Source organism: Streptomyces sp. NPDC041191 (genome assembly GCF_055591945.1).
This window is the reverse complement of the sequence record NZ_JBVIZC010000011.1, coordinates 230,150-319,469: the sequence shown is the minus strand read 5'-3', so window position 1 is coordinate 319,469 and position 89,320 is coordinate 230,150. Positions and strand designations below refer to the sequence as shown.

The following is an 89,320-nucleotide window of genomic DNA, read 5'->3' as shown; positions in this document are numbered from 1 at the left end:
ATCAACACCAACCCCCAACTGCCCTGGTCCTTCCTCACCCACACCGGCCTCACCCTCCACCCGCCAACCCCACCCAACTAACGAAAAGATCAGTAGGAGGTCTTCCGGAAAGGGTCCCCGGTCCGCGACGGCGCCGCGATGCCGAGCACCCGGTCCTTGAGCGCCGGGAACCGCTCGCGGGTCGCGGTCACCCCGTCCGGGTCGAGGACGGCCCGCAGGACCTCCTCGCCGGGCCCGGCCTCCGCCAGGACCTCCCCCCAGGGGTCCACGACGAGCGAGTGCCCGGCCTGTTCGACGCCGGCGTGGGTGCCCGCGGTGCCGCAGGCCAGGACGTACGCCTGGTTCTCGACCGCCCGCGCACGGGCGAGGAGCGTCCAGTGGGCGCGGCGGGCGGCGGGCCAGCCGGCCGGGACGACGAACGCCTGGGCGCCCGCGTCGACCAGGCCCCGGAAGAGCTCGGGGAAGCGCAGGTCGTAGCAGGTGCCGACGCCCACGGTCAGGTGCGGCAGGTCGACGGTGACCAGGTCCTCCCCGGCGGCCATCAGCACCGCCTCGCCCTGGTCGAAGCCGAAGCGGTGGATCTTCCGGTAGGAGGCGGCGAGTTCGCCGTCGGGGGAGAGGACGAGCGACGTGTTGTAGAGGGCGCCGGCCTCCGCCTCGACGAACGATCCGGCGTGCAGCCAGACCCCGGCGTCCCGGGCCGCCTCCGCCATCACCCGGTGCGTCGGGCCGTTCAGCGGCTCGGACTCGGCGGCGAAGCGACCGGAGGCGAAGGCCCCCACGGTCCACAGTTCCGGCAGGACGACGAGGTCGGCCCGGCCGCGCTCCTCGCGGACGAGGCGTGCCGCGCGGGCACGGCGGGCGTCGGCCGGTTCGTCCGGGTCTACCGCGATCTGGATCAGCGAGGCGCGCACACTACCACCGTCCTGGCATTCGAGCCGTCAACACCGGCCTACGATCGTCACACGAAAGCACTGCCGGGGTGCCTTCGGGCAGCGTAACTTAGCGTCCGAGCCTCCCATTCAGCCGTGTTATTCAGCCCGCGCACCGAAGAACCGCCGAGGGGTCCCGTGACCGTCCATCCCAGCCTCCAGAACTACGCCGACGCCTGGACCCACTCCGTCGAGGCGATAGCCGAGCTGGTGCAGCCGCTCGTGGAGGGCGAGTGGAACCGCCGGACCCCCTGCCCCGGCTGGTCGGTCCGGGACATCGTGTCCCATGTCATCGGCATGGAGACGGAGATGCTCGGCGACCCCCGGCCGATCCACTCGCTGCCGCGCGATCTGTACCACGTGCGCAGTGACTTCGCGCGCTACATGGAGGTCCAGGTCGATGTGCGCCGCCACCACACGGCGCCGGAGATGACCTCGGAGCTGGAGTACGTCCTCATCCGCCGGGCCCGGCAGCTCCGCAACGAGAACCGCTCCCCCGACCGCCTGATCCGGGCCCCGCTGGGCGCCGAGCAGACCCTGGAGGCGGCCTACCGGTCGCGGGCCTTCGACGTGTGGGTGCACGAGCAGGACCTGCGGGCGGCGCTCGGGGTGCCGGGGAACCTGGACTCGCCGGGGGCGTACGTGACCCGGGACGTGCTCCTGGAGGCGCTGCCGGACGTGGTCGCCAAGGACGCCGGGGCGCCCGCCCCCTCGGCGGTGGTCCTCGACGTGACCGGGCCGGTGGAGTTCCTGCGGACGGTGCGGGTGGACGCGGAGGGGCGCGGTTCGGTCGACGGGGCGCCCTCGCTGGGTCCGGCGGTGACGCTGACGACGGACTGGGAGACGTACGTACGGCTGGCCTGCGGCCGGGTCCGGCCGGCCGACGTGGCCGACCGGGTCAAGACGGAGGGCGACGAGCGGCTGGCCCGGGCGATCCTCGACCACTTCGCGGTGACGCCCCACTGAGGACCCGGACCACCGTGCGCCGGCGCCCGTCGAGGCCCGGAGGCGTGGCGGTGACGCCCCGCCGGGGCCCGGACGCGTCGCGGTGATGCCCCGTCGGGGCCCGCCCGGCCGGACCGCGCGGTACCGGCCGTCACACCGGTACGTGCACGGCCTCCACGCGGCTGGCGACGAGCCGTTCCCGTTCCCTGCGGTGGGTACGGGACGTGAGGCGCAGGATCTGCGCGAGGCCCAGGGCCTCCAGGAGGAAGACCGAGGAGAACGCGATCCGGTAGTTGCCGCCGGTCGCGTCGAGCAGTACGCCGACGGCGAGCAGCGTCGTCATCGAGGCGACGAAACCGCCCATGTTGACGATTCCCGAGGCGGTCCCCTGACGCTCCGGGGGATTGGCCGGGCGGGCGAAGTCGAAACCGATCATCGAGGCCGGTCCACAGGCGCCGAGGACCAGGCAGAGGGCGACGAGCAGCCCCGTCGGGGCGTGGCCGGGGTACGCCAGGGCGGCTCCCCACAGCAGGGCGGTGGCCGCGACCGTACCGAGGGCGAGCGGGGCGCGGGCCGTGTGGTGGCGGGCGATGATCTGCCCGTACGCGAGGCCGACGGCCATGTTCGAGAGCACGACCAGGGTGAGCAGCGTCCCGGCAGTGGACCGCGAGAGGCCCTGGGCCTCGACGAGGTACGGCAGCCCCCAGAGCAGCAGGAACACCATGGCCGGGAACTGGGTGGTGAAGTGCACCCACATGCCCAGGCGGGTGCCGGGTTCGCGCCAGGACTCCGCGATCTGGCGGCGGACGTAGGCGGCGCCCGCGTGTTCGGCGGGCCGGGGCTCGTACCCCTCGGGGTGGTCCTTGAGGAAGAGCAGCAGCAGGACGAGGACCAGGACGCCGGCGAGGGAGCTGCCGACGAAGGTGGTGGTCCAGCCGAGGCCGTGCAGGGCGCGGGCGACGAAGACGGTGGAGACGAGGTTGCCGGCCATGCCGAAGAGGGCGGCGACCTGAGCGATGAACGGGCCGCGCCGGGCGGGGAACCAGCGGCTGCCGAGCCGCAGGACGCTGATGAAGGTCATGGCGTCGCCGCAGCCGAGGAGGGCGCGGGAGGCGAGCGCCGTGCCGTAGGAGGGGGAGAGCGCGAAGCCGAGCTGTCCGGCGGTGAAGAGCACGACGCCGAGGGTCAGGACCTTCTTGGTGCCGAGCCGGTCGACCAGGAGGCCGACGGGTATCTGCATGCCGGCGTAGACCAGCAGCTGGAGGATGGAGAAGGTGGAGAGCGCGGAGGCGTTGACGTCGAAGCGTTCGGCGGCGTCGAGTCCGGCGACGCCGAGTGAGGTGCGGAAGATGACGGCGACGAAGTAGACGCCGACGCCGACGCCCCAGACGAGGGCGGCGCGGCGGCCGCCGGGCGGATCTCCGGGCAGGACGGCGGCGGGGCCGTGTCCGTCGCGGCCGCTCACCGGTCCTCACCCCGGACCAGGACCTTGACCCAGCCGAGGTGCCCGCGGACGCAGCGCGCGGCACCCTCGGCGTCGCCCGCCTTGATGCGGTCGAGGAGTTCGGCGTGCTCGGTGATGTTCTTGGCGACGCGGTCGGGCCGGGCCTGCATCACGGCGACGCCCATGCGCAGCTGGCGGTCGCGGAGCTGGTCGTAGAGGCGGGCGAGGATCTGGTTGCCCGCGTGCCGGACGATCTCGGCGTGGAAGCAGCGGTCGGTGACGGCGACCTCGGCGAGGTCCCCCTCCCCGGCGCGCCGCTTCTGCTCCTCCAGGAGTTCTTCGAGACGGGCGACCAGGGCGGCGGGGGCGGGCACGGCCCGGCGGACGGCGAACTCCTCGACGAGGAGGCGGGTCTCGACCACGTCCGCGATCTCCTGGGCGGAGACGGCGAGGACGAGGGCACCCTTCTTGGGGTAGAGCTTCAGCAGCCCTTCCATCTCCAGCTTGAGCAGCGCCTCGCGGACGGGCGTCCGGGACACCCCCACGGCCGTGGCGAGCTCTCCCTCGGTGAGGAGGGTTCCCCCTTCGTAACGCCGGTCGAGTACGGCCTGCTTGACGTGTGCGTAGACGCGGTCCGCCGCGGGTGGTGCCGATGCCATGAACACAGCATAGATACAACAGGGGTGCGACAAAGGGCCCCGTCCGCATCGTGGACGGGGCCCTCCGGTTTCACGTGAAACGGCGGGGTCCGGGCGTCACGCCCAGGTGATCAGCCGCTTCGGCCGCTCCAGGATCGCGGCGACGTCCGCCAGGAACCGGGATCCGAGTTCGCCGTCGATCAGACGGTGGTCGAAGGAGAGGGCCAGCGTGGTGACCTGACGCAGCCTCACCTCGCCCTTGTGGACCCACGGCTGGAGCTTGATCGCGCCGACCGCGAGGATCGCGGACTCGCCGGGGTTGAGGATGGGCGTACCGGTGTCGACGCCGAAGACGCCCACGTTGGTGATGGTGAAGGTGCCGCCCTGCATCGCCGCCGGGGTGGTCCGCCCCTCGCGGGCCGTGGAGACCAGCTCGCTCAGCGACTTCGACAGCTCGGGCAGGGTCTGGGCGTGCGCGTCCTTGATGTTCGGCACGATCAGACCGCGCGGGGTGGCCGCGGCGATGCCCAGGTTCACGTAGTGCTTGAGGACGATCTCCTGCGCCGCCTCGTCCCAGGCCGCGTTGATCCCGGGGTTGCGCCTGATCGCGACCAGGACCGCCCGGGCGACGAGGAGCAGCGGGTTGACCCGCAGGCCCGCCATGTCCCTGTCGGCCTTGAGCTCCTCGACCAGCTTCACCGTGCGAGTGATGTCGAAGGTCACGAACTCGGTGACGTGCGGCGCGGTGAAGGCCGAGCCGACCATCGCCGCCGCCGTGGCCTTCCGCACGCCCTTGATGGGCACGCGGGTCTCCCGCGCGCCGGACACGGCGGCCGACGGGGAGGCCGGGGCCTCGACGGACGCCGGAGCCGGGGCCGGGATCGGGGCCGGGGCCTCGACGGCCGGGGCGGGGGCCGGGGCCGCCGCCGCGTGGACGTCCTCGCGGGTGATGACGCCGTCCGGGCCGGTCGGGGTGACCGTCGCCAGATCGACGCCGAGGTCCTTGGCGAGCTTGCGGACCGGCGGCTTGGCCAGCGGGCGGCCGGCGGCCGGCGCGTGCCCGTTGAGCCGTTCCGGTACGGGAACGGCGGGAGGCGCGGCGACGGCCGCGGGCGCGGGAGGCGCGGCGACGGCGGCCGGCGCACCCCCCTCGGGGGCCTTGCGCGGGCGGCGCTTGGTGGAGCTGGCGGCCACGCCGTAACCGACGAGGACCGGCTGGCGGCCCTGCGGCTCGTCCTCCTCCTCCGGCACGGCCCGGGCCGCGACGGACTCGGTCACCGGGGCCTCGGCCACCGGGGCGGACCCGGCCGCGCCGCCGACGTCCACCGAGATGATGACCTGGCCGACGTCGACCGTCGTCCCCTCGGGGAAGCACAGCTCGTGGACCGTGCCGTCGAAGGGGATCGGCAGCTCGACGGCGGCCTTGGCCGTCTCGACCTCGCACACGACCTGCCCGTCGGCGACGGTGTCACCGGGCTGGACGTACCACTTGAGGATCTCGGCCTCGGTGAGGCCCTCGCCCACGTCGGGCATCTTGAATTCGCGGATCGTCACGGTGCTCTCCTCAGTACGCCAGCGAGCGGTCGACGGCGTCGAGCACACGGTCGAGTCCCGGCAGGTACTCCTCCTCCAGGCGCGCCGGCGGATACGGCGCGTGGTAGCCGCCGACCCGCAGGACGGGGGCCTCCAGGTGGTAGAAGCAGCGTTCGGTGATCCGGGCCGCGATCTCCGCGCCCGAACCGAAGAAGACGGGCGCCTCGTGCACGATCACGAGGCGGCGCGTCTTCTCGACCGAGCGCTGGACGGCGTCGAAGTCGACCGGGGAGACGGTCCGCAGGTCGAGGACCTCGATCGACCGGCCCTCCTCCTGGGCGGCCGCGGCGGCCTCCAGGCAGACCTTCACCATCGGGCCGTACGCGGCGAGCGTCAGGTCCGTGCCCTCGCGGGCCACCCGGGCGCGGTGCAGCTCCCCGGGGATGGCCTCGGTGTCGACCTCGCCCTTGTCCCAGTAGCGGCGCTTGGGCTCGAAGAAGATGACCGGGTCGTCGCTCTGGATGGCCTGCTGGAGCATCCAGTAGGCGTCCGAGGAGTTGGAGGGGGAGACGACCTTGAGGCCCGCGACGTGCGCGAAGAGCGCCTCGGGGGACTCGGAGTGGTGCTCGACCGCGCCGATGCCGCCGCCGTAGGGGATGCGGATGACGACCGGCATCTTGACCTTGCCGAGCGACCGGGCGTGCATCTTGGCGAGCTGCGTGACGATCTGGTCGTACGCGGGGAAGACGAAGCCGTCGAACTGGATCTCGACGACCGGCCGGTAGCCGCGCAGGGCGAGGCCGATCGCGGTGCCGACGATGCCGGACTCGGCGAGCGGGGTGTCGATGACCCGGTCCTCGCCGAAGTCCTTCTGCAGGCCGTCGGTGACGCGGAAGACGCCGCCGAGCTTGCCGACGTCCTCGCCCATGATCAGGACCTTGGGGTCCGTCTCCAGGGCCGTGCGCAGCGACTCGTTGAGCGCCTTGGCGAGCGGAAGCTTCTGTACAGCCATGGTTACTTGACCTCGCCATCCGCGAAGGACGCCTGGTAGGCGGCGAACTGGGCGCGCTCCTCGTCGACGAGCGCGTGCCCGTCCGCGTAGACGTGGTCGAAGATCGCCAGGTCGTCCGGGTCGGGCATGGAACGGACGCCCTCGCGGACGCGCCGGCCGAGGGCCTCGCTCTCCGCCTCCAGGCTCTCGAAGAAGGCGGCGTCGGCGTGGCCCTCCCGCTCCAGGTACGCCTTGAGGCGCAGGATCGGGTCCTTGGCCTCCCACGCCTCGCGCTCCTCGTCCCGGCGGTACTTCGTCGGGTCGTCGGAGGTGGTGTGGGCGCCCATACGGTACGTGAACGCCTCGACCAGGGTCGGGCCCTCGCCGCGGCGGGCGCGCTCCAGGGCGGAGCGGGTGACGGCGAGGCAGGCCAGGACGTCGTTGCCGTCGACCCGGACGCCGGGGAAGCCGAAGCCGCGGGCGCGCTGGTAGAGCGGGACGCGGGTCTGCTTCTCGGTGGGCTCGGAGATCGCCCATTGGTTGTTCTGGCAGAAGAACACGACCGGGGCGTTGTAGACCGCGGAGAAGGTGAACGCCTCGTTGACGTCGCCCTGGCTGGAGGCGCCGTCACCGAAGTAGGCGATCACGGCGGAATCCGCGCCGTCCTTCGCGATGCCCATCGCGTACCCGGTGGCGTGCAGCGTCTGCGAGCCGATGACGATCGTGTACAGGTGGAAATTGTTGCTGTTGGGGTCCCAGCCGCCGTGGTTCACGCCGCGGAACATTCCCAGCAGGTTCGTCGGGTCGACCCCCCGGACCCAGGCGACGCCGTGCTCGCGGTAGGTCGGGAAGACGTAGTCGTCGTCCCGCAGCGCGCGGCCGGAACCGATCTGGGCGGCCTCCTGGCCGAGCAGCGAGGCCCACAGGCCCAGCTCGCCCTGGCGCTGGAGGGAGGTGGCCTCCGCGTCGAACCGGCGGGTGAGGACCATGTCGCGGTAGAGGCCGCGCAGTTCCTCGGCGCTCAGGTCGATGTCGTAGTCGGGGTGCTGGACGCGTTCCCCTTCGGGCGTCAGCAGCTGGACGAGCTCGGGCTCGGCCGTCTCCGCCCCGGCACGCGTGCTCGTCTTCTTGGTGGTGCTGGCGCTCGCGCTTGCGGCGCGCTTGGTGCCGCTGCCGCGTCGCGTCGTCTTGCGCGCTGCAGTGCTCTCCACGGTCACGTGCGTGCTCCTCCGTCGGTCCGGCCCCCGGGTTCGCCGGTGAGGCCAGTGCGGCTCTCCGCCTTGTCCGTACCCTTCGCACGGGGTGGGTGCGACGCGGCCGGGGTCGGGCGTGACAGGTGCCCCGGCGAGCGCCCTGTCATAGGCACGTTACCCACAGCGCGGCATTCCCGCGAAACCCCCCTTGACCTGCGATTTTGCTTGGATTTCCAAGTAAATCGAGAAAAGCGGGAACAGCGGCTGGTCAGCGCGTCGGCAACGGCCTGGAGGCCACCGGAACAAGCGGCACGTTATCCCGCGCACCCCGGGCGCGGGAAGAGCCAATATGTGAGACTGCCCGCGTGCGCGAAAAAGGAAAAATCCGGGTATTCCTGCTGGACGACCATGAAGTCGTCCGGCGCGGCGTCCACGAGCTGCTCTCCGTGGAGGACGACATCGAGATGGTCGGCGAGGCCGGTACGGTGGCGGACGCGCTGGTCAGGATCCCCGCGACCCGTCCGGACGTCGCGGTGCTCGACGTCCGGCTGCCGGACGGCAGCGGGGTGGAGGTCTGCCGGGAGGTCCGCTCCCGGGACGAGGGGATCAGGTGCCTGATGCTGACCTCGTACGCGGACGACGAGGCGCTTTTCGACGCGATCATGGCCGGGGCCTCGGGGTACGTCCTGAAGGCCATCCGGGGGAACGAACTGCTGAACGCGGTGCGGGACGTGGCGGCCGGCAGGTCGCTGCTCGACCCGGTGGCGACCGCCCGGGTCCTGGAGCGGCTGCGCGACGGCAAGGGCCCGAAGGGCGACGACAAGCTCGCCCGCCTGACCGAGCAGGAACGGAAGATCCTGGACCTGATCGGCGAGGGCCTGACCAACCGGGCCATCGGCGAACGGCTCCACCTCGCGGAGAAGACCATCAAGAACTACGTCTCCGGCCTGCTGTCGAAGCTGGGCATGGAACGGCGCTCGCAGGCGGCGGCGTACGTGGCGCGGCTCCAGGCGGAGCGGCACTGACGGAGCGGCGCCGGGCGGGGGCGCCTTCCGGGCGGGGCGGGGCCGTTCGCGGACCCCCCTCCGCTCCTTAGCGCGACGAATCCACCACCCAGAGTGATCTAACATCTGAAGGGTGCCGCGCTCATCTGAAACACTCGCCCCGCCGACCTGCTCGCCCCCGGCGCCCGCACGGCCCGCGAGCATCCCGCCCGTCGGCGCCCTGCTGCGCCGCCACCGGCACGCCGGCGAGCCCCTGACCTGCGTTCCGGTCACCGAGGGGCTGCTCAACCGGGGCTTCCGCCTCACCACCACCCGCGGCACCTACTTCCTCAAACAGCACCTGGACGCCCCCACCGCCGACCGCGCCACCATCACCCGCCAGCACCGCGCCACCCAGCGGCTGCACGCCCTCGGCCTGCCCGTCGCCCCGCCGCTCGCCGACGCCCGGGGCCGCACGGTCACCGTCGTCGACGGCCACTGCTACGCCCTGCACCCCTGGATCGACGGGCGGCACCGCGACGGCGGCCAGCTCTCCACCGGCGGCTCCCGCCGCCTGGGCACCCTCCTCGGGCAGGTCCACACCGCGCTCGACCGGGTGATGGAGCCCCCGGAATCCGCAAGGGCGTCCGGGAGCGTCCCCGGAGGACGGACCCCCGGTGGGGCGGCCGGGAGGGCTCCCGGTGGGACGGCCGGGAGGGCCCCCGGTGGGACGGCCGGCGGGGCGACCGACGGGGCCGACGGGGACACGGACACGGACGGGCGCGCGAGCGCGGACCCCCGGGACACCTTCCGGACCATCGAGGAGCTGACCCGCCTCGTCCGCGCCCACCGCCCCCGCGACAGCTTCGACGCCCTGGCCGAGCACCGGCTCGCGGAGCGCCGCCGGCTGCTCGTCCAGCACGCCCACCGCCGCCCGCCGCCCGCCGCGGGGGCCGGATGGGTGCACGGCGACTTCCACCCGCTGAACCTGCTCTACCGGGGCGCCGAGCCCGCCGCGATCGTCGACTGGGACCGGCTGGGGCTCCGCCCCCGGGCCGAGGAGGCGGTCAGGGCCGCCGCCATCTTCTTCGTACGGCCGGGGGGCGAGCTGGCCCTGGAGAAGGTGCGGGCGTACGCGCGCGCGTACCGGCGGGAGACGGGGGCCGACGGCGCCGAACTGGCGACCGCGGCGCACCGCGTCTGGTGGGAACGGCTCAACGACTTCTGGCCCCTGCGCTGGCGCTACCAGCTGCACGACCGGAGGGCCGACCCGCTGTTCCCGGCGGTGTCCGCCCTGGCGGTCTGGTGGACCCGTGAGTACGAGGCCGTGCGGGAGGCGTTCGCGGGATGAGGGGGCACGGCCGCCGAAAGGGCCGGGAGCGGCCGTACGACCGGGGCCCGGCAGGTCCCCGGACGGCGACGGCAGCGGTCCGGCCGGTGTGCCGCCGCCGGAACGACGAAGGGTCCCCGGTGAAGGGGACCCTGTCGCGTCAGCCCGTTTCGCTGCCGGGTCCCGGCGCGGTGCCGCCCGTACCGCCGTTGCCGCCGTTGCCACCACCGCCGTCGTTGCCGCCGCCGCCGGGCTCCCCGGTCGAGACGGGCGGGGGCGTGGTCGTCGGACCGGTCGAGGGCTCGTCCGTCTTCGTGGGCGTGCCCGTGGGCTCCGTCGGGGGCGTGGTCGTCGGGTCCGTCGGCATCTCGGTCGACGGCGTGCGCGTGGGCCTGGTGGGCCGGTAGGTCGGACGCGGGGACCACGTCTCCTGCGTCGAGCCGCCGTTCGACGTGCCCGGTTCCTGCGTCTGCTCCTGGGAGGGTTCCTCCGAGGGCGTGGGCTTCTCCGAGGCCGTCGAGGGCGAGGTGGTGGCGGTCGGCGTGGTGCCGCCCTTGGTGCCGCCGCCGTCGCCGCCCGTCTTGTTGAGCGCGAACGCGACTCCGGCGACCACCGCGACGAGGGCGAGCGCGGCGAACAGCCACAGCTTCCCCCGGCCGCCGCCCGGACCGCCGTGGCCGTAGCCGCCGGTGCCGCCGTCGTACCCGCCGTCGTGGGGGTTCGCCGCCGGCAGGATCGGGCCCTGCGCGGTCTCCCCGTGCGTCGGGTGACCCATCGCGGTCGTCGCGGCCACGCCGCCGACCGGGGTGTGCCCGCCCTCGTACGCCCCGACCGGACCGGTGTTCCACATGCCGGTGTGGCCGCCCTGCTGCTGGAGCATCTGGAGGCTGTACTGGATGAGGCCGCGCATCTCCTCGGCGCTCTGGAACCGGTCGTCCGGGTCCTTCGCGAGCGAGCGCATCACCAGGCCGTCGAGCTCCGGCGGCACGGACCCCGTCACGTCGGACGGCGGAACCGGCGCGTCCTGGACGTGCTGGTACACCACGGAGAGGGGGGTCTCGCCGGTGAAGGGGGGCCGCAGGGCGAGGAGTTCGTAGAGGAGACAGCCCGTCGCGTACAGGTCCGAGCGGTGGTCGACGGTCTTGCCGAGCGCCTGCTCGGGGGAGAGGTACTGCGGCGTGCCCATGACCATGCCGGTCTGGGTCATCGTCGACTGCGCGCCGTGCAGGGCGCGGGCGATGCCGAAGTCCATGACCTTCACCGCGCCGGAGTGGGTGATGATCACGTTCGCCGGCTTGATGTCGCGGTGCACGATGCCGTGCTGGTGCGAGTAGGCCAGCGCCTCCAGGACCCCGGAGACGATGATGAGGGCCTGCTCGGGACCGGGCGCCTCGGCGCTCAGCAGCAGGTCGCGGATGGTGCGGCCCTCGACCAGCTCCATCACGATGTACGGCACGGGCCGGCCGGCCACGAGGTCCTCGCCCGAGTCGTACACCGCGACGATGGCGTGGTGGTTGAGTCCGGCGACGGACTGCGCCTCGCGCGTGAAGCGGGCCTTGGAGACCGGGTCCTCGGCGAGATCGGCGCGCAGCAGCTTGACGGCCACCGTACGGCCGAGCCGCACGTCCTCGGCGGCGAAGACCTCCGCCATGCCGCCGCGCCCCAGACGGTGCGTCAGGCGGTACCGTCCGTCGCCGACGACCCCGCCGACGCCCCAGGACTCCGCGGACGCGTCCGGCGCACCGCCGCCTGCTCCGGATTCGGGTGCCATCAGTCCTCGCCGTCGTCTGTCGTGCCGTGTCCAGTCGTCACGCTACAGGCTCCGTGCGACATCACGGTCCGAGATGGACCGGCCGTCCAAACCCGTTCACGTACACCTGTGCAAATTCGAACGGTTACCGTCCCGGTCCGGAAACGCTTCCTGTGCGGAGGGTCACGGAACGGGCACCTGGCTTGACGTGTCACTGCCCTCGGGCAGACTTGGCCAGGAAAATCGGATCGACGCCGCCACGCGCGCGTAGGGGGAAGCACGGATGAGCCAGGACGGCGCACAGGGCCGCTACGCGGGCGGTTCGGTCGCGGGCGGCCGGTACCAGCTGCGCGATCTTCTCGGCGAGGGCGGCATGGCGTCGGTGTACCTGGCGTACGACACCGCCCTCGACCGGCAGGTCGCCATCAAGACGCTGCACACGGAACTGGGCCGGGAGCAGTCCTTCCGCGAGCGGTTCCGGCGCGAGGCGCAGGCCGTCGCGAAGCTGTCGCACACCAACATCGTCTCGGTCTTCGACACCGGCGAGGACACCCTCGACGGCTCCGTCATGCCGTACATCGTCATGGAGTACGTGGAGGGGCAGCCGCTCGGCTCGGTCCTCGCCTCGGACGTCCGGCAGTACGGCGCGATGCCGGCCGACAAGGCGCTGAAGGTCACGGCCGACGTGCTCGCGGCCCTCGAGGTCAGCCACGAGATGGGCCTGGTGCACCGCGACATCAAGCCGGGCAACGTGATGACGACCAAGCGCGGCGTGGTCAAGGTCATGGACTTCGGCATCGCCCGGGCCATGCAGTCCGGGGTCACCTCGATGACGCAGACCGGCATGGTCGTCGGCACCCCCCAGTACCTCTCCCCCGAGCAGGCCCTCGGCCGCGCGGTGGACGCCCGTTCCGACCTCTACTCGGTCGGCATCATGCTCTTCCAGCTCCTGACGGGCCGGCTGCCCTTCGACGCCGACTCGCCCCTCGCCATCGCGTACGCGCACGTGCAGGAGGAGCCGGTCCCGCCGTCCTCCGTCAACCGCGCGGTGACCCCGGCGATGGACGCCCTCGTGGCCCGCGCCCTGCGGAAGAACCCGAACGAGCGGTTCCCCAGTGCGGCGGCCATGCGCGACGAGTGCCTGCGGGTCCTGGCGGCCGGGCAGACCGGAGCGCCCGTGATCGTCCCGGGCAGCCCGCTCAGCAGCGGTTCGGGCGTCGGCTCCGCGGTCTTCCCGCCCGTCGGCCAGACCCCGCCGCCGGCCCACGGGTCCGGCGCGCACGGCGTGCAGCAGCCGTACGTGACGCCGGCCCCCCAGCCGGGACCGTACGGCCACGCGACCCCCGCCCCCACCCCTTCGTACGGCTACCCGCAGCAGGCCCAGGCGCCCGCGCCGGCCTACCAGCAGGCCCCGACCCCGGCGCCGTACCCCTCCGCGTCCGCCCCGGCGGGCGGCGGCTCCCGGCGGAACACCCCGCTGATCGCGGGGGCGGTCGTCGTCGCCCTGCTCGCGATCGGCGGCCTGGTCGTGGCGTTCAACCAGAAGGAGGACCCGGACCCGCGGGCCAACGGCACCGAGTCCCAGCAGACCCCGACGGCGGCCCCCGGGCACAAGGGCCCCGACCTGACCAAGACCATCGACGTGAAGAAGTGCACCCAGCCCAGGGAGTCGAGCGAGGACCCCGAGAAGTTCGAGGTGCCCAACCTCACCTTCAAGAACATCCAGTCGGTGAAGGACTGCATCCAGCAGGCCGGATGGAAGATCAAGGTCCAGACCCCGGTGGACGAGGTGACCTACGGCGAGGGAACGGTGATGGAGCAGTACCCGCCGGCCGGTGAGGACATCGCCGCCAAGGACGCCGAGTTCACCCTCAAGGTCTCGACGGGCAACCCGCCGCAGTAGACGGGCGGACCGCCGCGGCGGACGCGGGCGCCCCGCGCCGGCCGTGCCGCCCGCCGCCGGACGCCCGGCGGGCGCGGGCCGTGGGGGCTCCGGGTCCCCCTGCGGGCCCACCCCGGATGCCGGAGGCGTTCCGGCGTGTGACGCTGAGCCGGACACCTCGGCAGCTCGGTACGGGAGGGGGTCACCCGGTGGCTCCAGCATTCCGCAGGGACCGGGCCCGGGCCCCGCGCCCGGCGCTCACCTGCGTCCTCATCTGCGCGTGCGCCCTGTACGCGGCGCCCGCCGCCCGCGCGGCGGAGCCACCGGGCGCCTCGGCGACGGTCCCGGCGCCGGCGCCCTCCACCGCGGACCCGGCGGCGCCCCCGGCCGACGCCGCCCCCTCCACTCTCCCCGTGCCCCCCGCGCCCTCCGGTCCTCCTCCGGGCACGCCCGGCGCGACCGTCCCGCCGTCCGCCTCCCCCCTTCCGGGCCACACCGGGGAGGCCACGTCCCCCGGTGCCGACCCGTCCCGCCCGGGCGCCGCGCCCGGCGGGGCCGGGGGCGCCCCCGTTCCCCGCGACCCCGTCTTCCACACCCCCGCTCCCGGCGCCTCGGCCTCCCTCGCGGGCCGGCCCGCCGCGGAGGGAAGGCCCCGGCCCGGACGCACCGAGACCCCTTCCGCCCCCGCCCCGAGCACCCCCCGCACCGGAACCGCCGCGAACCCGGAGCCGTGGGAGGACGGGGAGGAGGAGGCCGAAGCGGTACGCGAGGAGGAGCCCGCGCGGCCCGAGGCGACGCCCGCCGACCGCCCCGCCGCCGAGGCACCGGCGGCCACCGAAGCCGTCTCCCGCCTCTCCCACCAGCGGATTCCCGTACTCACCCTGGGAGTGGGAATGGCTCTGATGGGACTCGGCATCGGTTTCCTGGGGCTCCGGATGCGCCGCCGCTGAGCCGTCCGGGCGCCCGGGTCCCCCTTGAGACGGACCCCCGGCTTCCCCCTCGGGTTGGTTGTCCGGGTGAACATACTCGGTATACATACTGAGTATGTCGATCCGCCACGGGCTCCTCGCCCTCCTCGAACGAGGTCCGCGCTACGGCTCCCAGCTCCGTACGGAGTTCGAGTCCCGTACCGGTGCCACCTGGCCGCTCAACGTCGGCCAGGTCTACACGACCCTCGGGCGGCTGGAGCGCGACGGCATGGTCGCCCAGAGCGGTGAGGACGAAGCCGGGCACGTGCTCTACGCGATCACCGACACCGGCCGCGACGAGCTGAGGACCTGGTTCGAGAGGCCGGTGGACCGCACCAGCCCCGCCCGTGACGAACTGGCCATCAAGCTCGCCATGGCGGTGGGGGCGCCCTGCGTCGACATCCGCGACGTCATCCAGTCCCAGCGCCGGCACACCGTGAAGGCGATGCAGGACTACACCCGGCTCAAGGCCCGGGCGCTCCTCGCCGTCGAGAACGGCGGGGCGCGGGAGCGGGACGACGTGGCCTGGCTGCTCGTCCTGGAGCAGCTGATCTTCCAGACGGAGGCCGAGGCGCGCTGGCTGGACCACTGCGAGTCCCGGCTGATCCGCCTCTCGGCGACCGCGCGGGCGTCCCGCGACGCGGGGTCCGCCGGCCCCGCGAACCCCGCCACCGACCGGGCGCGGCCCCCGGCCACCGTTCCGGGACCCGCCGCGACGCCGGCACCCGCCTCCGCCGTGCGCACCTCCGCCGCACCCGACTCCTCCGCGCGGACCGACGGGACGGCCGCACGCCCATGACCCCGGGGCGCGGTGACCGCGTGCCCCGGCCACCGGGCCCGCCGTTCGCGTGCCCTCGACCCGGGGCGTGCCACGGCGCGCCCGCACCTCTTCCGTACCTCTGACGCACCACCTTCCACCGCACGCTCCGTACCCGGCCGACCGCCCGGTACGACCAAGGGGGGAACCCTTCCCATGTCCACACAGCAGCCCGTGCTGCAACTCCAGGGCCTGACCCGCGTCCACGGCGCGGGCGCCACCGAGGTGCACGCCCTGCGCGGCATCGACCTCTCCGTGTACCCCGGCGAACTCGTCGCCGTCATGGGCCCGTCCGGCTCCGGCAAGTCCACCCTGCTCACCATCGCGGGCGGCCTGGACGCCCCCAGCGGGGGCCGGGTGATCGTCGAGGGGACCGACATCACCACCGCCGGCGTCAAGCAGCTCGCGGCCCTCCGCCGCCGCAGCATCGGGTACGTCTTCCAGGACTACAACCTCATCCCGGCCCTCACGGCCGCCGAGAACGTCGCCCTGCCCCGCGAACTGGACGGGACCTCCGCCCGCAAGGCGCGCGTCGAGGCCCTCGCCGCCCTGGAGGAGATGTCGCTCGGCCACCTCGCCGACCGCTTCCCCGACGAGATGTCCGGCGGGCAGCAGCAGCGCGTGGCCATCGCCCGCGCCCTGGTCGGCGACCGCCGGCTCGTCCTCGCCGACGAGCCGACCGGCGCCCTCGACTCCGAGACCGGCGAGTCCGTCCTCGCCCTGCTCCGTTCCCGCTGCGACGCGGGCGCCGCCGGCGTCCTCGTCACCCACGAGCCCCGGTTCGCCGCCTGGGCCGACCGCGTCGTGTTCCTGCGGGACGGCGCCATCGTCGACCAGACCGTGCGCAGCGAGGCCGACTCCCTCCTCACGGGCCGGGTGGCGGAGGCGTGAAGACCTGGTTCCACTCCTGGCGGGCCGCGATCCGCATCGCCCGACGCGACGCCTGGCGCGCCAAGGGCCGCAGCGCCCTCGTCCTCGCGATGATCGCGCTGCCCATCCTGGGCGTCAGCGCCCTCGACCTGACCTACCGCAGCTCGACGCTCTCCCCCGCCGAGCGGCTGGACCGGCTGGTCGGCGCGGCCGACGCGCGCTTCACGGACGCCCACATGGGCGGCGTGCCGATTCTCCAGGACCCGGAGGGCGAAATGCGCGCTCCGGCCGAGGACGGTCCCGGCCGGCCCTGGCCGTCCGGCGACACCGACGTCACCCAGGCCATCCCCGCGGGTTCCACCGTCCTCACGGACCGCGTCGGATCGGCCAAGCTGACCACGGCCCACGGGCTGCTGGTGACCGAGGTCCGCGAGCTGAAGGCGTCCGACCCGATCGCGCGCGGCATCATGCCGCTTCTGGAGGGACGCCTCCCGGAGAAGGACGACGAGGCCATGGCGACCTCGCACTTCCTGGAGAGCAGCGGACTGGCGATCGGCTCGACCCTTTCCGCTCGCAATTTCGACCGCCCGTACCGGATCGTCGGCTCCTACGAACTTCCCAGTTCGCTCAAGACCGATCAGATCAACGTCCTGCCCGGCGCCTTCTTCGAGCCGTACACGAAAGCCGTCGTGAAGAGCGGGCTGCCGGCCCCGGAGACCTCCGTCTCGTACCTGGTGCGGAAGCCCGGTGGTTTCACGTGGAACGCGGTCCAGGAGATCAACACCAAGGGCGTCTCCGTCACCTCACGCGCCGTGCTGCTCGATCCGCCCGCCCACGCCGACGTGCCGCTCTACCAGAAGGACGGCTGGGGCGCCTACGACTTCCAGCCGGGGCTCTCCCCCGCCGAACTCGCCTCGGTCGCGACCGTCGTGGGCCTGGCGATGCTGGAGATCTGCCTGCTCGCCGGACCCGCCTTCGCGGTCGGCGCCCGGCGCTCGCGCCGCCAGCTCGGCCTGGTCGGGGCCAACGGCGGTGCCCGCAGCCACATCCGGGCGATCGTGCTGAGCGGCGGTCTGGTCATCGGCGTCGTGGCGGCCGTCGTCGGCACCGTGCTCGCCGTGGCCCTGACCCTGCTGCTGCGGCCGTTCCTCGAAGAGACGATGGGCCAGCGGTTCGGCGCCTTCGACGTCCGGCCGCTGGAAATCCTCGGCATCGCCCTGCTCGCGGTCCTGACCGGTCTGCTCGCCGCGATCGTCCCGGCCTTCACCGCCTCCCGGCAGAGCGTCCTCGCCTCGCTCACCGGCCGGCGCGGCGTCCGCCGCGGCAGCCGGGTGCTGCCCGTCATCGGCCTCGTGGCCTTCCTCCTCGGTGCGGCCATCGCCCTCTTCGGCTCCCTCGTCAGCCAGCAGGCCGCCCTGGTGGCCGCCGGCTCCGCCCTGGCCGAGCTGGGCATCGTCGCCCTGACCCCGGCTCTGGTGGGCCTGTTCGGGCGTGCCGGGCGCTGGCTGCCGCTCTCCCCGCGCCTCGCGCTGCGGGACGCCGTCCGCAACCGGGGCCGTACGGCACCGGCCGTCGCCGCCGTCCTCGCCGCCGTCGCGGGAACGGTCGCCGTCTCCACGTACATGGCCAGCAGGGAGGCCGAGAACAGGGCCGGGTACGAGCCCGTGCTGCCGTACGGCGTGGTCGCCGCCTTCGTCCCCGAGGAGGGCGGCCGTGACGTCCCGGCGGTCCGCGAGGCGGTCCAGCGGTACCTGCCCGTCGACGTCCGCGCCGATGTCGACCGCGTCGCGGTCGGCAACCCCGGCTGTGCCCCGTGGAGCACCGAGGCGGGCTGCGGCCGCTACGAGGTCGTCGTCCCCCCGGCGAACCAGTGCCCGATGCACGTGACGGTTCCGGGCGGCGGTGACTCCTCGCAGAAGTTCACCCCCGAGCAGCGGCGGAAGATGCTCACCGACGACTGGCGCTGCAAGGAGCCTTCCGGCGACGGCCTCTACATCGACGGCGGACTGCTCGTGGGCGACGCCAAGGTGCTCCAGATCCTGGGGATCAACGATCCCGGGGCCGTGAAGGCCCTCGCCGACGGCAGGATCGTCAGTTTCTCCCGCGCCCAGGTCGCCAAGGACGGCACCGTCGGGATCAAGCAGATCGCCGACATCGCCGCCGCCGACAAGGCGTCCGAGGAAGGACGGCCCGCGCCCGGCAAGGTCACCTCGGTTCCGGCCTACCTGGTCCCCGGCGACAAGGAGTCCTACGGCCTCCAGGCCCTGATGACCCCGGCCACGGCCAGGGCGGCCGGCCTCTCCACCGTGCCGATGGGCCTGTACGCGGCCACCGACCACCTCCCGGACGACGAGCAGCGGCAGAAGCTCGACGGCGAGATCACCAAGCTCGGCAGCAACATCGTGCTGCGGCTGGAGGAGGGCTTCGTCAACGAGAACGGGATCGTCCTGCTCTCGCTGGCCATCTTCGCCGGACTCGTCACCATCGGCGCCGCCGGCATCGCCACCGGACTCGCCCAGGCGGACGCCGAGGCCGACCTGAAGACGCTCGCCGCCGTGGGCGCCCCGCCCCGGGTCCGCCGCACGCTCAGCGGATTCCAGTGCGGAGTCGTCGCCGCGATGGGCGTGGTCCTCGGCTCGGCCGCAGGGCTGCTGCCCGCCGTCGGCCTCCGCCTCACCGAGGAGCGCGACCAGCTCCGCTCCTACGAGGAGAGCGTCGCCGAGGGCTGGAGCGTCGCAGGCACCCCGCCCGACCTGCCGGTCGTCGTCCCGTGGGAGACCCTGGCCGGCCTGATCGTCGTCGTCCCGCTGGGCGCCGCGCTGCTCGCCGCCCTCGTGACCCGTTCGCGCGGCGCGCTGGCCCGGCGCGAGGCGACCTGACGGACCTTCGTCGCCCGTCTGTGCCCCCGGACGAGGGTGGATCACTCCCGTCCGGGGGCACACCCCGTGGTGAAGCGCGTGTGCGAGAGAATGGCGGCATGGAGAAGCCGAGGAATGACAGGTCGCAGGAGAGCCCCCAGGTCCTCATCGTGGGACAGGACGGGATGGCGCTCGGCGGCACTCAGGGCGACGACGAATCCCGCGAGGTCCCGGTGACGGAAATGGTGGAGCAGCCCGCGAAGGTCATGCGGATCGGCAGCATGATCAAGCAGCTTCTGGAGGAGGTCCGCGCGGCTCCTCTCGACGAGGCCAGCCGCGTCAGGCTCAAGAACATCCACGCCGGTTCCGTGAAGGAGCTGGAGGACGGGCTCGCGCCCGAACTGGTCGAGGAGCTGGAGCGGCTCTCCCTGCCGTTCACGGACGACGCGATCCCCTCCGAGGCGGAGCTGCGCATCGCGCAGGCCCAGCTCGTGGGCTGGCTGGAGGGCCTCTTCCACGGCATCCAGACGGCGCTGTTCGCCCAGCAGATGGCGGCCCGCGCCCAGCTGGAGCAGATGCGCCGGGCGCTGCCGCCGGGCGCCGGGCACGACGATGACGACGACCACGGACCGGGCCACGCGGTGCGCTCGGGCCCGTACCTGTAGGACGGCGCGCGCACGCGGGAGGGCCCGGCACACGGTGTGCCGGGCCCTCCCGCGTGCGGCCGGTCAGCTCCGGGGCGCGAGCAGCAGGACCTTGCCCACGTGGCCGCCGGACTCCAGTGCCCGGTGTCCCTCGGCGGCCTCCGGCAGCGGCACCGTACGGTCGACGACCGGCCTGACCGCGCCCGCCTCGATCAGCGGCCAGACGTGCTCCCGGACGGCGGCGACGACGGCCGCCTTCTCCCGCGCCGGGCGGGACCGCAGCGTGGTCGCCATGAGGGTGCCGCGCTTCGCGAGCAGCGCTCCGAGGTTCAGCTCGCCCTTCGTCCCGCCCTGGAGGCCGATGACCACCAGCCGGCCGTTCACGGCCAGCGCCTTCACGTTCCGCTCCAGGTACTTGGCGCCGACGATGTCCAGAATGACGTCCGCCCCGGCTCCGTCCGTCGCCCCGCGCAGCTCCTCCACGAAGTCCTGCTCGCGGTAGTCGATGAGGATGTCCGCGCCCAGCCCGGCGCAGCGCTCCAGTTTCCCGGGACCGCCCGCGGTGACCGCGACCCGCGCTCCGGCCGCCTTCGCGAGCTGGATCGCCATCGTGCCGATCCCGCTGGCCCCGCCGTGCACGAGCAGCGTCTCCCCGGGGCCCAGGCGCGCGCCCATGAAGACGTTCGACCAGACGGTGCACGCGACCTCGGGGAGCGCGGCGGCCGTGGCCGGGTCGATGCCCTTCGGCACCGGAAGGAGCTGACCGGCCGGGACCGCGACCTTCTCCGCGTAGCCTCCGCCCGCGAGCAGCGCGCACACCTCGTCGCCGACGGCCCAGCCGGACACCCCGGGGCCGAGCGCGGCGATCCGGCCCGCGCACTCCAGACCGGGGTACGGGGAGCTGCCCGGCGGCGGGTCGTAGAAACCCTGGCGCTGGAGCAGGTCGGCACGGTTGACCGCGCTCGCCGCCACCTCGACGAGGACCTCGCCCTCGCCGGGCACGGGGTCGGGAACCTCGGACCAGATCAGGGCCTCGGGTCCACCGGGTTCCGGAATCGTGATCGCATACATGACGGCGAGGCTACTCCCGGGACCGCCGCCGGGGCCCGGTTCCGGTCCCGGACACCGGCTCCCGGCCGCACGGCACGGTCCCGGGTCCCGGGTCCCGGCCGGGAGGCTCCGGCGGGGCGGTTCCGGCGGGGAGACTCCGGCGGGGCGGTTTCGGCGGGGCGGTTCCCGTCCAGACGGTTCCGGCCGGGCGTCTCAGTTCTCCGGCGGCGGGGAGAGACGGGTCACCGGCACGGCGCGCACGATGGTGATCAGGCGGTCGGTCAGCTGGAGCGGGCTGGCCGCGGGATCGTCGTAGCCGAGCAGCCGGTGCCCCCGGAGCACGCTCACCACGAGGTCCCCGGTCTCCCGCACGCTCTTGCCGACCTCGCTCTTGTTCACCGGCCGCTCGACCAGATCGAGGCCGGAACCCTGCTGGATCAGGTCCTCCATCACCGTGCCGGCGCTGGGGCTCAGCACCGAGAGGCCGAGCAGGCGGCCGGCGGCGCTGGCGCTGGTGATGACCGCGTCCGCGCCGGACTGGCGCAGCAGCGGCGCGTTCTCCTCCTCGCGGACGGCGGCGACGATCTTCGCGCCCCGGTTGAGCTGGCGTGCCGTGAGGGTGACCAGGACGGCCGTGTCGTCGCGCTGGGTGGCGATGACGATCTGCCGCGCCCGCTGCACCTCGGCGCGGAGCAGCACGGCGCTGCGGGTCGCGTCCCCGATGACACCGACGAAACCGTCCGCGTTCGCCGTCTCGATGACCTTGCTGGAGGGATCGACGATGACGATCTGCTCCTTGCTGAGCCCCGTGGCGCAGAGGGTCTGGATCGCGGACCGCCCCTTCGTGCCGAAGCCGACGATGACGGTGTGGTCACGCAAGGTGGACCTCCAGCGGTTCAGCCGGAACTCCTCCCGGGTCCGCTCGGTGAGGACCTCCAGGGTGGTGCCGACCAGGATGATCAGGAACAGCACGCGCAGGGGCGTGACCAGCAGGATGTTGGCGAGCCTCGCCGTGTCGCTGTACGGGACGACGTCGCCGTAGCCGGTGGTGGAGAGCGTCACGGTCGCGTAGTAGACGCAGTCGAGGAAGTCGAGCTCCTCGTCGGCGTTGTCGTGGTAACCGCCGCGGTCGAAATAGACGATGAGGACCGTCGCGGCCAGCACGGCGAACGCCATGAGCAGCCGCTTGCCGACCTGGCGCAGCGGCCGCTCGACCACTCGCCGGGGCAGTGTGACCCGGGGCCCGGCGAGTTTCTCGTCGGCGTGACGGGCCATCACGTCACGACTGGGAAGTTTCACGTGAAACACGCTCCTTGGCCCGGTACGGACCCCGCCGCCGTCGGCCAGGGAAGGTCGAGGACGTCCAGCTCGCGGCCGGGGCGGGCCCCGCCGGGCGGAACGACGGCCAGGGCGTCCGCGGCGGCGATCCCGCGGAGCATGGCCGGTCCGTTGTAGCGCAGCGGGACGACCTGCCCGCCGTGGTGGACGACCGGAACGAGACGCGTGTCATGGGGGTGCCCGTGCACCTCGTCCCGAACGGCCACACGGTACGACACGAGAGAACGGAGCCCCGCTCCGGCCCCGCCCTCGACCGCCGCCAGGGCGGCGAGCAGGGGCGCGGCGAGGGTGAGCAGTCCGGAGACGGCCGCGAGCGGGTTGCCGGGCAGCCCGACGAGGTGGCGTACGTGCCGGGGCTCCCCGGGGCCGGCTCCGAGGCGGGCGAGGAGCATCGGATGTCCCGGCCGGACCCTCACCCCGTCGACCAGGAGGGTGGCACCGGCTCTGTCGAGTACGCGGTGGACGTGGTCGACGGGGCCCGCGGCGGTTCCTCCGGTGGTGACGACCAGGTCGGCCGTCGAACCGGTGACGGCCGCGTGCAGTTCCTCGGCGTCGTCACCGATCCGGCGGGTGGCCAGGACGTCCGCACCGAGCGCCGCCAGCCAGGGGCCGAGCATCGGCCCGAGGGCGTCCCGGATGAGCCCTTCGTGGGGAAGACCGGACGCGAGGAGTTCGTCGCCGAGGACCAGGATCTCCACGCGGGGCCGGGGCGGCACGGGGAGTTCGTCGTACCCGGCGGCGGCGGCGAGCCCCAGCACGGCGGGGGTCACGGTGGTGCCGGCGGGCAGCAGCTCGTCGCCGGAGCGGCACTCCTGTCCCCGGGGACGGATGTCCTGCCCGGCGACGACCTCGCGCAGGGCGTGCAGCGGAAGGTTCCCCGTACCGCCGCCGGGGCCGGTCCGGGAGTGCTCGGTACGGAGGACGGCCGTGGTCCCGGGCGGAACGGGGGCGCCGGTGGCGATCCGTACCGCCTCCCCCGCGGCCAGGGCGGCGGCCGGTGCGCGGCCGGCGAGGACGGCGGCGGCCTCGCGGACGTGCCAGGGGCCGGGGCCCGCGACCGCCCAGCCGTCCATGGCGGAGGTGTCGAAGGAGGGCAGGTCGACGAGGGCGAGGAGCGGTTCCGCCAGGACCTGGCCGAGCGCCCGGCCGAGCGGGAGCCCCAGCGGTTTCCGGTCGGCCCGCGCGGCCGTCCCGGCGCGGCTCGCGGCGGCCCGCGCGTCGGGCCAGGAAACCGCCCCGCAGGCCCGCTCGGCCTTCGCGTCGGCGGCGGCCCCGGGGGTTCCGGGGGTTCCGGGATCTATGGGAGGCCCGGAGGCGGTGGGGGCGGGCTCCTTCAGGCTCATCCGGTTCCGTCCTGTTCGGACTCCCAGCGCAGGGCGAGCGCCACGGCCTTGCGGGCGGCCTCGGCGACCGCCTCGGGGCCGTTCTCGCCCGCTCGCGCCGCCGCGTACCCCACGAGGAAGGTGGTCAGGGGCGCGGCGGGGCGGGCCACGTTGTGGGCGGCGTCGCGGGCCAGGTCGAGCAGCACGCCGGTGTCGACGTCCAGCTCGATGCCCAGTTCGTCCTTGACTGCGGTAATCCATTCGTCCAGCACGGTCCCATGCTCCCTGATGCGGGCCCGGGCCGTGGCGATGTCCTCCCAGGTGTCGCAGTCGAACGAGGCGAGGGGGGCCCCGGGAACCCGGGTGACACGGAGCGCGCGCGTGAGGTGCCGCAGGGGCAGGTGCGCGAGGCCGTGCCGCTCGTCCGCGAGCCGGAGCAGCTCCCGGCGCAGCGGCCCGGCCCGGTACGCGGCGACGAGCGGCTGCTCCCGCCCCCCGTCGTCGACGAGGAGCGCGGCCTCGGTCCCGGGCTCCTCCGCCAGGGCGCCGAGGAGGCTCCGCACGGTGGTTCCGTCCAGGAAGGGGAGGTCGGCGGAGAGGACGAGCAGCACGGCGGCTCCCGTCTCCCGCGCCCCCACGTCGAGGGCGGCCACCGGGCCGCCGCCGGGGGGCTCCTCCCTGGTCCAGCGGACGGGCCGGCCGGTCGGCCGGGGGTCTCCGACGACCACGGTCCGTCCGGCGTCGGGGCAGGCCGCGAGCACGCGGTCCAGGAGGGTGCGCCCTCCGACCCGTACGGCGGGCTTGTCCGCGCCGCCGAGCCGCTCGGCGGCACCCCCGGCGAGCACGACGGCGTCGTATGCGGTGGTCATCCCAGCAGTATGGGCCGCCGGGCCCCACGAGCGTCCGGTCCGTCCCTCGGGGAAGGACGGGCCGGATCCGAACCGGACCGGGCCCGTCCGGCGGGCCCGGCAACCGGTTCCGCGTGCCGCGTGCCGCGACAGCGGGCTGCGTGCCGTCAGACCGTGCGGAGCAGGACGGCGGGCTGTTCGACGCAGTCCGCCACGTACCTCAGGAAGCCGCCGGCCGTACCGCCGTCGCAGACGCGGTGGTCGAAGGTGAGCGAGAGCTGCACCACCTGGCGGACGGCCAGCTCGCCCCGGTGCACCCAGGGCTTGGGGACGATCCGGCCGACCCCGAGCATGGCGGCCTCGGGATGGTTGACGATCGGCGTGGAGCCGTCCACCCCGAACACCCCGTAGTTGTTGAGGGTGAAGGTGCCGCCCGTCAGGTCGGCCGGGGTGAGCGCGGACCGCCGGGCTGCCTCGGTCAGGCGCCCGAACTCCTCCGTCAGCGACTCAGCCGTCCGCCGTCCCGCGTCCTTGACCACGGGGACGACGAGACCGCGCGGGGTCTGGGCGGCGAAACCGAGGTGCACGTCCGGCAGGCGGACGATCTCCCGGGCGGCGGTGTCGACCGTGGAGTTCAGCTCGGGGAAGCGGGCCAGGGCGTGGACGCAGATCCGGGCGAGGAGCGCGAGCAGCGAGATCTTCGGCCCGCCCGCCGCGTTCATCGCCGCCCGCGCCGCCATCAGCTCGGTGGCGTCGGCGTCGACCCAGCAGGTCGCGTCCGGGATCTCCGTACGGCTGCGGGACAGCTTGTCCGCCACCGCGCCCCGGAGCCCGCGCAGCGGAATCCGCTCCGCACCCGGAGCGGTACCGGAGGGAACGGTGCCGGAAGGGGCGGAGGCGGAAGGAACGGCGAGGAGGGGTGCCGGGGCGTCGGCGGGCTTCTCCCGGTCCGCGAGGGCCCGCTCGACATCGGCCCGCAGGATCAGCCCCTCGGGTCCCGAGCCGCGCACCCGCCGCAGGTCGAGCCCCCCGTCCCTGGCCAGCTTCCGCACGAGCGGCGAGATGACGGGCACGGGCCCCCGGTGCCCGTCGACGGCTCCGGTCGCCGGCGCGGGAGCGGGAGTGCCGGCCGGCGTGGGAGCGGGGGCCGTGACCGCCGCGGAGGCGGAGGCGGGCGCCGCCACCGTCGCCCGGGCGGGGGCCGGGTCCGCAGGCCGCACCCGCCGACGCCGGGCGGCGGGCCCGGCGGTGCCGTACCCGACCAGCACGTTGCCCGAGTACTCCGAGGACACGGCGGCGTCGGCGGCGCCCTCCGGGGCGGGGTCCGCGGGCGCCGGTTCCTCGGCGGCGCCCACCGCGACCGTCAGGAGCGGTGCACCGACGGGCAGTTCGGTGCCCTCCTCGCCGTACCGGGCGGTGACGACGCCGCCGTACGGACAGGGCACCTCGACCACGGCCTTGGCCGTCTCGACCTCGACGACCGGCTGGTCCACGGCGACCACGTCGCCGACAGCGACCAGCCAGCGCACGATCTCGGCCTCGGTCAGTCCCTCACCGAGGTCGGGCAGTTTGAACTCGAGTACCCGGGCCATCAGTTGTCCGCCTCCCACTGGAGTCGCGCCACCGCGTCCAGGACCCGGTCCACGCCGGGCAGGTGGTGCCGTTCCAGCATCGGCGGCGGGTACGGGATGTCGAAGCCCGCGACCCGCAGCACCGGTGCCTCCAGGTGGTGGAAGCAGCGTTCGGTCACCCGGGCGGCGATCTCCGCGCCGGGGCCGCCGAAACCGGTCGACTCGTGGACCACCACCGCGCGTCCGGTGCGCCGCACCGAGGCGCAGACGGTCTCGTCGTCGAACGGCACGAGCGAGCGCAGGTCGACGACCTCCAGGTCCCAGCCCTCGGCCTGCGCGGCCTCCGCCGCCTCCAGGCAGACCGGCAGGGAGGGGCCGTAGGTGATCAGGGTGGCGCCGGTGCCCCGGCGCCGTACGACGGCCCTGCCGATCGGCTCGACGGCGGCGGGCGCCTCCGGGGACCAGTCGGACTTGGACCAGTAGAGCCGCTTGGGCTCCAGGAAGACCACGGGGTCGTCGGAGGCGATGGCCGCGCGCAGCAGGCCGTAGGCGTCCTCGACGGTGGCCGGGGTGACGACGTGCAGCCCCGGTGTGGCCGTGTAGTAGGCCTCGGAGGAGTCGCTGTGGTGCTCGACGCCGCCGATGCCGCCGCCGTACGGGACGCGGACGACGATCGGCATCGGCATCGTGCCGCGCGTGCGGTTGCGCATCCGGGCCACGTGGGAGACCAGTTGCTCGAACGCCGGGTAGGCGAAGGCGTCGAACTGCATCTCCACGACCGGCCTCAGGCCGTACATGGCCATGCCGACGGCCGCGCCGAGGATGCCCGCCTCGGCCAGCGGGGTGTCCGTGCAGCGGTCCTCGCCGAACTCGGCGGCGAGCCCGTCGGTGACGCGGAAGACGCCGCCGAGGGTGCCGACGTCCTCGCCCATCACGTGGACGGCCGGGTCCTCGGCCATGGCGTCGCGCATGGCGCGCTGGAGCGCCTGGGCCATCGTGGCGGGCTTGGCCCTCCCGGCCCTCCCGCCGGTTCCGTCCGCCCGGGGGCCGGTCGTCGCGGTCGTCATCACGCCTCACCCTCGGCTTCGAGCTCGGCGCGCAGCTGCGCCGCCTGTTCGCGCAGCTGCGCGGTCTGCTCCGCGTAGACGTGGGCGAAGAGGTCCATCGGGTCGAGCACCGGGTCGGCGTTCATCCGCTCGCGCAGGTCCGCGGCCATCGTCTCGGCGGCCTCGGCCGCCGCGCGCCTGCCGTCCTCGTCCAGCAGTCCGCGCTCCGTCAGCTCCCGTTCGAGGAGCAGGACCGGGTCGTGCGCCCGCCAGGCCTCGACCTCGGCGGCCTCGCGGTAGCGGGTGGCGTCGTCGGCGTTGGTGTGGGCGTCGATCCGGTAGGTGACGGCCTCGACCAGGGTCGGCCCGCCGCCGCGCCGCGCGCGGGCCACGGCCTCGGTGAGCACCTGGTGGACGGCGACCGCGTCGTTGCCGTCCACGAGCCGGCCGGGCATGCCGTACCCGACGGCCTTGTGGGCGAGGGAGGGCGCGGCGGTCTGCTTGGCGAGCGGCACGGAGATCGCGAAGCCGTTGTTCTGGACGAGGAAGACCACGGGCGCCTGCCAGACGGCCGCGAAGTTCAGCGCCTCGTGGAAGTCGCCCTCGCTGGTGCCGCCGTCGCCGACCATGGCGAGGGCGACGACGTCGTCGCCCTTGAGGCGGGCGGCGTGGGCGAGTCCCACCGCGTGCGGGAGCTGGGTGGCCAGGGGCGTGCAGAGCGGCGCGATCCGGTGCTCGTGCGGGTCGTAACCGGTGTGCCAGTCGCCGCGCAGCAGGGTCAGGGCCTGGACGGGGTCGAGTCCGCGGGCGACCGCCGCCAGGGTGTCGCGGTACGAGGGGAAGAGCCAGTCCCGGTCCTCCAGGGCCGTCGCGGCGGCGATCTCGCACGCCTCCTGGCCGGTGGTGGACGGGTACACGGCGAGGCGGCCCTGCTTGGTGAGCGCGGTCGCCTGCGTGTTGTAGCGGCGGCCCCGGACCAGCTCCGCGTAGAGCCTCAGCAGCAGCGCGGGGTCGGCGTCGGCCGCGGCGGCCGTGCCGAGCACGCGCAGCGGCTCGGCGTCGGGCAGCAGCGGGGCGGGGTCGGTGCGCGGCTGCCATGCCGGCGGGGGGGTCCGGTGGGCGCGGGCGGCACCGGGCGGCTCTTGGACTGTCGAACTGCGCTGTCGCAACGAGTCCACCTCCTCGTGGGAGCGGGCATGACACCCGAAGACGGGCGGCGCGAGTGTGGTGCGCCTCACCTACCGATTGTTCGGTCGTGGAGGCATTTTGGCTACAGGCACCTCCAGCCTGTGGACAAACGGTTCTCCACAGCCTGGGATGGGCACAGGTCGTCCACCGGAGAGAGGCGGGGGCACATGGCGGATGAACAAATGGCCGACGAGCGGGAACAGGCCGTCGCCCCGGCGCCCGCGACGCCGGTCCCGGCCTTTCCGGCACGTCCCCTGGACGCCGTCGACCGCGACATCCTGCGCATCCTCCAGTCGGACGGACGCGCCTCGATCCGCTCCGTGGCCGAGCGGGTGCACGTCTCCCGGGCCAACGCCTACGCACGGATCAACCGGCTCGTCGACGACGGCGTGATCCGCGGCTTCAGCGCGCGCGTCAACCACGAGCGGGCGGGGCACGGCGCCTCCGCCTACATCACGCTCAAGATCGTCCAGAACTCCTGGCGGACCGTGCGCGAACAGCTCCGGGCCCTGCCGGGAGCCGCGCACATCGCGCTGGTCAGCGGCGATTTCGACGTCCTGCTCCTGGTGCACACCCCGGACAACCGGACCCTGCGCGAACTGGTGCTCACCAGGCTCCAGGCGATCCCGGAGGTGCTCTCCACCCGGACCCTGCTGGTCTTCGAGGAGACCGACCTCGACCCGGACCACCGGGAGACCTGACGGGCGGGGCGGAGCCCACCGGGAAGTCCGCCGAGAGATCTCCGGGAGTTCGCCGGGAGGCCGTCAGGAAGCCGTCCGCAGCCCGTCGAAGGCCAGCCGGGCGACGGTCTCGGCCAGCTGCTGCTCCTCCGCGGGGTCCTGCTGCGGCCGGTACCACTCCACCAGCGAGTTGATCATGCCGAAGAGGAGCCGGGTCGCGAGCCGGATGTCCACGTCCGCCCGCAGGTCGCCCTCGGCGGCGGCGGCCTTCAGCAGCTCGGCCACCCGGTGGTCGAACTCGCGGCGCCGCTCCATCGCCCACCGCTCGGTGCCCGTGTTGCCCCGCACCCGCAGCAGCAGCGTCACGTACGGCAGCTCCGCGATCAGCACCTCGACGGTACGGCGCGTGACGTACTCGACCCGCTCGACGGCCCGGCCCCGCCCGGCCCCCGGCTCGTCGAGGATCGCGAACAGGCCGTCGAGCGCGCGGCTGACCGCCCGTCGCAGCAGCTCCTCCTTGCCGGTCACGTGGTGGTAGATCGACGACTTGGAGATGCCCGCCGCCTTCGACAGGTGCTCCATCGACGTACCGTCGTAACCGCGCTCGTTGAAGATCCGCACCGCGACCGAGAGCAGCGTCTCGGGGGTGTAGGTGTCGCGCTTCGCCGTGGTCATCGGGAGTCCTTCCCCGTCCGGGCTTCCTCGTCGTACGCCCGGCGCACGAGACCGACGCCCGGCGCGTACCGCCCCGTCGGGTACCACTCGTGCAGCGTCCTGAGCAGCTCGCACACGCGCTGGTGGCCGACGCTCGCGGCCCACTCCAGCGGTCCGGCCGGATAGTTGACCCCGAGCCGCATCGCCGTGTCGACGTCCTCGGCGGTGGCGACCCCGCGGTCGACCGCGTCGGCCGCGAGATCGGCCAGCATCGCGACCGTGCGGGCGACGATCATGCCGGGCACGTCGCCGATCACGGACACCTGTTTGCCGAGGGCCTGGAAGAGACCCACCGCCCCGGCGAGCCTCTCCGGCGCGATGTCCTCGCGGGCGGAGAGCACGATCCGGCCCGCGCGCGCGTAGTCGAAGGCCAGGTCGAAGAGGACGACGTTCTCACGGCCGTGCTCGAAGGCGGGCTCCCCGTCCGTGAGCATCAGCGCGGTGCCGTCCGGCAGCTCGATGAAACCGCTGCCGACCGTGCGCCGCCGGACCGTGATCCCGGCCTCTTCGAAGAGCCCCACCAGCGGTTCGGCCGGTCCCAGGTCGCCCCGGACGGTGACCCGCGCGGGCGCCTCCGCCGGGGGCGCCGTGTGCGGCCCGGGCCGCTCGGCGCCCTCCGCGTACGGGAACCAGCCGTGCCCGGTCTTGCGGCCGAGCCGCCCCGACTCGACGAGCCGGCGCTGCGCGAGCGACGGGGTGAACTTGGGGTCGTGGTGGAAGGACTCCCACACCGACCGGGTGACGGCCTCGTTCACGTCCTGGCCGATCAGGTCGGTCAGCTCGAACGGGCCCATGCGGAAGCCGCCGCTCTCGCGCAGGGCAGCGTCGATGGTGGCCGGGTCGGCCGCGCCCTCCTCGTGGACCCGCAGCGCCTCGGCGTAGAAGGGGCGCGCGATCCGGTTCACGAGGAAGCCGGGGGTGTCCGCGCAGCGCACCGGGGTCTTGCCCCAGCTCTTCACCGTCGCGTACGCGCGCGTGGCGGTCTCCGGATCGGTGGCGAAGCCGCTGACGACCTCGACGAGGGGGAGCAGCGGCGCCGGGTTGAAGAAGTGCAGCCCGACGAAGCGGCCGGGCAGCCGCAGGGCTCCCGCGACGGCGGTGACGGAGAGGGAGGAGGTGTTCGTGGCGAGGACGGTGTCGTCCCCGACGACCTCCTCCAGATCCGCGAAGAGCTGTCGCTTGACCGGGAGGTCCTCGACGACCGCCTCGATCACGAGGGCGGCGTCCGCCAGTTCGGAGAGTTCCGCCGCCGCGTGCAGCCGCCCGGCGGCCGCCTCGCGCGCGCCGGCGTCCAGGCGCCCCTTCTCCACGAGGCGGTCCAGGCGGGCGGTGAGGGCGGCCACGGCCTCCCCGGCCCTGCCGGGGGCGCTGTCGTAGAGGCGCACGGGGTGGCCGGCGACCAGGGCGACCTGGGCGATCCCCTGCCCCATGGTCCCGGTGCCGACGACGGCGACGGTGCGGTGCCGCTCCACGGCGGGTCCCGGCTCCACGGCGGGCTCGGGCTCCACGGCGGGTCCCGGCTCCACGGCCTCCGCACGGCTCTGTTCCACGGCTTCCCCGGTGGCGGATTCGCTGGCGGTCACGTCGTCGCTCCCCCTGACGGTCACGTCGGCTCTCATGGGGGTGATCCTCCCCGATGGGTTTTCCACAGGTTCGACGGCCCCCCTTGTCCCGACCGATCGTTCGGTTACTCTAACTCCGTACGTGTCTCCCTGCCCAGCTCGACGAGGAGTTGGTCCACCCATGGCCACCGTCCAGCCGACCGCCGACCGTCTGGCCGAGAAGCACCGGCCCACGCTCGACCAGGCGCTCGACACCATCCGCACCCGTGCCTACTGGTCGCCGCACCCCGAACACCCGAAGGCGTACGGGGCGGACGGCTCGCTCGACGCGGCGGCGGGGCTCGCCGCGTACCGGGCCCTGCTGCACACCCGTTTCGAGCTGGACCAGCCCGGTACGGACGGCTGGACCGGCGGCGAGGTCTCGCCGTACGGCCCGGAGCTGGGCATCGAGTACCCGCACGCCGACCTCGACGTCCTGCTCCCCGCCATGCGCGCGGGGACGGGCGCCTGGCGGGACGCCGGGGCCGAGACCCGCGCCCTGGTCTGCCTGGAGATCCTGGCCCGGATCTCCGCCCGCACCCACGAGTTCGCCCACGCCGTCATGCACACCAGCGGACAGGCGTTCATGATGGCGTTCCAGGCCGGCGGCCCGCACGCCCAGGACCGGGGTCTGGAGGCCGTGGCGTACGCGTACGCGGAGCAGACCCGCACTCCCTCCGGACGGACCGGCTGGTCCAAGCCCCAGAGCAAGCGCGACCCCCTGGAGCTGAGCAAGGAGTTCACCCCGGTCGGCCGGGGCGTCGCCCTGGTGATCGGGTGCAACACCTTCCCCACGTGGAACGGCTATCCGGGCCTGTTCGCCTCCCTCGCCACCGGCAACCCGGTCCTGGTCAAGCCCCACCCCCGCGCGGTCCTGCCGCTCGCCCTCACCGTCCGGATCGCCCGCGAGGTCCTGGCCGGGGCGGGCTTCGACCCGAATCTGGTGGCCCTCGCCGCCGAGCGCCCAGGCGAGGGCGTCGCCAAGACGCTGGCCGTGCGCCCGGAGATCCGGATCATCGACTACACCGGTTCGACCGCCTTCGGCGACTGGCTGGAGGCCAACGCCCGCCAGGCCCAGGTCTACACCGAGAAGGCCGGCGTCAACTCGGTCGTGGTGGACTCCACCGACGACTACAGGGGCATGCTGGCCAACCTGGCCTTCTCGCTGTCGCTCTACAGCGGCCAGATGTGCACCACCCCGCAGAACCTGCTGATCCCCCGCGACGGCATCACCACCGATCAGGGACCCAAGTCGTACGACGAGGTGGTGGCCGACCTCGCGGCGGCGGTCGACGGCCTGCTCGGGGACGACGCCCGCGCCAACGGCCTGCTCGGCGCCCTGGTCAACCCGGACGTGAAGGCACGTCTGGAGGCCGCCGCCGGACTCGGGGAGGTGGCGCTCGCCTCCCGCGAGGTGGTCAACCCGGAGTTCCCGGACGCCGTGGTCCGCACCCCGCTCGTCGTGAAGCTGGACGCCTCCAAGCCGGAGGCCCGGGACGCGTACTCCTCGGAGTGCTTCGGCCCCGTCTCCTTCGCCGTCGCGGTGGACTCCACCGCGGACGCCCTGGAGCTGCTGCGGCGCACGGTCCGCGAGAAGGGCGCGATGACGGTCGGCGCGTACACGACCTCGGAGGAGATCGAGCGGGCGGTGGAGGAGGTCTGCCTGGAGGAGGCGGCCCAGCTCTCGCTGAACCTCACGGGCGGGGTGTACGTGAACCAGACGGCGGCGTTCTCCGACTTCCACGGCTCCGGCGGGAACCCGGCCGCGAACGCGGCCCTGTGCGACGGCGCCTTCGTCGCCAACCGCTTCCGGGTGGTGGAGGTCCGCCGCCAGGCGTGACCGTCCCGTGCGCGGCGGGGCCCGCCGGGCCCCGCCGCCTCAGGGGGTCCCGATCTCGGCGTACCTCTGGATCCACGCGTGCATGGCGATGGCGGCGGCCGCTCCCGCGTTGATCGAGCGGGTCGATCCGAACTGGGCGATCGAGCAGACCGTCTCCACGTGGGCGCGGGCCTCCTCGGTGAGCCCGGGGCCCTCCTGGCCGAAGAGCAGCACACAGCGGCGGGGGAGGACGGTCCGTTCCAGCGGCACGGCGCCGGGCAGGTTGTCGATGCCGATGACGGGCAGGCCCTCGGCCGCCGCCCAGGAGGTCAGCGACTCGGTGTCCGGGTGGTGGCGGACGTGCTGGTAGCGGTCGGTGACCATGGCGCCCCGCCGGTTCCAGCGGCGCCGGCCCACGATGTGGACCTCCTTCGCCAGGAAGGCGTTGGCGGTCCGTACCACCGAGCCGATGTTGAAGTCGTGGCCCCAGTTCTCCACCGCCACGTGGAAGTCGTGGCGCCGGGTGTCCAGGTCGGCGACGACCGCCTCCCGGGTCCAGTACCGGTAGCGGTCGACGACGTTGCGCCGGTCTCCGCCGGCCAGCAGCTCGGGGTCGTACCGCTCGTCCCGGGGCCACGGCTCCGGATGCGGGCCGACACCGACCTCGGTGCCGAACCCCTCGTCGTACTGGACCGGCTCCCCGGCCGTCTCCGGTCCGGGCTTCTCCGGTCCGGGCTTCTCTTCGGTGGTGCTCACCCGACGAGGGTACGGGGGCCGCGCTCCTCACCCGTACGGCGCTGTCCGGGCAACCTCCCGCCCGGTGCCCGCCGCAGCAACCGGTCCCGGCCCCCGGCCACCCGGGCGCCCAGGGCCACCAGGAAGGCCGTCGGGAGGAAGACGGCGTCGGCGGAGATCATCGCGAGCGAGAAGACCGGCAGCCCGAGGAGCAGGGCGATGCCGGCGTGCTCCAGCATCATCGCCACGAGGAGGACGTTCTTGACCTTGCGGTTGAAGAGGGTGAAGGGGAAGGCGACCTGGACGATCACCGTTCCGTAGGACAGCGCCATCACCATGATCCCGCTCGACGCGAGCAGTCCGGAGAGCGCGGGCCAGGGGGTGAAGTGGTCGAGGTGGAGGGGGTAGAACAGCGCGGTGCCGTCCTGCCAGCGCGAACCCTGGATCTTGTACCAGCCGGCCGTGGCGTAGATCAGGCAGACCTCCGCCATGAGGACGAGGAGGGCGGCGTTGTGCGCGAGGTTCGCGAGGGCGTCGAGCAGGACGCGCGGCTCTCCGGGGGCGTGCCGGCGGACCAGCCACCACAGCGCGTTCCCCAGCCAGAGCACCCACAGCAGCACCGGGACCCACCACTCCCCGGTGACGTCGCCGAACCGGGTGGCGGCCATGAGGAAGCCGCCGAGCACGGCCCACAGCAACGGCCCGGTGGGGTCGCGGCGCGGCGGCTCCCCGGCACGGGCGGCCCGGTCATCACGGGCCTCCCGGCGGGCGTCGAGGGACCAGACCCGGCCGCACCGGATCAGGACGAGGTAGATCGCGGCGAGGTGGAGGACGTTGTCGCCGCCGTCGCCCACGAAGACCGACCGGTTCTGGAGCGACAGGACCCCGGCCATGAAGACCACGGACACGGCCCGGGTGCGCCAGCCCACCAGGAGCAGCACGGCGGAGAGCACCGCGAGCCCGTAGACGCACTCGAACCAGAGGCGCCCGTCCGACCACATGAGCACACTGAAGGAACGGTTCTGGGCGATCAGTCGGCGGGCGAGGTCCCAGGACCAGGGAGCGTCGGGACCGTACAGCTCGTGCCGGTGCGGCAGCTCCCGCAGCAGGAAGAGCAGCCAGGTCAGCGAGAAGCCGATCCGGACGATCGCGGCCTGGTACGGGCCGAGGGGGCGTCCGGTGACGGTCTGGACGGCGCGGGCGAGCCGGCGGTCGACGGACTCGCGGGTGCGCGCGTCCGGAGGGGCGGTCGCGGGGTCCGGCCGGGACGCCGGGTTCGGGAGGGTCATCGGGTGGTCTCCGCGCGGTTCCGGCCGCTCCCGGCGGGCCGGTCGGCGTCGGTGATCCGCCACCACGGGAGGGGGCGGTAGGAGGGAGAGGGCTCCGGCCGCACGGCGCTCTCCGTGCTCTCGGGGTTCTCGGGGTTCCACGCGGGGCCGGCGACGGGCCGGGTCACGGTACGGAGCTGGACGCGCCGCACGTCGGCGCCGTCGAGGGAGGGCAGGTCGCCGAGCCGGAGCATCACGATCCGGCGCATGTACTCCTCCGAGAGGTGACCGCGCGACCCGCTGGGACGGAGGTCGTCGGAGTGCGAGGTGAAGTAGAAGTCCACGGCCCTGCGGAGCAGGTTCTGCTGGACGTGGCTGGGCATCGGGTGGTGGAGGACCGCCCCGACGTCCCCGGCGGTGAGGTCGATCCAGCCGGTGGTCCGGTGGCCGCCGCCGGCGGTGGCGACCTCGGCGCGGACCTCGACCGAGACGTTCTGCTGGAGCGGGTTGGGCGCGAAGAGCTTCCAGTTCTGTTCGAACTCGGGGTAGATCCAGTCGTCCACGGCCTGGCCGTGCCGCTTGGTCAGCGTGTTGGACGGCGCCACGTGCAGGAAGACCATTGCCAGGTGGACGCAGGCGAACACCCCGGTGACGGCGAGCGCGACCGCGACGACCACCTGGTAGGGCAGGGACAGGGCCGTGATGCCGGTCCCGGCCGCCGGAGCGGCGTCCACGGGGGACGGCGCGTGCGGAGGGGCGGCCGGGGGGCCCGGGGGCGCGGGCAGCGGGTCCGCCGGGGACGGGTGGCGGTCGTCGTCGTCCGTCCCGGACGTCTCCTTCTCGACGTACGCGTCCATCCCGCCCCGATCCCGATCGGCCCGCCCCGGTCATCCCCAGGGTTGACACCATACGGGCCGCCGACTCACCATTGGAGTCATTCAACCGAACGATCGGTCGGTAGGGGGTCCGATGACCGCAATGACGGCAGGGACGGCAGGTGGCACGACCGCACCCGGCGCCACGGGCGAGGCCGGGGCGGTGGAGCAGGCCGCCCGCGAGGCCGTGTTCGACGCCGCCGTCGCCGCCGACGAGCGCATCGAACCGCGCGACTGGATGCCCGACGCCTACCGCGCCTCGCTCGTCCGCCAGATCGCCCAGCACGCCCACTCCGAGATCATCGGCATGCAGCCCGAGGCGAACTGGATCACCCGGGCCCCCTCGCTGCGGCGCAAGGCGATCCTGATGGCCAAGGTGCAGGACGAGGCGGGGCACGGCCTGTACCTGTACAGCGCGGCGGAGACCCTCGGCACCAGCCGTGACGAGCTGCTCGACAAGCTCCACACCGGCCGCCAGAAGTACTCCTCGATCTTCAACTACCCCACGCTGACCTGGGCCGACGTAGGCGCGATCGGCTGGCTGGTGGACGGCGCCGCGATCACCAACCAGGTCCCCCTGTGCCGCTGCTCCTACGGCCCCTACGCCCGCGCGATGGTCCGGGTCTGCAAGGAGGAGTCCTTCCACCAGCGCCAGGGGTACGAGGCGCTGCTCGCCCTGTCGAACGGCACCGAGGCCCAGCACGCCATGGCGCAGGACGCGGTGAACCGCTGGTGGTGGCCCTCGCTGATGATGTTCGGCCCGCCGGACGACGAGTCGACCCACACGGCCAGGGCGATGGCCTGGAAGATCAAGCGCCACACCAACGACGAACTGCGGCAGCGCTTCGTGGACATCGCCGTCCCGCAGGCCGAGGCGCTCGGCCTCACCCTCCCCGACCCCGACCTGCGGTGGAACGAGGAGCGCGGGCACTACGACTTCGGCCCGATCGACTGGACCGAGTTCTGGGACGTCCTCAAGGGGAACGGCCCCTGCAACGACCAGCGGCTGAGCAGGCGGCGCCGGGCCCACGAGGACGGCGCCTGGGTCAGGGAAGCGGCGGCGGCCCACGCGCAGAAGCACCACGGGAAGCACCGGGAGGCACAGGGATGACGAGCGACGGTTGGCCGCTGTGGGAGGTGTTCGTGCGCTCCCGCCGCGGACTGTCCCACACCCATGCGGGCAGTCTCCACGCGCCCGACGCGGAGATGGCCCTGCGCAACGCCCGGGACCTGTACACCCGCAGGAGCGAGGGCGTCTCCCTCTGGGTCGTCCCCTCCGCGGCGATCACCGCCTCCTCGCCCGACGAGAAGGACCCCTTCTTCGACCCGGCGGCGGACAAGCCCTATCGCCACCCGACGTTCTACGAGATCCCGGAGGGGGTGAAGCACCTGTGAGCACCCCCGACATCCGGGAGGGCACCCCCGCCCGGGAAGGTGCCGACAGCCGGGAGGGCACCGACAACCGGGAGGGCGCCGCCGCCGTGCCCGTCGGCGCGGCACTCGCCCTCGGGGACGACGCCCTCGTCCTCTCCCACCGCCTGGGCGAGTGGGCCGGTTCCGCCCCCGTCCTGGAGGAGGAGGTCGCCCTGGCCAACATCGCGCTCGACCTGCTCGGCCAGGCCCGCGTCCTGCTCTCCCTCGTCGGCGACGAGGACGAGCTGGCCTACCTCCGGGAGGAGCGCTCCTTCCGGAACGTCCAGCTCGTCGAGCAGCCGAACGGGGACTTCGCCCACACCATCGCCCGGCAGCTGTACTTCTCGACCTACCAGCGTCTCCTGTACGGCCGGCTGGCCTCCGGCGACGGCCCCTTCGCCGGTCTCGCGGGCAAGGCCGTCAAGGAGGTCGCCTACCACCAGGACCACGCCGAACAGTGGACGCTGCGCCTCGGCGACGGCACCGCCGAGAGCCACGAGCGGATGCGACGCGCCTGCGACGCCCTGTGGCGGTACACGGGCGAACTGTTCCAGCCCGTCGAAGGGCTCGACGTGGACACCGCAGAGCTGGAGAGCGCCTGGCTGGAGTCGGTGACGGGCGTCCTCGGACGGGCCACGCTCGACGTTCCCACCGGGCCGCGCACCGGTGCCTGGAGCGCGGGCGCGGGCCGGCAGGGCCTGCACACGGAGTCCTTCGGGCGGATGCTCGCCGAGATGCAGCACCTGCACCGCAGCCACCCGGGGGCGTCGTGGTGACCAGGACGCCCCTGGAGGAGGAGCTGAGCCGGGTCGCCGGCGCCGTCCCCGACCCGGAGCTCCCCGTCCTCACCCTGGAGGAGCTGGGCGTCGTGCGGGGCGTTCACGTGACCGGCCCCGGCCGGGTCGAGGTCACCCTCACCCCGACCTACACGGGCTGCCCGGCGATCGAGGCCATGTCCTCGGACATCGAGCGCGCGCTCCACGAGCACGGGGTCCCGGAGGTCTCCGTCGTCACCGTCCTCGCCCCCGCCTGGTCCACCGACGACATCAGCGAGGAGGGACGGCGCAAGCTCACCGAGTTCGGCATCGCCCCACCCCGTCCGCAGGGCCCTTCCGGCGGGCCCGTGCCCCTGACCCTGGCGATCCGCTGCCCCCACTGCGGCTCCACCGAGACCGAACTGCTGAGCCGTTTCTCCTCCACCGCGTGCAAGGCGCTGCGCCGCTGTACCGCCTGTCGCGAGCCGTTCGACCACTTCAAGGAGTTGTAGATGGTGACCTCAGGGGCCGGGCGGGCCGGATTCCACCCGCTCAGGGTGAGCGGGGTCGAGCGGCTCACGGACGACTCGGTGGCCGTCACCTTCGAGGTTCCGCCCGACCTCCAGGAGGCGTACCGGCACGTGCCCGGCCAGCACCTCGCCCTGCGGCGCGCCGGAGAGCGGGGCGAGGAGGTCCGGCGCACGTACTCGATCTGCGCCCCGGCCGCCCCGACCGGTGAGCCTCCCGTCCTGCGCGTCGGCATCCGGCTCGTGGACGGCGGCGCGTTCTCGACCTACGCGCTCAAGGAGCTGGCCGTCGGGCACCTGGTCGACGTCATGGAGCCCCGGGGCCGTTTCACGCTCGCCCCGCGTCCCGGCCGCTTCGCGGCCGTCGTCGGCGGCAGCGGCATCACTCCGGTCCTGTCGATGGCGGCCACCCTGCTCGCCCGTGAGCCGGAGGCCCGGTTCTGTCTGGTCCGGAGCGACCGCACCGCCGCGTCCACGATGTTCCTGGACGAGGTGGCCGACCTCAAGGACCGTTACCCCGACCGGTTCCAGCTGGTCACCGTGCTCTCCCGGGAGGAGCAGCAGGCGGGGCTGCCGTCCGGGCGGCTCGACCGGGACCGGCTCACCGCGCTGCTGCCCGCGCTGCTGCCGGTCGGCGACGTCGACGGCTGGTTCCTCTGCGGTCCGTTCGGGCTGGTGCGGAGCGCCGAGCGGGCGCTGCGCGACCTGGGGGTCGATCGCGGCCGGGTCCACCAGGAGATCTTCCACGTGGACGACGGCTCGGCGACCGTGGTGGCCCCGGCGGCCGACGCCCCCGCGCACGCCACCCTGACCGCGACCCTGCACGGCCGTTCCGGCACCTGGCCGGTGGAACGGGGAGAGACGCTTCTCGACACCGTGCTCCGGGCCCGCGCGGACGCCCCTTACGCCTGCAAGGGCGGGGTGTGCGGCACCTGCCGCGCCTTCGTCGTCGACGGGGAGGTGCGGATGGATCGCAACTTCGCGCTGGAGCCGGAGGAGACCGACGCCGGATACGTCCTGGCCTGCCAGTCCCGGCCCGTCACCGCCGGGGTGGAGCTGGACTTCGACCGCTGACGGCTCCACCCGCCGGAAAAGTCCACGACCGTTCGCCCCGGCCCCCGCACGGGGGCCGGGGTGCCGGTGCCCGTGCCCGTGCCCGCGCTGTCGAACAGCGCTCCGGCCCCTCGCACGGGGGGCCGGGCCTCCGGGGGAAGATCAGAGGACGAAGGCCGGGCTGCCGTTCTCGGTCACCATCGGGCGCCCGGCTCCGTCCCAGGCGAGCATCCCGCCGTCGATGTTCACCGCGTCGAAGCCCTGCTGGACCAGGTACTGCGTGACCTGCGCCGACCGGCCGCCGACCCGGCACATCACATAGGCCCGGCCGCGCTCGGACAGGACCTCCGTGACCTCGCCGAAACGGGCCACGAAGTCGCTCATCGGCACGTGCACCGCGCCCTCGACGTGACCGGCGGCCCACTCGTTGTCCTCCCTGACGTCCAGCACCAGGGCATCGGCGGGCACGGATGCCACGTCCACCGAGGGCAGCGGGGAGACGTTCATGGGACTGACCTTCTCTCGTCGGAACCGCCGGGAGGCACCCGGACTCACGGAAAAACCTACTGCACGAGCCCGGACAGCTCGTTCTCCCGCTCGGAGACCTGTGCGAGCAGCTGCTCCGCGATCTCCTCCAGGAGCCGGTCCGGGTCGTCCGGCGCCATCCGCAGCATCGCGCCGATCGCGCTCTCCTCCAGCTCGCGCGCCAGCGCCGACAGCATGTCCTTGCGCTCCGCCAGCCACTCCAGACGGGCGTAGAGCTCCTCGCTCTCGCTGAGCCGCTCCTCGGCCGGCGCCGGGCCGGCCTCCCACTCGGCGGACAGCTCCCGCAGCAGCGCCTCGTCCCCGCGGGCGTAGGCGGCGTTCACCCGCGTGATGAACTCCTCGCGCCGCTTCCGCTCGTCCTCCTCGCGGGCCAGGTCGGGATGGGCCTTGCGGGCCAGCTCGCGGTAGAGCCTGCGGGCCTCCTCGCCGGGCCGGACCCGCTTCGGCGGCTGCACCGGACGGCCGGTGAGCATCGCCGCCGCCTCGGGGGAGAGGCCGTCGGTGTCGGCCCAGTCGTGGAACAGTTCCTCCACCCCGGGCATCGGCAGGACCGCCGCCCGCGCCTCCCTCGCCCGTCGCAGGTCCTCCGCGTCACCGGTGCGGGCCGCCCGGGCCTCGGCGATCAGCGCTTCCAGCTCGTCGAGCCGCGCGTACATCGGACCGAGCTTCTGGTGGTGCAGCCGGGAGAAGTTCTCCACCTCGACCCGGAAGGTCTCGACGGCGATCTCGAACTCGATCAGCGCCTGCTCGGCCACCCGCACGGCACGTTCGAGCCGCGCCTCGGGCCGCTCGTCGGCCTCGGCTCCGGCTCCGGCTCCGGCTCCGGCTCCGGCTCCGGCTCCATCAACGGTGCCGGTGGCGGTACCGGCTTCGGCAGCCTCGCCGGCCCCCTCCCGCGGGACGGGACCGGCATCCGTCTCCGTGTGCGGCTGTGCGTCGGCCGGGCCGCCGGCCGCGTTCTCGACGCCGTCCTGGCCCTGGTCCACGTCGCTGTCCTCGTTCCGGGTCGTCACCCTCCCAGCGTAAGGGGGCGATGCGCCGCTCCCGGCCGGAAGTCAGACGCCGAGCTCGGCCGCCACCCGACCGGAACGGACGGCGGAGAGCAGGTCGGCGTGGTCGGCGGTGGTGCGGTCCGCGTACCGGACGGCGAAGGAGGCGACGGCCTCGTCCAGCTCCTCGTTCTTGCCGCAGTAGCCGGATATCAGGCGGGGGTCGGCGCTGTGGGCGTGGGCGCGGGCGAGCAGGGCCCCGGTCATCCGCCCGTAGTCGTCGATCCCGCCGGTGGTGAGCGCGGCGGGGTCGACGCTGCCCTTGCGGTTGCGGAACTGCCGCACCTGGAACGGGCGCCCTTCGACCGAGGTCCAGCCGAGCAGATGGTCGCTGACGACCTGCATCCGCTTCTGCCCGAGCACCACGCGCCTCCCCTCGTGGTCCGCGTCCTGCGCCGTGAAGCCCGCGGCCGGCAGGTGGGGCAGCAGGGCCGAGGGGCGGGCCTCCTTCACCTGGAGCACCAACGGCTCGCCCCGGTGGTCCAGGAGCAGCACGACGTAGGAGCGGGTGCCGACGCTGCCGGTCCCGACGACCCGGAAGGCCACGTCGTGGACGGCGTACCGCGCGAGGAGCGGCAGCCGGTCCTCGGACACGGTCTCCAGGTACGGCCCGAGGGACGCGGTGACCCGGGCCGCCTCTGCGTCCGGGACGCGGCGCAGCACCGGGGGAGCGTCGACGAACCTGCGGCCGCCTCCCTCGGCGTCCGCCACGGCCTCCGTCGACCGGGCGGCGAACCGGGCGCTGGTGTTGTTGCGCGCCTTGGCGGAGACCTTCTCCAGGGTGCCGACGAGGTCGTGGGCGTCGGCGTGGGAGACGAGTTCCTCGTCGGCGATCGCGTTCCAGGCGTCGTGGGCGGGAAGCCGGGCGAGCAGGCGCATGGTGCGCCGGTAGGCGCCGACGGTGTCGAAGGCGGCGGCCCGGCAGTCCTCCTCGCTCGCGCCGGTTTCCCGGCCGGCGAGGACGAGGGAGGTGGCGAGCCGCTTGAGGTCCCATTCCCAGGGGCCGACGACGGTCTCGTCGAAGTCGTTGAGGTCCATGACGAGCCGGCCGCGGACGTCCCCGTAGAGACCGAAGTTGGCCGCGTGCGCGTCGCCGCATATCTGGGCCGCGATCCCGGTGACCGGGGTTCCGACGAGGTCCTGGGCCATCAGCCCGGCGGATCCGCGCAGGAAGGCGAAGGGGCTCGCCGCCATCCTGCCCACCCGTATCGGCGTCAGTTCCGGGACCCGGCCGAGGTTCGACTCCTCGACAGCGCGTACGGCGTCCGGACGGCCGGCGGGAAGGCCCTGCCGGTCGTGCGAGGAGCGGGGCACCCGCTCGCGCAGTTTCCTGCCCCGCGCCCCGGGAGAGACCTCGGTCCCCGCGACCGGTCGGCGCGCGAACCCCGGCACGTACGGGATGCGCTCCTCGCCGGGCATCCCGTACGACGGCCTGCCCGTCGTCCCGTACGGTGCTCCGTCCGTACCCCGTTGTTCCGGCACGACGGTCCTGATCACGTCCATGGGACGTCCTCCCCCGATGCGATGTCCACCATCGTTCGGCCCGACGCTACCCCCGCGACCGGCCGGCCGCCTCCCCTGTGGACAGCCCCTGTGGACAAGTCCTCAGACCGCGACGGCCTCCTCCATCTCCTCCTCGGCCTCCTCGTCGGAGCCGGTCCCGGCCGTGGTCCCGGCCCCGGTCTTCTCCGCGTGTCCGGCGGTCGGCGCCCCGGCGGCTTCCTTCGCCCGACGGGACTCCGTGAGACCGGCGAGGACGACGAGAGCGACACCGGCGAGGAGCCAGAGGGCGAGGACGAGGATGTTCCCGCCGAGCGCGTGGCCGCCGAAGTACACGTGGGAACGCACGCCCTCGACGAAGCCGGCGCCGTTCCAGAAGGCGTGCAGGGCGCCGAAGAAGCCGGGCTGGAGCTCGGGCCGGTAGATGCCGCCGGAGCTCGTGAAGTTGAGCATGACGAAGAGCACCATCACACCGAGCGTGGTCCAGCGGCGCAGGAAGGTGTGCAGGCCGATGCCGACCATCAGGATGCCCGCCGCGTACAGCCAGGACATCGCCCACACCCCGCCGAGTCCCCGGTCGACCAGGTGGAAGACCGGTCCGGCGAAGACGGTGCCGATCAGGCTGACGACGAGGGACATCCCGGCGGCGAGGAGGGCCCTGATCCGCATGGGCAGGGCGGCTCCGGCGCCGCCGATGACGGCGACCGAGGCGTACGCGCCGATGCTGAGGGCGACGAGGAGGAAGAAGACCCCCTGGCCGGTGGGGTCGCCGGAGGCGGTGGGGGCGACGTCGGTGACCTTCAGGGGCGCGTCCTGCGCGGCGGCGACCTTGGTGAACACCTTCTCGACCGCCATGGCGCTGGTGTCGGAGGAGCCGGAGGCGACGAGGAGTTCGGGCTTCTCGCCGGGGAGGTAGGCGCCGAAGCTGTGCTGCTCGCGCAGCGCGGTGACGGCGCTCTCCCGGTCGGCGACGGTGCGGACGTCGAGGGCGCCCGCTCCCTTGTCCTGGAGGGTCTGGGCGAGGACCTGGGTGGTGGGGCCGGAGCCGACGACGTCGACGCGCAGGTCGTGGGGCTCGGGGGAGTGGAAGGCGCCGAGGTAGGCGAGACCCATGCCGATGCACATCAGCAGGGGGGTGAGCAGATGTCCGAGGACGTGCTTCAACGCACCCTTGGTGTTCGGTCCTGAGGACACCGAGACCTCCATGGTTGGCTTTTACAACTAGAGAACCGTTGTACTATACAACTGAAAGGCCGCAGTGGGCGAACGGAGCCCGCACGACGACGAGGGAGCCCCCATGACCGGCGGCGCGCAACCACCCCGCGAAGCGTCCCTGGACGTCATTCAGCGGGAACTGACGGCCTTCGCCCGCCGGGCCCGCGCCGCCGCGGCCCGGATCCACCCCGAGATTCCGCTCGTCTCCTACACGCTCCTCGCCCACATCGAGGAGCGGCGCGGCTGCCGCGCCACCGATCTCGCGGCCCACTACCTGCTGGACAAGTCGACGGTCAGCCGCCAGGTCGCCGGTCTGGAGAAGCTGGGCCTCGTCGAGCGCCGTCCCGCCCCCGACGACCACCGCGTACAGGTCCTCCACGCCACGGAGGCTGGCGCGGAGATCCTCTCCTCGGCCCGGACGAACCGCCACGCCGCCTATCAGGAACGACTCAGCGACTGGTCGGCCGAGGACCTGGCCCGCTTCGCCACGTACCTGCTCCGTTACAACGGCACCGATCACAGCGGCCCCGACCGCGACGGCGCCGGTCACAGCGACACCGGAACGAGCCGTCCCCCGGGTCACCCCTCACACTGAAGAGCCCGCCCCGGACGCCGCCCGGTCTCCGGGCTCCCTACAGTCCCGCGTCCCGGGCCAGCAGGGCCGCCTGGACCCGGTTCTCGCAGTCCAGTTTGGCCAGGATGCGGCTCACGTACGTCTTCACCGTGCCCTCGCTCATGTGCAGCCGCTTCCCCGCGTCCGCGTTGGAGAGCCCTTCCCCGAGCAGCGCGAGGACATCCCGCTCCTTGTCGCTCAACGCCGCCACCCGTCCCCGCGCCTCTTCGGCGCGGGCCGCCTCCCGTCCCGTGGCGAGTCGCTCGACCACATGGCGGGTCGCCGCCGGGGACAGGTACGCGTCTCCCGCCGCGGCCGCCCGCACCGCTGCGATCAGTTCCGCCGGCGCCGTGTCCTTGAGCAGGAAACCCGCGCCTCCGTGTTCGAGCGCCCGCAGCACGTTCTCCCGCTCGCCGAAGGTCGTCAGGACGACGACCCGGGCCGCGGGCACCGCCCGCCGCAGTTCCGGAAGTGCCGAGAGGCCGTCGAGGACCGGCATCTGGATGTCGAGCAGCACCACGTCGGCGGCGTGCGCCCGCGCCGCCTCCACCGCGGCCCGTCCGTCGGCCGCCTCCCCGACGACCTCGATCTCCGGGTCGGAGGTGAGGATCATGCGAATCCCGGCCCTGATCAGCGGTTCGTCGTCGGCGATCACGACCCTGATGGGCTGCCCTGCCACAGCTACTCCCCCACGGCTCCGGTACGAACGGCCGGCGCTACCTCTGCTCGACCGTGTACGACTTCTTCTCGATCAGCTTGCCGTCCCTGAAGCAGAACCGGAAAACGGGCTCCTCGTCGAAGCTCTCCCCCAGTTCCGAGGACATCAGCACCAGGCAGTCGGCCCCCTGCGGCCGCGCGGGCCCCGAATCCCCCAGGCCCGCCGTGGCTATCGTCTCGCCCGACGGCAGCCGATCCCGGACCTCCCGCTCGTCCGCTCCGACCCGCACCGCTTCGTACTCGGCGGGATCGATCATCCCGTCCTTCAGCGAACCCACCAGGAAGTAGAGGACGAAGCCGCCCGCCACCACGAGCAGGACGATCGCCGCGAACGCGATCCCGCAACCGAGCGCGATCGTCCCGCCCGTACTCCTGCGCCCGCCCCCGCGCATCGCCATCGCCAGCTCCCGCTCCGTGAAGGTCCAGTCGGCCGGTCCGGCCACGACCGGACGACCATCCCCCGCCAGCGGCTTCGTGGTCTGCTGCCGGAAGTCGTCGGCCGCATCGACCAAAGGCACTGCCTCCGCGACCGGTGCCGTCCCGTACGGCAGCATCCCGGCCACCCGGAATCCGCCGCCGTCGGCGGGGCCCGCGTGGCACATGCCGCCCACCAGGCGGGCCCGCTCGACGAGTCCGGTCAGCCCCTGCCCGCCGCTCACCACGTCCTGCGCGGGGCCGTCCACCGGCTCCCCGTTGACGACCTCCACCACGAAGGTGTCCGGCTCGTACCGCAGCTCGACGCCGATCGGCGACCCCGGCGCGTACTTGTAGGCGTTGGTCAGAGCTTCCTGCACGATCCTGTACGCGGCGTGGTCGGCCGCCGGTGCGAGCGACCGCTCCTCCCCCGTCCGTCGCAGCGCGACCTCGGTCCCCGCCGCCCGGGCCGCCGCCACGAGTCCCTCGATGCCGGCGATGCCCCGGGCCGCCCGCCCCGCCTCGTCCCCGGCCCGCCCGGGCACCGCGGTGGGCCCGCCCGCCGCCGCGGTCCCGTCGCGGAGTATCCCGACGACCTCCCGCAGCTCGTGCATCGCCGTCACCGACGCGTTCCGCAGGACGCCGACCACTTCGCGCTGGCGCTCACCCAGCTCCCGGTCCACCTCCAGGGCGCCCGTGTGCACGGCGATCAGTGCCAACTGGTGCCCGAGGCTGTCGTGCATGTCCTGGGCGATCCGCTGCCGCTCCCGCAGCCGCGCCTGCCAGACCACCATGGCCCGCTCGCGCAGCAGTTGGGCGTTGCGCTCCTGGAGCGCGTGCAGCAGGGTCCGCCGCTGGGTCCAGTAGCGGTGGGCGAGCCCGGGGGCCAGGGTGGTCGCCAGGTAGTAGAGCGTCCCCATGAAGGCGACCGTGAGCAGACGCTGCTGGTCCCAGGTCTCCAGGAGCGTTCCCCCGACGTCGAGGACGTAGGCGGCGATGAACGCCGCCAGCGCCCGGCCGGCCCCCTCGACGTACCGCCCGGCCGACCAGCCGACCACGAGCAGCAACGGCCCGAACCCGGCAACGAAGGGGGCGAGGGCCGCCGTCAGGACGAGCACGCTCACGGGCAGCCGGCGCCGCAGCAACGACAGCACGGCGGCGCCGACGGCGACCCCGGCGAGCCGCCACCCCTCACCGCCCAGCAGTTCCTCGGTCCCCGCGCCCAGCAGCCCCACGACCACGGCGAGGGCCACTTCTCCGGTGGTCCTGCGCCCCGACCACTGCCCGGGCACGGCGAACCAGGCCCACCCCGCGGCGAGTACGGCACCGATCCCGTACGCGCTCCGGCTTCCCGACTTCGACATGGCGTCCACGCTCGCACCCTAGGTACGGCCCCCGCCCCCGGCCTTCCCTCTTTCGTCTCGCCCGTCCACGACGAAGGTCGCGCCCCTCGCCGCGGGGGCTCCGGCGAGCCGTCCGTCCCTCTCTCCGAACTGCCGCCGGAGGAGGGCGCGTTCTCTGTGGAGTACCTCACACCGGAAGGCGGGCGGAGGGCGGACGCCGTACGGTCTCGGGCCGCACCCGGAACCGAAAAAGCAGAGAAGGTCGGCACCGTCCTACGGTGCCGACCTTCTCCTGTGTACTGCTGGAGCGATGCTCCTGGTGCGCGAGGGGGGAGTTGAACCCCCACGCCCTTTCGGGCACTGGAACCTGAATCCAGCGCGTCTGCCTATTCCGCCACCCGCGCATTGGGTGTGCTCCGGGCTCTCTCACTTGCGGTGCGAGCGCCTGGCGACATCAGAAGATTAGCACGTCGCCAGCCTTGGATTCACATCCGTTGTTTCGGCACCGCTCGTGGAGACCAGGGTCAGGGAGTGACAGAAGGGCGGTCGGGGGTAGGGCGCGGCGGAGGAGCGCCGAAGAGGAGGGGAAGCAGGCAGCAGGAGCGGGAAACGGGCGAGAGCGGAGAGCGGGAAACAGGTAGGAGCGGGGAGCGGGAGAAGGTGGGAGCGGGGGGCAGGGGAAAGAGGGGAAAGGAGAGGGCCGCAGCAGGGGAGAAGGGAAGAAGGGGAGGGAAGGAGAGCGGGAGGAACGGAAGGCGGAGAGGGAGAGAGCGGGAGGAACGGGGACGGACCGCCCGGACCCCGGACCGAACCCGCGCTTCCGCGGCCGGGTGCGGGACACTGTCCACAGGCCGCCTCTACGATCCCGTGGGGCAACCTGTGAGAGGTGACACTCGTCCACAGGGCAGAGAAGGGGAACCAGCCGATTTCCCGACGCGTGGATACGATCAGTGAGCAGTACCAGGACGACAACGACGGAGGAGGTGCCCCATGGGAGTCCTGAAGCGTTTCGAGCAGCGTCTCGAAGGTCTGGTCAACGGCACCTTCGCCAAGGTCTTCAAGTCCGAGGTCCAGCCCGTCGAGATCGCCGGCGCGCTCCAGCGCGAGTGCGACAACAACGCGACGATCTGGAACCGCGAGCGGACGGTCGTCCCCAACGACTTCATCGTGGAGCTGAGCACGCCCGACTACGAGCGTCTCAGCCCCTACTCCGGGCAGCTCGGCGACGAGCTCGCCGGCCTGGTCAGGGAGTACGCGAAGCAGCAGCGGTACACCTTCATGGGGCCGATCAAGGTCCATCTGGAGAAGGCCGAGGACCTCGACACCGGCCTCTACCGCGTCCGCAGCCGCACCCTGGCGTCGAGCACGTCGCAGCCCCAGCCGCCCAGCGGGCAGCAGGGCCGTGACGGCTACGGGTACCCCCCGGCCGGTGCTCCGCCCATGCCGGCCTCGCCGCCTCCCGGCGCTCCCGGCCACCGGCCGCCGTCCGGCGGTCGCCCCGGGGCCGTCCCCGGCCCCGGAACCCATGCCGGCGCGGGCTCGCAGACGCGCCACTGGATCGAGATCAACGGCACCCGCCACCAGATCTCCCGCCCGACCCTGGTCCTCGGCCGCAGCACCGACGCGGACGTGAGGATCGACGATCCCGGCGTGTCCCGCCGGCACTGCGAGATCCGGACCGGAACGCCCTCGACGATCCAGGATCTCGGGTCCACCAACGGCATCGTGGTGGACGGGCAGCACACCACCCGCGCTACGCTCCGCGACGGCTCGCGGATCGTCGTGGGCAGTACCACCATCGTTTACCGGCAAGCCGAAGGGTGAAGCGGGGGCAATGTCAGAGCTGACCCTTACGGTCATGCGGTTGGGTTTCCTGGCCGTTCTGTGGCTGTTCGTCATCGTGGCCGTGCAGGTCATCCGCAGCGACCTCTTCGGTACGCGGGTGACCCAGCGCGGTTCGCGACGCCAGGAAACACGGCCCCAGCAGGCCGCACGCCAGAACGCCGCGCCTCCGCAGCAGCGCGGGCAGCAGACCGCGCCGGGCGGTCGCCAGCGCCGCGGTGCCCCGACCAAGCTGGTCGTCTCCGAGGGCACGCTCACCGGCACGACCGTCGCGCTCCAGGGCCAGACGATCACGCTGGGCCGGGCGCACGATTCGACGATCGTCCTGGACGACGACTACGCCTCCAGCCGACACGCCCGGATCTACCCCGACCGGGACGGCCAGTGGATCGTCGAGGACCTCGGGTCCACCAACGGGACGTACCTCGACCGGACCCGTCTCACCACCGCCACGCCGGTTCCGCTGGGCGCGCCGATCCGCATCGGCAAGACCGTCATCGAGCTGCGGAAGTAGTGGCTGCATCATGAAGAGGCGCGAGCGGAGCGAGCGGGCCGGGACGGCCCCCGGTGTGGGACGTGCCGCGCTCCCGACCGGAGCGACTGAAGCGACCGGAGCGACCGGAGGGTGGGCAGTGTGGGTCGAGACCGGCTGTACCCCGATGCAGCGGCGACAGGGCAGGTGCGCATGACACTGTCCCTGCGATTCGCCGCGGGCTCGCACAAGGGCATGATCCGCGAGGGCAACGAGGACTCCGGTTACGCCGGTCCCCGGCTGCTCGCCATCGCCGACGGCATGGGCGGCCAGGCCGCCGGCGAGGTCGCCTCCTCCGAGGTGATCTCGACCCTCGTCACGCTCGACGACGACGTCCCCGGCTCCGACATCCTCACCTCGCTCGGTACGGCGGTGCAGCGCGCCAACGACCAGCTCAGGATGATGGTCGAGGAGGACCCGCAGCTGGAGGGCATGGGCACCACGCTCACCGCCCTGCTGTGGACCGGCCGGCGGCTCGGCCTGGTGCACGTCGGCGACTCGCGCGCCTACCTGCTCCGGGACGGCCTGCTGACCCAGATCACCCAGGACCACACCTGGGTCCAGCGGCTCGTGGACGAGGGCCGGATCACCGAGGAAGAGGCCACCACCCACCCGCAGCGCTCGCTCCTCATGCGCGCGCTCGGCAGCGGCGACCACGTCGAACCCGATCTCTCCATCCGCGAGGTCCGGGCCGGCGACCGCTACCTGATCTGCTCCGACGGTCTCTCCGGCGTGGTCTCGCACCAGACCCTCGAAGACACCCTCGCCAGCTACCAGGGCCCGCAGGAGACCGTGCAGGAGCTGATCCAGCTCGCGCTGCGCGGCGGCGGACCCGACAACATCACGGTGATCGTCGCCGACGTCCTCGACGTCGACGGCGGTGACACGCTCGCCGGCCACCTCCACGACACCCCGGTCATCGTGGGCGCGGTCGCCGAGAACCAGACCCAGCTGAACGACGGCGGGGCCATGCAGACCCCGGCCGGCCGCGCCTCCGGGCTCGGCCGCCCCGCGCCGCACCAGCAGCCCCCGGCCGGCGGCTTCGGTCCGCCCGGCAGCGGCGACGGAGACGGTTACGGCGGGATGCCCCCCCAGGGTTCCTTCGAGTCGTACACGGACGACGACTTCGTCAAGCCGCGCAAGGGCCGCACGTGGCTCAAGCGCTCCTTCTTCCTGGTCCTGGCCCTCGCCGTCGTCGGCGGTGGGCTCTACGGCGGCTGGCGCTGGACGCAGACGCAGTACTTCGTGGGTTCCAAGGACCAGCACGTGGCGCTGTACCAGGGGATCAGCCAGAACCTGGCGTGGGTCTCGCTGTCGAAGCTGGAGAAGGACCACCCCGAGATCGAACTCAAGTACCTCCCCGCCTACCAGCGGAAGCAGGTCGAGGACACGATCGCGGGCGGCAGCCTCGGCAAGGCCGAGACCAAGATCGCCGAGCTTTCCTTGCAGGCGTCCGCCTGCAAGAAGACCGAGCAGCGCCGCGCCGCCGCCGAGAAGGCGGCCGACCTGGCGAGCAAGCCGCCGGTCCCGAAGCCCGGTGCCACCGCCACCCCCGTCCCCAAGCCCACCACAGCCGCTCCCTCCCCCGGTCCCACCCTCACCGGGGAGGAGCAGAAGCTGGCCTCGAACTGCGGCAAGCAGTAAGCACCCGTAGGGGGCCTGTCACCACCATGAGCGTTGTCACCAACACGACCACCATCGGCGCCATCGAGGCGCCGAGCCGCCGCAACACCGAGCTGGCGCTGCTCGCGTTCGCCGTCGTCATCCCGGTGTTCGCGTACCTCAACGTGGGTCTGGCCATCGACGGCAAGGTCCCGGCCGGCATGCTCGGGTACGGCCTCGGCCTCGCCCTCCTCGCGGGCGTCGCGCACCTGGTGGTGCGGAAGTGGGCCCCCTACGCCGACCCGCTGCTGCTGCCCCTCGCCACCCTGCTCAACGGCATGGGCCTGGTGCTGATCTGGCGGCTCGACCAGTCGCCGCGGCTGATCGCCACCTCGATGCGGCTGTACAAGAGCTTCAGCCCGGACGCCCCGAGCCAGATGATGTACTCCGCGATCGGCATCGCCATGTTCGTGGGCGTGCTGCTGCTGCTCAAGGACCACCGGGTCCTCCAGCGCTACACGTACATCTCCATGGTGGTCGCCCTCGTCCTGCTGCTGCTGCCGCTCGTGCCGGGCCTCGGCACGGACAGCTTCGGCGCCAAGATCTGGATCCGGGTGGGCGGCTTCTCGATCCAGCCCGGCGAGTTCGCCAAGCTGGTCCTGGCGGTGTTCTTCTCCGGCTACCTGATGGTGAAGCGGGACGCGCTGGCCCTGGCCAGCCGCCGCTTCATGGGGCTCTACCTGCCGCGCGGCCGCGACCTCGGCCCGATCCTGACGATCTGGGCGGTCAGCCTCCTCATCCTGGTCTTCGAGAACGACCTCGGCACCTCGCTGCTGTTCTTCGGCATGTTCGTGATCATGCTGTACGTGGCGACCGAGCGGACGAGCTGGATCGTCATGGGTCTGTTGATGGCGGCGGGCGGCGCGGTCGCCGTGAGTTCCTTCGCCAGCCACGTCCAGTCCCGCGTGGCAGCCTGGCTCGACCCCTTCGAGTGCCTGAAGACGGCGCCCGCGGGCTCCAACATGGCGTACGCCTGTGACCAGATGACCCAGGTGCTGATGTCCTTCGGTTCCGGCGGCATCCTCGGCACCGGTCTCGGCCAGGGCAACTCCGACCTCATCGGCTTCGCGGCCAACTCCGACTTCATCTTCGCGACCGTCGGCGAGGAACTCGGCCTCACGGGTGTGATGGTCTTCCTGCTCCTCTACGGGCTGATCGTCGAGCGCGGCATCCGCACCTCCCTCGCCGCCCGTGATCCCTTCGGCAAGCTGCTCGCGATGGGCCTCTCCGGGGCTTTCGCACTCCAGATCTTCGTCGTCGCCGGCGGTGTCCTGGGGCTCATTCCGCTCACCGGCATGACCATGCCGTTCCTCGCGTACGGCGGTTCCTCCGTGATCGCCAACTGGGCCCTGATCGGCATCCTGATCCGGATCAGCGACACCGCGCGCCGCCCCGCGCCCGCGCCCGCCCCGTCCCCCGACGCCGAGATGACCCAGGTGGTCCGCCCGTGAACAAGCCGCTGCGACGGGTCGCGATCTTCTGCGGCCTCCTCGTCCTCGCCCTGCTCGTGCGGGACAACTGGGTGCAGTTCGTCCGTGCCGACGAACTGAACTCGCACGCCAAGAACACCCGCGTCCGGATCGAGCGGTACGCCAACGAGCGCGGCAACATCATCGTCGACGGCAAGCCGATCACCGGCTCCGTCGACTCCAAGGACGAGTACTACAAGTTCAAGCGCACCTACGTCGACGGCCCCATGTGGGCCCCGGTCACCGGCTACGCCTCGCAGGCGTACGACGCCAGCCAGATCGAGAAGATCGAGGACGGCATCCTCACCGGCAACGACGACCGGCTGTTCTTCGACCGCACGCTCTCCATGTTCACCGGCGAGAAGAAGAAGGGCGGCGACGTCGTCACCACCCTGAGCGGCGCCGCGCAGAAGGCCGCCTTCGAGGGCCTCGGCAAGAAGACCGGCGCGGTCGTCGCCATCGAGCCGAAGACCGGCAAGATCCTCGCGATGGCGTCCACTCCCTCGTACGACCCCTCCTCCTTCGCCGGTTACTCCCGCACGGACGAGAAGGCGTGGGTGGCGCTGAAGGACGACAAGAACAAGCCCATGCAGAACCGGGCGCTGCGCGAGATCTACCCGCCCGGCTCCGTCTTCAAGGTCGTGACCGCCGCCGCCGCCCTCGAGAACGGCAAGGTCGGCGACATCAACGCGCCGACCGACACCCCCGAGGGCTGGAAGATCCCCCTCTCCACCAAGGAGATGGTCAACCACGCCCAGGGGTGTGCGAACGCCAGCCTGAACAGGGCGCTGGAGATCTCCTGCAACTCGGTCTTCGCGAAGCTCGGCGACGACGTCGGCCGCGACAAGATGGTCGAGATGGCCGAGAAGTTCGGCTTCAACGCCGAGCAGTACACGCCGGTCCGCGCCTCCGCCTCCGTCTACGACAAGAAGGCCGACCGCGGCGGCAACGCGCTCTCCTCCATCGGCCAGTTCAACACCGCGACCACCCCGCTCCAGATGGCGATGGTCACGGCGGCGATCGCCAACGACGGCAAGCTGATGAAGCCGTACATGATCGACGAGCTGCGCGCCCCCAACGTCGACGTGATCAAGAAGACCGAGCCCGAGGAGCTGAGCCGTCCGGTCTCGCAGGAGACCGCCCAGAAGCTCCAGCAGATGATGGAGAACGTCGTCACCCGCGGCACCGGCGGCAACGCCGACGTGAAGATGGACGGCGTGAAGGTCGGCGGCAAGACGGGTACGGCCCAGCACGGCGAGAAGAACGCCAAGCGTCCCTACGCCTGGTTCATCTCGTACGCGAAGACCGCCGAGGGCTCCCCGGTCGCGGTGGCCGTCATCGTCGAGGACTCCCAGGGCACCGACCGCGAGGACATCAGCGGTGGCGGTCTGGCCGCCCCGATCGCGAAGGCCGTCATGAAGGCGGTCCTGAAGACCCGGAGCTGATTCCCGGGTCGGGTGCGCGCCAGGTACCGGTCGGGTATCGGCTGCCGACCCCGGGCAGAGCGCCTGCCCGGGGCCGGTAGCGTATGCGCGGACAGCACACACCGCCGGACCACCCATGGGTGCGGTCGGGACAGACGGAGAGGGCTGGATTAGCTATGGAAGAGCCGCGTCGCCTCGGCGGCCGGTACGAGCTGGGCTCGGTGCTCGGCCGTGGTGGCATGGCCGAGGTCTACCTCGCCCAGGACACCCGGCTCGGCCGCACCGTCGCCGTGAAGACGCTGCGGGCCGACCTGGCCCGCGACCCGTCCTTCCAGGCCCGGTTCCGCCGTGAGGCACAGTCCGCCGCCTCGCTGAACCACCCGGCGATCGTCGCGGTCTACGACACCGGGGAGGACTACGTCGACGGGGTCTCCATCCCGTACATCGTGATGGAGTACGTCGACGGATCGACCCTGCGCGAGCTGCTGCACTCCGGGCGCAAGCTGCTGCCCGAGCGCACCCTCGAAATGACGGTCGGCATCCTCCAGGCGCTGGAGTACTCGCACCGCGCCGGCATCGTCCACCGCGACATCAAGCCGGCGAACGTCATGCTGACGCGCACCGGCCAGGTCAAGGTCATGGACTTCGGCATCGCGCGCGCCATGGGCGACGCGGGCATGACCATGACGCAGACCGCCGCGGTGATCGGGACGGCCCAGTACCTCTCCCCGGAGCAGGCCAAGGGTGAGCAGGTCGACGCCCGCTCCGACCTGTACTCCACCGGCTGCCTCCTCTACGAACTCCTCACCGTCCGCCCGCCGTTCATCGGTGACTCCCCGGTCGCGGTCGCGTACCAGCACGTGCGCGAGGAGCCGCAGCCGCCGAGCAACTTCGATCCCGAGATCACGCCCGAGATGGACGCCATCGTCCTCAAGGCGCTGGTCAAGGACCCCGACTACCGCTACCAGTCCGCCGACGAGATGCGCGCGGACATCGAGGCGTGCCTCGACGGGCAGCCGGTCGCGGCCGTCGCCGCCATGGGCATGGCGGGAACGCCCGCGTACGGCGGCGGGTACGGCTATCCGCCCGAGGACCAGCCGACCACCGCCCTGCGCCAGACCGACCCGGCCGGCCAGACCTCCATGCTGCCTCCGGTCAATCCGAACGACGGCGGATACGGCTACGACGACCGCCCGGACCGGCGCCGCGGCGGCCAGAAGAAGTCGAACACCTCGACGATCCTGCTGGTCGTCGCGGGTGTCCTGGTGCTCATCGGAGCGATCTTCATCGGTGTGTCGCTCACAGGCAAGAAGGAAGGTCCGCAGCGGGTCACGGTCCCGCAGATGGTCGGCCTGACGCTGGCGAACGCGGAGAACCTCGCGATCAACGCGAAGGTGAAGGTCCAGCAGGCCGGCACCGAGCGGTGCGACCAGCCCAAGAACACCATCTGCCGCCAGAACCCGGTCGCGGACAACGTCGCGCAGATGGAGGCCGACGGCACGATCCAGGTCTTCCTCTCCGAGGGCGCTCCGCTCCAGGAGGTCCCGGACGTCCAGGAGCAGTCCCAGGCGCGTGCCGAGGAGAGCCTGAAGAACAAGGGCTTCAAGGTCAAGGTCGAGCAGGAGGAGTCGGACGAGGAGCCGGGCACGGTCCTGCGGCAGAACCCCCAGGGCAACACCAAGGCCGAGAAGAACTCCGAAGTGACCATCGTCGTCGCGAAGAAGAAGCTGAGCACGGTTCCCCGGGTCGTCGGCAACCCGCGCGCGCAGGCCGAGGAGCAGCTGAAGCAGCTCGGCTTCACCGTGGTCACCGAGGAGGTCGACTCCGACAAGCCCAAGGACGAGGTCCTGGAGCAGACCCCGCAGGGCGACACCTCCGTCGCCCAGGGCTCCGAGGTCCGGCTCAAGGTCTCCAAGGGCCCGCAGCAGGTCCAGGTCCAGATCCCGGCCGACATCGGCGGCAAGAAGTTCAAGGACGTCAAGCAGCAGCTCGAGGGCATGGGCCTGTCCGTCACCCAGCAGGGGTCGGACAAGGAGGACGCCCTCGTGGTCAACTCGAATCCGCAGGCGGGTTCGATGGTCAACACCGGGAGCTCCGTCACCCTCTTCACCCTGGGCGGCGGGAACCCCGACGGCGGCAGGCCCGGCGACGACGGAAACGGCGACAGCGGTCGCGACAACGGCATCGGCGGCTGGTTCGGCTGACCGGCGGTCCCGTACGCGGGAGGGCCCCGGCATCCAGGACGGATGCCGGGGCCCTCCCGCGTACGGGGCGGGGTGTGCGTCTCAGCGCAGCTCCGCCGGGGGCGTGCGGTCGTGGTCGACCTTCTCCGTGCGCTCCAGTTCGCCCCAGACGATGTACCGGCGGTCCGAGGTGTACATGGGCGTGCAGGTGGTCAGCGTGATGTAGCGGCCCGGCCGGCTCTTGCCCGACTCCTTCGGCACGGGCCGGAGGACGTCCACGTTGTACTTCGTGGTCTCGGGGAGGGTCTTGTAGACCTTGTAGACGTACCAGGTGTCCTTGGACTCGAAGACGATCGCGTCGCCGGTCTTCATCTTGTGGATGTTGTGGAACTTGGCGCCGTGCCCGTCCCGGTGCGCGGCCAGCGTGAAGTTGCCCTGCTTCTCCTGCGGGAAGGCGGCCGGGAACGGGTCGGTGTAGTAGCCGGCGACGCCGTTGTTGAGGACGGACGGGTCGGTGCCCCGCTTCACCAGGATCTCGTCCCCGCCCATCGCCGGGACGTGCAGGAAGCCGATGCCGTCCCGGGTGTCGAGTGCGCCGGGAGCGTCGTCGGCCCAGTGGTCGCGGACCTGGGCGCCGTCCTTGTCCGCGGCGCGGTCGGCGAGGACGTTGGTCCACCACAGCGAGTAGACGACGAAGAGGCCGAGCACCAGGCCCCCCGTGATGAGGAGTTCGCCGAAGAGGCTGATGAGTCCGGCGATCCGGTTGCGCGCGCGTGCCACTAGGTCGTCCTGTCGTCCCGTCCGGAGGTGTGGGGGCTCAGCCTACGAGCGCTTCCGGCTTCCCCTTGCTGCGCGGGCGCTCCTCGACGAGCCTGCCCCACACGATCATGCGGTACGTGCTGGTGAATTCGGGCGTGCAGGTGGTCAGGGTGATGTACCGGCCGGGACCGGTGAAGCCGGATCCCTTCGGGACGGGCTCGATCACGGACACGTTCGAGGGCGGGGTCTGCGGCAGGATGCTCGCCATCTCGTAGGTGTAGTACGTGTTCCGGGTCTCGACGACGATCGGGTCGCCGGGCTTCAGGCGGTTGACGTACCGGAAGGGCTCGCCGTGCGTGTTGCGGTGGCCGGCGACGGCGAAGTTGCCCTGCTTGTCGGAGGGCATGGCCGTTTTGAGCGGGCCCTCGGAGTAGTGGCCGACCATGCCCTTGTCGAGCACCTTCGCCTTGTCGATGCCCTCGGCGATGGGGACGACGACGTCCAGCTTGGGGATGTACATGATGGCGAAGCCCTCTCCGGGCTCGAACGCCTCCGGCTTGTTCTCGTCCTTCCGCTCCTTGGACCAGGTGTCCGCGATCCGTTCCTTGACCTGGTCGGTCTCCTGGCCGGCGAGGACGTTCGTCCACCACAGCTGGTAGGTGACGAAGAGCAGCATGACGACGCCGAGGGTGATGAAGAGCTCTCCCACGATCCGGCTGGCGACGACGCCGACACCGTCCTTGGCCTCGCGGGCCGCCCGCCGTGCCTCGGTACGGGTGAGGGGCGCGGCCGGCCGCGCGGCGGCACCCGTCCCGGCGGCGGTCGGCGCGCCCCGGCGGCCCTTGGCCCGGCCGCCCTTGGCGGCGCGGCGGCGTTCGGCCCGGCCGGGGCCGGGAAGCTGTTCGGCGACCGGCCCGGAGTCCGGTTCCGGGGGGGCCTCGACGGCCTCCAGGACCATCGTTCCGGCCGGGTCGTGCGCCGGGGGCTCCTCGTCGGCGCCGCGGGCCCCGCGGGAAGGCCCGTAGGGGGCCTCCTGAGGGGTCGCCCCGCGGGCGCCGGACTGTTCGTACGGGTACGGGTCGGCCGGCGCGTAGGAACCGGCCTGGGCGTACGGGCCGGGTGCCCCGTACGCGTCGGCCGGTCCGTACGGGCCGGCCGGAGCGTAGGAACCGGGCCGGGCGTGCCCACCGGGGTGGGCGTAGGGGTCGGTCCGCTCGTGGTGGCCGGCCTGGGCGTACGGGTCGGCCTGGGCGTACGGCTCGGCCTGCGCGTGGGAACCTGCCGGTGCGTACGGGTCCGCGGGCGCGGAGGAGTACGGATCGGCCGGGGGGTAGGGGCCGGCGGCCGGCTGCGGTCCGGAAGCGGCGTACGGGTCGGCCGTCGCGTACGGGTCGGCGGGCGCGTACCCGTCCTCGGGTGCCGGCCGTTGTTCCGGCTCGTGCTCGTCCCTGAACCACGGCGAACCCGTCGTCATGCGACGGCCTTGCCCACCACCGGTGCGAGCCCCGCCGACCGGCCGACCGCCTCCGTGTCCCCGCACTCCTCCAGCCAGTTGGCGAGCATGCGGTGGCCGTGCTCCGTGAGGACGGACTCGGGGTGGAACTGAACCCCTTCGACGGGGAGTTCGCGGTGACGGAGGCCCATGATGATGCCGTCCCCGGTCCGGGCGGTGACCTCCAGCTCGGCGGGGAGGGCGGTGGGCTCGGCGGCCAGCGAGTGGTAACGGGTCGCGGTGAACGGCGAGGGCAGCCCCGCGAAGACGCCCCGCCCCTCGTGCGTGACGGGCGAGGTCTTGCCGTGCAGCAGCTCGGGCGCGCGGCCGACGACGCCGCCGTACGCCACGGCCATCGACTGCATGCCGAGGCAGACGCCGAAGACGGGCACGCCGGTGCCGGCGCAGTGCCGGACCATGTCGACGCAGACCCCGGCCTGCTCGGGCGCGCCGGGCCCGGGCGAGAGGAGGACGCCGTCGAAGCCGTCCTGGGCGTGGCCCGGCTCGACCTCGTCGTTGCGGAGCACTTCGCATTCGGCGCCGAGTTGGTAGAGGTACTGGACGAGGTTGAAGACGAAGCTGTCGTAGTTGTCGACGACGAGAATGCGCGCGCTCACTGGCCGTCCACCGTCACATCGTTGAACGGAAGCAGCGGCTCCGCCCAGGGGAACACGTACTGGAAGAGGACGTAGACGATCGCGAGGACCAGTGTGATCGAAATCAGCGCCCGCACCCACGCGTTGCCCGGCAGATGGCGCCAGATCCAGCCGTACATGACGTCGACCGTCCCTTCCGTTCGTTACGGGGACCAGAGTACGGGGCGGGGGAGGCACGGGGGGATCGCTGTCCGAAGCCTGTGGACGGCCACCGGCCGGACCGCCGGTCAGTCCACCGGCTTCGCGTGGTGGAGGTCCACGGTTCCCGCGTACCCGGGGAGGGTCACCGCCCCGTGCTCGTCCACCTTCCAGCCGAGCCCGTACGCCTTGACGTACAGCCGGTAGTTCTGGACCGCCGGGGAGTCGGCCAGCGCCCGGCCCAGCTTCTTCCGGTCACCCACGGCGGTGATCCGGTACGGCGGCGAGTAGACGCGGCCCTGGAGGATCAGCGTGTTGCCGACGCAGCGCACGGCGCTGGTGGAGATGAGCCGCTGGTCCATGACCCGGATGCCCTCGGCGCCGCCCTGCCAGAGGGCGTTCACGACGGCCTGGAGGTCCTGCTGGTGGATGACGAGGTCGTTGGCCTGCGGTTCCGGGTAACCGGGGGCCGCGTGGGCGTTCGGCGGGGCGTCGTCCAGGGTGACGGTGAGGCCGGAGCCGGAGACCTCGTTGGTGCCCGCGGCCGTTTCGAGCGCTTCGAGCTTCTCGTCCTCCGCGCGCGTGGAGCCGTCGTCGCGGGCGGCGAGGGAGTCGACCCGGGAGCGGAGGGCGGCGGTGGTCTCGTCCAGGCCCGCGTTCTTGTGGCTGCGCTCCTCGATGAGGTCGGAGAGCTTGAGGAGGGAGGTGTCCGTGCGGAGGTTGGTGCCCCGGGCGGTGTTGAAGCTGGTGACGAAGATCAGCCCGGCGAGGGCGAAAACGGCAAGGGTGAGCAGCCGGACGGGGCGCCACCTCGCGGTGCGGCCCGGCCCTTCGGGAGAGTCGGCGGAATTGCTCAACGTACCCTGATCCCCTTCGGTGCCGCGGAACCACTACGCTAACGGACGCCCGGGGGACGCAGTCGTCCTCCTTCGCCCCATCCCGGCGCCAGCCACAGTTCCCTGCGCGGTCACGCAGCGCATCGACAGGAGAGTCCCTCGTGCCGAAGTCACGTATCCGCAAGAAGGCCGACTTCACGCCTCCGCCCGCCAAGCAGGCCACCAGCATCAAGCTGACCAACCGCAGCTGGGTGGCGCCGGTGATGCTGGCCCTGTTCGCCATCGGTCTGGTGTGGATCGTCATCTTCTACGTCACCGACGGTTCCATGCCGATCGAGTCGATCAGGAACTGGAACATCGTGGTGGGCTTCGGGTTCATCGCCGCCGGTTTCGGCGTCTCCACACAGTGGAAGTAGCGGCGGTCCAGCACCTCCACCGGTCACCCGTCAAGCTCTCCCCCCAGTTTATCCACAGCGTTGTGCACAGCACTGGATAACTTAAGAAGATCTGTGGATAACTTGCGCGAGGTTGACGCCGGTATGACCGCGCATCCTCTCCACAGAACCCGACGCACCCCTCACCTCCCTGGAGAAACACCAGGTCAGAGGCGAGGGGTGCGTGCGTTCTCCACGGAACGGGAACAGTCCGCCACACACTGTGGATAACTCTGGGGAAAGCTTGTCCTCCAGCTCGTCCACAGCCTGTTGCGCTCAGGTGAGCGCGGCCGAACGGGCCAGCACGATCCCCAGGTCGATCAGGAACAGCAGTCCACAGGCCGTGCCCTGCACGAGGGCCCGGCGGGACCGGGGCGCGTGCACCAGCGCGTACGTCACCAGGGCACCGCCGACCAGGCCGCCGATGTGGGCCTCCCAGGAGATCCCCGGCCGGGTGAAGGTCAGCAGCAGGGACAGCGCCACGAAGAGGACGACCGGGCGCATGTCGTGCCGCCGGCGGCGGGCGAGGACGACCCAGGCGCCGATCAGTCCGAACACGATCCCGGAGGCGCCGAGCGAGAACTGGTTCTGCGGCGAGAGCAGATAGGCGAGCACCGAGCCGGAGAGTCCGGAGAGCAGGACCAGGGCCGCGTACCTGACCCGGCCCAGCTCGGGTTCGACGATCCCGCCGATCACCCACAGGCCCAGCATGTTGAAGAGGAAGTGCGGGATCTCCTGGTGGAGGAAGGCGGAGGTCAGCAGCCGGTACCACTCGCCGTCCGCGACCCCGGCGAGTTCACCGGTCGGGAGGTACGCGTACCCGATGAGGGCGAGGTCGTCCACGAGCCGGTCGCCCACCGCCTGGACGGCGAGGAAGAGCGCCAGGTTGACCGCGATGACGATCTTGGTGACGAGGCGTCCGTCCACGGCCATCCGGCCGCCCGCGAGCGTCCGGGGGTGCTGGGCGTCCGGAGCGTGACCCGTCCCCGAACCGCCGCGCACGCAGTCGGGGCACTGGAAGCCGACCGAGGCGGAGGTCATGCACCGGGGACAGACCGGCGTGTCGCAGCGGGCGCAGCGAATGCCGGTCTCGGTCTCCGGATGACGGGGGCAGTGCGGCAGGCCCGACTGCGGTTCCATGGGAGGTTCCCGTCCCTTCCGCCTCAGCGCTTCTCGATCACCACGGACTCGACGACCACGTCCTGGAGCGGCCGGTCGGTGTGCGGGTCGGTCGCGGTCGCGGCGATCGCGTCCACGACCTTCCGGCTCTCCTTGTCCACGACCTCTCCGAAGATGGTGTGCTTGCGGTTGAGCCAGGTCGCGGGGGCGACGGTGACGAAGAACTGCGATCCGTTGGTCCCCGGGCCGGCGTTGGCCATGGCCAGCAGGTAGGGGCGGTCGAAGAAGAGTTCGGGGTGGAGCTCGTCGGCGAACGCGTACCCGGGGTCGCCGGTGCCGTCCCCCAGCGGGTCGCCGCCCTGGATCATGAAGTCCTTGATGACCCGGTGGAAAACGGTCCCGTCGTAGAGCCGGTCCTTGGAGACCGCGCCGGTGGCGGGGTGCGTCCACTCGCGCTCGCCCGTCGCGAGCTCGACGAAGTTCCGGACCGTCTTCGGCGCGTGGAACGGCATCAGCCGCACCTCGATGTCGCCCAGGTTCGTCTTGAGGATCGCGTACAGCTGCTCGGCCACGGTCGTCTTCCGTCCACATCGGGTCGCGTCATGTCATGACTGTCTCTGGCGCGTCCGATCCTCGCATGCCCCGGATGCCCGCCCCACATGCCGGAGCCCGGACCCGGAGGCATGATTCCGAAGAGGATGGATAGGCGAAAACCTGACATCGCCACCGAGGAGGAGGAATCCCGTGACCCGCATGGACAGCGTGCGCGCCGCCACAGGTTCGGCGAAGGAGAGTGTCCTGCACGCCGCCGACGCGGTGGCGCCCTACGCCGAGACGGCCAGGGACCACGCCACGCACTACGCGCACGAGGCGCGGGAACTGCTCGCGCCCACACTCACGAAGGCCGCCAAGCAGGCCAAGTCGCAGTACGCCTCCCACGTCGCGCCGCGCGTGCCGCCGCGGGTCGACGCGGCCGCGCAGCGGGCGGCGGTCAAGACCCGTCAGGTCGCCCGGCAGGCGGCCGAGTACACCGCTCCGCGCATCGAGAGCGCGGTCGCCGCGACCGGCCCCGCGCTCGAGGAGGCCGGGGCGCGTTCCACCGCGGCCTGGGCCGCGCTGCGCGGTCAGGTGACGCCGAAGGAGATCCAGAAGCTCCTCAAGAAGCAGCGTCGCCGGGCCAGGGCGGGGCGTTTCGCCAAGGGGCTCGCCGTCGCCGGCGTCCTGGCCGGGGGCGTGTTCGCCGCCTGGAAGTGGTGGGACAAGCAGTCCAACCCGGACTGGCTGATCGAACCGCCCGCGCCCACCGAGGTGGAGGAGAGCGGTGTGCTGACGTCCGTCGACGGCAGTGTCTCCGTCCTCGACCCCGAGGTGGAGGCCAAGGAGACCGAGGCCGCCGCCGATGCCGCGGCCGCGGAGGCCGCGGCGGCCGAGATCGCGGAGGCGGAGGCCGCCGAGCGCGACAAGGACCGCTGACGGGGCGGAGTCTCCGTCGAGAGGTTGCGCAGGAGTCCTGCCGGGAAGTCCGGTCGGGGCTCCTTCGCCTTTTCCGGGGCGGGGGCAGTGGGTCTTCGCGGGGCCCGGTGCGGGTTTCCTCCGGGGCCCGGTACGGGTCTTCCGCCGGGGGCCGCGACGGAACGCCTGTCGAGGGAGCCGAGGGGCCGCCTGAGGGGCTCGACGGGTTTCTTCGTCGGTGCCGGTCCGGAACGGTCGGGGGTCGGCCGGTGGTTCGGCCGGAGGGCGAGTAAGGGTTCGGCTGGGAGTCGGCCGGTGGTTCGGCCGGAGGGCGAATGAGGGTTCGGTCGGGTGTGACAGAAAGTGATCAACCCGTCATGGCCCGGTGATCGGTCGGAGCCTTTCCCGGAAGCTCCACCGGCTTTTCGCCGGGAGCACTGCCGGAAGTGCCGACCCGCCGGAAACACCGGGGATTTCCGCCGCGCTCTTCGTCCGGGAGTCCCGCCGGGAAGTCCGTCGGGCCTTTCCGGTTCCTTTCACGGTCTTCTCCACCAGGAATGCCGGCCGGGATGTGCGCCGGTGGTGACGAGTCCCGTGTGCGGACACGAAGGGGGAAACGCGTCCCGGTCCTCCGCGCCCTACGCTCCCGCCGCGAGTGCCAGTTCCGTCAGCGCGACCGGGTCGACCTCGGTGGCGGCGGGGGCCGAGGAGCGCTGCCGGGCGGCGGGAGAGGAACCGTGGGCCTCGGCGGCGATGCGCTGCTTGATGGTGGGCGGCAGGGAGCGGTCGCCCGCGAGCGGCCACCGGTGCCGCACCCGCTGGGCCGGTACGGAGGCGTGGGTGCGCTCTGCGGCGGGGACGGACACGGCGGGGGCCGTCGGCTCCTCGGGCTGCTGGACGACCGGCTGCCGGGCCGCGGCGGCGGTGCCCGCCAGGCCGGCGGAGGCGAGAAGGGCGAAGAGGACCGAGATGAAGGCGGTCCAGAACTGCTTGACCTTGGCGGTGGCCATGATTCCTCGCTTCTGTGACGTTCCCGGATGGTTCATCCCGAGTTGCGCGCTTCACTCGGCTTCCTCATGATGTGTCCGCGCCTCGCGTTGTCGCGGACCGACGCCCCCGCCGCGCAGTTCTTCCGATGAACACCATCCATACGGAGCAGAAGAAGAGGCGGTTTCCTCGTACGGCGTGTACGGAGGCGGCGCGGACCGGGCCCGTCCCGGCGGTCCCGCCCGGCCCGGCCACCGCCCGGGAACGGAACGCGAAACAGCCCTCCCCGCCGTGTTTCCACGGCGGGGAGGGCTGTTCGAGAAGTGGAGCCTAGGGGAGTCGAACCCCTGACATCTGCCATGCAAAGACAGCGCTCTACCAACTGAGCTAAGGCCCCGGAACGGGAACAGCGTACCGGGTCACCCCCCATGTCCGGCAAAAAGATGGGGACTCCCGGTCCACGACCACTCTCCGTAAGATGTCGCCCAGGTTCGCAGTGGTGAACCGCAGGGATGGGGAGAAGTGATGGACGCAGCGCAGCAGGAAGCCACGGCCAGAGCCAGAGAGCTTCAGCGCAGTTGGTACGGGGAGCCGCTGGGGGCCCTCTTCCGCCGCCTGATCGACGATCTCGGCCTCAACCAGGCCAGGCTCGCGGCCGTCCTCGGCCTCTCCGCTCCCATGCTGTCCCAGCTGATGAGCGGTCAGCGGGCCAAGATCGGCAACCCGGCCGTCGTCCAGCGCGTCCAGGCCCTCCAGGAGCTGGCCGTGCAGGTCGCCGACGGCAGCGTCAGCGCCGCCGAGGCGTCCGGCCGGATGGACCAGATCAAGAAGTCGCAGGGCGGCTCCGTCCTCACCGGCTCGGGCCAGACGGCCACCGGCTCCGGCGCCCCGACCGTGCGCCGGGTCGTCCGCGAGATCCAGTCCCTGCTGCGCTCCGTCGCGGCCGCCGGCGACATCATCGAAGCCGCCGATTCCCTCGCCCCGGCCCATCCCGAACTGGCAGAGTTCCTCCGGGTGTACGGCGCGGGGCGCACCGCGGACGCGGTCGCCCACTACGAGTCGCACCAGAACTGACCCGGTCCCGGCAGCCGGCCGGCATCCGGAGGGACGACGCGACGGGGAGCGGGCACAGCGCGATGGGTGAGGTCTTCGCCGGACGGTACGAGCTGGTCGACCCGATCGGGCGGGGCGGGGCGGGCGCGGTGTGGCGGGCCTGGGACCACCGGCGCCGTCGTTACGTGGCGGCCAAGGTGCTCCTGCAGAGCGACGCCCACACGCTGCTCCGCTTCGTCCGCGAGCAGGCGCTGCGGATAGACCACCCGCACGTCCTGGCCCCGGCCAGCTGGGCCGCCGACGACGACAAGGTCCTCTTCACCATGGACCTGGTGGCCGGCGGCTCGCTGGCCCACGTCCTCGGGGACTACGGCCCGCTGCCGCCCCGCTTCGTCTGCGTCCTGCTCGACCAGCTGCTCTCGGCCCTCGCGGCGGTCCACGCCGAGGGGGTCGTCCACCGGGACATCAAGCCGGCCAACATCCTCCTCGACGCCACCGGCACCGGACGTCCGCATCTGCGCCTCTCGGACTTCGGCATCGCCATGCGCAAGGGCGAGCCCCGGCTCACGGAGACCGACTACGTCGTGGGGACGCCCGGCTACTTCGCCCCCGAACAGCTCCTCGGCGCCGAACCCGACTTCCCCTCGGACCTGTTCGCCACCGGCCTGGTCGCGCTCTACCTCCTCCAGGGCCGCAAGCCGGACTTCCGGGCCCTGGTCGAGGACTTCGTCGCCCACGGCACCCCGAGCGCTCCCGAGGGCGTCCCGGAGCCCCTGTGGCAGGTGCTCGCGGGGCTGCTCCGGCCCGACCCGCAGTCCCGCTTCCGTACGGCCACGGGGGCGCGCAAGGCGCTGGGCGCCGCCGTCGAACTGCTCCCCGACCCCGACCCCGCCGAGGAGCCGGTCGAGATCTTCGACCAACTCGGCCCCCTCCCACCGGGCTTCGGGCCCGCAGGCCCCGAGAGACCCGTCCGCTCCGGGGGATCCACGGGTTTCACGAACTCCCCGACTCCCGCCGCCTCCGCCCGTGCCGAGGGCCCCTCGGCTCCCGAAAGCCTCCCGGGGCACACGAGCCCCACGGGCCCCGGGCACCCCACCGGCCCCGAAACCCCCGCCGCTCCCGTCCCGGCCCCGGAGCCGGCCACTCCGCCGGCTCCTGGCCCTTCCGGGACGGGAAGCTTCCTCCTGCCCCCACCGGCCACGCCTCCGGCCCCCGCCCCGGCCATGCGCCCGGCGTCCGCTCCCGCGCCCGCCTTCGGCCCGGCTCCCCCCGTCTCCTCACCGTACGAACAGCCCCCCGCCTCCCCGTACAGCGGCCCTCCGTACACCGCGTACCCGGCCCAGAGCCCCGCCCCGCTCCCGGGCTTCACGCCCTCCCCGGGCTTCGGGCCGCCCGTGTCCGTCCCCGCGCGCCGGCCGGGACCGCCCCCGAAGGTGGCGGTCCCGGTGCTCCTGCTCGCGCTGGTCTGCCTCGCGGTCGGCTTCTGGGCCCTCGCCCAGGTCTGAGGGCGGGGCACCGCGCACGGGGCACGAACCGCTACACCGCCCGCCTGCGCGCCACCGCCGTCCACGCTCCCAGGCCGGCCAGCAGGACCGTCCCGGTGCCGATCCCCGCCACGGCGACCAGGCGCAGGGAGTCCGCGCGCGCCGTCCCCTCCGCCGCCCGCGACCCGCCGACGCCGGTCTCGGCCGCCGTCCTGTCCTCCGCGGTCACGGCGAACGGTCCCGCGTCCCCGTCGTATCCGGGGCCGGGCTTCGGCGCGTTCAGCACGTTCACCCGCAGCGTCAGCGGAACCGGTCCGCCGCCGTACTCCTCGGCCACCTCCGGATCGAGCGTGGCCACCAGGTAGTACCAGCCGGCGAACCGCATCCCCTTCGTGGCGCTGTGGAACGAGACCCGGTTCTCGTGCGCCACCGGCCGCTGCGGGCCGAGCGGCAGCGTCGCGGGCTTCCCGCTGTAGCCGACGCCGCCCTCGGCGACCTGGCCGAACGCCGGGTTCACCAGGGTGAGCGACAGCGCGCCGGAGACGTATCCGCCGTCCTTGGTACTGCTCCCCAGCTCGGCGGTGGTGAAGAGCTGCTGCCCCCAGTCGAGGGGCACCCGGTAGAAGAGGGACTCCCCGGGCCGGATGTCGGACCGCCACTCGCCCCGCGTCAGCGGGACGGCCCCGTGGAACCCTGCGCCGCCCTGCCGGGGGCGCGGTCCTCCCGTCGGGGGCGCGGGCGTGCCGGAGGCCCAGGTCTCGGGGAGCCGGGTCGGCCCGGCCTCCTTCAGCGGGGGCTCGGTCAGGTACCGGAGCTCCAGCTCCCAGTCGTCCCGCGAATCCGGCGAATCGCGCTCGACCAGCACGTAGAAGGTGCCCGCCCGCCGACAGCCGGAGGCGCCGCCCGGGCCGGTGACGCGGTGGGCGTACCCGACGAGGGGCCGGGCGTAGTCGTTCGACCCGAACCCCACCCGCTGGGAGTCGCAGTCCGTGCCGGAACCGTCCCGTACGACCACCTTGAAGCCGTCGCCGGCCTTCACCGCGCTGCCGGGACCGGGCACGGCGACCACGGAGACGTACGCGTTCTGCCGGTCGTCGAGGTCGAGCCGGTAGTAGACCTTGCCGTCCTTCGCGAGCGTGTCGCGGTAGGTCCGCCCCGCCGTCAGCGGTACCGCGTCCGAGCTGGTCACGGCTCCCCGCACCCGCTGGGCCGCGGGGTCGAAGGCGTACGACGGGGCGGTGCTCCCCCCGCCCGTGCGGGCCTGGGCGGGCAGCGCCGCCGCTCCCACCGCCGCGGCGGCCGCGATCAGGGCCCCCGCCCTCCGGCCGAGGCCGAACCGCTTCCTCACGCGCCCCTCCTCTTCGCTGAAGCAATCAAATTATTCGCTCAGGCAAATTCGGGGAGAGCGGGGTCCGGTCCGGACCGCCCCCCGGACAGAGCGAAGCCCCGGCCCGCTCGCGCGCGGCCGGGGCTTCACCCCCAGACAAAACTCTTCTCAGACACCCGAACCTGCGGGCACGGAGTCGGTCGCCTCCGTCCACAGATCCTGCTCGGCGCGATCCGCCTGGATCTGGCGGTACACGAGGAGCCCGCCGATGGCGGCCAGTGCGACCAGGAGAAGCTTCTTCACCGCGCGACCTCGTCTTTCGTTGACGTAGGAGACTTCTGACGCCCACTCTACACATCGACCGATACCGATCGGTGACCTGTACGAGGTTCAAACCCACGATGCGGCCCGTCCGCCCGGGAAAACGACATCGGCCCGGACGGGAAACCGTCCGGGCCGATCGAAAATGTGGGGCTAACAGGATTTGAACCTGTGGCCTCATCCTTATCAGGGATGCGCTCTAACCAACTGAGCTATAGCCCCGCCGCGCTCTGCGGAGTGTGTCCCGCGCGCTGACTCCTGAAGATTAGCGCACGTGGGGGCCAGTCCCAAAATCGGTTCCCCGGGCCGGCCCCGCACGTCCTACTCGTCCTCGGCGAGCGTCAGCTCCACACCGCCCACGAAGCCGGCCGACAGGTTGTAGATGAACGCGCCCAGGGTCGCCAGAGCGGTCATCAGGACCACGTCGATCACGGCGATCACCGAGGTGAACATCAGCACCCGCGGCAGCGACAGGAAGGACTGCAGGTCGAAACCGTTGGACTCGTTCGAGCCCGTGGCCTCGCTGATCGTCCCGCCGATCGTCGAGAAGACGCCCATGGCGTCCATGACCATCCACAGCACCGCGGCGGCCACGACCGTGCAGATGCCCAGCGCGATGGAGAGCAGGAAGCTCACCTTCATCACCGACCACGGATCGGCCTTCGCCACCCTCAGCCGCGCCTTGCGCGTCCGGGGCGTCGTGCGCGCCCCGGTGCGCGGCCGGCGCACGGCTCCGTCCCCCTTGCCGCCCGGCGCCGGAGCACCGTACGCCTGCGGCGGGTGGTAGGGCCCGCCCGACGACTGCTGCGCGCCCGCGCGCTCGCCGGGCAGCGGCCCGTTGTAGGTCTCGTACGGGGGCTGCTGCCCCCGGTTGTCCGTCACCGCAACCCCCTGGGAGTCCGTGGCGGAGCCACGGGCGCCGTTCGCTCCAGCACCTGCAGAAGCTCCGGCGGCCGCCGATCCGGCGCCCGTGGCTCCACTCACGTTCTTACTCCTCGTGCTCCCCGGCCGGAGGCTCCGTGCCCCCGGCTGTCCCGCCCTCGACCACTCCGGTCTCGGACACCTCGACCATGTCCTCGGCCCCGTCGGCGTCGTCGACCTCGTCGTCCTCGCCGCCGGCCTCGGCGTTCCGCGCGATGCCGACGACGGCGTCGCGCTTGCCCAGGTTGATCAGCTGGACGCCCATGGTGTCACGGCCGGTCTCCCTGACTTCATTGACTCGCGTACGAATCACACCGCCGGACAGCGTGATGGCGAGGATCTCGTCGGTCTCCTCCACCACCAGCGCTCCCACGAGCGATCCGCGGTCCTCCACGATCTTGGCGGCCTTGATGCCGAGGCCGCCACGGCCCTGGACGCGGTACTCGTCGACGGGAGTGCGCTTGGCGTACCCGCCGTCGGTCGCGGTGAAGACGAACGTACCGGGCCGGACGACATTCATCGAGAGCAGCTCGTCGTCCGCGCGGAAACTCATCCCCTTGACACCCGAAGTGGCGCGTCCCATCGGACGCAGCGCGTCGTCCGTGGCGGTGAAGCGGATCGACTGCGCCTTCCTGCTGATGAGCAGCAGGTCGTCCTCGGCGGAGACCAGCTCGGCGCCGATCAGCTCGTCGTCGTCGCCGTTCTCCAGTTCGCGCAGGTTGATCGCGATGACGCCGCCCGAGCGAGGCGAGTCGTAGTCCTTCAGCGCGGTCTTCTTCACCAGGCCGGCCTTGGTGGCGAGCACCAGGTAGGGCGCGGCCTCGTAGTCGCGGATCGCCAGGATCTGGGCGATCTGCTCGTCCGGCTGGAAGGCCAGGAGGTTGGCCACGTGCTGGCCGCGGGCGTCCCGGCCGGCGTCCGGCAGCTCGTACGCCTTGGCCCGGTAGACCCGGCCCTTGTTGGTGAAGAAGAGCAGCCAGTGGTGGGTGGTGGAGACGAAGAAGTGGTCGACGATGTCGTCCTGCTTCAGCTTCGTGCCCCGGACGCCCTTGCCGCCGCGCTTCTGCGAGCGGTAGTCCTCGGTCTTCGTCCGCTTCACGTAGCCGCCACGCGTGATGGTGACGACGATGTCCTCCTCGGCGATCAGGTCCTCGATGGACATGTCGCCGTCGAAGGGCACCAGCTTGGAGCGGCGGTCGTCGCCGAACCGCTCGACCAGCGCGGCCAGCTCCTCGCTGACGATCGCCCGCTGGCGCTCCGGGGAGGCCAGGATGGCGTTGTACTCGTTGATCCTCGCCTGGAGCTCGTCGTGCTCGGCGACGATCTTCTGGCGCTCCAGGGCGGCGAGGCGGCGGAGCTGCATCTCCAGGATCGCGTTGGCCTGGATCTCGTCGATGCTCAACAGGCCCATCAGGCCGCCGCGGGCGGCCTCGACCGTGTCGCTGCGCCGGATCAGCGCGATGACGTCGTCGATCGAGTCGAGCGCCTTGAGCAGACCGCGCAGGATGTGGGCGCGCTCCTCGGCCTTGCGCAGCCGGAAGCGGGTCCGGCGGACGATGACCTCGATCTGGTGCGTCACCCAGTGGCGGATGAACGCGTCGAGCGAGAGGGTGCGCGGCACGCCGTCGACGAGCGCCAGCATGTTCGCGCCGAAGTTCGTCTGGAGGTCGGTGTGCTTGTACAGGTTGTTGAGGACGACCTTGGCGACGGCGTCGCGCTTGAGCACGATGACCAGGCGCTGGCCGGTCCGGGACGAGGTCTCGTCGCGGACGTCGGCGATGCCGCCGATCTTGCCGTCCTTCACCAGGTCGGCGATCTTCTGCGCGAGGTTGTCCGGGTTGGTCTGGTACGGCAGCTCCGTGACCACCAGGCACTGGCGGTTCTGGATCTCCTCGACCTCGACCACCGCGCGCATCGTGATGGAGCCCCGGCCGGTGCGGTACGCCTCCTCGATGCCCTTGCGGCCGACGACGAGCGCGCCGGACGGGAAGTCGGGGCCCTTGATCCGCTCGATCAGCGCGTCGAGCAGCTCCTCGTGGGACGCGTCGGGGTGCTCCAGGGCCCACTGGGCGCCGGCCGCGACCTCGCGCAGGTTGTGCGGCGGGATGTTGGTCGCCATGCCGACGGCGATGCCGGCGGAGCCGTTGACGAGCAGGTTCGGGAACCGGGCCGGCAGGACCGTCGGCTCCTGGTTGCGGCCGTCGTAGTTGTCCGTGAAGTCGACGGTCTCCTCGTCGATGTCGCGGAGCATCTCCATCGACAGCGGCGCCAGCTTGCACTCGGTGTAGCGCATGGCGGCGGCCGGGTCGTTGCCCGGGGAGCCGAAGTTGCCGTTGGAGTCGACCAGCGGCATGCGCATCGACCAGGGCTGGGCGAGGCGGACGAGCGCGTCGTAGATCGAGGAGTCGCCGTGCGGGTGGTACGTGCCCATGACGTCGCCGACGACGCGGGCGCACTTGTAGAAGCCCTTCTCGGGCCGGTAGCCGCCGTCGTACATCGCGTACAGCACGCGCCGGTGGACGGGCTTGAGGCCGTCCCGCACGTCGGGCAGCGCGCGGGACACGATGACGGACATCGCGTAGTCGAGGTACGAGCGCTGCATCTCGGTCTCGAGCCCGACGGGCTCGATCCTCAGCGCGCGCTCCTCCTCGGTGAGGGCGGAGGCGGCGCGGGAGATGTCGTCGCCGTCGGGGGCAGGAGTGTTCTGGTCGGCCATGGCCGGTCGTCAGTCCTTTCGTACGGTCAGCGGGGACCGACTCAGATGTCGAGGAAGCGGACGTCCTTGGCGTTGCGCTGGATGAAGGAGCGCCGGGCTTCGACGTCCTCACCCATCAGCACCGAGAAGAGGTCGTCCGCCTGGGCGGCGTCGTCCAGCGTGACCTTGCCGAGCACGCGGTGGTCCACGTCCATGGTGGTGACGCGCAGCTCCTCGGCGTTCATCTCGCCCAGGCCCTTGAAGCGCTGGATCGAGTCCTCGCGGATCCGCTTGCCGTTCTGCTTGCCCAGTTCGACCAGGGCGTCGCGCTCCCGGTCCGAGTAGGCGTACTCGAAGTCGTCCCGGCCCCACTTGATCTTGTAGAGCGGCGGACGGGAGAGGTAGACGTGACCGGCCTCGACGAGCGGGCGCATGAAGCGGAAGAGGAACGTCAGCAGCAGGGTGTTGATGTGCTGGCCGTCGACGTCGGCGTCCGCCATCAGGATGATCTTGTGATAGCGGAGCTTCTCGATGTCGAAGTCCTCGTGGACGCCGGTGCCGAAGGCGGAGATCAGCGCCTGGACCTCGGTGTTCTGGAGGATCTTGTCGATCCGGGCCTTCTCGACGTTCAGGATCTTGCCGCGGATCGGCAGGATGGCCTGGTACATCGGGTTGCGGCCGGACTTGGCCGAACCGCCGGCGGAGTCGCCCTCGACGATGAAGATCTCGCACTTGGTGGGGTCGTTCGACTGGCAGTCGCTCAGCTTGCCGGGCAGGGACGCCGACTCCAGCAGACCCTTGCGGCGGGTCAGGTCGCGCGCCTTGCGGGCGGCGACGCGGGCGGTGGCCGCCTGGATCGACTTGCGGACGATGTCCGCGGCCTCGACCGGGTTGCGGTCGAACCAGTCGGTCAGGTGCTCGTGGACGACCTTCTGCACGAAGGTCTTCGCCTCGGTGTTGCCGAGCTTGGTCTTCGTCTGGCCCTCGAACTGGGGCTCGCCGAGCTTGACCGAGATGATCGCGGTCAGGCCCTCGCGGATGTCCTCGCCCGAGAGGTTGTCGTCCTTCTCGCGCAGCAGCTTCTTGTCGCGCGCGTAGCGGTTCACCAGACCGGTGAGCGCGGCGCGGAAGCCCTCCTCGTGCGTACCGCCCTCGTGGGTGTGGATCGTGTTCGCGAAGGAGTACACCCCCTCGGTGTACTGCGAGTTCCACTGCATCGCGATCTCGACCGAGAGCAGCCGGTCCTTGTCCTCGGCCTCGATGTCGATGACCGTGGGGTGGATCAGCTCGCCCTTGCGCGAGTTGAGGTACTTGACGAAGTCGACGATGCCGCCCTCGTAGTGGTACCGCACCGTGCGGGCCTCGGGCGCGGTCGCCTCCGCGTCCGGGTCGTCGGCGCCGACCGTGGCCTTCGCGGACTCGCGCTCGTCCGTCAGCGTCAGGGTGAGGCCCTTGTTGAGGAAGGCCATCTCCTGGAAGCGGCGCGCGAGCGTCTCGAAGGAGTAGTCGGTGGTCTCGAAGATGTCCGGGTCGGCCCAGAACGTCACCGAGGTGCCGTGCTCGTCGGTCGCCTCGTGCTGCGCGAGCGGCTCGACCGGGGCGCCCATCTTGTATTCCTGCGTCCAGCGGTGGCCGTCGGTCTTCACCTCGACGGCGACCTTGGTGGACAGGGCGTTCACGACCGAGACGCCGACGCCGTGCAGGCCGCCGGAGACCGCGTAGCCGCCGCCGCCGAACTTGCCGCCCGCGTGCAGGACGGTCAGGACGACCTCGACGGCCGGCTTGCCCTCGGACGGGACGATGCCCACCGGGATACCGCGGCCGTTGTCGACGACGCGCACGCCGCCGTCGGCGAGGATCGTCACGTCGATGGTGTCCGCGTGCCCGGCCAGGGCCTCGTCGACCGAGTTGTCGACGACCTCCTGCACCATGTGGTGCAGACCGCGCTCACCGGTCGAGCCGATGTACATGCCAGGGCGCTTGCGCACGGCATCCAGGCCCTCGAGAACCTGGATGTTGCTGGCGGTGTACTGGTTGTTCTCGTTGGGATTGCCGGAATCGGCCACGAAGCGCCCTTTCTGGCACAGCACAGGCCGTTCTCCGGGCATACGGGAGCGGCTGCGTCGTTCGACATGTTCCGCAGGGTGGCGGGATTGTCTTCCAGTCTACCGGTAGCTCTGACACTCATGGGGGTTTGCCGGTACCTGAGTACGCATGTGCCGCCCTCGACGGGAGCGAGACGACTCCCCATATCCGGGGAGGGGCTTCAGAGCCCCCTGACGGCCACCCAGCGCTTCGCCTCGTAGCGCGTTGTGGGCATCCGGTCCGGTCCTGTCGCGAGAGGCCGGTCCGGTCCCGCCGGGGGCACCCGGTCCGGCCCGTCGCGGGGCGTGGTCCGCGCCCCGCGCGAGACCCCGGGCGGGCCCGGTGGGAGCCGAGCGGAGGGGGCGTGCGGCCCGGGGAGCGAGGGCCGTCCGGTGGTCCGGGGCGGGCCCGGTGTCTCGGACTGGGGCGCCGGGCCGCACCGGGCCGCGGCGGGTACGGCGGTCGGGACGGCCCGAGGGGACGGAACCGGGGCCGCCGGGGTGGTGCCGGACCGGGGCTCAGCCGTACGTGTCGCCGGGGCCCACCGATCCCGGCGCCCGCAGCGGCCCGTAGCCCCGCCTCGGCGCCCCCGGCCCCAGGACCTTGATCACCCGTACCGTTCCGTGCCCCAGGTCCTCGTTGAGCCGCGCCACCAGGCGGGGCGCGAGGAGCCGCAGCTGTGTGGCCCACGCGGTCGAGTCGCACTGCACGGTGAGGACCCGGGCGTCCGGATCGTCGTCGTACCTCAGCGGTACGCAGTGCTTCGCCAGGTCCTCGCCGACGATCTGCGGCCACCGGCCCATGACCCCGCCAACCGCCGCCGGTGTCTCCCAGCCCCGCTCGGTGATCAGCCGGTTGATCGCGGCACCGAGTGCCATCGGGTCGCGCCCGTCGGCACGCGCGCCGGAACGCAGCCCGCCGCCGCGCCGGGCCTGCTTCTTCTGCTGGGCGGCCGCACCCCGCGCCTTCGCCTGCTCCTTGGCGGCGCGCAGCGCGACCCGGGCGAGGTCGACGCCCGAGGGTTCGGGGGCCGCGGCGCTGTCCACAGGCTGGGGACGGTTCTTCTCGCTCATCCGCGCTCCACGGTCATACGCGTTCCACTGCCCCTCCGGCCACCGCGTACCGCGCCCCCGCCAGGACGCCCGGCACGTCGTCGTCGACGGCGGCCGTCACCAGGACCTGCTCGCCGTGCGCCACCAGCTCCGCCAGCCGTTCGCGCCGGCGCGCGTCCAGTTCGGCGAAGACGTCGTCGAGGACGAGGACCGGCTCGTTGCCCTCGGCCCGCAGCAGGTCGTAGGAGGCGAGCCGCAGCGCCAGCGCGTACGACCAGGACTCGCCGTGGCTCGCGTACCCCTTCGCGGGCAGGTCGCCGAGCTTGAGCAGCAGCTCGTCCCGGTGCGGTCCGACGAGCGTGACGCCCCGCTCGATCTCCTGCGTGCGGACCCCGGCGAGGGCGGCGAGCATCTGCTCGTACAGCTCCTCGCGCGTGCTTCCGGCGCCGGGGGCGGAGGACCGGTACTCCATCAGGACCGGCCCGCCGGAGGGCGCGAGCCGGTCGTACGCCTTGTCCGCGAGCGGCTGGAGCGCCCCGACGAGGTCGAGGCGCTGGGCGAGCAGTTCGGCGCCCGCCCGGGCCAGGTGCTGGTCCCAGACGTCCAGGGTCGACAGGTCCATGGCCCGGCCGCCGTGCCGCCGGGCCATCGCGGTCGACTTCAGGAGGGTGTTGCGCTGCTTGAGCACGCGCTCGTAGTCGGCGCGCACGCCCGCCATGCGCGGCGCGCGCGCCGTGATCAGGTCGTCGAGGAAGCGCCGGCGTTCGCCGGGGTCGCCCTTCACCAGGGCGAGGTCCTCGGGCGCGAACAGCACGGTCCGTACGATCCCCAGGACGTCACGCGGCCTGACCTGCGAGGACCTGTTGATACGGGCGCGGTTGGCCCGCCCCGGGTTGAGTTCCAGCTCGATCAGCTGGGAGCGCTCGCCCTGGGTGACGGCGGCCCGGACGATCGCGCGCTCCGCCCCCATCCGCACGAGCGGGGCGTCGGAGGCGACGCGGTGGCTGCCGAGGGTCGCGAGGTAGCCGACGGCCTCGACCAGGTTGGTCTTGCCCTGGCCGTTGGCGCCCACGAAAGCGGTGACGCCCGGGTCGAGCGGGACCTCGACCCGGGCGTAGGAACGGAAGTCGGCCAGCGACAGATGCGTGACGTGCATGGTTGGGCGCCGACCTTCCCCGGCTGCCGTGCACCGCCGGGTGCACAGCCTGTGGATTACTTCTTCGTCTCGACCGCGTGGCCACCGAACTGGTTGCGCAGCGCGGCGATCATCTTCATCTGCGGGGAGTCGTCCTGCCGCGAGGCGAACCGCGCGAACAGCGAGGCGGTGATCGCCGGCAGCGGTACGGCGTTGTCGATGGCGGCCTCGACGGTCCACCGGCCCTCGCCGGAGTCCTGCGCGTAGCCGCGCAGTCCGTCCAGGTGCTCGTCCTCGTCCAGCGCGTTCACGGCGAGGTCGAGCAGCCAGGAGCGGATGACCGTGCCCTCCTGCCAGGAGCGGAAGACCTCGCGCACGTCGGTGACGGAGTCGACCTTCTCCAGGAGTTCCCAGCCCTCGGCGTACGCCTGCATCATGGCGTACTCGATGCCGTTGTGGACCATCTTCGCGAAGTGGCCGGCGCCGACCTTGCCCGCGTGGACCGAGCCGAAGTCGCCCTCGGGCTTGAGCGCGTCGAAGACCGGCTGGACCTTCGCCACGTTCTCGGCGTCGCCGCCGTACATCAGCGCGTAGCCGTTCTCCAGGCCCCACACGCCGCCCGAGACGCCGCAGTCGACGAAGCCGATGCCCTTGGCGGCCAGCTCCTCGGCGTGCTTCTCGTCGTCCGTCCAGCGCGAGTTGCCGCCGTCGACGACGACGTCGCCGGGGGAGAGCAGCTCGGCCAGCTCGTCGATGGTGGACTGGGTCGCGGCACCGGCCGGGACCATGACCCACACGACGCGGGGGCCCTTGAGCGTGTTCACCAGCTCTTCGAGGCTGTGGACATCGGCGAGGTCCGGGTTGCGGTCGTATCCGATGACGGTGTGGCCTGCGCGGCGGATGCGCTCGCGCATGTTGCCGCCCATCTTGCCGAGACCGACGAGACCGAGCTCCATCAGAGATTCCTTAAGCGTCGTGTGCGGTTCGTACCCGCGTCCGAGCCTACGCCCGGACGCGGGTGCACACCTGTGGGGTCGGCCGCTCAGGCGAAGCCCCGGAGGACCGGGGCCGGCCGGGGCTTCGCCCCCTCCCGGGGACGTCGCCGGCCCCCGGGCCGGCGACGTCAGCCGCTGAGGCGCACCGGCATGATCAGGTACTTGTACGCCTCGTCCGCCTCGGCGTCGACGGCCGCCCTGCCGCTGAGCAGCGCCGGCTTGGTGGAGGTGGTGAAGGAGAGCTGGGCGACCGGGGAGTCGATCGCGCTCAGGCCGTCGAGCAGGAAGGTCGGGTTGAAGGCGATCGAGATGTCGTCGCCCTCCAGCTGGGCGTCGACCCTCTCCACAGCCTGTGCGTCGTCGCTGGAGCCCGCTTCCAGGATGAGCACGCCCTGCTCGAAGCTCAGCCGGACCGGGGTGTTGCGCTCGGCCACCAGGGCGACACGCTTGACGGCCTCGACGAAGGGGGCGGTCTCGATCACCGCGACCGAGTTGAACTCGGTGGGGAAGAGCGTCCGGTACTTCGGCAGGTCGCCCTCGAGCAGCCGGGTGGTGGTGCGGCGGCCCGCGCCCTCGAAGCCGATGAGGCCCTCGCCCTTGCCGGAGCCCGAGAGCGCCAGGGTGACCGTGTCACCGCTGGTGAGCGCCTTGGCGGTGTCCAGGAGGGTCTTCGCGGGCACCAGGGCGACCGCGGAGGCGTCCGGGGACTCCGGCTTCCACAGGAACTCGCGGACGGCGAAGCGGTAGCGGTCGGTGGAGGCCAGGGTGACGGTGTCGCCCTCGATCTCGATGCGCACACCGGTGAGGACGGGAAGCGTGTCGTCACGGCCGGCGGCGATGGCCACCTGCGCGGCGGCGGAGGCGAAGACCTCACCGGGGACGGTGCCCGTCGCGGTGGGCATCTCCGGCAGTGCCGGGTACTCCTCCACGGGCAGGGTGTGGAGGGTGAAGCGGGAGGAGCCGCAGACCACGGTCGCCCGTACACCGTCTGTGGAGATCTCCACGGGACGGTTGGGGAGGGCGCGGCAGATGTCGGCGAGCAGGCGGCCGGAGACGAGGACGGTGCCGTCCTCCTCGACCTCGGCCTCGACGGAGACCCGCGCGGAGACCTCGTAGTCGAAGCTCGAGAAGCTCAGGGCGCCGTCCTCGGCCTTCAGCAGAAGGCCCGCGAGTACGGGCGCCGGCGGACGGGCCGGGAGGCTGCGGGCCACCCAGGCCACCGCCTCCGCGAGTACATCGCGCTCCACCCGGATCTTCACCGGAACCGCCTCCTGCTGTTGCTGGCTCTTCGTCGACTGCGGGATCCAGTCTGACGTACGCCGCCGACACTCGGTGCTGCTCGGGGTCAAGTCGCGTCGAGGGGCGGCCGGGGCTCCGGCGCCGAGTTGTGCACAGGCCCCACTTCGAAGCGGATTCCGGGCTAACTCTAGGTGGGAGTAGTAGTAGGGCCTGTGGAAACCGTGGATAACCCCGTCTGCGCAGGTCAGGCCCAGTTTTTTGTCCACCGCGCCTGTGGGTGGAGCCGGTGGACAACCCGGGGCTTCTGTGGACACCCGAAAGTTCTGCACACCCCATACACAGGCCACGGGGACTTCTCCCCAACACCGTCCCCAGCTTTACCCCGGTTGCCCACAGCCCAATCGTCTCCCTTGGTGTGACGGCTTTCACTCTTCGAGGTGAGGAGGGGTGTTTCGTTGCCGAACAGTGGACAGGGCTGTGGAGAAGCTGTGGGCAACAGTCCCCTCCCTGTGGGCGGCCGGTGGACAACTCTGAAGGCCCTCTGTGGACGAAAACTTCATCCACAGGCTGTGGAGAAACTTTTCCAACAATTCCCCAGGGGCCTGAGCTGGCCCGACGTCCTGCCAGCCATCGGGCCTGTGGACAAAATCCGGATAACTTGGCAGTCCCCACCCTGTGGACGGGTGATCATCCCGCACTCTGTGGAGAACCCGCCAGCGGAACCGCGCAATCGAACACCCCTGGCCGGTCCCCACCCTGTGCACACTCCGCGTACCGGCCTCCGCGGCCCCGTCGAGGCACTGTTCCGCCGTCCCGCCCCTCTCGGATCCACTGCCGGGAAGGCGCCGGGACGGGAGAAGTCGGGCGCGGCGCGGCGGCGGGAGGGACGCGTGAGGCCGGCGGAGTCCCGAGACGTCGGTCCGGCTCCGGGCGGCCTCCACCGGCCGGCTTCCGGAGGTCACCCGGAACCGGAACCACCGGCCCCCGGAAACGCCGAAGGGCGCCCCGGGAGGTCTCCCGGGGCGCCCCGCACGGCCGTGGCGGCCCGTGTCAGCCGTTCTTGATGCGGTTGGTCAGCTCGGTGACCTGGTTGTAGATGGAGCGCCGCTCCGCCATCAGGGCGCGGATCTTCCGGTCCGCGTGCATTACCGTCGTGTGGTCGCGCCCGCCGAACTGCGCGCCGATCTTGGGCAGCGACAGGTCCGTCAGCTCCCTGCACAGGTACATGGCGATCTGCCGGGCCGTCACCAGGACGCGGCTGCGGGAGGAACCGCAGAGGTCTTCCACCGTCAGGCCGAAGTAGTCGGCGGTGGCGGCCATGATCGCGGGGGCGGTGATCTCGGGGGCGCTGTCCTCCCCGCCCGGGATCAGGTCCTTGAGCACGATCTCGGTGAGCCCCAGGTCCACCGGCTGCCGGTTGAGGCTCGCGAAGGCCGTCACCCGGATCAGCGCGCCCTCCAGCTCGCGGATGTTCCGCGAGATCCGGGAGGCGATGAACTCCAGCACCTCCGGCGGGGCGTTGAGCTGCTCCTGCACCGCCTTCTTGCGGAGGATCGCGATGCGCGTCTCCAGCTCGGGCGGCTGCACGTCGGTGGTGAGGCCCCACTCGAAGCGGTTGCGGAGCCTGTCCTCCAGGGTCACCAGCTGCTTGGGCGGCCGGTCCGAGGAGAGCACGATCTGCTTGTTCGCGTTGTGCAGGGTGTTGAAGGTGTGGAAGAACTCCTCCTGCGTCGACTCCTTGCTCGCCAGGAACTGGATGTCGTCGACGAGCAGGATGTCCACGTCCCGGTAGCGCTTGCGGAAGGTGTCGCCCTTGCCGTCGCGGATCGAGTTGATGAACTCGTTGGTGAACTCCTCGGAGCTCACGTACCGCACGCGCGTGCCCGGGTAGAGGCTCCGCGCGTAGTGCCCGATCGCGTGCAGCAGGTGGGTCTTGCCGAGGCCCGACTCCCCGTAGATGAAGAGGGGGTTGTACGCCTTCGCCGGCGCCTCGGCCACCGCGACGGCGGCCGCGTGCGCGAACCGGTTCGAGGAACCGATGACGAAGGTGTCGAAGAGGTACTTGGGGTTCAGGCGCGCGTGCTGCTCGCCCGGGGCGCCCGCGCCCTGCCCGGAGGACGGGGAGCCGTGCCCGCCGCCCGTGGAACCGGGACCCGGACCGCCGCCCGGCCGGGGGCCGGGGCGAGCGCCGTGCCCCTGCGGTTCGGGCAGCTCGGCGCGCTCGGGCCGCTGCTGCTCGTAGCCGCGGGAGGGCTCGTCGTAACGGGACTGCCGGGACTGCTCGGGGCCGGTGTACGGGGCGCGCTCCTGGTAGCCGCCGAGCCGCTGCTGCTGCCAGGAGAGGTCCTCCTGGGCGCGCGGCCAGGCGCCGGGGTCGGGCCGCTGGGGCGAGGAGTAGTCCGGGTAGGCCGGACGCGCGGCCGGCAGTCCGTCGTCGGGCATCGGCCGGTGTCCGTAGCCCTCGTACTTCTCGTACGGCTCGGAGCGGTCGCGCTCGTCGTAGCGGGGCCGCTGCGACTGTTGTGCGGGGGGCGACGGCGGTGTCTGCTCCCCGACGGAGTCGTCGACGGTGATCGCGATCCGGATCGGCCGGCCGCACTCGCGGCTCAGGGTCTCGCTGATCAGCGGGGCGAGCCGGCCCTCCAGGACGCGCTTGCCCCATTCGTTCGGCACGGCGAGCAGGGCCGTGTCGGCGACCAGGGCGAGCGGCTGACAGCGCTCGATCCACTGCTTGTCCTTGGGCTCGATGCCCTGCTGGCCCTCGGCGAGGAGTTGTTCCAGGACCTGCGGCCACACTGCGGCAAGATCGGCAGGTACGTCAGCCACGGGGCACGCTTTCTCGCAGGTCCCACGATGGTGTGGTTTTCGGGGACGGTGGATCGAAGTCCGCAGGACCGGTCCGTCGAGGACAGGTGAGGACAGAACGGAAAAGATTGTGGAGTCCGCCCACGGTAGTCGGGTCGACTGACACGGTTCAAGTTGTTGTCCACAGGCTGTGCACAATGGGGGACGGCAACGAGCCGGTTTGACCGGATGGCGTAGCCACGCGTACCGTAACCAAGTCGAGTTGTCGATGGCTGCTGCCGCCTGCCTCCGATGGGCAAAGATCACGTTCCGTGGTCGCGAAGCGGTGCACTCGGGCGTATTGCGAGCTTCTCGTGGGCGCACGGTGACAGCCAGGCGATGTCCCGCCACCACCCGAATCATTTCTGGAGCCCCCGAGTGAGCAAGCGCACCTTCCAGCCGAACAACCGTCGTCGTGCGAAGACCCACGGCTTCCGTCTGCGCATGCGTACCCGTGCCGGCCGCGCCATCCTGGCGAACCGCCGTGGCAAGGGTCGCGCGAGCCTGTCCGCCTGATCCACTTAAACAGGTCATGACGTGCTGCCTACCGAGAATCGGCTGAGGCGGCGCGAGGACTTCGCCACCGCGGTACGTCGAGGACGCCGGGCCGGTCGCCCACTCCTCGTCGTCCACCTACGCAGCGGTGCAACGGACCCGCACGCGCCTGGGGAGAGCGCTCCCCCGACGCGTGCGGGTTTCGTCGTGAGCAAGGCCGTGGGCGGTGCGGTCGTACGCAACCAGGTGAAGCGTCGTCTGCGCCATCTCGTCCGCGACCGACTTCCCGCCCTCCCCCCCGGTAGCCTGGTGGTCGTACGGGCGTTGCCCGGAGCCGGCGACGCCGATCACGCACAGCTGGCCCGAGACCTGGACGCCGCTCTTCAGCGGCTCCTGGGAGGGGGCGCGCGATGAAGTACCCGCTGCTGGCCCTCATCAAGCTGTACCAGTGGACGATCAGCCCCCTCCTGGGGCCCGTCTGCCGGTACTACCCGTCGTGTTCCCGCTACGGATTCACGGCCATCGACCGGCATGGCGCGATCAAGGGCACAGCCCTGACCGCCTGGCGCATCCTGCGGTGCAATCCGTGGTCGCCCGGCGGCGTGGACCACGTTCCCCCGCGCAAGCGCCCCCGCTGGCACGAGATGCTGCGGAACGCGCTGCGCGGCGACAAGGGCGGGTCCACCGCCGAGACGAGCCCGGCCGCAGAGACCTCGCCCAATGCTCAAGGAGCCTGATTAGTGGACACGATTGCCAGTCTGTTCAGCTTCATCACCTGGCCCGTTTCCTGGGTCATCGTCCAGTTCCACAAGATGTACGGGGCGATCTTCGGCCCTGACACGGGCTGGGCCTGGGGTTTGTCCATCGTGTCCCTGGTGGTGCTGATCCGCATCTGCCTGATCCCGCTCTTCGTGAAGCAGATCAAGTCGACGCGGAACATGCAGGCGCTCCAGCCGAAGATGAAGGCGATCCAGGAGCGCTACAAGAGCGACAAGCAGCGCCAGTCCGAAGAGATGATGAAGCTGTACAAGGAGACGGGCACCAACCCGCTCTCCTCGTGCCTTCCCATCCTGGCGCAGTCGCCGTTCTTCTTCGCCCTCTACCACGTGCTCTCCGCGATCGCGTCGGGCAAGGAGATCGGCAAGATCGACGGCCCGCTCCTGGAGAGCGCCCGGCAGGCCCACATCTTCGGTGCCCCGCTGGCGGCCAAGTTCACGGACAGCGCCGAGAAGGTCGCCGCGCTGCAGGCGTCGCTGACCGATGTCCGTGTCGTCACCGCGGTCATGATCATCCTGATGTCGGCCTCGCAGTTCTTCACTCAGCGCCAGCTGATGATGAAGAACGTCGACCTGTCGGTGAAGACCCCGTACATGCAGCAGCAGAAGATGCTCATGTACATCTTCCCGGTGATCTTCGCCGTCATGGGCATCAACTTCCCCGTCGGTGTCCTCGTCTACTGGCTGACCACCAACGTGTGGACCATGGGCCAGCAGATGTACGTGATCAACCAGAACCCGACCCCGGGCAGCAAGGCCCAGGACGCTTACCTCCAGCGCCTCCTGAAGAGCGTCGTCCACCACGGCGAGGTCCGCGGCCGTCGCCGGAAGAACATCGTCAAGGTCATCGTCGCCAAGGGCGGGGACCGCAACGAGAACGAGCGCCGCTTCTTCGTGGGCCTCTCCAAGGCGGGCTTCGCCGCCCAGCCCGACGGAAACGTGATCAAGAGCGACACGATCACGGCCGAGGCCGAGGGCGCTGCCGTCGCCAGGCGTCAGCAGCCCAAGCGCCAGACCAAGGCCCAGCGCCAGGCCGCCGCCCAGCAGGCCGCGGCGAAGGACGCCGAGGAAGCCTCCGAGCCGGCCGACACGAAGCCGGTCACCTCGCTCGAGAAGAAGCCCGAGGGCCCGGCCGGGACCGGTGCCTCCGGCGGAGCGAAGGACGAGGCCCAGGCCGACAAGCCCGCACGTCCGAGCCGCGCCAACTCCGGTGGCTCCCGCCAGCAGGGCAAGGCCGGTCAGCGCAAGGGCCAGCAGCGGCCCAAGCACCCGTCGTCCAAGAAGTAAGCCACCCGACGCAAGAAGGAGTCCGTCCGTGACGGAAGGCACCACCTCTGCCGCCGCCGAGGGTGGCGACACCCTGTCCCGCCTGGAGCAGGAGGGCGAGATCGCGGCCGACTACCTCGAAGGTCTGCTCGACATCGCCGACCTCGACGGCGACATCGACATGGACGTCGAGGCGGACCGGGCCGCGGTATCGATCATCAGCGACTCCAGCGGCCGTGACCTCCAGAAGCTCGTGGGCCGTGACGGCGAGGTGCTGGAGGCGCTCCAGGAGCTGACCCGCCTGGCGGTGCACCGGGAGACCGGTGACCGCAGCCGTCTGATGCTCGACATCGCCGGCTTCCGGGCCAAGAAGCGCTCCGAGCTGGCCGAACTGGGTGCCAAGGCCGCCGCCGACGTGAAGTCGAGCGGTCGGCCGGTCAAGCTCGACCCGATGACGCCGTTCGAGCGCAAGGTCGTGCACGACGCGATCGCCGCCGCCGGTCTGCGCAGCGAGTCCGAGGGCGAGGAGCCGCAGCGCTTCGTCGTCGTGCTCCCGGCCTGACCCCTCACGTAGTCTCGGCCCCGTCTGTTCGCAGGCGGGGCCGATCTTTGTCAGCCTGAACACTCAGCCACCACAGTGCGCTCGCACCCACGGGTGCGGTACGGAAGGACGGTTCCCGTGACGGAGGCAGCGGAGCTCCCCGAGGCGCCGGAGCAGGCGCGGACAGTCTTCGGCGAGTACTTCCCGGAGGCCGTTCGGTACGCGGAGCTCCTCGCGGACGCGGGTGTGAAGCGCGGCCTGATCGGCCCGCGCGAGGTCCCCCGGCTCTGGGAGCGCCACCTGCTGAACTGTGCCGTTCTCTCGGAGGTCGTCCCCGAGGGCGTCACCGTCTGCGACGTCGGGTCGGGCGCCGGGCTCCCCGGCATTCCGCTGGCGCTGGTCCGGCCGGACCTGAAGATCACGCTCCTGGAGCCGCTTCTGCGCCGGACGAACTTCCTCCAGGAGGTCGTCGAACTGCTCGGACTCGATCATGTGACCGTGGTCCGGGGGCGGGCGGAGGAGATGCTCGGCAAGATCACCCCGGTGCACGTGGTGACGGCTCGGGCGGTGGCCCCGCTGGACCGGCTGGCCGGCTGGGGCGTCCCTCTGCTGCGTCCGTACGGAGAGATGCTGGCTCTCAAGGGCGACACCGCGCAGGAGGAGCTCGACGGGGCCCGTGCCGCGCTCTCCCGGCTCGGCGTGGTGGCGACGTCGGTCCTGCAGGTGGGCGAGGGAGTCGTCGACCCGCTGTCCACGGTCGTCCGGGTGGAGGTCGGCGAGAGCCCCGGCGGTGTGCGGTTCGCGGCCAAGAGGGCCAAGGCCGCCCGCACGAGCAAGACGCGCCGTCGTCGCTGATCTGCCCCTTGCGTACCATTTCGGAGTGTCGTCCGGCCCCGGCCGGACGGCAGGGGCATGGTGTTTCACGTGAAACATCGCTCAATGCTGCAGGGGATCATCGACCGTGGCCGCGCGGTCACCGCCCCCCGGGACCGTCGACCCCGTGTGAATCCACCCGCGCGGGTGGTGGAGATGTCCACAGAGGTGGATTCCTCCACAGAACCACCTACCTCGCTGGTTCGTGACCCCGAAAGCATGGCAGGCTCTCCTCATCGCGAGCCCGAAGCCGAGGAGAGTGAATCCTTGCGGTCCGACGCCAACATCGCGGGACCGATGACCGACCCGGTCCCCGGTCCCCGAACCGAATCGGCGGGGGAAGACGTTTCACGTGAAACACTTCCCCCGATGGACGACACCCCCGTGGGGAGCGCCGCTCAGCTGGCGGCAGAGGCACTGGGCCGTGCCGGCGAGGGTCTTCCCCGTCCGGCCCGGACGCGCGTGATGGTGGTCGCCAACCAGAAGGGCGGCGTGGGCAAGACGACCACGACGGTCAACCTCGCCGCCTCCCTGGCCCTGCACGGTGCTCGCGTCCTGGTCATCGACCTGGACCCGCAGGGCAACGCCTCCACGGCTCTCGGTATCGATCACCATGCCGATGTCCCCTCTATCTACGACGTCCTGGTGGACAGCAGGCCGCTCTCCGAAGTGGTGCAGCCAGTGGTGGACGTCGAAGGGCTCTTCTGTGCCCCCGCCACCATCGATCTCGCCGGAGCGGAGATCGAACTGGTGTCGCTGGTGGCACGTGAAAGCCGTCTCCAGCGGGCGATCCAGGCGTATGAACAGCCGCTGGACTACATCCTCATCGACTGCCCGCCCTCGCTCGGCCTGCTGTCGGTCAACGCCCTGGTGGCGGGGGCCGAGGTGCTGATCCCCATTCAGTGCGAGTACTACGCCCTCGAAGGTCTGGGACAGCTCCTGAAGAACGTCGAGCTGGTCCGGGGGCACCTCAATCCCACCCTCCATGTCTCGACGATCCTTCTCACCATGTATGACGGCCGCACGAGGCTCGCCTCGCAGGTCGCCGAAGAGGTGCGGACCCACTTCGGCGAAGAGGTGCTGCGAACCAGCATCCCCCGGTCCGTCCGCATCTCGGAGGCGCCGAGCTACGGTCAGACGGTGATCACCTACGATCCGGGTTCCAGTGGTGCCCTGTCGTACATCGAAGCGGCTCGTGAGATCGCCCTCCGGGGCGTCACCGTGAACTACGACGCCCAGCACGCACGTGTGGGGTACCAGAACCATCAGCGCAGCATGTCGGAGGGAATCCAGTGAGTGAGCGACGTAGGGGATTGGGGCCGCGGGGACTCGGTTCGCTGATCCCGCAGAGCGCTCCGTCCCCCGAGTCGGCGGGGGCGTGGACCGGATCGGTGAAGACGGCCGAGCCGAAGCCCCCCGCCGGGGCGTACTTCACCGAGATTCCGATCGAGTCCATCGTTCCGAACCGGCACCAGCCGCGGCAGATCTTCGACGAGGACGCCCTCGCGGAGCTGGTCGTCTCCATCAAGGAGGTCGGCCTGCTCCAGCCCGTGGTCGTGCGGAAGACCGACGGCGACCGCTATGAGCTCGTCATGGGCGAGCGCCGTCTGCGGGCCTCCACGACGGCGGGCCTCGAGCGGATTCCGGCGATCGTCCGGGAGAGCGACGACGAGAAGATGCTCCTGGACGCTCTGCTGGAGAACCTTCACCGGGCCCAGCTGAACGCGATCGAAGAGGCACACGCCTACGAGCAGCTGCTCAAGGACTTCGGCTGCACCCATGACCAACTCGCGGACCGGATCGGCAGGTCCCGCCCGCAGATCACCAACACGCTGCGTCTGCTGCGGCTCTCTCCCCCGGTACAGAGCCGCGTGGCCGCCGGGGTGCTCTCCGCCGGCCATGCGCGCGCCCTGCTCGGCGTGGGGGACCAGGAGGCCCAGGACAAGCTGGCCGCCCGGATCGTCGCCGAAGGGCTTTCGGTGCGCACGGTCGAGGAGATCGTGAGCCTCATGGACTCCGAGGAGCCCGCCGAGACGGCCAAGCCGAAGAAGCCGCGTGCCGGAAGCCGCGTCTCGCCCGCTCTCACGGACCTGGCCACCCGGCTTTCGGACCGCTTCGAGACCCGGGTGAAGGTCGACCTGGGACAGAAGAAGGGCAAGATCGTCGTCGAGTTCGCCTCGATGGACGACCTCGAACGCATCCTCTCGACCCTGGCCCCCGGCGAGGGACGGGTCCTGGAGCAGAAGAGCGCCGAGCGGAGCGCGGCGGGCTGACGCCCGCACCTCACCGGCACCACCCCGGGGGCGGGCCGGGCTCCGGTCTCACCGGAGCCCGGCCCGCCCTTTGCCTGGATGCGGTGTCCTCCTGATCTCCCGGTCGATACGATTTCAAGAGGCGTATCCGTGCGCGAAGGCGAGGGAAGCGAGGATCGGCCGTGGGGCGACGGCTCGTACCGCTCACGCTGGACAACCTTCCGGACCTCCCCACGCGGTGTCGCTCCTGTGTCTTCTGGGAGCTCGACCCGGTCAGCGGCGAGGCCGCGGTGGAGTCGGGGCACCCGGAGGTGGAGAAGGAGTCCTGGATCTCGGCCGTGCTCCTGGAGTGGGGCTCGTGCGGCCGAGTGGTCTACGTGGACGAAGTGCCGGTCGGTTACGTCCTCTACGCGCCTCCGGCCTACGTGCCGCGATCGACCGCCTTTCCGACGAGTCCCGTGGCGGCGGACGCCGTGCAGTTGATGACGGCCTGGATCATGCCCGGCTATCAGGGGCAGGGGCTGGGCAGGGTGATGGTGCAGACGGTGGCCAAGGACGTGATGAGGCGGGGCTTCAAGGCGATCGAGGCGTTCGGGGACGCCCGCTGGAAGGAGCCGGCCTGCGTGCTGCCGGCCGATCACCTGCTGGCCGTGGGTTTCAAGACTGTCAGGCCGCATCACGCCTTTCCCCGGCTGAGACTGGAACTCAGGACGACGCTTTCCTGGAAGGAGGACGTCGAGATGGCCTTGGACCGGCTGCTCGGCGCCGTGCAGAAGGAACCCGCCCTGCGCCCCCTGTGACGACGTACCCGCGGACCGACCCGGAACGCGAAAGCGGCCCGCCCCAGGGGGCGGGCCGCTTCTGTTTCACGTGAAACATTCACACGGACGTTTCACGTGGAACAACGCAGGGGGTCAGGCCTTGGTGGGCTCGACGAAGCCCTCCAGGTCGCGCAGGATGGCCGCCTTCGGCTTGGCGCCGACGATGGTCTTCACGACCTCGCCACCCTGGTAGACGTTCAGCGTCGGAATGGACATGACGCCGTACTTGGCGGCCGTGGCCGGGTTCTGGTCGATGTTGAGCTTCACGATCTCGATCTCACCGTGCTCGGCGGCGATGGCCTCCAGCGACGGGGCGATCTGACGGCACGGGCCGCACCACTCGGCCCAGAAGTCCACCAGAACGGGCTTGTCGCTCTTGAGGACGTCCTCTTCGAAGGAAGCGTCGGTCACAGTCTTGAGGGCCACAGCGGCCTCCTTGATATCGCGGGGTGTGGGTGGGGGAGCAGGCGTGGGTCAGACCACGGGGGTCTCGGCCAGCTTCTCGGGCTCGGCGACCTTCTCGGTGTCGGCGAGGGCGGCCAGGAAGCGCTCGGCGTCGAGGGCGGCGGAGCAACCGGTGCCGGCGGCCGTGATGGCCTGGCGGTAGGTGTGGTCGACGACGTCGCCGGCACCGAAGACGCCCGGGAGGTTCGTGCGCGTCGACGGAGCGGCCACCTTCAGGTAGCCCTCGTCGTCCAGGTCGAGCTGGCCCTTGAAGAGTTCGGTCCGGGGGTCGTGGCCCACGGCGATGAAGAGGCCGGTGACGGGAAGCTCACGCGTCACGCCGGTCTTCGTGTCGCGCAGGGTCAGCCCGCTGAGCTTCTGCTCGCCGTGGATCGTGGTGACCTCGCTGTCCCAGGCGAAGGAGATCTTCGGGTCGGCGAAGGCGCGATCCTGCATGGCCTTCGAGGCGCGCAGGGTGTCCCGGCGGTGGACGATCGTGACGGACTTGGCGAAGCGCGAGAGGAAGGTGGCCTCCTCGATCGCGGTGTCGCCGCCGCCGACGACGGCGATGTCCTGGTCCTTGAAGAAGAACCCGTCGCAGGTGGCGCACCAGGAGACGCCACGGCCGGAGAGCGTGTCCTCGTTGGGGAGACCGAGCTTGCGGTGCTGGGAACCGGTGGTGACGATCACGGCCTTGGCGCGGTGCACGGTGCCGGCGGTGTCGGTGACGGTCTTGAT

81 protein-coding genes and 3 tRNA genes (1 of these 84 only partly in view) are annotated in these 89,320 nt (G+C 71.9%); 36 read left to right on the top strand and 48 right to left on the bottom strand.

Going from position 1 to position 89,320, the window contains the following annotated elements; all coding sequences use genetic code 11:
- Positions 1 to 89 precede the first annotated feature (89 nt).
- Positions 90 to 914, bottom strand: a complete 825-nt coding sequence (locus ACZ6AQ_RS23240; RefSeq protein WP_468761893.1) for a carbon-nitrogen family hydrolase — start codon at positions 912 to 914, stop codon at positions 90 to 92.
- Between the two features lie 156 nt (positions 915 to 1,070).
- Here ACZ6AQ_RS23240 and ACZ6AQ_RS23235 point away from each other — a divergent pair, with 156 nt between their 5' ends.
- Positions 1,071 to 1,898 carry a maleylpyruvate isomerase family mycothiol-dependent enzyme gene (locus tag ACZ6AQ_RS23235; protein ID WP_468761891.1) on the top strand — a complete coding sequence of 276 codons (828 nt, stop codon included), beginning with the start codon at positions 1,071 to 1,073 and terminating at the stop codon, positions 1,896 to 1,898.
- 130 nt (positions 1,899 to 2,028) lie between these two features.
- On the opposite strand, the gene ACZ6AQ_RS23230 is transcribed toward ACZ6AQ_RS23235, so the two are convergent.
- The 5 genes from ACZ6AQ_RS23230 to pdhA (ACZ6AQ_RS23210) all read right to left on the bottom strand — a co-directional run bounded on the left by ACZ6AQ_RS23230 (position 2,029) and on the right by pdhA (ACZ6AQ_RS23210) (position 7,700).
- Positions 2,029 to 3,342 (bottom strand): MFS transporter, encoded by a 1,314-nt coding sequence (locus ACZ6AQ_RS23230; protein WP_468761890.1) that lies wholly within the window; start codon positions 3,340 to 3,342, stop codon positions 2,029 to 2,031.
- Positions 3,339 to 3,980: a GntR family transcriptional regulator gene (locus tag ACZ6AQ_RS23225; protein WP_388694991.1), complete on the bottom strand. Its 642-nt coding sequence runs from the start codon at positions 3,978 to 3,980 to the stop codon at positions 3,339 to 3,341. The genes ACZ6AQ_RS23230 and ACZ6AQ_RS23225 overlap by 4 nt, the downstream gene beginning before the upstream one ends.
- A gap of 96 nt (positions 3,981 to 4,076) precedes the next feature.
- Positions 4,077 to 5,492, bottom strand: a complete 1,416-nt coding sequence (locus ACZ6AQ_RS23220) for a dihydrolipoamide acetyltransferase family protein (RefSeq protein ID WP_468761916.1) — start codon at positions 5,490 to 5,492, stop codon at positions 4,077 to 4,079.
- 31 nt (positions 5,493 to 5,523) lie between these two features.
- Entirely contained in the window at positions 5,524 to 6,504 is a 981-nt protein-coding gene (locus ACZ6AQ_RS23215) for an alpha-ketoacid dehydrogenase subunit beta (RefSeq protein ID WP_388694994.1), read from the bottom strand.
- Positions 6,505 to 6,506: 2 nt separating this feature from the next.
- Positions 6,507 to 7,700, bottom strand: coding sequence for a pyruvate dehydrogenase (acetyl-transferring) E1 component subunit alpha (gene pdhA / locus ACZ6AQ_RS23210; protein ID WP_468761888.1), 1,194 nt, complete (start codon positions 7,698 to 7,700; stop codon positions 6,507 to 6,509).
- A gap of 341 nt (positions 7,701 to 8,041) precedes the next feature.
- Here pdhA (ACZ6AQ_RS23210) and ACZ6AQ_RS23205 point away from each other — a divergent pair, with 341 nt between their 5' ends.
- Positions 8,042 to 8,701, top strand: a complete 660-nt coding sequence (locus tag ACZ6AQ_RS23205) for a response regulator (protein ID WP_468761886.1) — start codon at positions 8,042 to 8,044, stop codon at positions 8,699 to 8,701.
- Between the two features lie 112 nt (positions 8,702 to 8,813).
- Complete coding sequence (locus ACZ6AQ_RS23200; protein WP_468761884.1) at positions 8,814 to 10,010, top strand: phosphotransferase; 1,197 nt, start codon at positions 8,814 to 8,816, stop codon at positions 10,008 to 10,010.
- Between the two features lie 139 nt (positions 10,011 to 10,149).
- On the opposite strand, the gene ACZ6AQ_RS23195 is transcribed toward ACZ6AQ_RS23200, so the two are convergent.
- Positions 10,150 to 11,760: a protein kinase domain-containing protein gene (locus ACZ6AQ_RS23195; RefSeq protein ID WP_468761882.1), complete on the bottom strand. Its 1,611-nt coding sequence runs from the start codon at positions 11,758 to 11,760 to the stop codon at positions 10,150 to 10,152.
- A 262-nt stretch (positions 11,761 to 12,022) separates the two neighbouring features.
- Here ACZ6AQ_RS23195 and ACZ6AQ_RS23190 point away from each other — a divergent pair, with 262 nt between their 5' ends.
- The 6 genes from ACZ6AQ_RS23190 to ACZ6AQ_RS23165 all read left to right on the top strand — a co-directional run bounded on the left by ACZ6AQ_RS23190 (position 12,023) and on the right by ACZ6AQ_RS23165 (position 19,799).
- Positions 12,023 to 13,642: a protein kinase domain-containing protein gene (locus ACZ6AQ_RS23190; RefSeq protein ID WP_468761880.1), complete on the top strand. Its 1,620-nt coding sequence runs from the start codon at positions 12,023 to 12,025 to the stop codon at positions 13,640 to 13,642.
- A 188-nt stretch (positions 13,643 to 13,830) separates the two neighbouring features.
- On the top strand, positions 13,831 to 14,571 hold the full coding sequence (locus ACZ6AQ_RS23185; protein ID WP_468761878.1) for a hypothetical protein: 741 nt from the start codon (positions 13,831 to 13,833) through the stop codon (positions 14,569 to 14,571).
- Between the two features lie 94 nt (positions 14,572 to 14,665).
- The gene (locus tag ACZ6AQ_RS23180; RefSeq protein WP_468761876.1) at positions 14,666 to 15,388 is read left to right on the top strand and encodes a PadR family transcriptional regulator; all 723 of its coding nucleotides are present in this window, start codon (positions 14,666 to 14,668) and stop codon (positions 15,386 to 15,388) included.
- Positions 15,389 to 15,562: 174 nt separating this feature from the next.
- Positions 15,563 to 16,297, top strand: a complete 735-nt coding sequence (locus tag ACZ6AQ_RS23175) for an ABC transporter ATP-binding protein (protein WP_468761874.1) — start codon at positions 15,563 to 15,565, stop codon at positions 16,295 to 16,297.
- Positions 16,294 to 19,155 carry an FtsX-like permease family protein gene (locus tag ACZ6AQ_RS23170; protein WP_468761872.1) on the top strand — a complete coding sequence of 954 codons (2,862 nt, stop codon included), beginning with the start codon at positions 16,294 to 16,296 and terminating at the stop codon, positions 19,153 to 19,155. Before ACZ6AQ_RS23175 ends, ACZ6AQ_RS23170 begins: the two co-directional genes overlap by 4 nt.
- A 98-nt stretch (positions 19,156 to 19,253) precedes the next feature.
- A complete protein-coding gene (locus ACZ6AQ_RS23165) occupies positions 19,254 to 19,799 on the top strand; it encodes a bacterial proteasome activator family protein (protein WP_388695015.1) in 546 nt (181 codons plus the stop codon).
- 63 nt (positions 19,800 to 19,862) lie between these two features.
- Here the strand turns inward: ACZ6AQ_RS23165 and ACZ6AQ_RS23160 are convergent, their stop codons facing one another.
- The 7 genes from ACZ6AQ_RS23160 to pdhA (ACZ6AQ_RS23130) all read right to left on the bottom strand — a co-directional run bounded on the left by ACZ6AQ_RS23160 (position 19,863) and on the right by pdhA (ACZ6AQ_RS23130) (position 28,131).
- Positions 19,863 to 20,849, bottom strand: a complete 987-nt coding sequence (locus ACZ6AQ_RS23160) for an NAD(P)H-quinone oxidoreductase (RefSeq protein ID WP_468761870.1) — start codon at positions 20,847 to 20,849, stop codon at positions 19,863 to 19,865.
- A gap of 192 nt (positions 20,850 to 21,041) precedes the next feature.
- The gene (locus tag ACZ6AQ_RS23155) at positions 21,042 to 22,103 is read right to left on the bottom strand and encodes a potassium channel family protein (RefSeq protein WP_388695176.1); all 1,062 of its coding nucleotides are present in this window, start codon (positions 22,101 to 22,103) and stop codon (positions 21,042 to 21,044) included.
- Between the two features lie 20 nt (positions 22,104 to 22,123).
- Complete coding sequence (locus ACZ6AQ_RS23150) at positions 22,124 to 23,509, bottom strand: molybdopterin molybdotransferase MoeA (RefSeq protein ID WP_468761868.1); 1,386 nt, start codon at positions 23,507 to 23,509, stop codon at positions 22,124 to 22,126.
- Entirely contained in the window at positions 23,506 to 24,357 is an 852-nt protein-coding gene (locus ACZ6AQ_RS23145; protein ID WP_468761866.1) for an NTP transferase domain-containing protein, read from the bottom strand. Before ACZ6AQ_RS23145 ends, ACZ6AQ_RS23150 begins: the two co-directional genes overlap by 4 nt.
- Positions 24,358 to 24,503: 146 nt before the next feature.
- Positions 24,504 to 25,928 carry a dihydrolipoamide acetyltransferase family protein gene (locus ACZ6AQ_RS23140; RefSeq protein ID WP_468761864.1) on the bottom strand — a complete coding sequence of 475 codons (1,425 nt, stop codon included), beginning with the start codon at positions 25,926 to 25,928 and terminating at the stop codon, positions 24,504 to 24,506.
- The gene (locus ACZ6AQ_RS23135) at positions 25,928 to 26,974 is read right to left on the bottom strand and encodes an alpha-ketoacid dehydrogenase subunit beta (RefSeq protein ID WP_468761862.1); all 1,047 of its coding nucleotides are present in this window, start codon (positions 26,972 to 26,974) and stop codon (positions 25,928 to 25,930) included. The genes ACZ6AQ_RS23140 and ACZ6AQ_RS23135 overlap by 1 nt, the downstream gene beginning before the upstream one ends.
- Complete coding sequence (gene pdhA, locus ACZ6AQ_RS23130) at positions 26,974 to 28,131, bottom strand: pyruvate dehydrogenase (acetyl-transferring) E1 component subunit alpha (RefSeq protein ID WP_468761914.1); 1,158 nt, start codon at positions 28,129 to 28,131, stop codon at positions 26,974 to 26,976. Before pdhA (ACZ6AQ_RS23130) ends, ACZ6AQ_RS23135 begins: the two co-directional genes overlap by 1 nt.
- A 192-nt stretch (positions 28,132 to 28,323) precedes the next feature.
- Between pdhA (ACZ6AQ_RS23130) and ACZ6AQ_RS23125 the strand changes: the two genes are divergently transcribed.
- The gene (locus tag ACZ6AQ_RS23125; protein WP_468761912.1) at positions 28,324 to 28,842 is read left to right on the top strand and encodes an Lrp/AsnC family transcriptional regulator; all 519 of its coding nucleotides are present in this window, start codon (positions 28,324 to 28,326) and stop codon (positions 28,840 to 28,842) included.
- A gap of 63 nt (positions 28,843 to 28,905) precedes the next feature.
- On the opposite strand, the gene ACZ6AQ_RS23120 is transcribed toward ACZ6AQ_RS23125, so the two are convergent.
- Positions 28,906 to 29,496 carry a TetR/AcrR family transcriptional regulator gene (locus ACZ6AQ_RS23120; RefSeq protein WP_388695027.1) on the bottom strand — a complete coding sequence of 197 codons (591 nt, stop codon included), beginning with the start codon at positions 29,494 to 29,496 and terminating at the stop codon, positions 28,906 to 28,908.
- Positions 29,493 to 31,154, bottom strand: a complete 1,662-nt coding sequence (locus ACZ6AQ_RS23115; protein ID WP_468761860.1) for a 3-hydroxyacyl-CoA dehydrogenase — start codon at positions 31,152 to 31,154, stop codon at positions 29,493 to 29,495. The genes ACZ6AQ_RS23120 and ACZ6AQ_RS23115 overlap by 4 nt, the downstream gene beginning before the upstream one ends.
- A gap of 124 nt (positions 31,155 to 31,278) precedes the next feature.
- On the opposite strand from ACZ6AQ_RS23115, the gene paaN reads away from it, so the two are divergent.
- Positions 31,279 to 32,976 (top strand): phenylacetic acid degradation protein PaaN, encoded by a 1,698-nt coding sequence (gene paaN, locus ACZ6AQ_RS23110; protein ID WP_468761858.1) that lies wholly within the window; start codon positions 31,279 to 31,281, stop codon positions 32,974 to 32,976.
- 39 nt (positions 32,977 to 33,015) lie between these two features.
- Here paaN and ACZ6AQ_RS23105 read toward each other — a convergent pair whose 3' ends face one another.
- From ACZ6AQ_RS23105 to ACZ6AQ_RS23095, 3 genes are read right to left on the bottom strand one after another with little or no spacing between them, the layout of a single operon-like run.
- The gene (locus tag ACZ6AQ_RS23105; RefSeq protein ID WP_468761856.1) at positions 33,016 to 33,711 is read right to left on the bottom strand and encodes a TrmH family RNA methyltransferase; all 696 of its coding nucleotides are present in this window, start codon (positions 33,709 to 33,711) and stop codon (positions 33,016 to 33,018) included.
- Positions 33,708 to 34,979: an HTTM domain-containing protein gene (locus ACZ6AQ_RS23100; protein ID WP_468761854.1), complete on the bottom strand. Its 1,272-nt coding sequence runs from the start codon at positions 34,977 to 34,979 to the stop codon at positions 33,708 to 33,710. The genes ACZ6AQ_RS23105 and ACZ6AQ_RS23100 overlap by 4 nt, the downstream gene beginning before the upstream one ends.
- Complete coding sequence (locus tag ACZ6AQ_RS23095; RefSeq protein ID WP_468761852.1) at positions 34,976 to 35,815, bottom strand: DUF5819 family protein; 840 nt, start codon at positions 35,813 to 35,815, stop codon at positions 34,976 to 34,978. Before ACZ6AQ_RS23095 ends, ACZ6AQ_RS23100 begins: the two co-directional genes overlap by 4 nt.
- A 112-nt stretch (positions 35,816 to 35,927) precedes the next feature.
- Between ACZ6AQ_RS23095 and paaA the strand changes: the two genes are divergently transcribed.
- The 5 genes from paaA (at position 35,928) to ACZ6AQ_RS23070 (ending at position 39,602) form a co-directional block, all read left to right on the top strand.
- Positions 35,928 to 36,944 carry a 1,2-phenylacetyl-CoA epoxidase subunit PaaA gene (paaA, locus tag ACZ6AQ_RS23090; protein WP_468761850.1) on the top strand — a complete coding sequence of 339 codons (1,017 nt, stop codon included), beginning with the start codon at positions 35,928 to 35,930 and terminating at the stop codon, positions 36,942 to 36,944.
- Complete coding sequence (gene paaB / locus ACZ6AQ_RS23085) at positions 36,941 to 37,228, top strand: 1,2-phenylacetyl-CoA epoxidase subunit PaaB (protein WP_467388611.1); 288 nt, start codon at positions 36,941 to 36,943, stop codon at positions 37,226 to 37,228. Before paaA ends, paaB begins: the two co-directional genes overlap by 4 nt.
- 86 nt (positions 37,229 to 37,314) lie before the next feature.
- Positions 37,315 to 38,022, top strand: a complete 708-nt coding sequence (paaC, locus tag ACZ6AQ_RS23080; protein ID WP_468761910.1) for a 1,2-phenylacetyl-CoA epoxidase subunit PaaC — start codon at positions 37,315 to 37,317, stop codon at positions 38,020 to 38,022.
- On the top strand, positions 38,016 to 38,513 hold the full coding sequence (gene paaD / locus ACZ6AQ_RS23075) for a 1,2-phenylacetyl-CoA epoxidase subunit PaaD (protein ID WP_468761848.1): 498 nt from the start codon (positions 38,016 to 38,018) through the stop codon (positions 38,511 to 38,513). Before paaC ends, paaD begins: the two co-directional genes overlap by 7 nt.
- Positions 38,514 to 39,602 (top strand): 2Fe-2S iron-sulfur cluster-binding protein, encoded by a 1,089-nt coding sequence (locus tag ACZ6AQ_RS23070; protein ID WP_468761846.1) that lies wholly within the window; start codon positions 38,514 to 38,516, stop codon positions 39,600 to 39,602.
- A gap of 141 nt (positions 39,603 to 39,743) precedes the next feature.
- Here ACZ6AQ_RS23070 and ACZ6AQ_RS23065 read toward each other — a convergent pair whose 3' ends face one another.
- From ACZ6AQ_RS23065 to ACZ6AQ_RS23050, 4 genes are all read right to left on the bottom strand, one after another.
- Positions 39,744 to 40,088, bottom strand: a complete 345-nt coding sequence (locus tag ACZ6AQ_RS23065; RefSeq protein ID WP_388695048.1) for a rhodanese-like domain-containing protein — start codon at positions 40,086 to 40,088, stop codon at positions 39,744 to 39,746.
- 56 nt (positions 40,089 to 40,144) lie between these two features.
- Positions 40,145 to 41,140 carry a hypothetical protein gene (locus ACZ6AQ_RS23060; protein WP_468761844.1) on the bottom strand — a complete coding sequence of 332 codons (996 nt, stop codon included), beginning with the start codon at positions 41,138 to 41,140 and terminating at the stop codon, positions 40,145 to 40,147.
- Positions 41,141 to 41,182: 42 nt separating this feature from the next.
- The gene (locus ACZ6AQ_RS23055) at positions 41,183 to 42,679 is read right to left on the bottom strand and encodes a DUF2252 domain-containing protein (RefSeq protein WP_468761842.1); all 1,497 of its coding nucleotides are present in this window, start codon (positions 42,677 to 42,679) and stop codon (positions 41,183 to 41,185) included.
- 102 nt (positions 42,680 to 42,781) lie between these two features.
- Positions 42,782 to 43,882 (bottom strand): ABC-2 transporter permease, encoded by a 1,101-nt coding sequence (locus ACZ6AQ_RS23050; protein WP_468761840.1) that lies wholly within the window; start codon positions 43,880 to 43,882, stop codon positions 42,782 to 42,784.
- A gap of 91 nt (positions 43,883 to 43,973) precedes the next feature.
- Between ACZ6AQ_RS23050 and ACZ6AQ_RS23045 the strand changes: the two genes are divergently transcribed.
- Positions 43,974 to 44,486, top strand: a complete 513-nt coding sequence (locus ACZ6AQ_RS23045; protein WP_468761838.1) for a MarR family winged helix-turn-helix transcriptional regulator — start codon at positions 43,974 to 43,976, stop codon at positions 44,484 to 44,486.
- 37 nt (positions 44,487 to 44,523) lie between these two features.
- Here the strand turns inward: ACZ6AQ_RS23045 and ACZ6AQ_RS23040 are convergent, their stop codons facing one another.
- The 3 genes from ACZ6AQ_RS23040 to ACZ6AQ_RS23030 form a co-directional block, all read right to left on the bottom strand.
- Positions 44,524 to 45,183 (bottom strand): response regulator transcription factor, encoded by a 660-nt coding sequence (locus ACZ6AQ_RS23040; protein ID WP_388695058.1) that lies wholly within the window; start codon positions 45,181 to 45,183, stop codon positions 44,524 to 44,526.
- Positions 45,184 to 45,220: 37 nt separating this feature from the next.
- Positions 45,221 to 46,999, bottom strand: coding sequence for a sensor histidine kinase (locus ACZ6AQ_RS23035; RefSeq protein WP_468761908.1), 1,779 nt, complete (start codon positions 46,997 to 46,999; stop codon positions 45,221 to 45,223).
- A 296-nt stretch (positions 47,000 to 47,295) separates the two neighbouring features.
- Positions 47,296 to 47,382 (bottom strand) — tRNA-Leu (locus ACZ6AQ_RS23030).
- Positions 47,383 to 47,968: 586 nt separating this feature from the next.
- Between ACZ6AQ_RS23030 and ACZ6AQ_RS23025 the strand changes: the two genes are divergently transcribed.
- From ACZ6AQ_RS23025 to pknB, 6 genes are all read left to right on the top strand, one after another.
- Positions 47,969 to 48,802 (top strand): FhaA domain-containing protein, encoded by an 834-nt coding sequence (locus ACZ6AQ_RS23025; protein ID WP_468761836.1) that lies wholly within the window; start codon positions 47,969 to 47,971, stop codon positions 48,800 to 48,802.
- Between the two features lie 10 nt (positions 48,803 to 48,812).
- Positions 48,813 to 49,334: an FHA domain-containing protein FhaB/FipA gene (locus ACZ6AQ_RS23020; RefSeq protein WP_468761834.1), complete on the top strand. Its 522-nt coding sequence runs from the start codon at positions 48,813 to 48,815 to the stop codon at positions 49,332 to 49,334.
- Between the two features lie 171 nt (positions 49,335 to 49,505).
- Complete coding sequence (locus ACZ6AQ_RS23015; RefSeq protein WP_388695066.1) at positions 49,506 to 50,996, top strand: Stp1/IreP family PP2C-type Ser/Thr phosphatase; 1,491 nt, start codon at positions 49,506 to 49,508, stop codon at positions 50,994 to 50,996.
- A gap of 26 nt (positions 50,997 to 51,022) precedes the next feature.
- Positions 51,023 to 52,465, top strand: coding sequence for an FtsW/RodA/SpoVE family cell cycle protein (locus ACZ6AQ_RS23010; protein ID WP_356539583.1), 1,443 nt, complete (start codon positions 51,023 to 51,025; stop codon positions 52,463 to 52,465).
- A complete protein-coding gene (locus ACZ6AQ_RS23005) occupies positions 52,462 to 53,928 on the top strand; it encodes a peptidoglycan D,D-transpeptidase FtsI family protein (RefSeq protein WP_468761832.1) in 1,467 nt (488 codons plus the stop codon). Before ACZ6AQ_RS23010 ends, ACZ6AQ_RS23005 begins: the two co-directional genes overlap by 4 nt.
- A gap of 155 nt (positions 53,929 to 54,083) precedes the next feature.
- Entirely contained in the window at positions 54,084 to 56,111 is a 2,028-nt protein-coding gene (gene pknB, locus ACZ6AQ_RS23000) for a Stk1 family PASTA domain-containing Ser/Thr kinase (RefSeq protein ID WP_468761830.1), read from the top strand.
- Between the two features lie 81 nt (positions 56,112 to 56,192).
- Here the strand turns inward: pknB and ACZ6AQ_RS22995 are convergent, their stop codons facing one another.
- The 5 genes from ACZ6AQ_RS22995 to ACZ6AQ_RS22975 form a co-directional block, all read right to left on the bottom strand.
- Positions 56,193 to 56,870, bottom strand: a complete 678-nt coding sequence (locus ACZ6AQ_RS22995) for a class E sortase (RefSeq protein ID WP_468761828.1) — start codon at positions 56,868 to 56,870, stop codon at positions 56,193 to 56,195.
- 37 nt (positions 56,871 to 56,907) lie between these two features.
- A complete protein-coding gene (locus ACZ6AQ_RS22990; RefSeq protein WP_468761826.1) occupies positions 56,908 to 58,323 on the bottom strand; it encodes a class E sortase in 1,416 nt (471 codons plus the stop codon).
- The gene (locus tag ACZ6AQ_RS22985; RefSeq protein WP_468761824.1) at positions 58,320 to 58,958 is read right to left on the bottom strand and encodes an aminodeoxychorismate/anthranilate synthase component II; all 639 of its coding nucleotides are present in this window, start codon (positions 58,956 to 58,958) and stop codon (positions 58,320 to 58,322) included. Before ACZ6AQ_RS22985 ends, ACZ6AQ_RS22990 begins: the two co-directional genes overlap by 4 nt.
- Positions 58,955 to 59,116, bottom strand: coding sequence for a hypothetical protein (locus ACZ6AQ_RS22980; protein ID WP_388695081.1), 162 nt, complete (start codon positions 59,114 to 59,116; stop codon positions 58,955 to 58,957). The genes ACZ6AQ_RS22985 and ACZ6AQ_RS22980 overlap by 4 nt, the downstream gene beginning before the upstream one ends.
- A gap of 108 nt (positions 59,117 to 59,224) precedes the next feature.
- Positions 59,225 to 59,992, bottom strand: a complete 768-nt coding sequence (locus ACZ6AQ_RS22975; protein ID WP_468761822.1) for a DUF881 domain-containing protein — start codon at positions 59,990 to 59,992, stop codon at positions 59,225 to 59,227.
- Positions 59,993 to 60,132: 140 nt separating this feature from the next.
- On the opposite strand from ACZ6AQ_RS22975, the gene crgA reads away from it, so the two are divergent.
- Entirely contained in the window at positions 60,133 to 60,387 is a 255-nt protein-coding gene (gene crgA / locus ACZ6AQ_RS22970; RefSeq protein WP_388695086.1) for a cell division protein CrgA, read from the top strand.
- Positions 60,388 to 60,681: 294 nt separating this feature from the next.
- On the opposite strand, the gene ACZ6AQ_RS22965 is transcribed toward crgA, so the two are convergent.
- Both ACZ6AQ_RS22965 and ACZ6AQ_RS22960 read right to left on the bottom strand, forming a co-directional pair.
- A complete protein-coding gene (locus ACZ6AQ_RS22965) occupies positions 60,682 to 61,545 on the bottom strand; it encodes a rhomboid family intramembrane serine protease (RefSeq protein WP_468761820.1) in 864 nt (287 codons plus the stop codon).
- Between the two features lie 23 nt (positions 61,546 to 61,568).
- Positions 61,569 to 62,096: a peptidylprolyl isomerase gene (locus ACZ6AQ_RS22960; RefSeq protein WP_388695091.1), complete on the bottom strand. Its 528-nt coding sequence runs from the start codon at positions 62,094 to 62,096 to the stop codon at positions 61,569 to 61,571.
- 172 nt (positions 62,097 to 62,268) lie between these two features.
- Between ACZ6AQ_RS22960 and ACZ6AQ_RS22955 the strand changes: the two genes are divergently transcribed.
- Positions 62,269 to 62,997 (top strand): DUF5324 family protein, encoded by a 729-nt coding sequence (locus ACZ6AQ_RS22955; protein ID WP_388695094.1) that lies wholly within the window; start codon positions 62,269 to 62,271, stop codon positions 62,995 to 62,997.
- A 617-nt stretch (positions 62,998 to 63,614) separates the two neighbouring features.
- Here the strand turns inward: ACZ6AQ_RS22955 and ACZ6AQ_RS22950 are convergent.
- Both ACZ6AQ_RS22950 and ACZ6AQ_RS22945 read right to left on the bottom strand, forming a co-directional pair.
- Positions 63,615 to 63,986, bottom strand: coding sequence for a DUF6344 domain-containing protein (locus ACZ6AQ_RS22950; RefSeq protein ID WP_468761818.1), 372 nt, complete (start codon positions 63,984 to 63,986; stop codon positions 63,615 to 63,617).
- 301 nt (positions 63,987 to 64,287) lie between these two features.
- Positions 64,288 to 64,360: transfer RNA gene (locus tag ACZ6AQ_RS22945), tRNA-Ala, on the bottom strand.
- A gap of 128 nt (positions 64,361 to 64,488) precedes the next feature.
- On the opposite strand from ACZ6AQ_RS22945, the gene ACZ6AQ_RS22940 reads away from it, so the two are divergent.
- The gene (locus ACZ6AQ_RS22940; protein ID WP_468761816.1) at positions 64,489 to 65,037 is read left to right on the top strand and encodes a helix-turn-helix domain-containing protein; all 549 of its coding nucleotides are present in this window, start codon (positions 64,489 to 64,491) and stop codon (positions 65,035 to 65,037) included.
- 62 nt (positions 65,038 to 65,099) lie between these two features.
- Positions 65,100 to 66,521 carry a serine/threonine-protein kinase gene (locus ACZ6AQ_RS22935; protein ID WP_468761814.1) on the top strand — a complete coding sequence of 474 codons (1,422 nt, stop codon included), beginning with the start codon at positions 65,100 to 65,102 and terminating at the stop codon, positions 66,519 to 66,521.
- A 31-nt stretch (positions 66,522 to 66,552) separates the two neighbouring features.
- Here ACZ6AQ_RS22935 and ACZ6AQ_RS22930 read toward each other — a convergent pair whose 3' ends face one another.
- From ACZ6AQ_RS22930 to dnaA, 11 genes are all read right to left on the bottom strand, one after another.
- Positions 66,553 to 67,848 (bottom strand): hypothetical protein, encoded by a 1,296-nt coding sequence (locus ACZ6AQ_RS22930; RefSeq protein WP_468761812.1) that lies wholly within the window; start codon positions 67,846 to 67,848, stop codon positions 66,553 to 66,555.
- Between the two features lie 147 nt (positions 67,849 to 67,995).
- Complete coding sequence (locus tag ACZ6AQ_RS22925) at positions 67,996 to 68,130, bottom strand: DLW-39 family protein (RefSeq protein ID WP_003958712.1); 135 nt, start codon at positions 68,128 to 68,130, stop codon at positions 67,996 to 67,998.
- 166 nt (positions 68,131 to 68,296) lie between these two features.
- Positions 68,297 to 68,370 (bottom strand) — tRNA-Ile (locus tag ACZ6AQ_RS22920).
- A gap of 99 nt (positions 68,371 to 68,469) precedes the next feature.
- Positions 68,470 to 69,132, bottom strand: coding sequence for a DUF3566 domain-containing protein (locus tag ACZ6AQ_RS22915; protein ID WP_388695104.1), 663 nt, complete (start codon positions 69,130 to 69,132; stop codon positions 68,470 to 68,472).
- Positions 69,133 to 69,136: 4 nt separating this feature from the next.
- Positions 69,137 to 71,785, bottom strand: coding sequence for a DNA gyrase subunit A (gene gyrA, locus ACZ6AQ_RS22910; RefSeq protein ID WP_468761810.1), 2,649 nt, complete (start codon positions 71,783 to 71,785; stop codon positions 69,137 to 69,139).
- Positions 71,786 to 71,826: 41 nt separating this feature from the next.
- On the bottom strand, positions 71,827 to 73,854 hold the full coding sequence (gene gyrB / locus ACZ6AQ_RS22905) for a DNA topoisomerase (ATP-hydrolyzing) subunit B (protein ID WP_388695107.1): 2,028 nt from the start codon (positions 73,852 to 73,854) through the stop codon (positions 71,827 to 71,829).
- A 513-nt stretch (positions 73,855 to 74,367) separates the two neighbouring features.
- Positions 74,368 to 74,922 (bottom strand): DciA family protein, encoded by a 555-nt coding sequence (locus ACZ6AQ_RS22900; RefSeq protein ID WP_468761808.1) that lies wholly within the window; start codon positions 74,920 to 74,922, stop codon positions 74,368 to 74,370.
- A gap of 13 nt (positions 74,923 to 74,935) precedes the next feature.
- Entirely contained in the window at positions 74,936 to 76,057 is a 1,122-nt protein-coding gene (gene recF, locus ACZ6AQ_RS22895; RefSeq protein ID WP_468761806.1) for a DNA replication/repair protein RecF, read from the bottom strand.
- A gap of 56 nt (positions 76,058 to 76,113) precedes the next feature.
- The gene (gnd, locus tag ACZ6AQ_RS22890; RefSeq protein ID WP_468761804.1) at positions 76,114 to 76,992 is read right to left on the bottom strand and encodes a phosphogluconate dehydrogenase (NAD(+)-dependent, decarboxylating); all 879 of its coding nucleotides are present in this window, start codon (positions 76,990 to 76,992) and stop codon (positions 76,114 to 76,116) included.
- 167 nt (positions 76,993 to 77,159) lie between these two features.
- Positions 77,160 to 78,290 (bottom strand): DNA polymerase III subunit beta, encoded by a 1,131-nt coding sequence (dnaN, locus tag ACZ6AQ_RS22885; protein ID WP_468761803.1) that lies wholly within the window; start codon positions 78,288 to 78,290, stop codon positions 77,160 to 77,162.
- Positions 78,291 to 79,320: 1,030 nt separating this feature from the next.
- Positions 79,321 to 81,096 carry a chromosomal replication initiator protein DnaA gene (gene dnaA, locus ACZ6AQ_RS22880; protein ID WP_468761801.1) on the bottom strand — a complete coding sequence of 592 codons (1,776 nt, stop codon included), beginning with the start codon at positions 81,094 to 81,096 and terminating at the stop codon, positions 79,321 to 79,323.
- A gap of 396 nt (positions 81,097 to 81,492) precedes the next feature.
- Here dnaA and rpmH point away from each other — a divergent pair, with 396 nt between their 5' ends.
- The 9 genes from rpmH (at position 81,493) to ACZ6AQ_RS22835 (ending at position 88,117) form a co-directional block, all read left to right on the top strand.
- Positions 81,493 to 81,630, top strand: coding sequence for a 50S ribosomal protein L34 (gene rpmH / locus ACZ6AQ_RS22875; protein WP_006381191.1), 138 nt, complete (start codon positions 81,493 to 81,495; stop codon positions 81,628 to 81,630).
- A 21-nt stretch (positions 81,631 to 81,651) separates the two neighbouring features.
- Positions 81,652 to 82,023: a ribonuclease P protein component gene (gene rnpA, locus ACZ6AQ_RS22870; protein WP_468761799.1), complete on the top strand. Its 372-nt coding sequence runs from the start codon at positions 81,652 to 81,654 to the stop codon at positions 82,021 to 82,023.
- Positions 82,020 to 82,346 carry a membrane protein insertion efficiency factor YidD gene (yidD, locus tag ACZ6AQ_RS22865; RefSeq protein WP_053640024.1) on the top strand — a complete coding sequence of 109 codons (327 nt, stop codon included), beginning with the start codon at positions 82,020 to 82,022 and terminating at the stop codon, positions 82,344 to 82,346. Before rnpA ends, yidD begins: the two co-directional genes overlap by 4 nt.
- Before the next feature lie 3 nt (positions 82,347 to 82,349).
- A complete protein-coding gene (yidC, locus tag ACZ6AQ_RS22860; protein WP_468761797.1) occupies positions 82,350 to 83,672 on the top strand; it encodes a membrane protein insertase YidC in 1,323 nt (440 codons plus the stop codon).
- A 28-nt stretch (positions 83,673 to 83,700) separates the two neighbouring features.
- Entirely contained in the window at positions 83,701 to 84,213 is a 513-nt protein-coding gene (locus tag ACZ6AQ_RS22855; RefSeq protein ID WP_468761795.1) for a Jag family protein, read from the top strand.
- 117 nt (positions 84,214 to 84,330) lie between these two features.
- Positions 84,331 to 85,047 (top strand): 16S rRNA (guanine(527)-N(7))-methyltransferase RsmG, encoded by a 717-nt coding sequence (rsmG, locus tag ACZ6AQ_RS22850; RefSeq protein WP_388695130.1) that lies wholly within the window; start codon positions 84,331 to 84,333, stop codon positions 85,045 to 85,047.
- A gap of 237 nt (positions 85,048 to 85,284) precedes the next feature.
- Positions 85,285 to 86,361 (top strand): ParA family protein, encoded by a 1,077-nt coding sequence (locus tag ACZ6AQ_RS22845; protein ID WP_468761906.1) that lies wholly within the window; start codon positions 85,285 to 85,287, stop codon positions 86,359 to 86,361.
- Positions 86,358 to 87,338, top strand: a complete 981-nt coding sequence (locus ACZ6AQ_RS22840; RefSeq protein ID WP_468761793.1) for a ParB/RepB/Spo0J family partition protein — start codon at positions 86,358 to 86,360, stop codon at positions 87,336 to 87,338. The genes ACZ6AQ_RS22845 and ACZ6AQ_RS22840 overlap by 4 nt, the downstream gene beginning before the upstream one ends.
- A gap of 161 nt (positions 87,339 to 87,499) precedes the next feature.
- Positions 87,500 to 88,117, top strand: a complete 618-nt coding sequence (locus ACZ6AQ_RS22835) for a GNAT family N-acetyltransferase (RefSeq protein WP_388695138.1) — start codon at positions 87,500 to 87,502, stop codon at positions 88,115 to 88,117.
- A 114-nt stretch (positions 88,118 to 88,231) separates the two neighbouring features.
- Here ACZ6AQ_RS22835 and trxA read toward each other — a convergent pair whose 3' ends face one another.
- Both trxA and trxB read right to left on the bottom strand, forming a co-directional pair.
- The gene (gene trxA, locus ACZ6AQ_RS22830; protein WP_030321223.1) at positions 88,232 to 88,564 is read right to left on the bottom strand and encodes a thioredoxin; all 333 of its coding nucleotides are present in this window, start codon (positions 88,562 to 88,564) and stop codon (positions 88,232 to 88,234) included.
- 48 nt (positions 88,565 to 88,612) lie between these two features.
- Positions 88,613 to 89,320: the 3' portion of a thioredoxin-disulfide reductase gene (gene trxB / locus ACZ6AQ_RS22825; RefSeq protein WP_388695141.1), read on the bottom strand. The gene runs 276 nt beyond the window's last position; only the last 708 of its 984 coding nucleotides appear in the window; the start codon falls outside the window, past its right edge; its stop codon occupies positions 88,613 to 88,615.

Coding starts and splice junctions, on each gene's coding strand:
- ACZ6AQ_RS23225 (WP_388694991.1), bottom strand. CDS start 3,980: ATGGCATCGGCACCACCCGCGGCGGACCGCGTCTACGCACACGTCAAG.
- ACZ6AQ_RS23220 (WP_468761916.1), bottom strand. CDS start 5,492: ATGCCCGACGTGGGCGAGGGCCTCACCGAGGCCGAGATCCTCAAGTGG.
- ACZ6AQ_RS23215 (WP_388694994.1), bottom strand. CDS start 6,504: ATGGCTGTACAGAAGCTTCCGCTCGCCAAGGCGCTCAACGAGTCGCTG.
- ACZ6AQ_RS23195 (WP_468761882.1), bottom strand. CDS start 11,760: ATGGCACCCGAATCCGGAGCAGGCGGCGGTGCGCCGGACGCGTCCGCG.
- ACZ6AQ_RS23190 (WP_468761880.1), top strand. CDS start 12,023: ATGAGCCAGGACGGCGCACAGGGCCGCTACGCGGGCGGTTCGGTCGCG.
- ACZ6AQ_RS23180 (WP_468761876.1), top strand. CDS start 14,666: ATGTCGATCCGCCACGGGCTCCTCGCCCTCCTCGAACGAGGTCCGCGC.
- ACZ6AQ_RS23175 (WP_468761874.1), top strand. CDS start 15,563: ATGTCCACACAGCAGCCCGTGCTGCAACTCCAGGGCCTGACCCGCGTC.
- ACZ6AQ_RS23165 (WP_388695015.1), top strand. CDS start 19,254: ATGGAGAAGCCGAGGAATGACAGGTCGCAGGAGAGCCCCCAGGTCCTC.
- ACZ6AQ_RS23160 (WP_468761870.1), bottom strand. CDS start 20,849: ATGTATGCGATCACGATTCCGGAACCCGGTGGACCCGAGGCCCTGATC.
- ACZ6AQ_RS23155 (WP_388695176.1), bottom strand. CDS start 22,103: ATGGCCCGTCACGCCGACGAGAAACTCGCCGGGCCCCGGGTCACACTG.
- ACZ6AQ_RS23150 (WP_468761868.1), bottom strand. CDS start 23,509: ATGAGCCTGAAGGAGCCCGCCCCCACCGCCTCCGGGCCTCCCATAGAT.
- ACZ6AQ_RS23145 (WP_468761866.1), bottom strand. CDS start 24,357: ATGACCACCGCATACGACGCCGTCGTGCTCGCCGGGGGTGCCGCCGAG.
- ACZ6AQ_RS23140 (WP_468761864.1), bottom strand. CDS start 25,928: ATGGCCCGGGTACTCGAGTTCAAACTGCCCGACCTCGGTGAGGGACTG.
- ACZ6AQ_RS23135 (WP_468761862.1), bottom strand. CDS start 26,974: ATGACGACCGCGACGACCGGCCCCCGGGCGGACGGAACCGGCGGGAGG.
- ACZ6AQ_RS23125 (WP_468761912.1), top strand. CDS start 28,324: ATGGCCGACGAGCGGGAACAGGCCGTCGCCCCGGCGCCCGCGACGCCG.
- ACZ6AQ_RS23120 (WP_388695027.1), bottom strand. CDS start 29,496: ATGACCACGGCGAAGCGCGACACCTACACCCCCGAGACGCTGCTCTCG.
- ACZ6AQ_RS23115 (WP_468761860.1), bottom strand. CDS start 31,154: ATGAGAGCCGACGTGACCGTCAGGGGGAGCGACGACGTGACCGCCAGC.
- paaN (WP_468761858.1), top strand. CDS start 31,279: ATGGCCACCGTCCAGCCGACCGCCGACCGTCTGGCCGAGAAGCACCGG.
- ACZ6AQ_RS23100 (WP_468761854.1), bottom strand. CDS start 34,979: ATGACCCTCCCGAACCCGGCGTCCCGGCCGGACCCCGCGACCGCCCCT.
- ACZ6AQ_RS23095 (WP_468761852.1), bottom strand. CDS start 35,815: ATGGACGCGTACGTCGAGAAGGAGACGTCCGGGACGGACGACGACGAC.
- paaA (WP_468761850.1), top strand. CDS start 35,928: ATGACCGCAATGACGGCAGGGACGGCAGGTGGCACGACCGCACCCGGC.
- paaB (WP_467388611.1), top strand. CDS start 36,941: ATGACGAGCGACGGTTGGCCGCTGTGGGAGGTGTTCGTGCGCTCCCGC.
- ACZ6AQ_RS23070 (WP_468761846.1), top strand. CDS start 38,514: ATGGTGACCTCAGGGGCCGGGCGGGCCGGATTCCACCCGCTCAGGGTG.
- ACZ6AQ_RS23065 (WP_388695048.1), bottom strand. CDS start 40,088: ATGAACGTCTCCCCGCTGCCCTCGGTGGACGTGGCATCCGTGCCCGCC.
- ACZ6AQ_RS23055 (WP_468761842.1), bottom strand. CDS start 42,679: ATGGACGTGATCAGGACCGTCGTGCCGGAACAACGGGGTACGGACGGA.
- ACZ6AQ_RS23050 (WP_468761840.1), bottom strand. CDS start 43,882: ATGGAGGTCTCGGTGTCCTCAGGACCGAACACCAAGGGTGCGTTGAAG.
- ACZ6AQ_RS23045 (WP_468761838.1), top strand. CDS start 43,974: ATGACCGGCGGCGCGCAACCACCCCGCGAAGCGTCCCTGGACGTCATT.
- ACZ6AQ_RS23035 (WP_468761908.1), bottom strand. CDS start 46,999: ATGTCGAAGTCGGGAAGCCGGAGCGCGTACGGGATCGGTGCCGTACTC.
- ACZ6AQ_RS23025 (WP_468761836.1), top strand. CDS start 47,969: ATGGGAGTCCTGAAGCGTTTCGAGCAGCGTCTCGAAGGTCTGGTCAAC.
- ACZ6AQ_RS23020 (WP_468761834.1), top strand. CDS start 48,813: ATGTCAGAGCTGACCCTTACGGTCATGCGGTTGGGTTTCCTGGCCGTT.
- ACZ6AQ_RS23015 (WP_388695066.1), top strand. CDS start 49,506: ATGACACTGTCCCTGCGATTCGCCGCGGGCTCGCACAAGGGCATGATC.
- ACZ6AQ_RS23010 (WP_356539583.1), top strand. CDS start 51,023: ATGAGCGTTGTCACCAACACGACCACCATCGGCGCCATCGAGGCGCCG.
- pknB (WP_468761830.1), top strand. CDS start 54,084: ATGGAAGAGCCGCGTCGCCTCGGCGGCCGGTACGAGCTGGGCTCGGTG.
- ACZ6AQ_RS22990 (WP_468761826.1), bottom strand. CDS start 58,323: ATGACGACGGGTTCGCCGTGGTTCAGGGACGAGCACGAGCCGGAACAA.
- ACZ6AQ_RS22980 (WP_388695081.1), bottom strand. CDS start 59,116: ATGTACGGCTGGATCTGGCGCCATCTGCCGGGCAACGCGTGGGTGCGG.
- ACZ6AQ_RS22965 (WP_468761820.1), bottom strand. CDS start 61,545: ATGGAACCGCAGTCGGGCCTGCCGCACTGCCCCCGTCATCCGGAGACC.
- ACZ6AQ_RS22950 (WP_468761818.1), bottom strand. CDS start 63,986: ATGGCCACCGCCAAGGTCAAGCAGTTCTGGACCGCCTTCATCTCGGTC.
- ACZ6AQ_RS22940 (WP_468761816.1), top strand. CDS start 64,489: ATGGACGCAGCGCAGCAGGAAGCCACGGCCAGAGCCAGAGAGCTTCAG.
- ACZ6AQ_RS22935 (WP_468761814.1), top strand. CDS start 65,100: ATGGGTGAGGTCTTCGCCGGACGGTACGAGCTGGTCGACCCGATCGGG.
- gyrA (WP_468761810.1), bottom strand. CDS start 71,785: ATGGCCGACCAGAACACTCCTGCCCCCGACGGCGACGACATCTCCCGC.
- ACZ6AQ_RS22900 (WP_468761808.1), bottom strand. CDS start 74,922: ATGAGCGAGAAGAACCGTCCCCAGCCTGTGGACAGCGCCGCGGCCCCC.
- recF (WP_468761806.1), bottom strand. CDS start 76,057: ATGCACGTCACGCATCTGTCGCTGGCCGACTTCCGTTCCTACGCCCGG.
- gnd (WP_468761804.1), bottom strand. CDS start 76,992: ATGGAGCTCGGTCTCGTCGGTCTCGGCAAGATGGGCGGCAACATGCGC.
- yidD (WP_053640024.1), top strand. CDS start 82,020: ATGAAGTACCCGCTGCTGGCCCTCATCAAGCTGTACCAGTGGACGATC.
- ACZ6AQ_RS22845 (WP_468761906.1), top strand. CDS start 85,285: ATGGCAGGCTCTCCTCATCGCGAGCCCGAAGCCGAGGAGAGTGAATCC.